The 113,917-nt window shown below is 64.4% G+C and carries 104 protein-coding genes and 1 tRNA gene (2 of these 105 cut by a window edge); 53 read left to right on the top strand and 52 right to left on the bottom strand.

Annotated elements, in window-relative coordinates; genetic code table 11:
• The 7 genes in view from G7Y82_RS16640 to G7Y82_RS16610 are tightly spaced (at most 36 nt apart) and all read right to left on the bottom strand, a layout consistent with a single transcriptional unit that may run on beyond the window.
• A protein-coding gene (locus G7Y82_RS16640; protein ID WP_168149259.1) for a saccharopine dehydrogenase family protein crosses the window boundary here: on the bottom strand, positions 1–469 show its beginning. Its footprint begins 581 nt before the window's first position; 469 of the gene's 1,050 nt are visible here — the first part of the coding sequence; it begins with the start codon at positions 467–469; its stop codon lies off the left edge, out of view.
• Positions 470–505: 36 nt separating this feature from the next.
• The gene (locus tag G7Y82_RS16635) at positions 506–1,252 is read right to left on the bottom strand and encodes an SDR family oxidoreductase (RefSeq protein ID WP_168149258.1); all 747 of its coding nucleotides are present in this window, start codon (positions 1,250–1,252) and stop codon (positions 506–508) included.
• 10 nt (positions 1,253–1,262) lie between these two features.
• Complete coding sequence (locus tag G7Y82_RS16630) at positions 1,263–1,952, bottom strand: histidine phosphatase family protein (RefSeq protein WP_168149257.1); 690 nt, start codon at positions 1,950–1,952, stop codon at positions 1,263–1,265.
• On the bottom strand, positions 1,952–3,025 hold the full coding sequence (locus G7Y82_RS16625) for a phosphotransferase family protein (RefSeq protein ID WP_168149256.1): 1,074 nt from the start codon (positions 3,023–3,025) through the stop codon (positions 1,952–1,954). Before G7Y82_RS16625 ends, G7Y82_RS16630 begins: the two co-directional genes overlap by 1 nt.
• Entirely contained in the window at positions 3,018–3,857 is an 840-nt protein-coding gene (locus tag G7Y82_RS16620; protein ID WP_168149255.1) for an alpha/beta fold hydrolase, read from the bottom strand. The genes G7Y82_RS16625 and G7Y82_RS16620 overlap by 8 nt, the downstream gene beginning before the upstream one ends.
• Complete coding sequence (locus tag G7Y82_RS16615) at positions 3,854–4,687, bottom strand: SDR family oxidoreductase (protein ID WP_168149254.1); 834 nt, start codon at positions 4,685–4,687, stop codon at positions 3,854–3,856. The genes G7Y82_RS16620 and G7Y82_RS16615 overlap by 4 nt, the downstream gene beginning before the upstream one ends.
• The gene (locus tag G7Y82_RS16610; RefSeq protein WP_168149253.1) at positions 4,684–5,934 is read right to left on the bottom strand and encodes an acyl-CoA dehydrogenase family protein; all 1,251 of its coding nucleotides are present in this window, start codon (positions 5,932–5,934) and stop codon (positions 4,684–4,686) included. The genes G7Y82_RS16615 and G7Y82_RS16610 overlap by 4 nt, the downstream gene beginning before the upstream one ends.
• A gap of 100 nt (positions 5,935–6,034) precedes the next feature.
• Here G7Y82_RS16610 and G7Y82_RS16605 point away from each other — a divergent pair, with 100 nt between their 5' ends.
• Positions 6,035–6,961 carry a LysR family transcriptional regulator gene (locus tag G7Y82_RS16605; protein ID WP_168149252.1) on the top strand — a complete coding sequence of 309 codons (927 nt, stop codon included), beginning with the start codon at positions 6,035–6,037 and terminating at the stop codon, positions 6,959–6,961.
• Positions 6,962–6,968: 7 nt separating this feature from the next.
• Here G7Y82_RS16605 and G7Y82_RS16600 read toward each other — a convergent pair whose 3' ends face one another.
• A complete protein-coding gene (locus tag G7Y82_RS16600) occupies positions 6,969–7,895 on the bottom strand; it encodes a hypothetical protein (RefSeq protein ID WP_168149251.1) in 927 nt (308 codons plus the stop codon).
• Positions 7,896–8,052: 157 nt separating this feature from the next.
• On the opposite strand from G7Y82_RS16600, the gene G7Y82_RS16595 reads away from it, so the two are divergent.
• The 6 genes from G7Y82_RS16595 (at position 8,053) to G7Y82_RS16570 (ending at position 13,972) form a co-directional block, all read left to right on the top strand.
• Positions 8,053–8,766 carry a response regulator gene (locus G7Y82_RS16595; RefSeq protein WP_168149250.1) on the top strand — a complete coding sequence of 238 codons (714 nt, stop codon included), beginning with the start codon at positions 8,053–8,055 and terminating at the stop codon, positions 8,764–8,766.
• A complete protein-coding gene (locus tag G7Y82_RS16590; protein WP_168149249.1) occupies positions 8,763–9,971 on the top strand; it encodes an ATP-binding protein in 1,209 nt (402 codons plus the stop codon). The genes G7Y82_RS16595 and G7Y82_RS16590 overlap by 4 nt, the downstream gene beginning before the upstream one ends.
• A gap of 154 nt (positions 9,972–10,125) precedes the next feature.
• A complete protein-coding gene (locus G7Y82_RS16585) occupies positions 10,126–11,385 on the top strand; it encodes an NHL repeat-containing protein (RefSeq protein WP_168149248.1) in 1,260 nt (419 codons plus the stop codon).
• A 47-nt stretch (positions 11,386–11,432) separates the two neighbouring features.
• Positions 11,433–12,743: a hypothetical protein gene (locus G7Y82_RS16580; protein ID WP_168149247.1), complete on the top strand. Its 1,311-nt coding sequence runs from the start codon at positions 11,433–11,435 to the stop codon at positions 12,741–12,743.
• 410 nt (positions 12,744–13,153) lie between these two features.
• The gene (locus tag G7Y82_RS16575) at positions 13,154–13,366 is read left to right on the top strand and encodes a cold-shock protein (RefSeq protein WP_028079860.1); all 213 of its coding nucleotides are present in this window, start codon (positions 13,154–13,156) and stop codon (positions 13,364–13,366) included.
• Positions 13,367–13,657: 291 nt separating this feature from the next.
• Entirely contained in the window at positions 13,658–13,972 is a 315-nt protein-coding gene (locus tag G7Y82_RS16570; protein WP_168149246.1) for a hypothetical protein, read from the top strand.
• 24 nt (positions 13,973–13,996) lie between these two features.
• Here G7Y82_RS16570 and G7Y82_RS16565 read toward each other — a convergent pair whose 3' ends face one another.
• On the bottom strand, positions 13,997–14,482 hold the full coding sequence (locus G7Y82_RS16565) for an SET domain-containing protein (protein WP_168149245.1): 486 nt from the start codon (positions 14,480–14,482) through the stop codon (positions 13,997–13,999).
• A 169-nt stretch (positions 14,483–14,651) separates the two neighbouring features.
• Here G7Y82_RS16565 and G7Y82_RS16560 point away from each other — a divergent pair, with 169 nt between their 5' ends.
• The 4 genes from G7Y82_RS16560 to G7Y82_RS16545 all read left to right on the top strand — a co-directional run bounded on the left by G7Y82_RS16560 (position 14,652) and on the right by G7Y82_RS16545 (position 17,594).
• Positions 14,652–15,035 (top strand): PA2779 family protein, encoded by a 384-nt coding sequence (locus G7Y82_RS16560; RefSeq protein ID WP_168149244.1) that lies wholly within the window; start codon positions 14,652–14,654, stop codon positions 15,033–15,035.
• 65 nt (positions 15,036–15,100) lie between these two features.
• On the top strand, positions 15,101–15,988 hold the full coding sequence (locus tag G7Y82_RS16555) for a PA2778 family cysteine peptidase (RefSeq protein ID WP_168149243.1): 888 nt from the start codon (positions 15,101–15,103) through the stop codon (positions 15,986–15,988).
• A gap of 75 nt (positions 15,989–16,063) precedes the next feature.
• Positions 16,064–16,975: an alpha/beta fold hydrolase gene (locus tag G7Y82_RS16550; protein WP_168149242.1), complete on the top strand. Its 912-nt coding sequence runs from the start codon at positions 16,064–16,066 to the stop codon at positions 16,973–16,975.
• A gap of 58 nt (positions 16,976–17,033) precedes the next feature.
• Positions 17,034–17,594, top strand: coding sequence for a TonB-dependent receptor (locus tag G7Y82_RS16545; RefSeq protein ID WP_168149241.1), 561 nt, complete (start codon positions 17,034–17,036; stop codon positions 17,592–17,594).
• A gap of 133 nt (positions 17,595–17,727) precedes the next feature.
• Here the strand turns inward: G7Y82_RS16545 and G7Y82_RS16540 are convergent, their stop codons facing one another.
• The 9 genes from G7Y82_RS16540 to G7Y82_RS21765 form a co-directional block, all read right to left on the bottom strand.
• Positions 17,728–18,186 (bottom strand): flavodoxin family protein, encoded by a 459-nt coding sequence (locus G7Y82_RS16540; protein WP_168149240.1) that lies wholly within the window; start codon positions 18,184–18,186, stop codon positions 17,728–17,730.
• 126 nt (positions 18,187–18,312) lie between these two features.
• Positions 18,313–18,576: a ComEA family DNA-binding protein gene (locus G7Y82_RS16535; RefSeq protein WP_168149239.1), complete on the bottom strand. Its 264-nt coding sequence runs from the start codon at positions 18,574–18,576 to the stop codon at positions 18,313–18,315.
• 182 nt (positions 18,577–18,758) lie between these two features.
• The gene (locus tag G7Y82_RS16530) at positions 18,759–19,298 is read right to left on the bottom strand and encodes an REP-associated tyrosine transposase (protein WP_168149238.1); all 540 of its coding nucleotides are present in this window, start codon (positions 19,296–19,298) and stop codon (positions 18,759–18,761) included.
• Positions 19,299–19,589: 291 nt separating this feature from the next.
• Entirely contained in the window at positions 19,590–19,910 is a 321-nt protein-coding gene (locus G7Y82_RS16525; protein WP_168149237.1) for a CcdB family protein, read from the bottom strand.
• Positions 19,911–19,920: 10 nt separating this feature from the next.
• The gene (locus G7Y82_RS16520; RefSeq protein WP_168149236.1) at positions 19,921–20,172 is read right to left on the bottom strand and encodes a type II toxin-antitoxin system CcdA family antitoxin; all 252 of its coding nucleotides are present in this window, start codon (positions 20,170–20,172) and stop codon (positions 19,921–19,923) included.
• 417 nt (positions 20,173–20,589) lie between these two features.
• On the bottom strand, positions 20,590–20,862 hold the full coding sequence (locus tag G7Y82_RS16515) for a BrnA antitoxin family protein (RefSeq protein WP_168149235.1): 273 nt from the start codon (positions 20,860–20,862) through the stop codon (positions 20,590–20,592).
• Complete coding sequence (locus G7Y82_RS16510; protein ID WP_168149234.1) at positions 20,831–21,118, bottom strand: BrnT family toxin; 288 nt, start codon at positions 21,116–21,118, stop codon at positions 20,831–20,833. Before G7Y82_RS16510 ends, G7Y82_RS16515 begins: the two co-directional genes overlap by 32 nt.
• Positions 21,119–21,570: 452 nt before the next feature.
• On the bottom strand, positions 21,571–22,995 hold the full coding sequence (locus G7Y82_RS16505; RefSeq protein ID WP_168149233.1) for an O-antigen ligase family protein: 1,425 nt from the start codon (positions 22,993–22,995) through the stop codon (positions 21,571–21,573).
• 62 nt (positions 22,996–23,057) lie between these two features.
• Complete coding sequence (locus G7Y82_RS21765; protein WP_168149232.1) at positions 23,058–23,474, bottom strand: pilin; 417 nt, start codon at positions 23,472–23,474, stop codon at positions 23,058–23,060.
• A 361-nt stretch (positions 23,475–23,835) separates the two neighbouring features.
• On the opposite strand from G7Y82_RS21765, the gene leuS reads away from it, so the two are divergent.
• Together leuS and G7Y82_RS16490 are read left to right on the top strand one after the other, a co-directional pair.
• Positions 23,836–26,508: a leucine--tRNA ligase gene (gene leuS, locus G7Y82_RS16495; protein WP_168149231.1), complete on the top strand. Its 2,673-nt coding sequence runs from the start codon at positions 23,836–23,838 to the stop codon at positions 26,506–26,508.
• A 193-nt stretch (positions 26,509–26,701) separates the two neighbouring features.
• The gene (locus G7Y82_RS16490; protein WP_240954363.1) at positions 26,702–27,175 is read left to right on the top strand and encodes an LPS-assembly lipoprotein LptE; all 474 of its coding nucleotides are present in this window, start codon (positions 26,702–26,704) and stop codon (positions 27,173–27,175) included.
• Here G7Y82_RS16490 and G7Y82_RS16485 read toward each other — a convergent pair.
• The gene (locus tag G7Y82_RS16485; protein ID WP_240954373.1) at positions 27,102–28,343 is read right to left on the bottom strand and encodes a (Fe-S)-binding protein; all 1,242 of its coding nucleotides are present in this window, start codon (positions 28,341–28,343) and stop codon (positions 27,102–27,104) included. The genes G7Y82_RS16490 and G7Y82_RS16485 overlap by 74 nt on opposite strands.
• A 137-nt stretch (positions 28,344–28,480) precedes the next feature.
• Between G7Y82_RS16485 and G7Y82_RS16480 the strand changes: the two genes are divergently transcribed.
• Genes G7Y82_RS16480 through def form a run of 3 tightly spaced genes read left to right on the top strand, consistent with a single transcriptional unit; the run spans position 28,481 to position 30,082 of the window.
• Positions 28,481–29,164 carry a DUF481 domain-containing protein gene (locus G7Y82_RS16480; protein ID WP_168149228.1) on the top strand — a complete coding sequence of 228 codons (684 nt, stop codon included), beginning with the start codon at positions 28,481–28,483 and terminating at the stop codon, positions 29,162–29,164.
• A 59-nt stretch (positions 29,165–29,223) separates the two neighbouring features.
• On the top strand, positions 29,224–29,550 hold the full coding sequence (locus G7Y82_RS16475; RefSeq protein WP_168149227.1) for a (2Fe-2S) ferredoxin domain-containing protein: 327 nt from the start codon (positions 29,224–29,226) through the stop codon (positions 29,548–29,550).
• A gap of 1 nt (position 29,551) precedes the next feature.
• The gene (def, locus tag G7Y82_RS16470; RefSeq protein WP_168149226.1) at positions 29,552–30,082 is read left to right on the top strand and encodes a peptide deformylase; all 531 of its coding nucleotides are present in this window, start codon (positions 29,552–29,554) and stop codon (positions 30,080–30,082) included.
• Between the two features lie 11 nt (positions 30,083–30,093).
• Here def and mltF read toward each other — a convergent pair whose 3' ends face one another.
• Positions 30,094–31,614, bottom strand: a complete 1,521-nt coding sequence (gene mltF, locus G7Y82_RS16465) for a membrane-bound lytic murein transglycosylase MltF (RefSeq protein WP_168149225.1) — start codon at positions 31,612–31,614, stop codon at positions 30,094–30,096.
• 106 nt (positions 31,615–31,720) lie between these two features.
• Here mltF and G7Y82_RS16460 point away from each other — a divergent pair.
• Positions 31,721–31,810 (top strand) — tRNA-Ser (locus G7Y82_RS16460).
• A 429-nt stretch (positions 31,811–32,239) separates the two neighbouring features.
• Here G7Y82_RS16460 and G7Y82_RS16455 read toward each other — a convergent pair.
• Positions 32,240–32,536: a DUF6471 domain-containing protein gene (locus G7Y82_RS16455; protein WP_168149224.1), complete on the bottom strand. Its 297-nt coding sequence runs from the start codon at positions 32,534–32,536 to the stop codon at positions 32,240–32,242.
• Between the two features lie 343 nt (positions 32,537–32,879).
• Between G7Y82_RS16455 and G7Y82_RS16450 the strand changes: the two genes are divergently transcribed.
• Positions 32,880–33,392 (top strand): helix-turn-helix domain-containing protein, encoded by a 513-nt coding sequence (locus G7Y82_RS16450; RefSeq protein ID WP_168149223.1) that lies wholly within the window; start codon positions 32,880–32,882, stop codon positions 33,390–33,392.
• A gap of 52 nt (positions 33,393–33,444) precedes the next feature.
• Here the strand turns inward: G7Y82_RS16450 and G7Y82_RS16445 are convergent, their stop codons facing one another.
• Together G7Y82_RS16445 and G7Y82_RS16440 are read right to left on the bottom strand one after the other, a co-directional pair.
• A complete protein-coding gene (locus G7Y82_RS16445) occupies positions 33,445–35,490 on the bottom strand; it encodes a TonB-dependent receptor plug domain-containing protein (protein ID WP_206370782.1) in 2,046 nt (681 codons plus the stop codon).
• 146 nt (positions 35,491–35,636) lie between these two features.
• On the bottom strand, positions 35,637–37,100 hold the full coding sequence (locus G7Y82_RS16440; protein ID WP_168149222.1) for a flavin-containing monooxygenase: 1,464 nt from the start codon (positions 37,098–37,100) through the stop codon (positions 35,637–35,639).
• A gap of 125 nt (positions 37,101–37,225) precedes the next feature.
• On the opposite strand from G7Y82_RS16440, the gene G7Y82_RS16435 reads away from it, so the two are divergent.
• The gene (locus G7Y82_RS16435; RefSeq protein ID WP_168149221.1) at positions 37,226–38,143 is read left to right on the top strand and encodes an SRPBCC family protein; all 918 of its coding nucleotides are present in this window, start codon (positions 37,226–37,228) and stop codon (positions 38,141–38,143) included.
• Between the two features lie 3 nt (positions 38,144–38,146).
• On the opposite strand, the gene G7Y82_RS16430 is transcribed toward G7Y82_RS16435, so the two are convergent.
• The 6 genes from G7Y82_RS16430 to G7Y82_RS16405 form a co-directional block, all read right to left on the bottom strand.
• On the bottom strand, positions 38,147–38,908 hold the full coding sequence (locus tag G7Y82_RS16430) for an ABC transporter permease (protein WP_168149220.1): 762 nt from the start codon (positions 38,906–38,908) through the stop codon (positions 38,147–38,149).
• Complete coding sequence (locus G7Y82_RS16425) at positions 38,905–39,831, bottom strand: ABC transporter ATP-binding protein (RefSeq protein WP_168149219.1); 927 nt, start codon at positions 39,829–39,831, stop codon at positions 38,905–38,907. Before G7Y82_RS16425 ends, G7Y82_RS16430 begins: the two co-directional genes overlap by 4 nt.
• Before the next feature lie 108 nt (positions 39,832–39,939).
• Positions 39,940–41,442 (bottom strand): efflux transporter outer membrane subunit, encoded by a 1,503-nt coding sequence (locus G7Y82_RS16420; protein WP_168149218.1) that lies wholly within the window; start codon positions 41,440–41,442, stop codon positions 39,940–39,942.
• A gap of 4 nt (positions 41,443–41,446) precedes the next feature.
• The gene (locus tag G7Y82_RS16415) at positions 41,447–44,674 is read right to left on the bottom strand and encodes an efflux RND transporter permease subunit (protein ID WP_168149217.1); all 3,228 of its coding nucleotides are present in this window, start codon (positions 44,672–44,674) and stop codon (positions 41,447–41,449) included.
• Positions 44,671–47,769 carry an efflux RND transporter permease subunit gene (locus tag G7Y82_RS16410; RefSeq protein WP_168149287.1) on the bottom strand — a complete coding sequence of 1,033 codons (3,099 nt, stop codon included), beginning with the start codon at positions 47,767–47,769 and terminating at the stop codon, positions 44,671–44,673. Before G7Y82_RS16410 ends, G7Y82_RS16415 begins: the two co-directional genes overlap by 4 nt.
• Positions 47,770–47,797: 28 nt before the next feature.
• Entirely contained in the window at positions 47,798–49,102 is a 1,305-nt protein-coding gene (locus G7Y82_RS16405; RefSeq protein WP_168149216.1) for an MdtA/MuxA family multidrug efflux RND transporter periplasmic adaptor subunit, read from the bottom strand.
• Positions 49,103–49,273: 171 nt separating this feature from the next.
• Between G7Y82_RS16405 and G7Y82_RS16400 the strand changes: the two genes are divergently transcribed.
• Both G7Y82_RS16400 and G7Y82_RS16395 read left to right on the top strand, forming a co-directional pair.
• A complete protein-coding gene (locus G7Y82_RS16400) occupies positions 49,274–49,609 on the top strand; it encodes a DUF1820 family protein (protein WP_168149215.1) in 336 nt (111 codons plus the stop codon).
• 374 nt (positions 49,610–49,983) lie between these two features.
• A complete protein-coding gene (locus tag G7Y82_RS16395; protein ID WP_168149214.1) occupies positions 49,984–50,748 on the top strand; it encodes an MBL fold metallo-hydrolase in 765 nt (254 codons plus the stop codon).
• 53 nt (positions 50,749–50,801) lie between these two features.
• Here G7Y82_RS16395 and gph read toward each other — a convergent pair whose 3' ends face one another.
• Entirely contained in the window at positions 50,802–51,644 is an 843-nt protein-coding gene (gph, locus tag G7Y82_RS16390; protein WP_366515689.1) for a phosphoglycolate phosphatase, read from the bottom strand.
• Between gph and purL the strand changes: the two genes are divergently transcribed.
• Positions 51,570–55,439: a phosphoribosylformylglycinamidine synthase gene (gene purL / locus G7Y82_RS16385; protein ID WP_168149286.1), complete on the top strand. Its 3,870-nt coding sequence runs from the start codon at positions 51,570–51,572 to the stop codon at positions 55,437–55,439. The genes gph and purL overlap by 75 nt on opposite strands.
• 9 nt (positions 55,440–55,448) lie before the next feature.
• On the opposite strand, the gene G7Y82_RS16380 is transcribed toward purL, so the two are convergent.
• A complete protein-coding gene (locus tag G7Y82_RS16380; protein WP_168149212.1) occupies positions 55,449–55,832 on the bottom strand; it encodes a DUF805 domain-containing protein in 384 nt (127 codons plus the stop codon).
• Between the two features lie 272 nt (positions 55,833–56,104).
• Here G7Y82_RS16380 and G7Y82_RS16375 point away from each other — a divergent pair, with 272 nt between their 5' ends.
• From G7Y82_RS16375 to G7Y82_RS16365, 3 genes are read left to right on the top strand one after another with little or no spacing between them, the layout of a single operon-like run.
• Positions 56,105–56,512, top strand: a complete 408-nt coding sequence (locus G7Y82_RS16375; protein WP_168149211.1) for a thrombospondin type 3 repeat-containing protein — start codon at positions 56,105–56,107, stop codon at positions 56,510–56,512.
• Positions 56,513–56,544: 32 nt separating this feature from the next.
• Positions 56,545–58,536: an IPT/TIG domain-containing protein gene (locus G7Y82_RS16370; RefSeq protein WP_168149210.1), complete on the top strand. Its 1,992-nt coding sequence runs from the start codon at positions 56,545–56,547 to the stop codon at positions 58,534–58,536.
• Positions 58,536–59,639: a hypothetical protein gene (locus G7Y82_RS16365; protein ID WP_168149209.1), complete on the top strand. Its 1,104-nt coding sequence runs from the start codon at positions 58,536–58,538 to the stop codon at positions 59,637–59,639. Before G7Y82_RS16370 ends, G7Y82_RS16365 begins: the two co-directional genes overlap by 1 nt.
• A gap of 376 nt (positions 59,640–60,015) precedes the next feature.
• Here the strand turns inward: G7Y82_RS16365 and G7Y82_RS16360 are convergent, their stop codons facing one another.
• From G7Y82_RS16360 to lipB, 10 genes are all read right to left on the bottom strand, one after another.
• On the bottom strand, positions 60,016–60,420 hold the full coding sequence (locus tag G7Y82_RS16360; protein WP_168149208.1) for a gamma-glutamylcyclotransferase family protein: 405 nt from the start codon (positions 60,418–60,420) through the stop codon (positions 60,016–60,018).
• A 22-nt stretch (positions 60,421–60,442) separates the two neighbouring features.
• Positions 60,443–62,104: an acid phosphatase gene (gene acpA / locus G7Y82_RS16355; protein ID WP_206370777.1), complete on the bottom strand. Its 1,662-nt coding sequence runs from the start codon at positions 62,102–62,104 to the stop codon at positions 60,443–60,445.
• 74 nt (positions 62,105–62,178) lie between these two features.
• Entirely contained in the window at positions 62,179–62,736 is a 558-nt protein-coding gene (locus G7Y82_RS16350; RefSeq protein ID WP_168149207.1) for a TetR/AcrR family transcriptional regulator, read from the bottom strand.
• Between the two features lie 145 nt (positions 62,737–62,881).
• The gene (locus tag G7Y82_RS16345; RefSeq protein ID WP_168149206.1) at positions 62,882–63,610 is read right to left on the bottom strand and encodes an MlaA family lipoprotein; all 729 of its coding nucleotides are present in this window, start codon (positions 63,608–63,610) and stop codon (positions 62,882–62,884) included.
• A 23-nt stretch (positions 63,611–63,633) separates the two neighbouring features.
• Entirely contained in the window at positions 63,634–63,891 is a 258-nt protein-coding gene (locus G7Y82_RS16340; RefSeq protein ID WP_168149205.1) for an STAS domain-containing protein, read from the bottom strand.
• Positions 63,891–64,553, bottom strand: coding sequence for an MlaC/ttg2D family ABC transporter substrate-binding protein (locus G7Y82_RS16335; protein WP_168149204.1), 663 nt, complete (start codon positions 64,551–64,553; stop codon positions 63,891–63,893). Before G7Y82_RS16335 ends, G7Y82_RS16340 begins: the two co-directional genes overlap by 1 nt.
• Positions 64,554–64,587: 34 nt before the next feature.
• Complete coding sequence (gene mlaD, locus G7Y82_RS16330) at positions 64,588–65,112, bottom strand: outer membrane lipid asymmetry maintenance protein MlaD (protein ID WP_206370775.1); 525 nt, start codon at positions 65,110–65,112, stop codon at positions 64,588–64,590.
• A gap of 23 nt (positions 65,113–65,135) precedes the next feature.
• On the bottom strand, positions 65,136–65,906 hold the full coding sequence (gene mlaE / locus G7Y82_RS16325) for a lipid asymmetry maintenance ABC transporter permease subunit MlaE (RefSeq protein ID WP_168149203.1): 771 nt from the start codon (positions 65,904–65,906) through the stop codon (positions 65,136–65,138).
• Positions 65,903–66,739 carry an ABC transporter ATP-binding protein gene (locus G7Y82_RS16320; RefSeq protein WP_168149202.1) on the bottom strand — a complete coding sequence of 279 codons (837 nt, stop codon included), beginning with the start codon at positions 66,737–66,739 and terminating at the stop codon, positions 65,903–65,905. Before G7Y82_RS16320 ends, mlaE begins: the two co-directional genes overlap by 4 nt.
• 157 nt (positions 66,740–66,896) lie before the next feature.
• Complete coding sequence (gene lipB, locus G7Y82_RS16315) at positions 66,897–67,568, bottom strand: lipoyl(octanoyl) transferase LipB (RefSeq protein WP_168149201.1); 672 nt, start codon at positions 67,566–67,568, stop codon at positions 66,897–66,899.
• A gap of 204 nt (positions 67,569–67,772) precedes the next feature.
• Between lipB and G7Y82_RS16310 the strand changes: the two genes are divergently transcribed.
• The 12 genes from G7Y82_RS16310 (at position 67,773) to G7Y82_RS16255 (ending at position 83,197) form a co-directional block, all read left to right on the top strand.
• Entirely contained in the window at positions 67,773–68,339 is a 567-nt protein-coding gene (locus G7Y82_RS16310) for an RNA polymerase sigma factor (RefSeq protein ID WP_168149200.1), read from the top strand.
• Positions 68,340–68,447: 108 nt separating this feature from the next.
• A complete protein-coding gene (locus G7Y82_RS16305; RefSeq protein WP_168149199.1) occupies positions 68,448–69,488 on the top strand; it encodes a FecR family protein in 1,041 nt (346 codons plus the stop codon).
• A 338-nt stretch (positions 69,489–69,826) separates the two neighbouring features.
• Positions 69,827–72,568 carry a TonB-dependent receptor plug domain-containing protein gene (locus tag G7Y82_RS16300; protein ID WP_366515688.1) on the top strand — a complete coding sequence of 914 codons (2,742 nt, stop codon included), beginning with the start codon at positions 69,827–69,829 and terminating at the stop codon, positions 72,566–72,568.
• A gap of 144 nt (positions 72,569–72,712) precedes the next feature.
• Positions 72,713–74,311, top strand: a complete 1,599-nt coding sequence (locus G7Y82_RS16295) for a flavin monoamine oxidase family protein (RefSeq protein WP_168149198.1) — start codon at positions 72,713–72,715, stop codon at positions 74,309–74,311.
• A gap of 17 nt (positions 74,312–74,328) precedes the next feature.
• Positions 74,329–74,724: a c-type cytochrome gene (locus tag G7Y82_RS16290; protein WP_168149197.1), complete on the top strand. Its 396-nt coding sequence runs from the start codon at positions 74,329–74,331 to the stop codon at positions 74,722–74,724.
• Position 74,725: 1 nt separating this feature from the next.
• On the top strand, positions 74,726–75,232 hold the full coding sequence (locus tag G7Y82_RS16285) for a RidA family protein (protein ID WP_240954361.1): 507 nt from the start codon (positions 74,726–74,728) through the stop codon (positions 75,230–75,232).
• A 127-nt stretch (positions 75,233–75,359) separates the two neighbouring features.
• A complete protein-coding gene (locus G7Y82_RS16280) occupies positions 75,360–76,958 on the top strand; it encodes a flavin monoamine oxidase family protein (RefSeq protein WP_240954360.1) in 1,599 nt (532 codons plus the stop codon).
• A 199-nt stretch (positions 76,959–77,157) separates the two neighbouring features.
• Positions 77,158–78,759, top strand: coding sequence for a flavin monoamine oxidase family protein (locus G7Y82_RS16275; RefSeq protein WP_168149196.1), 1,602 nt, complete (start codon positions 77,158–77,160; stop codon positions 78,757–78,759).
• A gap of 17 nt (positions 78,760–78,776) precedes the next feature.
• On the top strand, positions 78,777–79,211 hold the full coding sequence (locus G7Y82_RS16270; RefSeq protein WP_168149195.1) for a c-type cytochrome: 435 nt from the start codon (positions 78,777–78,779) through the stop codon (positions 79,209–79,211).
• Positions 79,212–79,218: 7 nt separating this feature from the next.
• A complete protein-coding gene (locus tag G7Y82_RS16265; protein ID WP_436286681.1) occupies positions 79,219–79,743 on the top strand; it encodes a RidA family protein in 525 nt (174 codons plus the stop codon).
• A gap of 130 nt (positions 79,744–79,873) precedes the next feature.
• Positions 79,874–80,428, top strand: coding sequence for a RidA family protein (locus G7Y82_RS16260; protein ID WP_168149280.1), 555 nt, complete (start codon positions 79,874–79,876; stop codon positions 80,426–80,428).
• Between the two features lie 300 nt (positions 80,429–80,728).
• Positions 80,729–83,197: a TonB-dependent receptor gene (locus G7Y82_RS16255; protein WP_168149193.1), complete on the top strand. Its 2,469-nt coding sequence runs from the start codon at positions 80,729–80,731 to the stop codon at positions 83,195–83,197.
• Positions 83,198–83,259: 62 nt separating this feature from the next.
• Here the strand turns inward: G7Y82_RS16255 and G7Y82_RS16250 are convergent, their stop codons facing one another.
• From G7Y82_RS16250 to G7Y82_RS16215, 8 genes are all read right to left on the bottom strand, one after another.
• On the bottom strand, positions 83,260–84,405 hold the full coding sequence (locus G7Y82_RS16250; protein WP_168149192.1) for a D-alanyl-D-alanine carboxypeptidase family protein: 1,146 nt from the start codon (positions 84,403–84,405) through the stop codon (positions 83,260–83,262).
• 77 nt (positions 84,406–84,482) lie between these two features.
• Complete coding sequence (locus tag G7Y82_RS21760) at positions 84,483–85,430, bottom strand: septal ring lytic transglycosylase RlpA family protein (protein ID WP_206370773.1); 948 nt, start codon at positions 85,428–85,430, stop codon at positions 84,483–84,485.
• Positions 85,427–86,443 (bottom strand): lytic murein transglycosylase B, encoded by a 1,017-nt coding sequence (gene mltB, locus G7Y82_RS16240; protein ID WP_168149191.1) that lies wholly within the window; start codon positions 86,441–86,443, stop codon positions 85,427–85,429. Before mltB ends, G7Y82_RS21760 begins: the two co-directional genes overlap by 4 nt.
• Positions 86,443–87,588, bottom strand: a complete 1,146-nt coding sequence (gene rodA / locus G7Y82_RS16235; RefSeq protein ID WP_168149190.1) for a rod shape-determining protein RodA — start codon at positions 87,586–87,588, stop codon at positions 86,443–86,445. Before rodA ends, mltB begins: the two co-directional genes overlap by 1 nt.
• On the bottom strand, positions 87,578–89,569 hold the full coding sequence (mrdA, locus tag G7Y82_RS16230; protein WP_168149189.1) for a penicillin-binding protein 2: 1,992 nt from the start codon (positions 89,567–89,569) through the stop codon (positions 87,578–87,580). The genes rodA and mrdA overlap by 11 nt, the downstream gene beginning before the upstream one ends.
• Positions 89,569–90,066, bottom strand: a complete 498-nt coding sequence (mreD, locus tag G7Y82_RS16225; protein WP_168149188.1) for a rod shape-determining protein MreD — start codon at positions 90,064–90,066, stop codon at positions 89,569–89,571. Before mreD ends, mrdA begins: the two co-directional genes overlap by 1 nt.
• Entirely contained in the window at positions 90,063–91,124 is a 1,062-nt protein-coding gene (gene mreC, locus G7Y82_RS16220; protein WP_168149187.1) for a rod shape-determining protein MreC, read from the bottom strand. Before mreC ends, mreD begins: the two co-directional genes overlap by 4 nt.
• A 160-nt stretch (positions 91,125–91,284) precedes the next feature.
• Complete coding sequence (locus G7Y82_RS16215; RefSeq protein ID WP_168149186.1) at positions 91,285–92,322, bottom strand: rod shape-determining protein; 1,038 nt, start codon at positions 92,320–92,322, stop codon at positions 91,285–91,287.
• Between the two features lie 238 nt (positions 92,323–92,560).
• Between G7Y82_RS16215 and gatC the strand changes: the two genes are divergently transcribed.
• From gatC to purU, 13 genes are all read left to right on the top strand, one after another.
• Positions 92,561–92,848, top strand: coding sequence for an Asp-tRNA(Asn)/Glu-tRNA(Gln) amidotransferase subunit GatC (gene gatC, locus G7Y82_RS16210; RefSeq protein WP_168149185.1), 288 nt, complete (start codon positions 92,561–92,563; stop codon positions 92,846–92,848).
• Between the two features lie 86 nt (positions 92,849–92,934).
• Entirely contained in the window at positions 92,935–94,392 is a 1,458-nt protein-coding gene (gatA, locus tag G7Y82_RS16205; protein ID WP_168149184.1) for an Asp-tRNA(Asn)/Glu-tRNA(Gln) amidotransferase subunit GatA, read from the top strand.
• 70 nt (positions 94,393–94,462) lie between these two features.
• On the top strand, positions 94,463–95,923 hold the full coding sequence (gene gatB / locus G7Y82_RS16200; RefSeq protein ID WP_168149183.1) for an Asp-tRNA(Asn)/Glu-tRNA(Gln) amidotransferase subunit GatB: 1,461 nt from the start codon (positions 94,463–94,465) through the stop codon (positions 95,921–95,923).
• A gap of 119 nt (positions 95,924–96,042) precedes the next feature.
• On the top strand, positions 96,043–96,939 hold the full coding sequence (gene hslO / locus G7Y82_RS16195) for an Hsp33 family molecular chaperone HslO (RefSeq protein WP_168149182.1): 897 nt from the start codon (positions 96,043–96,045) through the stop codon (positions 96,937–96,939).
• A 130-nt stretch (positions 96,940–97,069) separates the two neighbouring features.
• On the top strand, positions 97,070–99,547 hold the full coding sequence (locus G7Y82_RS16190) for a PepSY domain-containing protein (RefSeq protein WP_168149181.1): 2,478 nt from the start codon (positions 97,070–97,072) through the stop codon (positions 99,545–99,547).
• Between the two features lie 39 nt (positions 99,548–99,586).
• A complete protein-coding gene (locus G7Y82_RS16185; RefSeq protein ID WP_168149180.1) occupies positions 99,587–101,716 on the top strand; it encodes a TonB-dependent siderophore receptor in 2,130 nt (709 codons plus the stop codon).
• 58 nt (positions 101,717–101,774) lie between these two features.
• Positions 101,775–102,677: a dienelactone hydrolase family protein gene (locus tag G7Y82_RS16180; RefSeq protein ID WP_168149179.1), complete on the top strand. Its 903-nt coding sequence runs from the start codon at positions 101,775–101,777 to the stop codon at positions 102,675–102,677.
• A 92-nt stretch (positions 102,678–102,769) separates the two neighbouring features.
• Positions 102,770–103,243 (top strand): SET domain-containing protein, encoded by a 474-nt coding sequence (locus tag G7Y82_RS16175; RefSeq protein WP_168149178.1) that lies wholly within the window; start codon positions 102,770–102,772, stop codon positions 103,241–103,243.
• Between the two features lie 85 nt (positions 103,244–103,328).
• Complete coding sequence (locus G7Y82_RS16170; protein ID WP_240954359.1) at positions 103,329–104,117, top strand: DUF1295 domain-containing protein; 789 nt, start codon at positions 103,329–103,331, stop codon at positions 104,115–104,117.
• Positions 104,118–104,124: 7 nt separating this feature from the next.
• Positions 104,125–105,243 carry an SAM-dependent methyltransferase gene (locus G7Y82_RS16165; protein WP_240954358.1) on the top strand — a complete coding sequence of 373 codons (1,119 nt, stop codon included), beginning with the start codon at positions 104,125–104,127 and terminating at the stop codon, positions 105,241–105,243.
• Entirely contained in the window at positions 105,240–105,995 is a 756-nt protein-coding gene (locus G7Y82_RS16160; RefSeq protein WP_168149176.1) for a hypothetical protein, read from the top strand. Before G7Y82_RS16165 ends, G7Y82_RS16160 begins: the two co-directional genes overlap by 4 nt.
• Entirely contained in the window at positions 105,995–107,383 is a 1,389-nt protein-coding gene (locus G7Y82_RS16155) for a thioredoxin family protein (RefSeq protein WP_168149175.1), read from the top strand. The genes G7Y82_RS16160 and G7Y82_RS16155 overlap by 1 nt, the downstream gene beginning before the upstream one ends.
• Before the next feature lie 166 nt (positions 107,384–107,549).
• Complete coding sequence (gene purU / locus G7Y82_RS16150; RefSeq protein WP_168149174.1) at positions 107,550–108,419, top strand: formyltetrahydrofolate deformylase; 870 nt, start codon at positions 107,550–107,552, stop codon at positions 108,417–108,419.
• Between the two features lie 55 nt (positions 108,420–108,474).
• Here purU and G7Y82_RS16145 read toward each other — a convergent pair whose 3' ends face one another.
• Positions 108,475–108,849, bottom strand: coding sequence for a LysR substrate-binding domain-containing protein (locus tag G7Y82_RS16145; RefSeq protein ID WP_168149173.1), 375 nt, complete (start codon positions 108,847–108,849; stop codon positions 108,475–108,477).
• A gap of 25 nt (positions 108,850–108,874) precedes the next feature.
• Positions 108,875–109,306 carry a GNAT family N-acetyltransferase gene (locus G7Y82_RS16140; protein WP_168149172.1) on the bottom strand — a complete coding sequence of 144 codons (432 nt, stop codon included), beginning with the start codon at positions 109,304–109,306 and terminating at the stop codon, positions 108,875–108,877.
• Between the two features lie 97 nt (positions 109,307–109,403).
• On the opposite strand from G7Y82_RS16140, the gene G7Y82_RS16135 reads away from it, so the two are divergent.
• Entirely contained in the window at positions 109,404–110,357 is a 954-nt protein-coding gene (locus G7Y82_RS16135; protein ID WP_168149171.1) for a CorA family divalent cation transporter, read from the top strand.
• Between the two features lie 201 nt (positions 110,358–110,558).
• On the opposite strand, the gene G7Y82_RS16130 is transcribed toward G7Y82_RS16135, so the two are convergent.
• Positions 110,559–112,208, bottom strand: a complete 1,650-nt coding sequence (locus tag G7Y82_RS16130) for an AMP-binding protein (RefSeq protein ID WP_168149170.1) — start codon at positions 112,206–112,208, stop codon at positions 110,559–110,561.
• A 320-nt stretch (positions 112,209–112,528) separates the two neighbouring features.
• Here G7Y82_RS16130 and G7Y82_RS16125 point away from each other — a divergent pair, with 320 nt between their 5' ends.
• Both G7Y82_RS16125 and G7Y82_RS16120 read left to right on the top strand, forming a co-directional pair.
• The gene (locus G7Y82_RS16125; RefSeq protein WP_168149169.1) at positions 112,529–113,641 is read left to right on the top strand and encodes an SMP-30/gluconolactonase/LRE family protein; all 1,113 of its coding nucleotides are present in this window, start codon (positions 112,529–112,531) and stop codon (positions 113,639–113,641) included.
• Positions 113,638–113,917, top strand: the 5' portion of a protein-coding gene (locus G7Y82_RS16120; RefSeq protein ID WP_168149168.1) for a phytoene desaturase family protein. The gene runs 1,352 nt beyond the window's last position; only the first 280 of its 1,632 coding nucleotides appear in the window; it begins with the start codon at positions 113,638–113,640; the stop codon falls past the right edge of the window. Before G7Y82_RS16125 ends, G7Y82_RS16120 begins: the two co-directional genes overlap by 4 nt.

The raw sequence follows: 113,917 nt of genomic DNA, 5'->3' as shown, positions 1-113,917 counted from the left end.
AACGCGAATCGAAGCCGAGTGCCAGATGCGTGGCGTCGGGCAGTGCGGCTTTGAGTGCTGCGGCGACGCAATCGGTCGGAATGACATCGAAGCCGACGCCGGGGCAGACGACGATGCCGGCCGCTTGTGCGCGTGCATGCTGGGCGTGCGCGTGCTCGAAAACGCTGATCTCGCCGGTGATGTCGAGGTAGTGCGCCTTGGCCGCAAGACAGGCCTCGATCATCGGCGCGCTGGTCGCCGAGAACGGCCCGGCGCAATGCAGGACGAGGTCGATGCCCATCAGACCGCCGGCCAGGCCGCTGCGATCGTCGAGGCTGAAGACGCGGTGTTCGAGTCCGAGTTCGCTGGCCAGCGCTTCGAGCTTGCCGGCGCTGCGGCCCGCCAGTACCGGCCGTTCACCGCGTTGCACCGCTTCACGCGCAATCAGCTCGCCGGTGTAGCCGTTGGCGCCGTAGATCATCCATTTCATGCGGGTTCTCCCCCTCTTGTGGCGTCAGTGCTGACGTCAACCCATTTTCGATACGACAGACAGCGGCAGGTGGCGCATCGCGAAGCTCAGCGGCAGCCACGGCCAGCGCGGCACGCAGGCGCTTTCCGGTTCCTTGTCGATGGCCTTGACCAGCAAGCGGCAGCCGGTCTCGGTGTCGATCATGAACGGGGTCTTTTTCACCTTTTCGTTGATCTCCGAGCGGATGTAGCCCGGATAGATGGTGCTGACCTTGATGCGCTTGCCGATGACGTCGGCACGGATGCCTTCGGCCAGCGCGGCGACGCCGGCCTTGGTGGCGGCGTAGGTGGTCAGATTGCGCGGCATGCCGCGCATCGCGCTCATCGACGAGATCACGACCAGATGACCTTGCTTCTGCGCGCGGAAGATTTCCATTGCCGCTTCGCACTGCGCGAGCGCGGCGACGAAGTTGGTTTCGGCGGTCTGGCGGTTGGCGTGGAAGTAGCCGGTGCCGAGCGGCTGGCCCTTGCCGAGCCCGGCATTGACGATGATGCGGTCGAGCGCGCCGAAGTCGTCGCGAAACGCGCGGAACACCTCGAACACTTGATCGTAGTTCAGCACGTCGAGGGCGCGCTCCGAGACCTTGATGTCCGGATCGGCGGCGAGCAGTTCGGTCTTCAGTTCGTCGAGTCGCTCGGTGCGGCGCGCGCACAGCGCGAGGTCGTGGCCGCGCTTGGCGTATTCGCGGGCCATGCCGCGGCCGAGACCGGAACTGGCGCCGGTGATGAGGATGGTTTTGCGCATGGTCGAGACCTTAGCGATAAGTGATCAGTCTGGCGTCGTGCTCGAAATGGGCGTGCTCGTTGAGCGTCGACAGATAGAGGCTGCGCTCGCTGTAGATCAGCTTGGTGACGGCGGCGTTGGCGAGCGTCCAGTTGAGGCGGATGGCGCGTTCGTCGGACAGGCCCAGCAGGCGCTGCGCGGCCGCGCCGATCGGTCCGCCGGACGTGAACACCAGTGCGGTCTTCGAGCGGCCCAGGGTGTTTTGCAGCGTCGTCAACGCGGTGTCGACGCGTGCACAGAAACCCGCCCAGCTTTCGGGATAGTCGGCATCGTGTTCGCCGCCGATCCAGCGTCGCTGCGCTTCGGCGAATATCTCCTGAAACGCACGGCGCGGATTCGGCGTTGCCGCCAGTTCGGTGGCCATCACCGCCTTGTCGCGGAAACCGGGCTTGTACGCGGCGACCATGGTCTCGTGGTCGTATTCGTTCCACGCCGCATCTTCGACCCACTCGGCGGGTTGTTGCATGGCCGACAGACAGGCCTGCGCGGTCTCGCGGTGGCGCTTCATCGCGCCGCAGACCACGGCATCCGGCGTGACGCCGCGCGCAGCCAGCGCCTGGCCGAGAATCGCGCCCTGCTCGATGCCCAGCGGCGACAGCTTGTCGTAGTCGCCGGCGCCGAACGAGGCCTGGCCGTGCCGGATCAGGTAGATGACGCCCATCAGAGCGCTCCCTTGCGAATGGCGCGCCGGCAGCGCCAGATCAGATAGTTCGACAGCAACCAGAATCTGGCGAAGGCCGGATTGCGTGTCTGTTTGTGGTGATAGCGGTAATAAATCTGCTGAATGATGCCGGCCAGGCGGAACAGGCCGTAGACCTCGTAGAAGGTCCAGTTCTTCGGCGCATAGCCCATTTGCTGGCAGTAGTACGCGACGACTTCGCGGCGTGTCAGCATGCCCGGCAGGTGCGTGGGCTGGCGGCGCGTCGAGAGGATGAAGCGGTCGTCGTCGGCCTGCGCCCAGTAGGCCAGCGCGCTGCCGAGTTCCATCAGCGGGTCGCCGAGCGTTGCCATTTCCCAGTCGAGTACGCCGATCACGCGTGTCGGATCGTCGGGCGCGAAGATCAGATTGTCGAAGCGCCAGTCGTTGTGAATGACGCAGGTGGCGATGTCGTCGGGTACATTGGTTTGGAGCCAGCGCACGACGTCGCGGCCGCACATCACGTTCCAGGTGTGGGCCTTGTTCCAGCGATCGCTCCAGCCGGCGATCTGCCGCCGGGCATAGCCTTCGCCCTTGCCCAGTGTTTCGAGCCCCGCCGCACGCCAGTCGACGCGATGCAGCTCGACGAGTTTGTCGATGGCGTTGATGCACATCTGCCGTGTCTGCTCGAGCGTCAGCGTCACGCCGCGCGGCAGGTTCTTGCGCGGGATCAGCCCCTCGATGCGATCCATCACGTAAAACTCGCAGCCGATCACGGACTCGTCGCGACAGATCGCCACCATGTCGGCGACGGCCGGATAGACCGGCTTGAGCGCCTTCTGCACCGAGTACTCGCGGAACATGTCGTGCGCCGACTTGGCCTTGGTGCCGGCCGGCGGTCGGCGCAGGATCAGATCGCGATTGGCATATTGCAGGCGATAGGTCCAGTTCGACGCGCCGCCGGAAAACTGGGTGACCGTCGGCTCGCCGTCGAGCGCCACGCCCTGGTCGCGCAGCCAGTTGCCGACGGCTGCGGCGTCGAGTTCTTCGCCGCTGCGAACGTCGCCGGCGCGGTCGATGCTGGCGGACTCAGGCATCGGCATGCTCCTTGATGAAGGCTTCGATCATGGGATTGACCCGCTCCGGACATTCGAGCCCGGCGAGATGTGCAGCGCCGGCGAGAACGTCGAGTTGGGCGCCGGGAATCGCAGCGGCCATCTCACGTGCATCGGCAACGGGAAACACGCGATCCTCGGCGCCGGCGACCACCAGTACCGGTGTGCGGATCGTTGCCAAGCGCGGGCGCTGGTCAGGGCGCTGCGGCACGACGCTGGTAACGGCCCAGTAGCTCGACCGGGTGTCGACGCGCGCCAGCGACTCGCGAATATGCGCGACGACCTGCGGTCGTGTGCGCCGCGTGGTCGGGCCGACGAAGGCGTCGATGACGGTTTCGGTCAGCGGCCAGCGGATGCCGCCGAGCGCGCGGGTGACGCGCGCGAGCAGCGGAAACTCGAGACGGTGGCGCAGACCGGCTGGCGAGGCGGTGGCGTTCATCAGCACCGCAACGCCGATACGCTGCGGCGCCCATGCCGCGAACGTCCCGCCAATCATGCCGCCCCAGGAATTGCCGACCCAGTGCGCGCGCTCGATCTCGAGTGCATCGAGTATCTGCACGATGCATTGCGCGCATTCGTCGAAGCTGAAGGGGCGCGTCAACGGCGCGCTACCGCCGGCGCCGGGCGGATCAATGAGCACGACGCGGTAGCCGCGGCCGATGAAATAGTCGGCCTGCGCCAGCCACATCCTGCCGTCCATCAACAGGCTCGGCCAGAACAGAATGGCCGGTCCCGTGCCGCCGACGCGTAGCAATAATTCGCCGAGCCCCGTCGCGACGCGACGGGTTTGCAGCGCCGGCGGCGTCGCGGTCATGCGTCGCCGGCGGCGCGCTGCGCGGCCTTGCCCATCATCTTGCGCGTCGCGCTGAGCATCAGGCGGTAGAACACCGGATACGGCAGCGCGCGCTTGAGACGCCAGATGCGCGCCTCGCGCTTGTGCGTGAGGATGTGGAAGTCGCCACGCTCGATGCCGGCATAGACCAGATCGGCGATTTCGTCGGCGCCGCGCCGTGCCTTGGTCACGAGCTTGTTCATCATGCGGCTCGAATCCGCATCACCGGCGCGTGCGGTTTCGGTGAGGTTGGTGCGGAAGAACGCGGGGCAGACCACTGAGACATTGACGCGGTTCTTTGCCAGCTCCACTTTCAGCGTTTCCGACAGCGCCACGACAGACGCCTTGGTCGCGTTGTAGGCCGACATCAACGGCGGATGGATCAAGCCGGCCATCGAGGCCACGTTGACGATGTGACCGCTGTGCTGGGCCTTGAGCATCGGCGCGAAGGCCTTGCAGCCGCGGACCACGCCGAGCAGGTTGATGTCGACGATCCACTGCCAGTCGGTCAGCGACAGCTCGTCGATGGCGCCGCTGGCGGCGACCCCGGCGTTGTTGACGATGACATCGGCGCCGCCCCAGTGCGCCTGCATCCATTGCGCGGCGGCTTCGAGGTCGGCTTCCTGCGTTACATCGCAGTGCAGATAGTGCGCGTCATGACCGTAGGCCTGCAGCGCCGCCAGCGTTTCGGCGCCACGCTCATCGTTGAGATCGCCGATGCAGACGCGCGCGCCGGCGCGTGCGTAACGCTCGGCCAGCGCCCGGCCGAGCCCTGAAGCGCCGCCGGTGATGAAGACCCGTTTTTCGTTCATGCGCGTACTCCGGCCTGCTTCACGAGGCTGCCGAACTTGCCCAGCTCGACACGCGCAATCATGCCGCGATGCACGGCGTCCGGGCCATCGGCAAGGCGCAGGACGCGCGCCGTTGCGTACAGCGCGGTGAGCGGGAAGTCGTTCGACAGGCCGGCGCCGCCGTGAATCTGGATGGCTTCGCTGACCACCTGTTCGAGCACGTTCGGCGCGACGACCTTGATCGCCGAAATTTCCGTCAGCGCCGCGTGGACCCCTATCTTGTCGACCTTCCACGCCGCGAACAGCGTCAGCAGACGCGCCTGGTCGATGGCGATGCGCAGATCGGCGATGCGCTCGCGATTGCCGCCGAGCTGCAGCAGCGGCTTGCCGAACGCGACACGCGTCAGACCACGTTCGATCAGCAGTTCGAGTGCGCGCTCGGCGGCCCCGATGCAGCGCATGCAGTGATGAATGCGGCCCGGCCCGAGGCGGCCCTGGGCGATCTCGAAGCCCTTGCCGATGCCCTTGATGAGGTTGGACTTGGGCACGCGGACGTTGTCGAAATGCACCTCGCCGTGGCCGTACGGTTCGTCGTATTCGCTGAACACCGGCAGCATGCGCTGGATCGTCACGCCCGGCGCGTCGAGTGGCACGAGCACCATGCTGTGCTGCTGGTGACGGTTCGCCTCGGGGTCCGACAGCCCCATGAAGATCACGAAGCGGCAGTTCGGATGGCCGATGCCGGTCGACCACCATTTCTTGCCGTTGATGACGACCTCGTCGCCGTCGAGGACGGCGGTCGCCTGCATATTGGTGGCGTCGCTGGACGCGACGTCGGGCTCGGTCATGCAGAACGCCGAGCGGATTTCACCGTTCAACAGCGGCGTCAGCCACCGCGCCTTCTGCTCGTCGCTGCCGTACTTCCACAGCACTTCCATGTTGCCGGTGTCCGGCGCATTGCAGTTGAAGATTTCCGGCGCCAGAAAGCTGCGACCCATCTCCTCGGCCAGCGGTGCGTACTCGACGTTCGACAGGCCGGCGCCGAGCTCGGCATCCGGCAGGAATAAGTTCCAGAGGCCGGCGGCACGCGCCTCGGCCTTGAGTGTTTCGACGGCCGGTGCGATCTGCCAGCGGGTCCAGTCGCCGCCGTGCGCGGCGGCTCGCTGTGCCTGCAGAACCTCGGCCTCGACCGGCGCGATGCGCTCGCGCATGAACTGGCGGACGCGCTTGATCAAATCCTGCGTGCGCGGGCTGTGGGCGAACTCCATGGGCGATCTCCTCGAGTGGTGCCGACGGCAACGATAAGCCCGCGCCTGCATTCGGTCGACTAATATTTATGAATCAGAAATCATTCATCGTGTGAATGAAATGAATGCGACGTCCTCGCGCGTGGATCTCAATCTGTTCCGCGTTTTCGACGCGGTCTATCGTGCCGGCAGCCTGACGCAGGCGGCGGCGCAGCTGCATCTGACGCAGCCCGCGATCAGCAATGCGCTGGCGCGCCTGCGGCGGCAGTTCGGCGACCCGCTGTTCGTGCGCGACGGGCGTCGCGTCGCCCCGACGCCGCGGGCACGTGCGGTGGCGCCCGACATCGCTGCGGCGCTGCAGGCCCTGCAGCGGTCACTGGCGGTGCCGCAGCGATTCGACGCCGCTGCCAGCACGCGGCGCTTCGTGCTCGGCATGCGCGACGTACTGGAGTTTGCGCTGATGCCGACCTTGACCCGGCAACTGCTGGAGCAGGGACCGCAGCTGCAGCTGCAGAGCGCGCGAATCGAACGCCGCCGACTCGATCGGGAACTGGTGGCCGGGGCGCTGGATCTGGCGGTGGACGTGCCGATGACGGTCGGCGATGAGCTGGTCCGTGAGCCCTTGTTTCGGGAGGGGCTGTGCGTGGCGATGCGGCCGGATCATCCGCTGGCCGGCGCGCCGCTGCGTGTCGAGTCGTGGCTGGCTGCGCGGCACATCACCGTGTCGTCGCGGCGTACCGGCCCGGTCCTCGAGGACGCGGTGCTGCAAGGCGAGGGTTTGCGCCGCGATGTTGCGGTGCGCTGCCAGCACTACTACGGCGCCTGCCACTTGGCGGCGAGCAGCGATTTGTTGCTGGTGCTGCCGCGTTACTACGGGGAGTGGTTCAAGACCCAGCTGCCGCTACGGCTGGCGCCGCCGCCGGTCGCGCTGCCGGAGCTGGAGGTGATGATGTATTGGCCGCGTAACGCCGAGCACGATCCGGCACACGGCTGGCTACGTGAACAGCTGCGGCGCGCCGTGCGTGACGGCGCGCCGCGTCCAGGTTAGAGCCGACTCAGTCGCTGCCGGTGAAGCTGACGGTCGACGTCGACGAGGTGGAAACCGTCACGTCTTCGCTCTCGATGAACGTCAGATCGTCGTCGGTTTCCGGATCTTCGCTGTCGGCCTGGCAGGTCCAGGCGATGGTGTAGGTGCCCGGCTCGACGTTGCGAATCTTGAAGGCGTAGGCATCGTCGTCGGAGCTGTATTCGACGAACGCGGCGGCCACCGGCTGATTGCTGTTGGTGACGTCGTCGGTCTTGTAGTAGTCCGTCGGCGTGATGCCGCTGCCGCTATAGAGATAGGCGGCAACGCCGGTGCCGACGGTGCGACCGTCGCGGCAGCTCGATGCCTGCACGAGGCTGGTGGAGATCGTGCCGTCAATCTCCCCGGCGGTGTCCGAGCGCGCCACGCGGATCACGGGCTTGAATTCATAGTCGCCGCTGTTCGAGGTATCGTCGATCAACGAGAACGTCAGCTCCAGCGTCAGCAGCAAGGTTTCGGAATCGTCTTTGCCGACGCTGAGCGGATAGCTGATGTAGTCCGGCTGCGAGACCAGTGTCAGCGGATACTCGGCGCCGGTGCTGGTGACCAGCGAGCCGGCGCTGACGTCGAAGCGGGGGCGGACCGAGGCGTAATCGCCTTTGGCACTTTTATCTTCAAAAACCTTGAACACGTCGTCGTCGTTATCGTCGTCGTCGTCGTTCAAGTATTCGAGGATGTCGAAGGTGCTGTCGTCATCGGCGTCGAAGCTGTGGACGTCGCTATCGGTGTCCTTGAAGTCGACGTAGGGCACCGAGATGTTCAGCGATTCAATCGTCGCAGGTGGCGTGGAGACGCCAATGTCCGCTTCCAGCTTGGACTGGCAGGCGCCGAGCAGCAGGGCAGCCGGAAGGATGGAGAGGCGAAGCAGGCGCGACGGCCGGACGGCAGACAAAAGCATGTCTCGGATAGGGGCAGCTAAAGGGATGCTACAGTAGCCCTTCGTTGCGCCGGTGTCTTCTCCACAGATTGGAGAATTGTTTCGAAGTGTATCGGCGCGGAACGAGGTGCATGCCGATCAGTCAGACTGCACGGGAGCTAGCCCCGGGAAGCCCTGTATGAAAGCCAAAGTCCTCCTCGTCGACGACGACGTCCGCCTGCGCCAGATGATGGCCGAATATCTCGAACGCCACGGCATCGAATCCGAGGGCGCTTCGACGGCGTCGGCCGCGGTGCGCGCGTTGTCGCGTGGCCGCTTCGACCTGATCGTGCTCGATCTGATGCTGCCGGACGAGGATGGCATTGCGCTGTGCCGGCGCCTGCGTTCGGCGGCATCGCCGGTGCCGATCATCATTCTGTCGGCCAAGGGCGACGACGTCGACCGCATCGTCGGTCTGGAAGTCGGGGCCGATGATTACCTGGCCAAGCCCTGCAATCTGCGGGAGCTGGTTGCGCGCATCTTCACAGTGCTGCGCCGCATCGGTCAGACGGCGCGATCGGAGACGGTGGCGACGCCCAAGCAGGTGCGCATCGGCGACTTCGAGCTCGACATGTGGGCAAGAACGCTGTCGCGCGACGGTGAGCCGGTGCACATCACGACCCGCGAATATCAATTGCTGGAAGCGCTGGTCCTGCACGCGCGTCGCGTCCTGAATCGCGACGAGTTGATGACGCTCACCAGCGGCCGGCCCAGCGATGCACTGTCGCGTTCGATCGACATTCTGATTTCACGCCTGCGCCAGGTTCTGGAGCCGGATCCGTCCGCTCCGCGCTATATCCAGACGGTCTGGGGCCGTGGCTACATGTTCGTGCCGGATCAGCCCGCCGCATGAGTCTACGCGTCCTGCTCGGCCTGCTGGTCGCGGCCGCAGTGGTGATGGTGCCGACGGTCAACTTTGCGCTGCTGCGGATCTTTCCGCCGCCGGACGTCGGCTCGCGTTTTCATGATTGCGGCCCCGGCGCGATGCGTAGCGATTGCGGTGCACCGCCGGAGCGCCCACGTGAACCGCCGCCGGGCGAGGGGGCGAACGCTACTGGTGCGGGAGACGGGCCGGCTGCAATGCCGCGCCAGCCGCCGCCGGATCAGAATGGCGCTCCCCCGCCGAATGCGCCGCTGCTGCATGGCTTTCAATTATTCGCTTTCGGAGGCCCGCCCGGCGAAGTCGACCGGATTCGCCTGCATTTTCTCTGGATCAATCTGGCGAGCCTCGGGCTCGTGGTGCTGCTGGCGATGGTGGCGTTCAGCCTGATCGTGCGCTGGCCGATCCGAGGGCTGTTGGTGGCGATCGAGGACATCGAGCATGGCGCGGTGCCGGCCGCCGGCGGCATGTCGGCGCCCAGCGAATTGCGCCAGATCGGCGCCGCATTGCACGGCTTGGCCCACCAGTTGCGCGGCAGCAACCAGGAGCGGGAGCTGATGTTGGCCGGCATGTCGCACGATCTGCGCTCACCACTGGCCCGCATCCAGGCTGCCATCGAACTGCGCTCGCGCCCCGACGAAGACTGGGCGCCGGTGTTGCGCGACGTCCGCGAGATCGATCACATCATCGGCCAGTGCATCGACTACGTCCGCGATGGTCGTGACGAGGCGCCAGTGACGATGTCGCTCGATGCGGTCGTGCATTCGGCGATCCGCAGCCCCGACGATGCCTTTGTCGAACTCGACCTCGCGGCGCCGACCGAATTGAACTTGCGCCGCCAATCGTTGTCACGAGCAATACGCAATTTGATCGACAACGCGGCGACGCATGGGGTGTCGCCGATCCGACTGCAGACACGTATCGAGGGAGATTGGGCGGTGCTGACGCTGGAAGACCATGGACCGGGCATCGAGCCGGCGCACTGGGCGCGCCTGCTGCAGCCGTTTGCTCAGGGGTCGCCGGCGCGCAACCCCGGCGGCGCCGGGCTGGGTTTGGCCATCGCTCACCGTGTTGCGTTGCAGCATGGCGGTGAGCTGAGCATGCGTGCCGCCAGTCGCGAGGGTTCGCCGTTCGCGCTGCTACTGCGACTGCCGGTGCGGCAGCTGTCAACGAGGTGACTGAATGATCTCCCCCAGCCGCGCAGGCTCGAATTTTGTTAAGACTTCATACACAATGCCGCAGCCTCCCGCGCCCGTTGTCGACAGTATTCCATTTATAGTGCTGGCGGCCCCGCCGGTCGATTCATTCCTGCCTTAGTGTCAAGGAGTTTTCATGCGTCTTCGTCGTGCCTTCGCGGCCTCTTTGCTTTCCCCCCGCCGCCTCGTGCGCAAATCCTCGCTTGTCGTGACCGCGTCGACGCTGCTGCTGGCTGCTTGCGGCGGCGGTGGCGGTGACAACATCGACTGGGAGACGGCCTTCCAGGTGATCGGCCACACGAACTTCCAGCAGGATGACGTGAACGACACGCAGTCCACGCCGCAGAGCTACACGCTGGCGACGCCGTTCGGCAACGTTGCCTCGGATGGCACCAAGCTGTATGTCGCCGACACGGCGAACAATCGCATTCTGGTCTGGACGAGCATTCCGACGACCAACGGCCAGGTCGCGGACCTTGTCATCGGTCAGGACGACTTCACGACCAAGACCAGCGGCACGACGGCCAGCAAGCTGGCGACGCCGTATCAGGTCTCGATCGGTAGCGGCGGCCAGCTGGTTGTTGCCGACACCGGCAACAACCGCGTGCTGATCTGGGACACCGCGCCGACCACGCAGTCAGAAATCGACGCCGGTCCGGACGTCGTCGTCGGCCAGGGCGGTAGCTTCACGACCCAGGTTTCCGGCACGACCGCGCAGAACTTCAACGCGCCGACCGCGGCCGTGATCAGCAACAACAAGCTGATCGTCGCTGACCAGGGCAACAACCGTGTGCTGATCTGGAGCAGCGTGCCGACCGCCGGCACTGAAGACGCCAGCATCGTCCTCGGTCAGAGCGATTTCACGTCGAATGGCGATGATGACGGCGCTGCCGACATGTACAAGCCGACGTCGATCTGGACCGACGGTACCCAGCTGCTGGTGGCCGACACCGGTAACTATCGCGTGCTGTACTGGAGCACCTTCCCGCAGTCGAGCGCGACGGAAGCCTCCTACGTGGTCGGCCAGACGGACTTCAACCGTTCGACCTACAGCACCTCGGCTTCGACCTTCGAGTCGCCGACCGGTGTTGCTTCGGATGGCGCGCAGTTCTGGGTCGCCGATCGTGGCAGCAATCGCGTCGTGAAGTTCGACTCGATGCCGGCTTCCAATGGCATGAGCGCGTCGCTGGTCTACGGTCAGGACAACCAGAACTTCACGGCCTCGGCCGCGAACGATGATGATCAGGACGGCAAGACCGACAACGACGACGACGATCAGGAAAATGGTGCGGCGACCAAGCACACGCTGAACGGTCCCACCGGCGTCTACGTCGAGGGCGGTGTGCTCTACATCACCGATCGTGGTAACAGCCGCGTGGAGATGTACGCCCCGTGATGGTCTTTCGTCTGTCCTGCGGCGCCTTAATCGGCGCCGCAGTTCTTTTGGCGGGATGTAACGGCGGGTCTCCGGTCGGTACGGGCAAGGGTCCGCAGTCGCTGGAGGTCACGTACGACTCCAGTCCGGACGCTGTCGACATGGTCGAGTGCCAGACGTCGACGCTGTCGGCGACGGCGACGTTTGCCGATGATGACGGCAACCATGCGAGTACGACGGATGTCTCGGCTCGCGTGGTCTGGAGCAGCAGCAATCCCGGCGTGATCGACGTCAGCAATGGCGATATCGAAACCTATGCGGGTTCCGGCAGCTACTATGCGACCGGGACCGTCATCGCGCGTTCGACGGGCAGTGCCGTCATCACCGCGACCTACGCCGACACCATGACGGCGTCGATCGGTGTCAATGCCGCCGAGATCAGCAGCATGCGGATTTCGCCGGTGCTGACGCGCATGGCGCCGGATTCGCAGACGACGTTCAGCCTCTATGTGCAGCCGCAGCTCGATCAGCTCGAGCAGGATCTGACGTCGAGCGCGGTCTGGTCGATCACCGACGCCGGCGCGCCGGCCGTTGTTTCCGGTGTGTCGCTGGTGACGGCGTCGAGGACGCCGGTCGATCAGGACTTCACGCTCGAAGCGCGCCTGCCGGCCTGCAACAAGTATCTGACGCAGGTCATGAGCATTGGCAATGTCTCGTCGCTGAAGCTGACGTACGAGCAGCCGGAGGACCAGCCGGTGCCGGTCGTGCTCGGCGATCGTGTCAAGGTCGAAGCGGTGTTCGATGACACCAGTGCGCCGAATCAAAACCTGTCGGGGCAGGTCGATGTCGAAGCGGCAGACGGCTATAACGAGTCGAATGCGACGACGTCAGTGTCCTCTGCGGCAACGACGACGGACAGCAACGGCACGACCCAGCTGCAGCTGACGCCATATCTGCTCGTCAATGGCGACGAGGATCGCCTCAACCGCGAGATCGCGTTGAAGCTGACGTATGACGAGGACGGTATCGACATGTCGACGACGACGCGCGTCTACACGTTCACCGACACCGACATGCTCAGCCTGCGCATTGATCCGACCGAGACCAATCTGCAGTTCCCGAACCTCGGTCAGTTGCAGGCTTACGGAACGTTTGAAGATGGCGTCGAGCGCCCGGTTACCCGCTTGGTCAATTGGGTACTGTACGACACCGGTGATTCGGATTTGCTGACCGTCACTTCAAGTGGCATCAACGGCGGCTTGATGACACCGTACGACGTCGGTGGCGACGCTCGCGTGTTCGCGACCTATGACAGTGATCCGGCTGGCGAACTCGAAGAGCACGCGACAGTGCACGTGCTGCAGCAGACCGACTACTGAGTCGGCGAGCGGCGCTGCGATGAAATTGAAGGCGGCAGCCGTTCAGGCTGCCGCCTTTTTTCGTTTCTGTCTGACGGTGAGTTGCCGCGCAGATGTTTCGGGATCGGCGCGGCCGAGCGGTCGGCCGCTGCCGGTGCTGGGGGTCCGTGAATGTCGAGCTGCGATGACCTTATCTGCAGCGAGGATGCGTTATTGCGGAAGAAACTGCTCAAAAACGGCTTGATGGGAGTGGTTAGACGGCGCGCCGGATGTCGGTGTACATTCCTAAACGCAGTCGTGTTTCAAGCAAAGTCATTGCGACAGGTGGGATTCGGCAATGCAGTACGGAACCTCTGGTTGCGTTACTTGAGCGCTACTTGCACTGGAGTGGGTGTAAGCCCGTTTTTCAATGACGTCAGAGGGAACGTTGCATGTCTAATGTCTCGACCGGCACGGTCAAGTGGTTCAACGATGCCAAGGGGTTTGGCTTCATCACGCCTGAGGGAGGCGGTGAGGATCTCTTCGCGCATTTCCGTGAGATTCAGGGGACCGGCTTCAAGACCCTGAAGGAAGGCCAGAAAGTCCAGTACGAAGTGCGTCGCGGCCCGAAGGGCCTGCAGGCGGCGGCGATTCGCCCGCTCTAAGGACCGCTCGATTCCGGCAATCATTGCCGGCAAAAAGCCGCGGCGGCAGTCGCGGCTTTTTTTTGGGCGAAACAGAAGCACGGCGCAATGCGCATGGCCGATCTGGCATCGGGTTTGCGCAATGCAATGATCCGCATATGCTGATGCTTTGCGCGGCCACGCGCCGCGATGCCTGCAACAGCCAATTCACAGGGAGATGAGATGAGGGGTTTCGCTGGTGTCCGTTTGTTCGCTCTGATTGACCTTGTGATCACGGCGCCGTTGGCCGTGCCTGGCGTCACGGAGCGATGGATGCTGGTGCTGTTGTCAGCGGGCGGCGCATTGCCGATCCCTCCCTCGTGGCAGACGCTCAGTCCACTGGCCGTGACGTTCGCGCAGCTGCTCGGGGTGCTCGGCGCGTGCTGGAATGGCGCCAGGCTGCGCTGGGCTGACGATCGGCGCTTGGTCGCGATCGATGCAGTCGCCCGCATCGTCGTCGCGGCGCTGCTCATTATGCGGATCAGTCACGCCGCGCCGCCCGCTCTTGGTGTCTTCGTCCTCGTTGAGCTTCTGGGAACGATGCTGGCTGTGCTGGCGCTGCGGCGCCGCACCGCCAGCAGCTGGTAGCGCCAAACGCCTCGGCGCCGGCGATCAGGCCGTGGCGCGGCGTTTGCGCTTGGGGCGCAGCATGGTCCCGGTGCACGCAGACGCACCGCAGCGGCACGCCCAGATCTTGCGTAGGCGCGGGGTGTGAGGCTCGTCGAGCGTGATGCCGTAGTCGTACGTCAGCTCGGTGCCGGCGGGTATCGCTTTGATGGTTTCGATGAAGATGCGGTCGCGCGCCGGATCGCCCTTGGGGTCTTCGACGATGACGGCTTCGCAATTGGGATCGCAACTGGTGTTGATCCAGCGCGCGACATTGCCGCCGACGTTGGCGTCGACGACATAGGTCTCGTTGAGCGTGAACAAAAAAGTGTGGCCGGAATCGTAATCGCCGCCGTAACAGGCATCGATATCGTCGTGGGTGCGCAGCGTGCCGCGGTATTGGACGATGCGGGTGCCGGCGGGCAGGTCACGGGCGGCGAAGACGCCGTTGCCATGAATTGGGGAGCGACGCAGAGCGATGTTGCGGGACATACAGGGCCAGTCGAACGGAACGTGGCGCATTGTCCCGCAAATTTCGTGCAGCTTGCGAGCCGTGGGCATGACGTAAGATCATTTTTCAGTCGTCATTCAGCGCATTTGCGCGAGGTTTCCCGGGCGCCGCCGATCATGACGGGGGCCCTACACGCAAAGGAGTGAACAGATGAAAGGAATGGCTCGCGGAGCACTGACCGGCATGGTCTGCATGGGGATGGTTCTGGCGACGGCCCCGGCGCCGGCGCGTGCGGCCATCATTGGCACGGAGCAGATGGTCACCACGCAGGCGCGGACCGATGACCTCGCCACGGTGAATGCCTTCATGCAGCGACAGGATGTCGTTGCGGAGATGGAGAAGTTGGGCGTCAACCCGACCGATGCGCAAGACCGTGTGGCGTCGCTGAGCAATGAAGAGCTGAGCCAGCTGGCGCAGAACATCAATGAGCAGCCCGCTGGCGGCGACGGCCTGTTCGTCGTGCTCGGCGTCGTGTTCCTGGTGCTGGTGATTCTCGAGCTGGTCGGTGTGACGCACATCTTCAGCTCGTTTTGAGGCGGCGGCTTTGCTTGTTGCTCGTCGCGGCCGGCCTTTTGGCCGGCTGCGCGAGCGCGCCTCCGATGCCCCGGCCTGACGGCCACGCCGTCGAGCTGTCGTCCGTTCCTTTCTATCCTCAGAAGCGCTATCAATGTGGCCCTGCTGCGCTAGCCACCGCGCTGGGGGCCAGCGGCGAAGCGACAGCGCCGGACGCGTTGGTGTCGGAGGTTTATCTGCCGGACCGCAAGGGCAGTCTGCAGTCTGAAATCATCGCGGCGACGCGGCGACATGATCGTGTCGCGGTCCGCATTCCGGGGACGCAGGACGCGATCGTCCGCGAGCTGGAATCCGGCCAGCCGGTACTGGTGCTACTGAATCTAGGCTTTTCCTGGCTGCCGGTTTGGCACTACGCCGTTGTTGTCGGATATCAACCGGACCAGCAAACGTATGTGCTGCGTTCTGGTGTGACCGAACGCAAGATGATGACGACCGGAGCGCTGGCGCGCAGCTGGAAGTACAGCCATCAATGGGCCGTCGTCGTTTCGTCGCTGGACCGCGTGCCGGCCAGCGCCGATCAAACACAGTGGCTGGCGGCGGTCGCGCCGCTCGAATCGCTGAATCGCCTCGATCTAGCGGCGCAGGGCTATCAGGCAGCTGCCGCGCGCTGGCCCGACTCGGCGATGTCCTGGACCGCGCTTGGCAATATTGCGGCACGGCGCGCGCGATGGCCGCAGGCGGTGCGCGATTACGGCAAGGCGATTACGCTGCAGGATGATGTCGTGGCGCGCAACAACCGCGCGAGCGCGCTCGGCGCGTTGCAATGCCGCAAGCTGGCGATCGCCGATCTGGACGCCGCGCAGCTGCTCGATACCGACGGCCGCTACGCAAGCGCTTTGTCGGAAACCCGCAAGGAGTTGCCGAATCAGGATGCGTGTCCTGCGGACATCGTCAATGGCGATTCGTCCAGCTGAATTCGCGAGGCGGCCACTCACGATCTTCATGGGTATCCGGCATCATCGTGCGATATCCATTCTGGGACCGCCACGATGCCTTCTGTTGACGTAAACGGCGTCACGCTGCAGTACGAGACCGCCGGTGATTCGTCGCATCCGCCGCTGCTGCTGGTCATGGGGCTCGCGGGCCAGCTGATCACGTGGCCGCAGCCGTTTTGCGATGCGCTGGTTGCCGCCGGCTTTTACGTGATTCGCTTCGACAATCGTGATGCTGGCCTGTCGACGGAAATGAAGCATCTCGGGCGCCCGGATTTGTTACGCGCGGGGCTCGCCAGTACGCTGCGCCTGCCGGTTCGCGCGCCATATGCACTCGATGACATGGCCAATGATGCGATTGCGCTACTCGACGCGCTGCAGGTGCCGCGCGCGCACGTCGTTGGCGTGTCGATGGGCGGCATGATTGCGCAATTGATGGCGATCCGACGTCCGCAGCGGCTCCAGACGCTGACCTTGGTCATGACCCACTCCGGTAATCCCGCGCTGCCCGGTGCGCGCTGGCCGGTGCGCTTGCGAATGGTCTTGCGGCCCAAGCTCAAATCGCGAGAAGACATCGTTCGCTATTCGATGCGCACGATGCAAATGATCGGCAGCCCTGATTTCCCGACGCCCGAAGACGCGCTCTACACGCAGTCGGCCGCGCAATTTGATCGCGCCTTTCGCCCCGGCGGCGTCGCTCGGCAGACCGTGGCGATCCTGGCCGCAAAAAGCCGCGCCAAGGCCCTGCGACATCTGGCGGTACCAACGCAGGTGATTCACGGCGCCGATGATCCGCTGATTCCGGTGGCGGCCGCTCACGAGCTGGCCCGATTGATTCCAAAAGCCGACCTCGAAGTGATCGCCGGTATGGGCCATGACCTGCCGCCGCAACTGGTGCCAAGGTTGGCCGCGAGCGTGATCCGCCACGCCGGATCAAGGTCACCAAGCCCGCCAGTTCAGTCGGGATAAAGCGCCGTCCCTGCAACCTCCGGCCGCCAACTATCACAAAAAGTTCACCGGAGGTTTCATGAAGAAGTCGATGCGGTCTCACCTGATCAAGGCTGGCGTGATGACGATGTTGCTCGCGCCGACGTTCGCCTACGCGCACGACTACAACTACATCGAAGGCGGTTACCTGAACTGGGATCAGCCTGGTGACGACAGCGGCTATCACCTGAAAGGCTCCGTCGACGTGCTGTCACCGATCGCACCGTTTATCGAATACAACTCGGTCGACAATGTTGATCAGCTGAGTCTTGGCGGCATCTTCCATGCGCCGTTGACGCCTCAGGTCGATGTCATTCTGGGTGGCTCATACGAGCACTTCGATGTCGATCACGGCGGTGATGCGAGCGGCTACGGTCTGCGCGGTGGTTTGCGCTGGTCGGTTCCTAATACACGCTTGGAACTCGATCCCCAGGTGCGCTACGTCAACCTCGATCACGACCACCATGATGACGCGACATCGTTCCGTCTCGATGCGCTGTACGCGCTGACCCCGGCGGTGTCGCTGCAGGGTGCGTTCCAGAGTGGTGATGACGACCGCTACGAAGTGGGTTTGCGCTACAGCTTCGGTGGGCAGATCTAAATTCAAGCCGGTGCACCGCCAACGCGGCAGCTGCCGTCCTGTCGTATAGCGAAACCGCAGACCTCTCTTCGTCGCCCGAGGAGGGGTCTGTTCGTTACGGACCCGACTTGGATTTGATGCGTGCTTCGCGCACTCAAAAAATGCCACTCGCCAATCCCGCAGCCACTACGGCACCCAGCTCCCGGCATTGCTTCAGCCCGTCGGCCGTGAGTTCGCCCTTCAGGATCAAGGGTTCAGCGATCGCGCGCCAGCCGTATCCCGTCGCAATGCGTTCGATGGCGCGCGCCGCACCGCTGCCATCGTTTCCTGCGCTGATGAATAGCGCATACGGCAAGCCGACGGTTTTGCCTTCCGCCGGATAATAGGTGCGATCAAGAAAATCCTTGATCAGCCCGCTCATATATCCGAAATTCTCCGGCGTCCCGATGAGCAGTGCTTCTGCCCAGAGGAGGTCGTCGAGATCCGCTTCGTTGGCAAATCGCAAGCGTGTGTCGACAGCAGATGCTTCCTCAGCCGTTCCCTCGCAGACCGCGTCGCACATGGCGCGTGTATGTCCGGACTGACTGCTGAAGACGACCAGTAAATGCTTCATGCGGCCATGGTGCCATGCCGTAGCACAACAAAAAATCCAGACGCACCTCCGGCGCAGGCCACCGCTTCAGGCAAACAAAAAACGGGCGGTCCAATGGCCGCCCGTTCAAGACGCGGAGTTCATGTATTAATTCTTCTTGGCCGGACCTCCGACCGTGATCTCGGGCTCGATCATCTTGTACGTCTTCGGGCCAATCCCGTCGACCTTCTGAATATCGGCCTTGGTCTTGTACGGCCGATGCTTGATGATCTCCTGCGCCTTCGCAGGCCCAACGCCGGGCAGCTTCTCGAGTGCCTTCTGATCCGCCGTATTGATGTTGGTGACGGCAAAAGCCGGCGCCGACATGGCAAGCCCGATGCCGAGCAACGTTGCTGCAACGATGGATTTCATGATTCCAGCTCCCTGAATGGCGCGGACGTCCCACGCAGCTTCAGTATCCAGATCAACGCCTGGTAGTACGCGACATCGATCACAAAACACGGATGTGTTCGAAAGAAAGTGTGGTGGAAATGTGACATTCGTCACAGCGCGCTGCGTAACTGCGTAGCCCGGATGCAATCCGGGACGCTGTTCTACGGAAGTTCACCGATCCCGCTTTCAGGTGGCACCGGCTCCGCGCCGCCCCAGTCGACGGGCAACAATCCACGCCGAACGTCCCGATGAATCGACGAATACGGCCAGTCACGGATTCGCGTCACCAGGACGTGCTTCACCGGGTTGTAATGGATGTAATCGACATGCCGTTCGAAATCTGCCTCGTCGCGTATCGGGTGTTCCCAGAATCGCCGTTGCCAAAGATCGTATTCACCGCGTGCGTTCCGGTATAGCGGGATACCGGCATCGCGCAAGCGGATCGTGAAGCCGCGCTTGATCAGACGGATGCGTGTAGAGAAATCGGCATCGCCATCCAGCAACGAGCAGAGCAGATGAAAATGATCCGGCAGGATCACGAGTGCCTCGATGTGAAACGGCGCGCGGGCACGAGCGTCCCGGAATGTCGTACGCAAGTCTCCGACGTGATCCGTCAAATGACGCGCGCGACGATTTCGCAACGTGACTGTCAGGAAATAGGGCGCATTCGCGATGCGGCGGCTTCGTCGGTGCGAGGCCATGCTCGCAGCATAAGCCGAGCGATTGCCGCTGGCTTCTGCACGCCTCGACTCACGAGACCCGCGGCACAAAACGTAGCCCGGATGCAATCCGGGGGCTGGCTACGCATCCACGCATCTGAACGTAGCCGCGTAGCCCGGACGAAGTCCGGGGTTCGTTCTAAATTGACATCCCCGGAGACGACCAAAACGCCACCCGAAGGTGGCGTTCGAATGATTGGGCCGTGGGTTCGTCCGTCGCGTTGTGATCCTGGCGCGCACGGGCGTGCCCAGGAAATGCCGGACGTCGCTTTGTCACCCGTAAGCGCGGGAAAACAGTTCGTCCAAGGCGTTCACGATGCGCTCCGCCTGTGCCGCCAGCGAAGCGACGGACGCGCCGAGCTTGTTTGCGGGAACGGAGACGATCTCGAGTGGATGCAGAACGACAGTCTCCCCTTGGATGTTGAACGAGGGGTTGAACCGAGCGTGATGTACATGACCGATGTCGGATTTCTTGACCAGTGGAATCACGACTCTGCGCTGGTAGTCATCAAAGACAGCCGATTGCACGACCACGACATAGGGAATACTGTCGCGATGCTGCCCTGGATTTCGATAAACGTCGAACTGCGCCATGGGTATCCGGCTACAGCGTCGAGAACTCGTCCGCAAACGAGCCATGCTTTTCGGCATACCGATTCCAGGCCTCGGTGCTGCGGCGCAGGCGGTTGGCTCTTGCGTCCACGAGCTGTTGCTGTTGCTGGACGAAAGTGGCCAGCATGGATTCCACTTGAGCGGACAGGTTATCCGTCATCGCCTGGGCCTGCTTCACTAGCTCTTCGTTCAGGAATAAATTCACCGCGCGCTTGCGAGATGGAAGCTTGTTGGTGATGGTCATGAGGCACCTCCGATTTGATATGCGCATCGTATGCGCATGAAGTCTGCGGGGACAAGCCTCCGGAGCCGGCTGTGATACCGAAGCCTCGGGCCACCTAGCCGCGTAGCCCGGACGAAGTCCGGGGTTCGTTCGGGGGCAACCGGCCTCGCCAAATTGACATCCCCGAAAGCGACGATCATAAAAAGCGCCACCCGGAGGTGGCGTTTGAATGGATGTGCCGTGGAGGGGCCATCGTGGCGTGTTCCCGGATTACATCCGGGCTACGCATCCTGGCCGCGATGCCGGCCCGGATGCGATGAACGTCGAACTGCGCCATTGGCGGCGCCTACAGCGTGGAGAACTCGTCCATCGCTCGGAAATTGATCCGTGGTCGAGGGGCGCCCATGATTCGGATTTTGTTGTTGATGCGGATGCCCGTTACGCGGGCGAGTGCTCCTTGAGCCACTCCCGCAGCGCCGCGTTCATACGCGTTTGCCAGCCAGGGCCGGCGGCGCGAAAGGCGTCCAGCACGTCGCGGTCGAAGCGGACGGTCGTGGATTCCTTGTTGCGGCCGGCCGGGCGACCCGGTGGACGCTTCGCGGCGGCGAGTACATGACCCGGCAACGCTTCACGCGCCGGACGCGCCTTGGCAAACCATGTCTCATCCAGAATCGGTGAATCAGAATCCATAGCGGGCTTTGTGGGCTTCATAGCGGCGAACCTCCGGTTTCTCGGCTTTACGAAGATTGATCGGGCGGATTCGCCCATTGCGCTCCGTGAACACCAGGATGTGCAACACAGCGTCGATGAAGCCAACCGCCACCCAACGATCTTCCTCCGGGGCAGCGCGGTCGTCGTAGTTCACCAGTGCCGTGTCAATGTCGAACCCTTCCGCCGCCGCCAAGCTCACGCCTTCGTGCTTGGCTTGGTTGATGGCGTCTTTCTCGGGATCGAACTCAATGTCCACGAAGTTATTGTAGTAACGAATATTAGGGAGTCAAGCACTCGTCATCCGAACGAAGTCCGGGCATCGTATGAAAGGCAAAGGCTCGCCGCATTGCCGAGCCCAAATCCGCGTGCCATAAAAACGCTACCCGGAGGCGGCGTTTGAATGGATGTGCTGTGGAGGGGCCATCGTGGCGTATTCCCGGATTGCATCCGGGCTACTGGCTGTGATCCCGGAGCCCCGGGCCTCGTAGCCCGGACGAAGTCCGGGGTTCGTTCGGGGCGCAACCATCCTCGCCAAATTGGCATCCCCGAAAGCGACGATCATAAAAAAACGCCACCCGGAGGTGGCGTTCGAATGGATGGTCCATGGAGGGGCCATCGCGGCGTGTTCCCGGATTGCATCCGGGCTACTCGAATGGATGGCCTGTTGATGGGAATCGGGTTGTATCCCCGGATTGCATCCGGGCTACGCTAGCTGGGGCGCTCGCCTTGTTGGCATGAGCACGTTTTGTTGAATGGAATAAGCCCTTGTGACCAGAGCCTGGGGGAAACGGTGCCGCCGAACTTTGGCATTTGTTGGACTTCAGGTGATGGGTTGATACATCTCCACCCCAGAGCAATAGATGCAAGCAAGCCGGCAATGCAAGCGGCGGATGTCACCGAGGCCAGAAAATAGTTAGCCTTTGACCCTGCGGCTAGTTGCCTCTGCCTTTCTTTGGGCGTCAAAGAAAGGCCAACCAGTGTTACTGCAAGTAATTGACTGACAGGATCGTTGAAAACATTGGCAACAAGTCCGTGAACCAAGGCGGCCACTGCTCCGGCGAATATCGCGAGATCGATGCGAGCGTCTTGTTGCAGGCCCTGTAGAACCTCACTACGAATTTTGACCGCGAACGACACAAGCCATCGTACGATTAGTAGGCAAAGAATCAGAAAAGCGGGAATGCCCCATTCCGCTGCGAACTGCAAAGGAAAGTCGTGCGGGCCAGCGCCTGGGACACCGGGGTGTCGACCAAGCATTGCGTACTGCATCGGACCGATGCCCAATAAAGGCGACGAGTGGATGTCTGCCCATGCTGTGGTGTAGAGCGATTCGCGCCCGCTCAGGCCAGCGGTGACGATGCGATCCGCGGTCGAGATGTCGAAATGTATAGCAAAGACTTGCCACAGCGCGAACGCCGACGCCGCAACGAGAAGTTGATGGATGGCGTACCTGCGCCCTACATGGCCGAAAAGGATGAAGATGGCAGCCATGCCGATGGCGAGGCCGACTAATGCGCCTCGGCTTCCGGTCCCGATCACGAAAGCCCAGGTCGCGACTGAAGCGATTGTGCAGATGGCGCTGGCCGCGCCTCGGTACTTTTCGGTGAGCCATGGTGCTACCCATAGCAAGGGAATCGTCCAGGTTGCCGCTTTGGCGAAGAATCGTGGTCCGATGAAGGGCAGCCATGCCGAGCTTAGCCCCCGTCCGTCTCCTGTGAGATAGGCGGAGAAAAAGTTCGTAGCCAGCCTGATGCCGAGAATCACCCCGCCGGTAGCGATGATGGCGATGATTTGAATCTTCAGCGAGGGGGCATTCGATGCGGCTCTGCCGAGCCATGTGCCGACTATTATTGCGGAACAGAGAATGGTGACTTCTATCAACCCATACAGGGGCAGGTTGGAACGAAGGCTGCTGGCGATGCCTAGCAACACGAATGCTGCGAGCAGTCCATTCATTCTCGATGGAGATTGGAGTGAAGGCGGCTTTACGAAGAGGCAGGAAAGAATGGCAAGAAAGCCCAAAATTTCGAAAAAACGGGCCTCGTCATACCAAGTCTGAAGAAAGGCTTTGCTCTCGAGTCCGGAGGCCGAGTATGCCGCGAGAATCGAAAGTAGTAAAAAGAAAGGTTTCATAAAAAAGCCGCGCCCGATGGCGCGGCTTCTTCCTCAAATAACAACATCCTGCGTTGCGCAGATTACGTTCCGCGGCAGTTTGCCGGCAGGTACTTCGGAGCGATCGTTGACGCCGTGCAGCTCCAGCTCAGCGGGGCAGACGCATCTGTCGACGAGGGGGTCAACACAAAGTTGCCCGGAGCGGAAGAGATATTCGACGCAACGGTAATCACGCCGCCAGTGCCAACCGACAAACTCGTGATGTACTGGGTGGAGTTGCTCGAGCACCCAGCGGCATCAGTCGTGGTCGGCAAAGTTGCCTGCGAGGCGAAATATTCGGCCACGGATGTTTTGCATGCATCAGCAGCCGTAACCAGCTCAGTCACCTTCGAGCGCGTGATGTAGTCCTGATACGCCGGAATGGCGATGGCGGCCAGGATGCCGATGATCGCGACGACGATCATCAGTTCGATGAGCGTAAAACCCTGCTGCTTCTTCATGTGCTTCTCCATGTGGTGGTGTACTCCCCGTGGGACATCCCCGCGTAGGAAATTTCTGGCAAGGGGTATGCCACGCAGGGTCGATGCGAGAAATTCACTGCAGTTGGGATAATTTCTCTATAAACGACAGGCGGCGACAGCTGACGTCAAGTGCCTCTGGATGTCGATAAGTGACAAAATTTGTCAATGACGCACGGTCCGGTTGCCGAAGGCATGCCTCGGCCGGCAGTTGTCCCGTCTTCGGATAGATCGCGAGCATTTCTACGCGCTCTCGGGCGGCCTCTCTAACGGGGAGAGCGGCAATTCATGGCTCGCTGGCTGCTAAAATGCCGGCCTTTTTCGCATTCAGCCGCGTCAATCCATGTCCGAGCCGTATCAGCCGTCCGTCGTCGAGCAGGCCGCCCAGTCGTTCTGGGCCGAGCAGGGCTCTTTTGAGGTCCGTGAGAATCCAGGCCAGGAGAAGTACTACTGCCTGTCGATGTTTCCGTATCCGTCGGGCAAGCTGCACATGGGGCATGTGCGCAATTACACGATCGGCGACGTGATCTCGCGCTATCAGCGCATGCTCGGCAAGAACGTGTTGCAGCCGATCGGCTTCGATGCGTTCGGTCTGCCGGCCGAGAACGCGGCGATCGCCAACAACACGCAGCCGGCGAAGTGGACGTACGCGAACATGGCGTACATGCGCGACCAGCTCAAGCGCCTGGGCTTTGCGTACGACTGGTCGCGCGAGCTGGCGACCTGCGATCCGAAGTATTACCGCTGGGAACAGCTGCTGTTCACGCGGCTGATGAAGAAGGGCTTGGCGTATCGCAAGAACGCGGTCGTCAACTGGGATCCGGTCGATCAGACGGTGCTGGCCAACGAGCAGGTGGTCGACGGTCGCGGCTGGCGTTCGGGCGCGGTGGTCGAGCGCAAGGAAATCCCGCAGTGGTTCCTGAAGATCACCGACTACGCGCAGGAGCTGCTCGACGCTCTGGACACGCTGGAAGGCTGGCCGGACGCGGTCAAGACCATGCAGCGCAACTGGATCGGCCGCTCGGAAGGTCTGGAATTGCAGTTCGGCATCGACGGCGGTGAACCGCTGACGGTGTATACGACCCGCCCGGACACCTTGATGGGCGTGACGTACGTGGCGGTGGCCGCCGAGCATCCGCTGGCGCTGAAGGCGGCCGAGGCCAATGCGGAACTGGCGGCGTTTTTGAAGGACGCGTCGCGCTCCGGCGTCGCCGAGGCCGAGATGGAGACGATGGAAAAGCGCGGCATGCCGCTCGGCATCTCCGCGATCCATCCGCTCAGCGGCGAGCCGGTGCCGGTCTGGGCGGCGAACTTCGTGCTGATGGGCTATGGCACTGGCGCGGTGATGGCGGTGCCGGCGCACGACGAGCGCGACTTCGAGTTCGCGACCAAGTACGGCCTGCCGATCAAGCGCGTGATCCGCAGCGCCAGGGAAGCCGAGCTGATGGCGCGGCTGGCGACGGTGGGCGATCTGTCCGACGAGGACGATTTCGTCGACGCGCCGGCCAATCAGCCGCTGATGAAGGAACTTGAAGCGATTCGCAGTGGCTGTACGACCGAGCACGGTCTGCTGATTCATTCCGGCGAATACGACGGCCTGGATTTCGAACAGGCTTTCGAGGCGATCACGGCGCGGGTCGAGCGCGAGGGCAAGGGCAATCGCCGCGTCAACTTCCGCCTGCGCGACTGGGGCGTTTCGCGGCAGCGCTATTGGGGCTGTCCGATCCCGGTGATTTATTGCCCGAAGTGCGATGCGGTGCCGGTGCCGGAAGATCAGCTGCCGGTGGTGTTGCCGGAAGACGTCGCGTTCAGCGGCGTGCAGTCGCCGATCAAGGCCGATCCGGCTTGGCGTCAGTGCGTCTGCCCGCAATGCGGCGGCCCGGCCGAGCGCGAGACCGATACCTTCGACACCTTCATGGAGTCGAGCTGGTACTTCGCGCGCTATGCCTGCCCGGACGCCGATACGGCGATGCTCGACGCGCGCGCCGACTACTGGCTGCCGGTCGACCAGTACATCGGCGGCATCGAGCACGCGATCCTGCATCTGCTGTATGCGCGCTTCTATCAGAAACTGATGCGCGACGAAGGGCTGACGACGGCCGGCGAGCCGTTCACCAACCTGCTGACGCAGGGCATGGTCGTCAAGGAGACGTATTACCGCGAGGATGCGTCCGGCAAGAAGCTGTGGATCAACCCGGCGGATGTGGAGCTGGAGCTCGACGCCAAGGGGCAGGCGGTGGCGGCAAAACTGGTTGCCGACGGTGCGCCGGTGACGATCGGCGGCGTCGAAAAGATGTCGAAGTCGAAGAACAACGGTGTCGATCCGCAGGCCTTGATCGATCAGTACGGTGCCGACACCGTGCGCCTGTTCGCGATGTTTGCGGCGCCGCCGGAGCAGTCGCTGGAATGGCGCGACGATGGCGTCGAAGGCTCGTCGCGCTTCCTCAAGCGTCTGTGGCGGGCGGTGCAGGCGCACGTCGAGCAGGGCGCAGCGCCGGCGCTCGAGGTCTCGGCTTTGAACGGTGAGCAGAAGGCGCTGCGGCGCAAACTGCATGAGACCATCGCCAAGGTCGGCGACGACTACGGCCGTCGCAAAACCTTCAATACCGCGATCGCCGCGGTGATGGAGCTGATGAATGAGGCGACGCGTCGCGACGATGCCTCGGCGCAGGGGCGCGCGCTGCAGCAGGAAATCTGGGAGGCGGTGACGCTGATGCTTCAGCCGATCGTGCCGCACGTCACGCACACGCTGTGGACGAGTCTGCGCGGTGGTGACGATCTGTTGGCGCAGCGCTGGCCGATGGTCGACGAGTCGGCGCTGGTGCGTGACGAAATCGCGTTGGTGGTGCAGGTCAACGGCAAGCTGCGCGGCAATATCTCGGTGCCGGCCAGTGCCGACAAGGATGCGATCATCGCCGCAGCGCTGGCCGACGAGAATGTTGCGAAGTTCGTGGCGGGTCAGCCGATCAAGAAGCAGATCGTCGTGCCGGGCAAGCTGGTCAACCTCGTCATCTGATCGACGGTGTCTGACCTCGTGCAAGTGTCGTTGTCGGCTCTCGCGCTGCTCGTGTCGCCTGCGGCCGCCACCGGGCAAATCCGCTGATCTCGTGATATAGAAGGCCGTGCGCGCGCTCCTGACCCTGACACTTTCGCTGCTGTTATCGGCTTGTGGATTCCACTTGGCCGGCAGCCGCCCCCTGTCCGTAGACTTGAAGAAGGTCTATATCGACACGACGATTCCGTACTCGGTGACGGAGCCGCCGATCGAGACGCAGCTGCGCGAGATTCTGCAGCGCCGTGGGGCGGAAGTCGCCAAAGACGCTTCGGCCGACGTCACGACGATTCGCCTGTCGAATCTCAAGGAAGCGCGCGAAGTGCTGTCGATGGGTACCGACGGCAAGGCCATCGAGTTCCGGCTCGTGACGCGGGTTCACTATGAGGTGTTCCGCGGCAAGCAGACCTTGGTCACTCCGGGCGATATTGTCGCGACGCGCGATTACAGCTTCGAGCCCGACCAGGTGCTGGCCAAGGAGGCCGAAGAGCAGCGCCTGCGCGAGTTCATCCAGTCGCAGCTGGCCGAGCTGTTGATGATGCGCATCGATGCGGCGCTCACGTATCACTCGGCCACTGTTGGGCAAGCAGCGCCAAAGGATGCAGCAGCGTCGGCGCCTTCGACGCCCTGAGGTCGCCGCGGCGTAATCCGCCGCCCAGATGCAGGCTGCAGCCGACATTGCTGCTGACCAGATAATCGGCCGTCATGTGCGACAGCGCATCGAGCTTGTGCTCCAGCAGTCGATCGGCCATTTCCGGCTGTGACAGCAGATAGGTCCCGGCGGCGCCGCAGCAATTGTGTTGCGAGTCCAGGGTGACGACGCGTGCGTTCGGAATTTTGCGCAGCAAGGCGATGATGGCCTCACCGGCGCCGGTGACATTGCGCTGTGAGCACGGCAGATGCACGGCAATCGTTGCGTTGAGTGGCCGCAATTGGATATCGCGGGGCCAGTGATCGAGCAGCAGGCGGTGCGGGTCTTGGACTTGCGCCGCGAAGTCCGCGCTGCCGATGCCGCAGGCGCCGTATTCCTGCAGGGTCGCGCCGCAGCCGCTGGCGGCGTAGACGATGGCAGCCGTGCTGGAAAATGCGGCGCGATTGCGGTCCGCCAGATTGGCTGCTGCAGCCGGGGCGCCGGCATGCAGATGCAGGGCGCCGCAACAGGTTTGCGCGCGGGGTTGTTCGACCTCGAAGCCGCATCGCTCGAACAGCGTCGCAATTGCATGGAGCGTGGCCGTGTCGGCAATGTCTCCGACACAGCCTCGGAACAGTTGTACCCGAGTGCCATGACGCGGCCGTTGATGTGCCCCGACGGCGACTTGCGGCGTCCGCTGCGGAAGCAGTGACAGCCAGCGGCCGGCGCGGCCCATGCGCAACGCACCGCCCATCGTCAGCAGGCGCTGCAGTCCGCTGTACTGGAACAGCTGCAGTGCGATGCGGGCCATGCGCCGCAGGCGGGGACGCGTCAGCCAGGGCGCGAGACCGCGGGTCAGGGCCGGTGGGCGGCCCGCATGGTGCTGAAGCATCGCGCGGCCGGCATCGATCAGCTCCCCGTATGGCACGCGCGCCGGGCAAACGCGCTCGCAGCTACGGCAGCCCAGGCAGCCGTCGAGGTGTGCGTCCAGCGCCGCACTGCGTTCGATCAGGCCGCTGGCGAGGCCCTGCATGAGCATGATTCGCCCACGAGGCGAGTCCGCCTCGTTGCCCGTTTCCTGATAGGTCGGGCAGTGCGGCAGGCACAGGCCACACTTCACGCAAAGGTCGGCCTTTGCGAGCGGGAACGGGCGCGCCGTTTGCTCCATGGTTTGCGTATCGGACATCGATGCCAATAATAGTCGCTCGCAAATCCCCCAACCCACATTCGGAGCCCCTATCTGTGAAGTATGCGAAAGGATTCGCCGCCCTGGCCTGCCCCATTGCCTGTCTCGGTTTTGTCCCGATGGCAGCGCAAGCCCAGGAACAGGCGGCCCCCTGGTCCGGTGATATCTCGGTCGGCTATCTCGCCACGACCGGCAATTCGGACACCAGCTCGCTGAACAGCAAGTTCAGCCTGGTTTACGCGCAGTCGAAGTGGAAGAACACGCTGGCGGCCTCGGCCGTCAACACTTACGCGGATCACGTCAGCTCGGCCGAGAATTACCAGGCCGCCGATCAGCTCGAATACAACTTCTCGACACGCGACTACGCCTTCGCCTCCGTGGACTGGCTCAAGGATCGCTTTGCGTCGATTCGCGAGCAGACGTCGGAGACCACCGGTTATGGTCGCCACATCCTGATTGGGCCGCGCCATTTCCTCGACGGTGAAGTCGGTATCGGTGCGCGTCAGCAGGAAACGAATGACGATCCGCGCCAGCACGATGACGATTTCATCGGCCGCGGTGCGCTGAAGTATCGCTGGGCGATCACCGACACGACGTCGTTCTCGCAGTCGCTGAAGGTCGAGACCGGTGCCAGCAACACCTACACCGAGTCGATCACCGCGCTGAAGCTGCAGATCGTCGGCAACCTGTTCACGAACCTTTCGTACACCGTCCGCAACAACTCCAAGGCGGCGGACGACACCGAGAAGACGGACACTGAAGCCGCCGTCACGGTGAGCTACCAGTTCGGCAAGAAGAAGTAAGCTGCAAGGGCGCCGCCGGTGTATCGGGCGGCGCCCGTTTCCGGGCCTGAAGGACCCTCATGAGCACCGAAAGCCACTACCGACATCACGTGTTCTTCTGCGGCAATCGCCGTCCGCCGGGTGAGCGTACCTGTTGTGCCGACAAAGGCGCAGACCGCGTGCGTGACTATGCCAAGCGGCGGGTCAAGGCGCTGGGGCTGGCTGGCGTCGGTGGCGTGCGCATCAATCAGGCCGGTTGCCTCGATCGGTGCGAGGAGGGGCCGTGCATCGTCGTTTACCCCGAAGCGGTCTGGTACACCTACGTCGACGAGGACGATATCGACGATATCGTCGAGCAGCATCTGCAGAAGGGCCAGATCGTCGAGCGTCTGCGCCTGAAGGACTGACGTGATTCGCGACGTCCTGCGCATGGGCGATCCGCGCCTGCTGCGTACTGCGAAACCGGTCGAGGCCTTCGACACGCCGCAGTTGCACGCCTTGATCGCCGACCTGTTCGACACCATGCGGCACCTTGATGGCGCGGGCCTGGCGGCGCCACAGATCGGCGTCGACCTGCGTGTCGTCATCTTCGGTTTTGCGCGCAACGAGCGGTATCCGGATGCGCCGCCGGTACCGGAAACCGTGCTCGTCAATCCGCAGCTGACGCCGCTGTCGGATGAGATGGACGAAGGCTGGGAAGGTTGTCTGTCGGTGCCGGGCCTGCGCGGCGTCGTGCCCCGCTATCGGCGCCTGCACTATCGCGGCTTCGATCCGCGCGGGCAGGTGATCGAGCGCGAGGCTGAAGGCTTTCATGCCCGCGTCGTGCAACACGAATGTGATCATCTCGACGGAGTGCTGTACCCCATGCGCGTTCGCGACTTCACGCGCTTTGGATTCTCCGACGTCCTGTTTCCAGGACTGTCGAGCGCCGACGACTAAGCGCGCCTGCGCTAGAGCACGGGCGAATTGATGTTCAGCGGGTTGCGCTTTTCCGGATCATCTTTGTCGTCATCCTTCTTCTGCTCTTCGGCGGACTCCAGCGACGTTTTCGGCTCGGCGTTCTTGTCGCGCGTGATCCAGACCAGCATGTCGTAGTACGCGCGGATGTTGCCGACGTAGATCACCGCCTGGTGGCCGCGCGCATAACCGTGCTGGGTCTGCCGGTACCAGTGGCTTTGTGACAGCAGCGGCAAGGTGTGTCGCACATCGAGCCAGCGGTTCGGATTGCCGCCGAGCTTGGCGGTCAGATCGCGTGCGTCGATCAGGTGGCCGACGCCCATGTTGTAAGCGGCCAGTGCCATCCACGTGCGGTCGGGCTCGGGAATGTCGGTCGGCAGCTGGTCGGCAATCTGTTTGAAATAGCGCGCGCCGCCGGCAATGCTCTGGCTCGGATCCTCGCGGTTCGCGACATTGAGAAAGCTCGCCGTAGCATTGGTCAGCATCATGATGCCGCGCACACCGGTAGGGCTGGTCGCAGTCGGGTCCCAGTGCGATTCCTGATAGCCAATGGCGGCGAGCAGTCGCCAGTCCAGTCCGGTGCTGTCGGCCGCTTTCTGGAACATTGCCCGATAACGCGTCAAGCGCGTGTCGACATGCGTTGCCAGTGTCAGTGCCCCTTGGGAGTCGACCTGGTCAACGTGCCCGAAGTAGCGGTCCTTGATGCGCGCGAGCTCTTCCTTGCCGAGCTTGGCGAAGAACTGTGTCGACGCATTGGCCAGACTGCTGTCGTGGCCGCCGCGAAATGCCCAGGCGACGTCGAGTGCATCGGACACCGTGAATGCCGCGCGCAGGTTGGGGTAGTAGCGCTGGTTGATTGCCAGCAGGTCCGAATTGACGATCGTGTAGTCGAGCGTGCCCTGCGAGACCTGATACAATAGTTCTTCGGCCACGTCGTCGTCGGTTTCGTCCCACTTCAGCTGCGGATAGCGCTGCTTGCGCATCTCGCGCAGCGTCTCCACCGGTGCACTGTTGGTGCCGACGCGCAGGGTGCCATGCAGATCGCCAAGATTTTCCGGGCGTGGCGTCCCGCGGCGGTAAACCAGCGTCGGCGCGACCTTCAACAAGGGCTGCGAGAATCGCACCTGCTTGCGCCGCCCCGGGGTCTCGGCAAGGCTGGCCGCCGCCATGTGCACGACACCTTCCTCGACCATGTCGAGTGCCGCCGGCGGGCTGGGCGCGACCACCAGCTCGAGCTTGACCCCCAGCTCGTCGGCGAAAGCCTTGGCCAGATCGTAATCGAAGCCGGTCGGCTCTCCGTCCTGGCCGATGTAGTAACTCGTTGGGCTATTGACCGTGGCCACGCGCAGCACGCCCAGCGCCTTCACTTCGTCCAGCGACGACTGGCGCGGCGAGCACGTTCCGAGGATCGCAAACAGGCCAAAAAGTCCGCAAAGGAACGCCAGCCGCCCCAAACCGACGCGTGACGTCGATTTTTTTGTCTCCGGGGTAGTAGGCGTGGCGGCCAGGTTCATTTAAAATAGTCGTCTTGGCGCGGCCCGAGGGCCGATGCTAGCCCTGAATTTTCGCACAATCGGCCACCCGGCCGATCGTTTTCAGGGCGGCCCGTCAAAAAGTCACGGAGAGGTGGCAGAGTGGTCGAATGTACCTGACTCGAAATCAGGCGTACGTGCAAACGTACCGTGGGTTCGAATCCCACCCTCTCCGCCACAAAATAAGGAAGCCGACTCAATGTCGGCTTTTTTATTTTGCAGAATCAATGCGGAGGGTGGATTGCGCGCCCCATTCCCTGGGCCGCGGCCTTCGGCCTCGCTGCGCTCGCTCCAATGCGTTCCTGACGCTTTGGTCGAAGGCGCGGCAGCGCCCGGCCCACAGGGGAATCCCACCCTCTCCGCCACAAGAAGGAAGCCGACTCAATGTCGGCTTTTTTATTTTGCAGATCAGTAACTAGCGAGCGCGCTCGGGCCGCTCGTGCGCTTTGCAGGGGCACAAGCAGGCGGATTTCCTCGCGGTTTGGCTTCATGTCGGACGAGCGCACCCCCTGATGAGGTGGTTCGCGCCAACGCTGCCACGGCTCAGGCTGCAGGCGTCGCCTGGCACCCAACGGGCCTGAACGCTGATGGTGTGGGTCGCCCGGGTCTAGTCCTGATCAGGCGTCTGGCCAGCATCGTCGGTCGAACGTTGTGGCATGGCGGGACGGCGTTGCAAGTCCGGAATGACGTTGATGATGTCGATCGATCGAACCCCCAAGGCATCAAGGACGGCCAGGAACAACCCAGCCTCCATCTGGCCGCGCGAGGCCTTGGCGCGAAGATTCGACGAGGACTGCGAAATGCCGGCGCGCGCCAGTGCGCGACTGATTTCGTCGAATGTGACGCCGGCACGTGCTCGTTCGACGCGGATGATGCGTTTGATGACTTCGCGGTGCTCTTTCATGGCGTGCGGCGGTGACCGTTGGCGGGGGTGATCGGGCTTCAAGTCTATAGCACGCGCTACGCATGTTTCGCGTTGCGGCGCGGCAGATTCCTGCGCGCCACGCAGCTCTGCGGCGCTGCGACGCAGGTCGGCGCGATCGCCGTCGGCGCCGGCATGTCCTTGCGATGGCAAAAAAGTACCGGCTTGCCGCTGCCCATGCGTATGCCCTACGTCGGGAATCGCTCGGAATGATTGAAATCGGCGCAAGCACTAAATCGCTGGGATCGGGCCGATTACATAATGCTGGCAAGCATTTATTGAGAATCGGGCATACTGTGGCCCCCGGATAAATCAGAAAATCAAGATGAGCGATATCGCAACGCTGCTGAAAAGCGAAATCTCACGCCTGTCCCGCAAGACCTTGCGTCAGGCGATTGCCCCGCTGCAGTCGGCGACGGCTTCGCACCGCAAACAGATTGCGTCGATGAAGCGGCAGATTGGCGATCTGGAGCGCGAGCTCAAAAAGCTGCGCCGTGCCGCGGAGAACAAGGCCTCGGAGCCTTTGCCGGAAGCAGGTGTGAAACTGCGTTTCGTGGCCAAGGGCCTGAAGTCGATGCGTACGCGTCTGGGCATCAGCGCCGAAGAGCTCGGTCAGCTGATTGGGGCCAGCTCGCAGTCGGTTTACAACTGGGAAAGCAAGAAGACCACGCCGCGCGCGGCGCAGGTCGAGGCGATCGCGCAACTGCGTGGCCTCGGCAAGAAGGAAGCGCGTGCACGCCTGGAGGCGATGGAAGCAGCCAAGGCTCCGGCGAAGGCGACCAAGAAGCGCGCACGCAAGAAGGCCAAGACCGCGACACCAGCGGCGGACGCGAGCTGACGCGCGTCCCAGCGCAGCGCACCGGCCCCACTGGGGCCGGTGCGCGTGATGCTCAGTAGCGGTAGTCGACCTGCGCGAGCCAGGTGCGACCCGCCTGATAGAAGCCTTCCTCGTATGCGTAACGTGCGTCGCTGAGATTGCGGCCGCCGATTTCGATGCCCAGTTGTGGCAACGGCTCATAGCGCACGAAAGCATTGGCGAGCGTGAACGCGCCGGCGATCCGGTCGCCGGCGGTGTCGCTGTAGCGCTTCGATTCGTGATCGAGGTCGGCGCGCAGCCGCCACTGTGGCATGAACTGCCAGTCGGCACCGAGCTGGTATTTGAACTCTGGCGTGCCGGTGCTCTTCAGGCTCGAATCGCTAAGGTTGTCGACGTCGACGATATCCAGCTGAGCGTTGAGCAGCAGCGTCGCCAGCGGCGACCAGTCGGCCGAGGCTTCGATGCCGCGATTGCGCTGCCGGCCGATGTTCTGTTCCTGCGTGCAATCCGAGCTGTCGGTCGCGCAAAGCGAGGCGTCGACATTGACCGCCTCGATCGCGTCGTGCAACCGGCTTTCGTATAGCGCGATCTTGGTGTGCAGGCTGCCGGTCTTCGCCTCGTAGCCGATCTCGTAATGCATGGCCGATTCCGGATCGAGGCTCGGATTCGGCACGACGGTGCCGAGGCCGCCGGAGAAGCGTTCCTTGAGCGTCGGGAAGCGCGTCTTGCGGCTGATGCCGGCGTACACCGTCTGCTGCGTCGTGACGTGCCAGGCGGCAACCAACTGCGCGTTGTCGGCATCGGCGCTGTCGACGCGGACCGGCACGATGGGCTCGTCATCGTCGTTGTACACGTGGACGGTGCGGCCGGGCTGCACCATGTGCGAATAGCCGGGCGTCAGCGACAGCGTCGGCAAGACCCACCACTCGTGTTCGATGGCGATGTCGTAGGTCGGAATGTCCAGCCGCTCCTGCGGCGCGTACGGGGACTCTTCGGCTTCACGGTGGACGTCGTTGCGGTAGTGCGCGGCGATGCGCGTGGTCTGCTGCGCCGTCCAGCGCCATTCGAAATCGGCGCTGCCGCCGACGCTGTAGTCGTCGTAGTGGCTGCCGTGGAAGGCGTACGGCCTGGTCTGCGTCGTATAGGTGTCGTCGTCGTACGATTCCAGCGCGTTCTTGAAGCTGTCGTAATACAAGCGCCAGCGCAGTGTGCCTTGTGCGGCGATCGCATTGCGTGCGACGAAGTAGACGCTCTGCTTGTCCCAGTACGGCCACTGCCAGTAGCGCGGTTTCACGCTGCTGCTGGTGCCGGCGTACGGCGGATCGTCCTTGCTGCCGTCCTGGCGGTAATAGCTGAGCGCGAACTCGTTACCGGCGTTCGGCGCGTAACCGATCTTGGCGCTGATGACGGTGTCGCGGCTGTCGGCATTGTTGCGCTTGCCTCCGTCCTCGGCGGTGGTCGGCGTGAAGTCATGCGGCAGGCGGTACCCGTCGGCGTTCGTGTACGAGACATTGGCATTGGCGTACCAGGCGCCATGCACGCCGCCGAGCGATGCGGAGACCCGCTGTTCGATGTCGTCGAAATGGTCGTCGAGCTCGGTTTCGAGTCGGGCATGGGCTTCGAACGGCTGGCTCGGCCGACGGCTGACGACGTTGATCGCGCCGCCCAGGGTGTTCGGTCCGTACAGCAGCGAGGCCAGGCCCTTGCTGACGATGATTTGCGACACATAGTCGACACCGAAACGGCCGAGATCGACGACGCCGTCGTAAGGCACGTAGACCGGGACGCCGTCGATGAACAGCGGCACTTCACGGCTGGTGAAGCCGCGCACGGCGACTGTGCGCTCGCGGCGCTGCCCGGCTTCCTGGATCGCGACGCCCGGCACCAGATCGAGTGCCGTCGACAGGTCGTCGCGATGGCGCGCCGCCAGCGTGCTGGCGTCGATGCTGTCCGTCGTGACGGCGGCCGCGTCCGGCAGTTTTTCTCCGATCACTTCGACGGTGCCGAGCGTGAAAACATCCGCTGTGGCTGCGTCGTCGGCGCGCGTGTTGCCGCTGTACAAGGCGGCCGCAGCCGCAAGTACCGGCAGCAGCCGGTACGCATGAATCGAGATGCGCATCTTGGTCCCCAGGCAAATGACGTGAGCGGGCGACGCCGCTGGCGCCCCGACGACCGACGGCACTCTCGGCCGGCGTCATCGTTATGTTGCGGAGTATATAACGACGAATGCCAGCGCAAGCTCAGATGCAAGGCCGAGGCTTCAGATCAGCGCCCCGAGAACTCCATCACGCCGTCGTCGAGGCGACCGTGGCGCAGCGTGATCAGGTCCAGCACGTAGTTCTGATGCAGCTTCCAGGGCGACCGTGAGCCCTGCTTCGGAAAGCGGTCGATCGCGCGCTGGACGTAGCCGGATGAAAAATCGATCAGCGGTTCTTCCTGCACGGAAGGGTCGCGACGCCGCGGCACGCAGCGTGTATGGCCGTGCGCGCGCATGTAATGCAGCACGCGGCAGATGTACTCGGCGGTCAGGTCGCATTTGAGCGTCCATGACGCGTTCGTATAGCCGATCGCGAAGGCCAGGTTCGGCACGTCGCTGCACATCATGCCCTTGTAGCTCATCGTCTTGGCCAGATCGACCGAGACCCCGTCGACCGAGATACTCATGCCGCCAAGGGCCACCAGGTCGAGGCCGGTGGCGGTCACGACCAGATCGGCCGTCAGCTCCTGGCCGGACCGCAGGCGAATGCCGTGCTCGGTGAAGGTCTCGATATGGTCGGTGACGATCTCTGCGCGACCGCGGCGCAACGCGGCGAACAGATCGCCGTCCGGGATTGCGCACAGGCGCTGGTCCCATGGGTTGTAGCGCGGTGCGAAGTGCGGATCGATCGGGTAGTCCGCGCCGAGCGCACGGCGCGCGCGCCCGCGCAGCAGCTTCTTCACCAGCTCCGGCGCGCGGCGGCACAGCTGAAAGAAGGCGATACCGAACAGCACGTTCTTCCAGCGCGCCAGCGCATAGGCGGTCTTGGCCGGCAGGTGGCGGCGCAAGGCATTGGCGACGCCGTCTTCGGCGGGCAGTGACGCGATGTAGGTCGGCGAGCGCTGCAGCATCGTCACGTGCGCCGCCTGTTTGGCCATTTCCGGCATCAGCGTCACGGCCGTGGCGCCACTGCCGATGACGACGACGCGCTGGCCCGCATAGTCGATCTCCGGTGTCCACTGTTGCGGGTGGACGACGCGGCCGCCGAAGCGCTCGATGCCGGGAAAGGCCGGTTGATAGCCACGCTCATAGCGGTAGTAGCCGCTGCACATGTACAGAAAGCCGCACTGCAACTGTACGCGGCCGGCATCGGTCTCGACGTCGACCGTCCAGCGGCTCGTTGGGCTCGACCACGCGGCGTGAACGACGCGGTGGCGATAGCGGATATGACGGTCGACACCGTAATCACGTGCGGTGTCGCGGATGTAGTCGCGGATCGAGTCGCCGTCGGCGATGGCTTTGGCCTGCCGCCATGGGCGGAACGAATAGCCGAGCGTGTACATGTCGCTGTCGGAGCGGATGCCCGGATAGCGGAATAGATCCCAGGTCCCGCCGATCGCGTCGCGCGCCTCGACGATCGCATAGCGGCGATCCGGGCAATGCTGTTGCAGGTGGCAGGCGGCACCGATGCCGGACAAGCCGGCGCCGACAATCAGCACGTCGAAGTAGGTGGGGTCAGCAGTCGTATTCATCGGCGGTCACGTCGGGGCTGTCCAGACTGCCATCCTGCGCCGCTTGCGGCCGCCGCCGCCTTGGCCGAAACGGCAGGGGCGACGGCACTGCGGCACTTTTACTGTTGCGCACAGTCGGACAGAACATGAATCAATTTTCTGAATGGAGCCGGTGCGCGATCATCGCGCTGGCGATCATCGCCGGCGTGGTGTCGACGAGCAGCCGCTCGGCCGATGCGACGCCGGGCGACTTCGTCGCCGCGACGCAGGCGGCTTATGTCGATGCGCGCCCGCAGCTGGAGAACAGTCCGTTTCATCGGCCGCTGTCGATCGACTCCGAGCAGTCCGGCGCGCGGCTGACGGGCAGTATCGAGGCGCGCCTCGATGCCCCGTTCGCCGATGTCGCCAAGAGTCTGTCGGACGCCGATGGCTGGTGCCGCATCATGCTGTTGATGCCGAATATCGCCGACTGCCACGGCACCGCCGACCGCTACGCCCACGCGCTCAGCGTCGGTCTGGTGCGCAAGTTCGACGATGCGCCGAGGGCGGCGACGCCGGTCCGGTTCTCCTTCGACGTCGACGCGCAGCCCGACGGCCTGCAGGTGTCGCTCGAAGCGCCGAACGGGCCGCTCGGTACGCGCAACTACCGTATCAGGCTGCAGGCTGTGCCGGTAGCCGATGGCCAGACCTTCATCACCCTGCGCTACAGCGATGAATACGGCTGGGCCGCTCGGATGGCCGCGCGCGTGTACATGGCGACGTCCGGTGCCGACAAGATCGGCTTCAGCTCCAGCGGCACCAGTGCGGACGGCAAGCCGCAATATGTCGGCGGCCTGCGCGGCGCGATCGAGCGTAATGCCATGCGCTGCTATCTGGCGATCGAGACGTATCTGTCGACGGCGAAGCTCGATGACGATGCACGCTTTGGTGCGGCGCTGCAGCGCTGGACGCAGGCGATCGCCGAGTATCCAGCGCAGTTGGCCGAGGAGGACATCGACGCCTATCGCCGCGCCAAGCTGCGCGATGCGGCCGCTGCCGCGTCGGACGCCGGTGCCTCGTCGTGAAGCTCAGGCCTTGAGTCGATAGCCGGTCTTGAACACCCAGCGAATCAGCAACAGGCAAACGATCAGGAACGTCACCGTCATGCCGAGGCTGATCGAGATGCGCACGTCGGCCTGACCGTAGAAGGCCCAGCGCAATCCGCTGATCAGATAGACCACCGGATTGAACAGCGCGATCTTCTGCCACAGCGGCGGCAGCATGCTGATCGAGTAGAAGCTGCCGCCGAGGAAGGTCAGCGGCGTGACGACCATCAGCGGCACGATCTGCAGTTTCTCGAAGCCGTCGGCCCAGATGCCGATCAGAAAACCGAACAGGCTGAACGTCACCGCGGTCAGCATCAGAAAGCCGATCATCCAGACCGGATGTTCGATGTGATACGGCACGAACAGCCGCGCAGTCACGAGAATCAGCAGGCCGAGGATCATCGACTTGGTGGCCGCTGCGCCGACGTAGCCGAGCACCGCCTCGGCGAATGACACCGGTGCCGACAGCAATTCGTAAATGGTGCCGGTGAATTTCGGCATGTAGATGCCGAATGAGGCGTTCGAAATGCTCTCCGACAGCAGCGACAGCATCACCAGCCCGGGGATGATGAACGCGCCGTAACTGATGTCGCCAATCGAACCGATGCGCGAGCCGATCGCGGCGCCGAAGACGATGAAGTACAGCGAGGTCGACAGCACCGGCGAGGCCAGGCTCTGCATCCACGTGCGGCGGAAGCGGGCCATCTCGAACAGATAGATGGCGCGGACGGCGTAGAAATTCATGCGGGCTCCCGGACCAGGCCGACGAAGATGTCTTCGAGCGAGCTTTCGCTGGATTGCAGACTCTTGAAGTCGATGCCGTGCTCGTTGAGGCGACGCAGCAGCGCGCCGATGCCGGTCTGCTCGCTCTGCGCGTCGAAGGTGTAGGTCAACGTCTGACCGTCGGCCGACAGTTCCAGCGGCTCGCCCGACAGCGCGCCCGGTAGCTGCTCCAGCGGCGACTGCAGATGCAGGACCAGCTGCTTCTTGCCGAGCTTGGCCATCAGCGTCGCCTTGTCCTCGACCAGCAGAATCTCACCGCGGCGGATGACGCCGATGCGGTCGGCCATTTCCTCGGCTTCTTCGATGTAGTGCGTGGTCAGAATGATGGTGACACCGCTCTCGCGCAGGCCGCGGACCATCTCCCACATGTCGCGGCGCAATTCGACGTCGACACCGGCGGTCGGCTCGTCGAGAAATAGAATCGACGGCTCGTGCGACAGGGCCTTGGCGATCATCACGCGGCGCTTCATGCCGCCCGACAGCGTCATGACCTTGGCGTCTTTCTTGTCCCACAGCGACAGCGTGCGCAGCAGCTTTTCGACATAGGCCGGATCGGCCGGCTTGCCGAACAGGCCGCGGCTGAAGCTGACAGTGGCCCACACGGTTTCGAATGCATCGGTCGCCAGCTCCTGTGGCACCAGACCGATCTTGGTCCGTGCCGGACGAAAGTCGCGAATGATGTCGTGCCCGTCGGCGACGATGCTGCCGCGCGTCGGCGTGACCAGGCCGCAGATGGCGCCGATCAGCGTCGTCTTGCCGGCGCCGTTGGGCCCGAGCAGCGCGAACAGCTCGCCGCGCTCGATTTCGAGATCAATGTGCTTGAGCGCCTCGAATCCCGAGGCGTAGGTCTTGTTCAGACCGCGGATGGAAATAATGGATGGCACGCGTGCGCTCCCCGGAAGGCACGCATCCTAATGGGGGCCGCGCGGCGCTGTACAACCCCTGGCCGGATCGCCGGTTCGCGGCGGCGAGCCGGCGACGCCAAGGCGGGATCAGCCCTGCGCTTTGGTCGCGTTCATCTGCGGGGTGTCGCCGGCCTGCCAGCCGCCGCCCAAGGCCTGAATCAGCGCCACCGCCGTCGTTTGCCGGCTCAGCGCCACTTGTACCAGCGAGCGTCGGGCGCTGAGCGCCGATGCCTGGGCTGTCACGACGTCGCTGTAGGCGACCTGGCCGGCGCGGTACTGGTTGAGCAGGACGCGCTCGTTTTCATCCGCAGCAGTCGAGGCCTGCTGTCGCAGCGCATACTGCTTTTCGAGGGCGCGCGTTGCTGACAGGTTGTCCTCGACGTCCTGAAACGCCTCCAGCGTCGTTTCGCGATAGCTTGCGACCGCCTGGTCATAGGCGGCGCGCGCGGCATCGATGGCGCCTCGGCGTGCGCCGAAGTCGATCAGCGTCTCTGCAGCGGACGCGCCGAGCGACCACAGTGCTGATGAAGCATCGAACAACTTGTGCAAGGACGACGACGACGTGCCGTAAGACGCGCTCAGTGTCAGGCTCGGAAACCAGGCGGCCTGCTGGATGCCGACCGTGGCATTGGCGGCCGCGACGTTGCGCTCCGCGGCGGCGATGTCCGGGCGGCGCTGCAGCAGCGTCGAGGGCAGACCGACCGGCACGTTCGGCACCGTGCCGTTCCAGTCGGCCGGGGCCAGCGAGAAGTCGGACGGCGCCTTGCCGAGCAGCACCGCGATCGCGTGCTCGTACTGGGCGCGCGTGTTGCGCATGGCTTCGAGTTCGGCCTGCGTGCTGTACAGCGTGCTCTGTGCGCTGAGCACATCGCTCTTGGGCGCGACACCAACCTTGTAGCGGTTCTGGGTGATCTCCAGCGCGCGTTGATAGCCGTCGACGGTCTTTTCGAGCAAGGCGATCTCGGCGTCGGCCTCGCGCAGCGACAGATAGTCGGTGACCAGCTCGCCACGCGCCGACAGCGTCGCCGCCTGCAGATCGGCGGCGCTGGCTGACAGGGTCGCGTTGGCGTTCTCGATGCCACGCCGCAGCACCCCCCAGATATCCGGCTCCCAGCTGGCGCCGATGTCGGTCTGGTAGGTGTTGCGCACGCGGCTGCTGCCGCTGCTCGTGACCGACGTGCCGCCGGTGCTGACGACGGTGCTGCTGCCGGATGACTTGGTGCCGGAGCGGGTGGCGCCGGCGCTCAGATCGATGGTCGGGAAAATCGCCGCACGTTCCTCGCGGACGGTGGCGCGCGCCTGTGCGTACGACGCGACGGCAGCGGCGACGTTCTGGTTCGAGACCTCAACCTGCGCGACGAACTGATCCAGCTGAGGATCGTTGAACAGCGTCCACCACGGTGCGCGACTCAGCGCGTCGGCCGGCGCCGCCGGCAGCCAGTCGCCGCCGGCCTCCTTGAAACGGTCGTGGGTGACGGGGACGTCCGGGCGATGGTAGTCGGGACCGACGGCGCAGCCGGTGAGCAGGACCAGGGTGGCGCCAGCGGTGGCGCCCAGCAATCGGGAATACGGATGACGCGGCCGGTTCATGGCTTTAGGTCCCTTGCGATTCAATGACAGCGGCGCGGCTGAGTACATGCTCGTCGTCGCGCTTGCGGCGCAGTCGGTCGAGATAGACGTAGACGACCGGCGTCGTCAGCAGTGTGAGAATCTGGCTGGCGATCAGCCCGCCGATGATGGCGACGCCCAGCGGCTGGCGCAGCTCGGAGCCTTCGCCGAGGCCGATCGCCAGCGGCAGCGCACCGAGCGCAGCGGCCATCGTCGTCATCAGGATCGGACGGAAGCGCTTGAGGCAGGCCTCGCGCACGGCTTCGGTGGCGGAGACGCCGCGCGAGCGCTGCTCTTCGAGCGCGAAGTCGATGATCATGATCGCGTTCTTCTTGACGATGCCGATCAGCAGGAATACGGCGATCAGCGCGATCAGCGAGAAGTCCATGTGGAAGATCAGCAGCGCGAGCACGGCGCCGACACCGGCCGAGGGCAGCGTCGACAGCGCGGTCAACGGGTGCACATAGCTTTCGTACAGCACGCCGAGCACCAGATAGACCACGACCAGCGCCAGGACAATCAGCATCGGCTGCTGACCCTGCGACTTCTGCGCTTCCTGGGCCAGGCCGGCAAAGCTGCCGGCCACCGAGGTCGGCATGCCGATGTCGGCTTCGGCCTGTGCAACGGCCGCTTCGGCATCGGACATCGCGGCACCGTCGGCGAGGTTGAACGAGATCGTCGCCGCGATCGCCGCGTCCTGATGGCTGATCGACGTGGCTGCCGAGCGCTCAGTGAAATGCGCGATCGCCGACAGCGGCACCATCGACGCCGTGTCGGTGACCAGCACCGAACCGGTCGACGCATCGCGCAGTGACGGATCGGCGGAATCCTCCTTGCTGCTGCTCGACGAACTACTCGAACTGCTGTCGCTGTCACTGGTCGAGCTGTTGCTGGCGGGCACGTAGATGTCGTCGAGCGCCTTCACCGACTGTGCATAGCGCGGCGCGACTTCGAGGATCACGCTGTACTGATTGAGATCCTCATAGATCGTCGACGCCGTGCGCTGGCCGAAGGCGTTGTAGAGCGCGTTGTCGATGTCCTTGGACGTGATGCCGTAGCGTGCCGCGGCATCGTGATCGATGGTCAGGAACATCTCCAGGCCGGCATTGTCCTGATCGGTGTTGACGTCTTCGAGCACTGGCGAGAGCTTGAGCTGATCGGCGAGTTTGGTCGTCCACGTCTGCAACTCGGCCAGGTCATCGCCCTTGAGCGTGTACTGATAAGTGGCGTTCGACTCACGCGCGCCCATGCGCAGATCCTGTACTGGCGACAGGAACGCGGTCAGGCCGGTGATCTTGGCCAATTGCGGGCGCAGTCTTGCGATGACCGCCTGGCCGCCGTCCTTGCGCTGCGACTTGGGCTTGAGCTGCACCATCAGAAAGCCGCCGCCGGCGCGCGAGCCGCCGGTGAACCCGACCACCGAGTCGACCGCCGGGTCGGCGTGAATGATGTTGACGATCTGCGTCAGCTTCTTGCCCATGGCCTGGAACGAGATGCTCTGATCGGCCTGCAGGCCGCCCATGATCGTGCCGGAGTCCTGACGCGGGAAGAATCCCTTCGGGACCGCGATATAGAGCCAGACGTTGAGCACAATGACAAAGAGCAGCGACAGCAGCACGATCAGCTTCGCCGACAGTGCCCAGTCGAGGCTGCGCTCGTAGCCGCGCAGCATCTTGTTGAAGCCGCTTTCGAATGCGCGCGCGATACGGCCGGGTGGTTTGCTGCCGGCGTCGCCGGGGCCGCGCAGCAGCATCGCGCAGAGCATCGGCGTGGTCGTCAGCGAGATCACCAGCGAGATGACGACGGCGGCCGACAAGGTGACGGCGAACTCGCGGAACAAGCGGCCGGCCTGGCCGCCGAGGAACAGCAGGGGAATGAAGACGGCAACCAGCGAGGCGCTGATCGCCAGCACCGTGAAGCCGACCTCGCGCGCGCCAAGCAATGCGGCCTGCACGCGATTCATGCCGGCTTCGAGGTGGCGGCTGGTGTTTTCGAGCACGACTACGGCGTCATCGACGACAAAGCCGGTGGCGATCGTCAGCGCCATCAACGACAGATTGTTGAGTGAGAAACCGAGCGCGTACATCACGCCGAACGTGCCGAGCAGCGACACCACGGTGGCGATCGCCGGCACGATGGTCGCGCGCAGGTTGCGCAGGAATGCACTGACGACCAGCACCACCAGCAGCACCGAGATCAGCAGCGTGACTTCGATCTCGTGCAGCGACGAGCGAATCGACGTCGTGCGGTCGCTGACGATCTGCAGCTTGATGTCACTCGGCAACTCGGCCTGCAGCAACGGGACCTGTGCGCGGACCTGATCGACGGTGGCAATGACGTTGGCGCCGGGTTTCTTGCGCAGCAGTACGATGACCGCCGGGCTGCCGTTGTACAGGCCCAGGGTGCGAATGTCCTGCGGTCCGCTCTCGACGTAGGCGACATCGCCGAGGCGGATCGGCGCGTTGTTGCGCCATGCGACGACGAGACGCTTGTACGACTCGATGTCGCGGCCGGTGGTGGCCGTGTAGATCTGGTAGTGACGACCATTGCCCTCGAGCGCGCCTTTCGGGCGATTGGCGTTGGCGGCCTCGATCGCGGCGCGGATGTCGTCCAGGCTGATGCCGTAGTGATTCAGCTGGTACGGAATGACGTCGACGCGGACCGCCGGCAGCGAGCCGCCACCGATCTCGACGTCACCGACGCCGTCGACCTGTGCCAGGCGCTGCTGCACGATGTTGGAGACGGCTTCGTAGATCTGCTGCGGCGTCTTGGTTTCCGAGCTCAGCGCCAGGATCACCATCGGCGCGTCCGACGGGTTGGCCTTGCGATAGCTGGGATTGCTGCGCAGCGACGCCGGCAGATCGGCACGCGAGGCGTTGATCGCGGCCTGGACCTCGCGCGCGGCGGCGTCGATGTTCCGGTTCAGATCGAACTGCATCATGATCCGCGTCGAGCCGCTGGAGCTGCGCGACGTCAGTTCGTTGACCCCGGAGATGACGCCGAGGCGCCGTTCCAGCGGCGTCGCGACGCTGGTCGCCATGGTCTCCGGACTCGCGCCCGACAGCGAGGCGCTGACCATCACCACTGGAAAATCGACGTCTGGCAGCGGCGCGACCGGCAACGCAAAGAAACCGCCGATGCCGGCGAGCGCGATGCCGATCGTCAGCAACACCGTGCCGATCGGACGTCTGACGAAGGGCGCCGAGAGATTCATGCGGGATCCGGCGCGGCCGCGCTTGCGGGTGCCGGCACTTCGTCGTCCGGCCGGCCGGCCAGGCGCTCGAACATCAGGAAGATCACCGGCGTCGTGAACAGCGTCAGCAGCTGGCTGACCAGCAGGCCGCCGAAGATCGCCAGGCCCAGCGGCTGGCGCAGCTCATGGCCGTCGCCGACGCCGATCATCAGCGGGATGGCCGCGAACATGGCGGCCAGCGTCGTCATCAGGATCGGGCGGAAGCGCAGCAAGGCCGCCTGATGAATCGCCGCGCGCGGCGACAGGCCCTCGTTGCGCTGCGCGTCGAGCGCGAAGTCGATCATCATGATCGCGTTCTTCTTGACGATGCCGATCAGCAGGATGATGCCGATGATGCCGATCACGTCGAGATCGTGGCCGGTGATCAGCAACGCCAGCAGCGCGCCAACGCCGGCCGACGGCAGGGTCGACAGGATCGTCAGCGGATGAATGTAGCTCTCATAGAGCACGCCGAGCACGATGTAGACGCAGACCACCGCGGCGAGGATCAGCCACAGCTCATTGGCCAGCGACGACTCATAGGCGTTGGCGGCGCCGAGGAAACTCATCGTCACGCTGTTCGGCAGCTCGATCTTCTTCGCCGTGGCGCGAATCGCGTCGACGGCGCTGCCCAGCGAAACCCCGGGCGCGGTATCGAAGTTGACAGTGGCGGCCGGGAACTGCGCGACGTGGGTGATCTGCAGCGGTGCCTGTTCCTCCTGGACCTTGGCGAAGGCCGACAGTGGCGTGGCGCCGCCGCTGCCCTGTAGATGCAGCAGGTTGAGATTCTTCGGCGTCGTCAGCAGATCGGGCTTGGCTTCGAGAATCACGCGGTACTGATTGGTCTGCGTGAAGATCGTCGAAACAATGCGCTGGCCGAACGCGCTGTACAGCGCGTCGTCGAGGTCGGAGGCCGTGATCGACAGGCGTGAGGCCGTGTCGCGATCGAGGTTGACGAAGGCAGCCGGTCCGGTGGCGCCGGCGTCGGTGATGACGTTGCGCACCTTGGGTTCATTCTGCAGTGCGGCGGCGAGTTGCTGCGCCGCGCCGTCGACGATCTTGGTGTCGGAGCCTTCGATCGACAGCCGGTACTGCGTCGGCCCGGTTTCGGCATCGATGGTCAGATCCTGCGTCGGCTGCAGATACAGCTGCATGCCGGCGACCTTGGCCACACGATCCTGCAGGCGCTGCATGATCTCGTCCTGCGAGCCGCTGCGGTCGCGCTTGAGATTGATCAGCATGTGGCCGGTGTGCAGCATCGTATTGTTCGAGCCGTCGACGCCGATGAACGAGCTGAGGTTGTCGACCGCCGGATCGGCGAGGATTTCCTGGGCCGCCTGCTGCTGCAACTCCGCCATCCGCGCGTACGACACGGAGTCTGCGGCCTGCGTGCGCGCCTGTAGCTGGCCGGTGTCCTGAGTCGGGAACAATCCCTTGGGCATGATCACGTAGAGCAGCGCTGTGACCAGGAATGTTGCCAGTGCGACCAGCAGCGTCAGGCGCTGGCGGGCCAGCACCCACAGCAGGCCACGGTCGTATTGCGCGATGACCTTGTCGAACAGCGCCTGCACGCGCGCGCCGAGTCCCTGCATGCCGCTGTCGTGGTGCAGCCAGCGGCCCGAGAGCATCGGCACCAGCGTCAGTGACACGACCGCGGAGATCAGGATGGTCAGCGCCAGCGTTACCGCGAATTCGCGGAACAGGCGGCCGATCACGTCACCCATGAACAGCAGCGGGATCAGCACCGCGATCAGCGACACCGTCAGCGAGATGATGGTGAAGCCGATCTGCTGCGCGCCCTTGAGCGCCGCGACCATCGGCCGTTCGCCTTTCTCGATATGGCGCGAGATGTTTTCGATCGTCACGATCGCGTCGTCGACGACGAAGCCGCTGGCGATGGTCAGCGCCATCAGCGACAGATTGTTGAGGCTGTAGCCGAGCAGATACATCGCGCCGCAGGAGCCGATCAGCGAGATCGGCACCGCGAGGCTGGCGATCACCGTCGCCTGCACGCTGTGCAGGAAGAAGAAGATCACCAGCACCACCATCAACACCGCCAGCACCAGCTCGAACTGCACGTGCTCGACCGACGCGCGAATGCCGAGCGTGCGATCGGCCAGCACGTTCAGCGACACTGCGGCTGGCAGCTGTGCTTCGAGGCCGGGCAGGCGGGCCTTGATCGCGTCGACGGTCTTGATGACGTTGGCGCCGGGCTGGCGCTGGACGTTGAGAATGATCGCCGGCTTGGCATCTGCCCACGCGCCGAGCTTCACGTTCTCGGCCGCCTCGACGATGTTGGCGACGTCGGACAGCCGCACCGGGGCGCCATTTTTGTAGGTGACGATCAGGTTCTTGTAATCGTCGACGTTCACCAGCTGATCGTTGGCGTTGATCGTGAACGCCTGGCTCGGGCCGTCGAAGCTGCCCTTGGCGCCGTTGGCGTTGGCGTTGGTGATCGCCGTGCGCACGTCGCTGATGGTGATGCCGTACGACGCCAGCGCCTGGGTGTCGACCTGGATGCGCATCGATGGCCGCTGGCCGCCGCTGAGCGTGACCAGGCCGACGCCGTCGACCTGGCTGATCTTCAGCGCCAGGCGCGTGTTGACCAGGTTCTGCACCTCGGTCAGCGGCATGGTGTCCGAGGTGATCGCCAGCGTCAGGATCGGCGCGTCGGCCGGGTTGACCTTGGCATAGACCGGTGGCGCCGGCAGATCGGACGGCAGCAGCGCATTGCTCTCGTTGATCGCCGCCTGCACCTCCTGCTCAGCCACATCGAGCGCGATGCCGAGCGTGAACTGCAGGGTGATCGTCGACGCGCCGGCGGCGCTGATCGACGTCATGCGCTGCAGACCGGCCATCTCGCCGAGGTTGCGCTCCAGCGGCGCGGTGACGGTCTGGCTCATGACCTCCGGGCTGCCGCCCGGGTACTGGGTCTGGACCTGGATCGTCGGATAGTCGACCTGCGGCAGCGCGGCGATCGGCAGGAAACGAAGGCCAAGCAGGCCGGCCAGCACGATCGCTGTCATGAACAGCGTCGTGGCGACCGGTCGCTGGATGAACGGACGCGAGGGATTCATCGCCATGTCGGGCTCGGATCGGTCGGCGTTACGGTCCCGGCGGCGGGCCGCCCGGACCGCCAGGGCCTGCACTGCCTGGACGATGCCGGCGCTTGGGCTTGCGCTCCGATGCGGCCTTTTCCTCGGTGGCCTTCTTCTCCGCCGCTTCGGCCGGTAACTGCACCGAAGCGCCATCCTTGAGGCGGTCACCACCTTCGGTGACGACCTGCTCACCGACCTTCAGGCCTTTGGTGATCTGTATGGCGTCGTCGGTCTGCTGGCCGCGCGTGACCTTGCGCACGCTGACCGTGTGATCGTCGTTGACGATGTAGACGAAGTCGCCGTCGGCGCCATTGCGGACTGCCGTCTGCGGTACGACGATGGCATCCTTGATCGTGTCCAGCTGCAGGCGCAGATTGACGAACTGGCTCGGGAACAAGGCTTCGTCATCGTTGGCGAAGCGGGCCTTGGCCTTGACCGTGCCGGTGGTCGTGTCGACCTGGTTGTCGAGTGTCAGGAACGTGCCGCTGGCCAGGGTCTTGGTCCGCGTGCGGTCCAGCGCCACGGCCGGCAGCTTCGCGTCATGCGAGTGCGCCAGCACGTCAGCGACCTGATCCTGCGGCACGCTGAATTCGACGTCGATCGGCTTGACCTGGGTGATGACGACGATGCCGGTCGAGCTGCCGGCCGCAATGTAGTTGCCCGGATCGACGACGCGCAGGCCGACGCGGCCGGCGACCGGCGCCGTGATGCGGCTGTACGTGAGGTCCAGCGCCGCCGACTCGACCGCCGCCTTGTCGGCGGCCACCGTGCCCTGCAACTGCTTGACCGTCGCCGCCTGCGTGTCGACGTCTTGCTGGGCGATCGAGTCTTGCGAGATCAGCGTCTGGTAACGTTCATACTGCTTCTGTGCGACCGCCAGCTGTGCCTGGGCGTTGGCCAGCGTGCCCTTGGCCTGGTCGAGCGTCGCCTGAAACGGACGCGGGTCGATCTGTGCGAGCAGCTCGCCTTTCTTGACCAACTGGCCTTCGGTGAAGGCGATCTTGTCGATCACGCCGGAGACCTGCGGGATGACCGTGACCGTTGCCGGCGACGTCACCGTGCCCAGCGCTTCGAGGTCAACCGGGATGTCCGCGGTCTTGACCGTCGCCACGCCGACCGTCGAGGCCGGCATGCGCCGGCCGCCACCGAAGCCCGTCGCGCTGCTCGAGCTGCCGCGGTGGACCAGATACCAGGCCAGCGCCGCCAGCAACAGCAGGCCGATCACGACGACCGCCGTGCCGATCAGCTTCTGGCGGCGGCCGACCGGGCGCAGCGTATGGGAGACGGGTCCGCCGGAGGGCGTGTTTTCCATCGTGTCTGTCCTTCTGTACGACTCAATAGGGGCGCGGGCAGGCCGCGTCCCGGTTCGGGGCCTGCGGCCGGATCATAAGGGAGCCCGTGCGACAACTGCCGGGGATTTACGTTCCGATACAAAACGCTGGAAGGCTTAAAATCGGCAACGTCGCTCACCACACCGAACACCATGGCCGGCAAGCAACGTCTTTACCGCATCAGTTTCATGAATCAAGGGCAACGCTACGAGCTCTACGCCCGCGAGGTCAGTCACGGCACGATGCTCGGCTTCGTCGAAGTCGGCAAGCTCGTGTTCGGTGAAAAAACCAGTCTGCTCGTCGACACCAGCGAAGAGCGGCTCAAGCAGGAATTCGCTGATGTCGATCGTTTCTACGTGCCGGTGCACGCGATCGTGCGCATCGACGAAGTGAAGAAGGCCGGACCGGTCCGCGTCATTGACGGCGAGGGCGGTTCCAAGGTCACGCCGCTGCCGTTCTACACCTTCGGCAGCGACGGCAAGAAGTGAACGAGCAGAACAGCGGAACCGCAGATTTCGCAGAATTGAGCGCGAAATCCGATACGCAAGCGCGCTGAATCCGTGAAAAGAAATTTAATTTCCCTGCGGGAGTCGCGGTGCCGTTCGGCACGAAAGCGTCTGGCTGAAGGCCGCCCCGGATTCGTACGCATGCTCTCGTCCATTCTGCGCGAATCTGCGAAATCTGCGGTTAGAAAGGCTTTTGCGGTTGGAGCCACGCCCATGATCCGTTTCGCGATGCTGGGGCCGTGCGGGCTTTCACGGACTGCCTTGAATGGCAGTCCGTGCCGTGCGGCGGGGCGCCAGGGATGGCGGCCCTGGGGTTCAATCGGGAAGTGCAGCCTCGCCATGGATGGCAGCAAACCATGATCCGTTTCGCGATGCTGGGATCAGGCTCCAAAGGCAACGCCACGCTCATCGAGCACAACGGTACGCGCGTGCTCGTCGATTGCGGCTTTCAGCTCAAGGAGACCGAGGCGCGGCTTGCGCGGCTCGGCGTTGAGCCGGGCTCGCTGGCGGCGGTGCTGGTGACGCATGAGCACAGCGATCATCTGAGCGGCGTCGGCCGGCTGGCGCGACGGCATCGCGTGCCGGTCTACATGACCTACGGCACGCACCGCGCCTGGAACGATGCCGAGGTGCCGACGCTGGTGCGCTTTTCGCCGCATCAGCGCTTCGAGATCGGCGGCTTGGCGATCGAGCCTTATCCGGTGCCGCACGATGCCGGCGAACCCTGCCAGTATGTGATCGGCGCCGCCGGCCGACGGATCGGTATCTTGTCCGATGCTGGCCACATCTCTGCGCACATGCGGGCGACGCTGGCCGATTGCGATGCCTTGATGCTGGAGTGCAATCACGATCCGCAGATGCTGCGCGACGGGCCTTACCACGCCAGCCTCAAGCGCCGCGTTGCCGGTGATCGCGGCCATCTGGCAAACGCACAGGCTGCCGCGATGCTGCGCGACTACCTGATTTCGCGCCTGCAGCATCTGGTTCTGACCCATCTGTCCGAGACCAATAACCGGCCGGAGCTGGCGCTGGCGGCGGTACACGAGGCCGTTGGTGGCGAGCTGCCCGGCCTGCGTTGCGCGCATCAGGTCGACGGGCTCGATTGGTGCGAGGTGGTCTAGGCCACGGCGACGCTATTCGCGGTGACAGGCCCTGGGCGCGCGCCATGGCGTGCTCAGCCGCCGGTGAGTCCCAGCCGTGCCGGTAGATCCGCGAAACGGTCGATCGTGATCGGCGCTGGCGTCAGTGCCGCGAAACCTGCAGTGCCGTAGCCGTAGGTCACGCCGATGAAGCCGGTGCCGGCTGCTGCGGCCGCCAGCGCGTCGTGCGGGCCGTCGCCGATCATCACGGCACCGCCGGGCGGCAGTCCGAGCGCATCGAGCGCCGCCTGCAGTGGTTGCGGATCCGGTTTGCGCGCCGGGGTCGAGTCGCCGCCGATCACGGCGTCGAACGCGTCGGACAGTTGCAGCGCGTCGAGCACCGCTACGCTCGCCGCATACGGTTTGTTGGTGCAGATCGCGAGTTTCAGCCCCGCGCCGCGCAAGCGGGTCAGGACTTCGCGCACGCCAGGGTAGGCGCGGGTATGGACGGCGGCCGCGGCCTCGTAATCGGCCAGGAACGCCGTCAGCGCGGGGTCCAGCGTCGCCACATCCGGTGCCGCGCCGTGCGCCGCGGTCAGCGCCCGCTCGACCAGCTTGCGCGCGCCATCGCCGACCATGGCCTGTACGGCCGAGCGTTCCAGCGGCGGCCGCCCGCGACCGGCGAGCAGGCGGTTCAGCGCGGCGCGCAGATCTTCGACGCTGTCGATCAGCGTGCCGTCCAGATCGAAGACCAGCCCGCGCAGCCGACGGGCGGCGGGCAGGAAAGGGGATGTTCCGGGGGAATCGGGAGCCTCAAACATGCGAAAATGATAGTCCTCCCGTCGCCCCTGCCCGTAATGTCCCTGACGATCCTCCCCGGTGCGGAATCCCTTTCTGCGTTCCGTGCCGACCGACTGCTCGCCACACTCCGTGCCCACGCCCCGGATCTGCGCGCGTTGCGCAGCCGGGATTTCTACCTGATTGACGCCGAGAACACTGCCGAGGACGCGCTGCGGCGCCTGCTCGGGCCGGGGCCGGCGGGCTTCGAGACGGCGCAGCTGACGCTGTTCGTGGTGCCGCGCGTCGGCACCCTGTCGCCGTGGTCGAGCAAGGCCACCGACATCGCCCGCGTCTGCGGCCTGAGCGGCGTCGCCCGCATCGAGCAAGGCCGCGCTTACAGCTTCGATGGGGTGTCCGAGCTGCCGGCGGCCGCGTTGGTGGCGCTGCACGACCCGATGACCGAGTCGGTTCTGGCGAGCGTCGACGCGCTGCAGCACGTTTTCGACGGCCAGCCGCGCCGCGCGCTGCGCACCGTCGATGTGCTCGGCGGTGGTCGCGACGCGCTGGCGGCGGCCAACCGCGACTGGGGGCTGGCGCTGTCGGGCGACGAGATCGACTATCTGGTCGACTACAGCCGCGAGGCCAGCCGCAATCCGACCGACGCCGAGCTGATGATGTTCGCGCAGGTCAACAGCGAGCATTGCCGGCACAAGATCTTCAATGCCGAATTCACGGTCGACGGCGAAGCGCAGCCGCATTCGCTGTTCCAGATGATCAAGATGACCTACGCCGCCGCGCCCGAAGGCGTGCTGTCGGCGTACAAGGACAATGCCGCGGTCATCGCAGGCCATAGCGGCATGCGCTGGTTCCCGGAAGCGGACCACGTCTGGCGCGCGCACGACGAGCCGGTGCACATCCTGATGAAGGTGGAGACGCACAACCACCCGACCGGCATCTCGCCGCATCCGGGCGCCGCGACCGGTGCCGGCGGCGAGATTCGCGACGAGGCGGCGACCGGTACCGGCGGCAAGCCCAAGGCCGGTCTGGCGGGCTTTTCGGTCGCCAATCTGCGCATTCCCGACTTCGTGCAGCCCTGGGAAGCCGAGCTTTCGCGCCCGCCGCGCATGGCCAGCGCCCTGCAGATCATGCTCGACGGCCCGATCGGCGCCGCCGCCTACAACAACGAATTCGGCCGGCCGAACCTCAACGGCTATTTCCGCACCTACGAGGCAGTGGCGCCGGACGGCCGCAACCGCGGCTATCACAAGCCGATCATGATCGCCGGCGGCTACGGCAATGTCCGCGACGGCGACGTGCAGAAGCACGAGGTCGTCGAGGGCGCGAAGCTGATCGTGCTCGGCGGTCCGGCGATGCTGATCGGCCTGGGCGGCGGCGCCGCGTCGTCGATGGCGACCGGCGCGTCGAGCGCCGAGCTCGACTTTGCGTCGGTGCAGCGCGCCAACCCGGAACTGGAGCGCCGCTGCCAGGAAGTCGTCGATGCCTGTTGGGCACTCGGTGACGACAATCCGATTCTGTCGATTCACGACGTCGGCGCCGGTGGCATCTCCAATGCCCTGCCGGAACTCGTGCACAACGACGATCGCGGCGGGCGCTTCCAGTTGCGCGACGTGCAGGCCGCCGACCCGGCATTGTCGCCGATGGAAATCTGGTGCAACGAGTCGCAGGAGCGCTACGTCATCGCGATCCGTGCCGAACACGTCGAACACTTCGCTGCGCTGTGCACGCGCGAGCGCTGCCCGTACGCCGTGGTCGGTACCGCGACTGCCGAGCAGCAGCTCGTCGTCGAGGACGCGCTCGGCACGCAGCCGGCCGTCGACATGCCGATGCCGGTGCTGCTCGGCAAGCCGCCGCGCATGTCACGCAGCAGCACGCGCGCGGCCAGCGACTTCCCGGCACTCGATACGGCCGCCATCGATCTGGCCGACGCCGCGCAGCGCGTGTTGCGCCTGCCGGCGGTGGCCAGCAAATCATTCCTGATCACGATCGGCGACCGCACCGTCGGCGGCCTGACGGTGCGCGACCAGATGGTCGGCCCGTGGCAGGTGCCGGTCGCCGACTGCGCCGTCACCGCCACCGGCTTCGAGGCCATCACTGGCGAGGCGATGGCGATGGGCGAGCGTACGCCGCTGGCGCTGCTCGACGCGCCGGCGTCCGGCCGCATGGCGGTCGCCGAGGCGGTGCTGAACATCGCCGCCGCACGCATCGACAAGCTGTCGGACATTCGCCTGTCGGCGAACTGGATGGCGGCCTGCGGCCAGGGTGACGAGGACGCGCGGCTGTTCGATACGGTCAAGGCGGTCGGCGCCGAACTGTGCCCGGCGCTCGGCATCGCGATTCCGGTCGGCAAGGATTCGCTGTCGATGAAATCTGTCTGGGAGGAAGTCCGGCAGGACGGAACGGTTGAGACGCAGACGCAGATCGCGCCGCTGTCGCTGATCATCACCGCGTTCGCGCCGGTCGCCGACGTGCGTCGCTCGTTGACGCCGCAACTCAAACTCGATGCCGGCGCCACGCGGCTGGTGCTCATCGACCTCGGCGTCGGCCAGAATCGCCTCGGCGGCTCGGCCCTGGCGCAGGTCTATGGCACGGTCGGTGACATCGCCCCGGATCTCGACGAGCCGCAGCGCCTGCGCACGGCCTTTGAAAAGATCCAGGCGCTCAATGCCGACGGCAAGCTGCTCGCCTATCACGATCGCAGCGACGGCGGCCTGTTCGCGACGCTGGCGGAAATGGCCTTCGCCGGCCACTGCGGGCTGCAGATCGCGCTCGAAACGCTGAACGGTGACGCGGTGTCGGCATTGTTCAACGAAGAACTCGGTTGCGTCCTGCAGTTGCGCGAGCACGATGCGGCGACGGTGATCGCCGAGCTGCGCGAGGCCGGCCTGACGGCTGCCGACATCGGCGCGGTGACGGCCGGCGATCACCTGCGCTTCACGCACGGTGCGCAGCTTCTGTTGCAAGGTTCGCGCACCACGTGGCACCAGACCTGGGCCGAGACCAGCCATCGCATTGCCGCGCTGCGCGACAATCCGGACTGCGCGAACGCGGCGTTCGCGGCGTTGGCCGATGCCGATGATCCGGGCCTGCACGTGAAACTCACGTTCCCGCCTCCCGCCTCCCGCCTCGCGCCTCACGTCGGCCGTAGGCCGAAGGTCGCGATCCTGCGCGAGCAGGGCGTCAACGGTCAGTACGAAATGGCGTATGCATTTGCCGCCGCCGGCTTCGAGGCCGTCGACGTGCACATGAGCGATGTCCTCGAAGGCCGCGTGAAGCTGGCCGACTTCGCCGGTCTCGCGGCCTGCGGCGGCTTCTCGTATGGCGACGTGCTCGGTGCCGGTCAGGGCTGGGCCAAGACCATCTTGTTCAACGATCGCGGTCGTCAGGAATTCGCCGATTTCCTCGTCAGTCCGGAACGCTTCGCACTCGGCGTCTGCAACGGCTGCCAGATGTTCGCGGCGCTCAAGGACATCGTGCCGGGTGCCGAACACTGGCCGGCGTTCCGCCGCAATCGCAGTGAACAGTTCGAAGCGCGCTGGGCGCAGGTCGAGCTGCTCGAATCGCCGTCGGTGTTCTTCGCCGGCATGGCCGGCAGTCGTCTGCCGATCGCCGTTGCCCACGGCGAGGGTCGCGCCGAGTTCGCGGCGCCGTCAGATCTGATCGCGCTGCAGGCGGCTGGTCAGAACGCGATGCGCTACGTGACCACGCGCGGCGATGTCGCCACGCAGTATCCGGCCAATCCCAACGGTTCGCCGCAGGGCATCGCCTCGGTTTGCAACGCCGACGGCCGCGTGACGATTCTGATGCCGCATCCGGAACGCACCGTCGCCGGCACGTCCGGCTCCTGGTGGCCGCAGGACTACGCGGCAAGCGGCGGCTTGGGCAAGACGCCGTGGTTCCAGATGTTCGTCAATGCGCGCAAGTTCGTGCGCTGAACGGCGCCGTCAGCCGCTCACCACCGTTGCTGGTGCCTTGGGGTTGGCGCCGTAGGCGTTGTCGCCGGCCTCGCTGTCCTGCACGAAGAACACCAGCAGGATGATGCTGCCGACGATCGGGATCAGGCCGATCAGGAACCACCAGCCGCTGCGGCCCGTGTCATGCAGACGGCGCACGCTGACCGCGATCGACGGAATCAGCATCGCCAGTGCGAACAGTCCGCTGAGCAGGCCGAAACCGTCTTCTAGACTGAACGTGCCGGTGACGCCGTCGACGATCGCCAGCGCCAGATAGATCAGCGTGTAGAAGAGAATGAAATACCAGTATTCGGCGCGCTGCGAGCGGCCGGAGAATTGCGCGTACTTCTTCAGCGCGGTGATGAACCAGTCCATTTTACTGCCCCCGTTGACGATGGAAATCGGGTTTCGTGACTTATCGTCGCCGCGAAGGCCCGAAACTTTCAATGGATGCCAGCCGATGTGCCGATGAGCAACTACGCATGCCAGCTGCTTAACGTTTTCTCGGCTTGATACATGGATCATTCTCCGAGTCGCCGGAGGGCTGCCTATCGTCTGTCGGTGAATATACGCCGCTCATCGATTTTGCATGGAACTTTGCTGCCCATCATCTCAGCTTGAAATGCGTTCTTGTCAGGGAGGACGCCATGTTTCACAAATATGCCCCTACATTGGTAGTGGTTCTGGCTTTGGCAGCGTGCGCGGGCGATAACGAAGATCAAAACAAGCAGGCTGCAGTAAAGACGATACAAGTTCCCGTGCAGTTGAAGGATGTTCCTGAAAGTCTGCGTCGAGCGATCCGCCCGCTAAGCGCGAAAGCGGCTGATGATGCGGATGGCGACGGGGTCGTGGATGCTCAGGATGCCTTCCCGGAAGACCCATCTGAATTTCTCGACAGTAATGGCAATGGCGTCGGCAACTTCGCGGATGCCGACGAAGATGGAGATGGCGTCCCTGATGTGCAGGATGCTTTTCCGCTGGATACCGCAAGAAGTGTGGAAGTCGTTGTGGAAGAAGTGGAGCCGAAGAGGATTCGGCCGCGGCAACGTCCGTAGAGATGTCATGGCCGGTAACCCTTCATGGAGTATTGAATAACCCCGACGACGTCGACGTATTCCGCAGCCCGGCCGTTCCAACTGCTGCTGCGAGTTCCTTATGGGTGCTGAGCTATCTTGCAGATGGCCATTCGAATGTCGAATTGTCGCTGACGGATGTGGATGGAAAATCGACGATCGGCGTGCTGGGAATACAGAAGCCGGCCGGTCCTGCGGAAGCCTTGTCATATCACTATGCGCTGCCTGGCGTCATCGTTTATGCATCGGACGTCCCCGGGTATGTGTTCATCAGGCCGTCGGCAGATGCCACTTATCCTCAAAGCTACACAGTCCGAATTTTTTCGGACGCGGATGGCGACGTCGTTCCCGATGATCTGGAGACGGCTTTGGGGATGTCAGCATCCCTGAAAGATACGGATGCGGACAGCGTGCCAGATGTTGCCGAGCTTTCAATGTTCCTTTCTGGTGCCTCGACGATTTTCGATCATGATGGAGACGGCACTCCGGATTGGCTTGATCAGGATGCCGATGGCGACGGAATTTCGGACGGAGTTGAAGCGGAGCGCGACTCTGACGAAGACGGCACTCCTGATTTCATGGATTCCGACTCCGACGGAAACGGCATTCCGGATAGTGTAGAACGCGGTGACTCCGCTGCGGGCCTAGCGGACAATGACGCCGACTACATGCCTGACTACCGCGACCTGGACGACGACGGTGACCTGCTCTTCGATATCCACGACGCGGACAGAGTGGTTCCGATCATCGCTTTCTCGGCGGCATCGTCGGTTGAACCCTACATCGCGCAAGCCGGCATGCTCGACACGAACGGAAATTTTGTGTCCGGCATTGCGCGCCAGGGCGGAACGGTGGTTCTCAAGGGGGCACATTTCGATCGTTTTGGCACTTCGGCGGTGCTCGTGGCAGCCGATAACCTCGGCCACGTCAATCTTGACCGCAGCTTTGTCGAGAACATCGTCGTCGCGCTAGCGGATGATCAGACGACAGCGACACTTTCAAGCGACCACGCGGGTTCCACCAACTTGTTCTTAAGCGATGGCTCCGTCTCGTCCAACATATTGGGGCTCACGATGATTGCGGCGGACGCGCCCATCGTCAGCGAAATTTCCGCGGTGCGGTCGGGATCATCAACCGTTTTAACGATCAGAGGCGATCATTTCTCGAGTCAGACGACAGTCGCGGTGAACGGATCGGAGGTCTCGTCGGTGACACTGCAGGACTCGACAACGCTCGTTGTCACAGTGCCCGCGGTGTTGGCTGGCGGGACCGTGAGTGTTGCAAACGATTCGATCGCCGGAAACACGATGGATTTCATCGCCACAGCTGACAGTTCGATTACTGTGGAGCTCCCGCCAGGTTCTCCGATTTTGACATCGCAGATCAGCGTCATATCGAGCAGCAGCACAGCATCATCGGTCGATTCGCAAGGGAATGCCGCTATCACAGTCACTGGCGGCTGTGACTATGTCATAGCGAGTGCGGCGGCCGACGGTGACGATACCCTGTACTTGGCGGCGCTCGTTTCGGAAGATGATGCGGCGCCGGCCATGAACTCGCTCACCACGGCGACGGCATTGGCGACGATGCCGCTGGTCAGCTTCGGTGGCCTATCAATCAGCGATGCATGCGAAAGACGTGACGAGATCGGGGCACTGTCGGCGGTTATGACGCTCCGGGACTTGCTCTCGACATCGCTCGCTGACGAGGGCGTGCTACCTGATTTTACGGTAGCGGCAAACCAGGCCGTTCTGTCGAATGCCGTGGCTGCAGTTAGTGATGTGTCTCCGGCATCCGGGACGTCTTCGACCAAAAGGCGTGAAAAGGCGCTCCAGACGAAGAGCGATGCTGCAGCCGGTCCGACGATTACCCCTTCTGAGCAATATGACGTTTCCGTGTATCCGCTGCAGTCTGACGGCAAGCTCACCGGGGATGTAGGCATCAGCAACGATACGCAGGCCTGGTATTCAGTGCGAATTGTCGATGCCGATTCAGGAAAGTGCTAATGGAACCGGCCACAAGCTGGCATGATCCAAGATTGATCTCGTCGCAGACCGGCTTATTGAGTCTCTACCCAGGGCCATATAGCGCTAACAAGGCAGAGGGCATGCATCAGCCTCGCTTTCACAATGCGCATATCGACCTCGTCAAGACGATCAACGGTCCGAGCGGAAATGTTGCATTTGACTACGCAGTCGATGCGGAGCCGGCCCAATACGCAGCGACGCGCACAATTATTTCCCAGTTGATGATCCCCTGGTTCTCGTCGCTTCTGGGTTTGCCGAAGCACGTAATTTACGACGCGGTCGTTGCTGGGCTTTATTATTATCCGGCCACGTTGACGGCAGTCTACGATCAAATTGGAACGGGCGACTATCTCGGCGCTGCAACTACAATTGCACAGCAGTTTCGAGACGACTTGGCTTCCCGCGGGCCGATTTTCAACATTCTTGCAGATGCCGCAGCTAACTTAGCTATTGTTCGCCGTTTGATGGTGAAGCGCATGGTTCCCTATCTCAACGTCGCGATAGTCGTTGCCGATGTGACGAGTGTTGTTTCCGACACATCGAAAACCCTGGATGATCTGGCAACGATTCCTTCGAAGATGCGTTTCGACGTTGAGTGGGAGATGCACGTTGAAGACATCGTTCCGGACGGTGATACGGACTCACTGTTGTGGCTGCTATCCGGATCGGCGATGCGAATGGAGGGAAGCGGCTTTTTCCCCGCGCCCGCGCTGGAAGACGGCAGCACGGCGCTGCGGGTACATATCCAGAACTCGACCGGTCCGGAAGAGTATCTCACGCCTTTTGCGGTCGATCCGGATGGAACGTCGATCAAGTTCCTTGGGAGTGACGAAGTTATCGGCGGCATCGGCAGTTATGCGCCGGGAGATTCGATGGACATCACGGCAACCCGCGTCGCTACAACGGAAGAGCCCGACCCTCCGGAATCGAACGCCATGCATTACGTCTGGAAGGAAGTATCGGGTTCATGCGATGCCGGAAGTAACGTTTCGTCCGTTACTGTCGTCGGTTGGGAATATTTCTATTCGTCCCAGTCCATGGAAGATGATCTGGCGGACACCTTGGATGGGATGTGTAATTGATATGAGGGGGATCATGGACAAAGAACCCAGTCCGAAGCCGATAAAGCGACGGCAGCTGTGGATCGTCGGCTGCGGGACCGTCGTGTTGTTCAGTTTGGGAGTTTATCACCTCGTGACGGGCGCTTGCGTGTCTAGGGGAGGGACGACTGGGCAGTGCTATAACGGAAACGGCCATTTTGCCGGACTTTACTTTCTCGGCTTCTCCCTGTTGACCGGCTACGCTTGGTTCAGCGGATTGAGAGAGCGTCGACGGCAGCGCAGAGCGCAGGCGGCGGAAGCAGGCCAGCGCTGATGCGACTGATGTATGCCTGGTTGGCGTTGCGGGCCGCCGCTGCGGCGCGGCCCGAAGAATGACGGTTGCTATCAAGGGGCCGTATCACGGCGTCGTCGCGGCATAGTCTCCGCAGATGATCCGTCGCCGTTCGTGCGTGGGGCGATGGTAGAGATAGATACAGGCTTGCACATGGCCGCCATCTTCGACCGCGACCGTTCGCTGCGCCCGAACGTACTCGTGCGGCGTCGGGAATCGCGCCGAGTATTCCTCGTACTCGTCGAGCACGGCGAACAGCGCCACAGCGTCGCGAATGCGATAGAGCTCGCCGTGCACGCGCTCGTTGGCGTCGTCCGAATCGACGGCGCCCGGATAGCCGTCGACCTCGTACAGCCGGCCCTGTATCGTGCCGGGCCCGACGAACTCGGCGTGCGCGACCAGCTCCTCGTGCTCGGGACGCCGGCAGCACCGACGCAAGGTGCCGTAGACGAACAGATAGGGCGTGCGCACGGATCGACGTCTGCTCCGGGCGCTAGCGCAGCGCCAGCGTGTCGGTCAGATCGCCGGGCGCGGGACCACCGGCGGCCAGCATCGCGCGTTCGCGTTCGATCAGGCCCGGCAGTTTTTCGAGGCCGAAGCGGCGGGTGATGAAGCGCGCGATCGAGCCGGTGTCGTAAATCGTGTGATCGACGTGATCGCGCTTGGCGAGCGGCGAGACCACCAGCGCCGGTACGCGCGTGCCCGGTCCCCAGCGATCGCCCTTGGGCGGCGCGACGTGATCCCACCAGCCGCCGTTTTCGTCGAACGTGACGACGATCAGCATCTTCTCCCACTGCGGGCTGTTGCGCAGTGTGTCGACGACGGTCGCGATGTGGCGATCACCGGCGTCGATGTCGGAGTAGCCCGCGTGCATGTTGAGATTGCCCTGCGGCTTGTAATAGCTGACCGCGGGCAGGCGGCCGGCCACGGCGTCGGCGAGGAAGTGGTTGGTACGCGGGGTCTCGCCTTCGCCGCCGTCGCGCAGGTGCTGGGCGCGGGCATTGCTGCCCGGCGCGAACTGCTCGAAGTAATTCAGCGGCTGGTGATGCGGCTGGAAGTTCGGGCGTGTCGGGAAGTCGCCATTGGTGCCGTGGCCGGACATTGCGGCGCCCCAGCCGCCGGCGTACCACGCCCAGTCGACCTTGCGCCGCGTCAACAGGTCGCCGATCGTCTGATGGCGTTGCGGCACCAACGTGCGCGCATTGGTCCAGTCCGAATAGCCGGGGCGCGAGGCATCGAGCTCATAGGTCGGCGCGTACGGCGGCATCATCGTGTTGACCGCCCAGAAATCGGGCGTGAGGCTGCTCGGCACGAACTTCGGCGGACCATCAAGGGCGCTGGCCGGCGACGAGGGCTGCAACTTCAGGCGGATGCCGGTCGGATCCGTGCCTTCGACCTCGGCGATACGTTTCTTGGCCGGACTGCGATCGGCGTTCGGATAGAACGGCGGCCGCGCCGTGACCAGATACTGATGATTCAGGAACGAGCCGCCGAAGGCGCCCATGAAGAAGTTGTCGCACAGCGTGAACTCGCGTGCGAGCTGCCAGATGCGCAGGTTGGCGCGGGTGTCGGCGTAATGGCCCATGACCAGCGCACCGCTGTCCCCCCAGGCGGCGAAGTGATCATTGCGGCCGCCGTTGATCTGCAGCTGATTCTGGTAGAAGGCGTGAATCAGATCGCGCGTCACGACGCCGTGCGGCAGCGGATCGCCGTCGGCCGTGCTGAGCGCGAACGGCGCGTTCTTCAGGGGTGGCAGATCGTTCTCGCCGATCTGGAATGGGCGATGCTCGACGATCTGCTGGTTCGGTACTAGACCGCCCCAGATTTTCGGTAGCTGGGGCAGCAACTGCCCGTCGCGATCGCGCTGCGCGCCGCGCTCCGGCGGCAGTGCCGACAGCGGCGACTGCAGTCCCGGGAAATTCGCGAACAGATTATTGAAGCTGCGATTCTCGGCGAAGATCACGACGACGGTGTCGATCGTGGCCCGCAGCGCGGCATCGAGGGTCTGTGTTTCTGCCGTTGGCGGCGTTCCGGCGCTGGCATCGGCACTGATGCCGATCGATGCGGCGCCAATGGCGGCGCCGATGCCGCCGAGCAGGCGGCGGCGCTCAGGGCTTTCGGGGTGCTCGGGAGATGCAGCAGGCTTGTCGCTCACGATGGTTCGGACTCAGCGGGGGTATCTGATCGCGACATTGTGTAGCAACAAGCGTGACAAGGGCGGCGATGTCTTCAGCTTTGCCGGGCGACGTCGAGGATCTCGTCGGACAGCGCGCTCGGGCGCACGCTGCGCGCCAGCAGCAGGGCGCCCACCATCGTCGCCACGGTCTGGATCGCCGTGCGCCGCCGCTCGGTGTCCGAGCCTTCGGAGATTGCGGCGACGAGTTCGATCATCGACTCGATCCGCGTTTCGAACGCGCGTCGGGTCTTGGCGTCCTGACGCGAGACGTCGGCGCCCAGTGCGACGATCGCGCAGCCGCGTTCGGCGCGGTCGCGATGTTGCGTGCTCAGATAGCGGGCGATCACGGCTTCGCGCTCATGTCCGGGTTCGGCAGTCTCGATGGCCTTGCGCAGCGCATCCAGGGTTTGCTCGGACGCTCGGGCCAGCGATTCGGCGAACAGGGCGTCCTTGGATTTGAAGTGGGCGTAAAACCCGCCGTGCGTGAGTCCTGCGGCTTTCATCAGATCGGCAACGCCGATGCCGTCGACGCCATGTTTGCGAAACTCCGCCGCCGCGGTTTCGAGAATGCGCTGGCGCGTTTCTTCCTTGTGCTGGGTGGCGTAGCGCATGGCGTCTCTCTGTATGTGATGATGATCATCATCATATCGCGACCGGGACGCAATGTGAGCTTGGTCGAGGCATTTGCAAAAACGCCGCCGCATCCTGCCAGGATGCGGCGGCGTCGGGCGGGGGTAGCCGGTGGCGCGCAGCGCCTTATTCGTCCGGCAGCTCGGGCTCCATCAGCTTCTCCGGCGGATTGCCGTCGTAAACCTGGTTCAGGCGGCGCTGCAAGTAAGCCGTGCGCAGGAAGACGTAGGGGTCGAGCTGCTGCTGCAGGATGCTGTCGAAGTCGAGCAGCTGCGAGCGGGTGTCGACAGCCTGCACGGCGGCGATGCCGACGCGCTCCGGGATCGTCAGGTCCGTGTACTGCAGCGGCTCCGTCCAGTTGTCGCCAACGCGACCGACCAGATCGCGATTGGTCGACGGGCCGAAGAACGGCAGCATGATGTACCAGCCCTCACCGACACCCCATTTGCCGAGTGTCTGGCCGAGGTCTTCGTCGTGCTTCTGCAGGCCGACCATCGACGCCGGGTCGAGCAGGCCGGCAAGGCCGAAGGTGGTGTTCATCAGAAACCGCGTGAGGTCCAGGCCCGACTGCTTGAACTTGGCCTGCAGCGCGTCGTTGATGATGACCGACGGATAGAACAGATTGTCGAAGAAGTTGCTGAGACCGGTGCGGACCGGTTTCGGCGTGTAGTCGACGTAGGTGACGGTTACCGGCCGCAGCACGTACTTGTCGGCGACCATGTTGAACGCGTAAATCTTGCGATTCATCGGTTCGAGCGGGTCGGACGGCTCGTACGGCGAGTTGTGTGCGCAACCGGCCAGCACCGCCAGCATCAGGCTGGCGGCGATGGTTGGCGGCAGTTTCCCGAATTTCATGCGTGCTTGCTCCCTGGGCGCGCTCAGGCCGCGAGATCCAGCACGTCGGCGATACCGAAGAAGTCGGTCAGGTCACGTAATTGCTGGGGCGCGTTGACGAGGCGCAGCGTGTTCCCCTTGCTGAGGGCGCGCCGGCGCAATTCAAGCAGCAGGGCCGCGCCGGCGCTGTCACAGTGCGTGACGCCCGCCAGATCAAGCGTTGCGGCGCCGGCCAGCTCGTCGGCGCGCGCGAAGTACGGCATGACCGTCGCGAAGTGCAGCGGGCCCTGCAGGCCGTTCATCAGTTCTTGCCCGCGCCGGCCGGCGTCACGTCGGCGGCCTGAATCTGCCCGCTGTTGAGACGCTTGATGACGTCTTCGATGCTGCTCTTCTTGATCTCGGCATCGATCTGCGTGCGGAAGTTCAGCACCAGCGAGATGTTCTCGGCCTTGATGTCCCAGACCTTCCACTGGCCGTCGCTCATGCGCATCGAGAACGTCACCGGAATCGGCGGATTGCCGTCCTTGCGGACGATGGTGGTGTCGACGCTGGCGCGCTTGCCGCCGTCGTCGATGCGTGCCGGTTTCACCTGAATGTCGACGCTGTCGTAGTACTGCAGCAGCTTGTCGGCATAGCTGTGAACCAGCATGTCCTTGAAAGCGTTTTCGAACTGCGAGATCTGTTCAGGCGAGGCCTGGCGCAGATGTGAGCCGAGGATCACCTTGGCGATGTAGGTCGTGTCGAAGTGCGGCACGATCTTGGTGTCGACCATCTTGTAGAACGCCGACTTGTCGCTCTGGTACTTGGCGTGGTTCTGATCGATGTCGGCGCGAATGCCGTTGACGGTGCTCTTGATCACCGCGTCCGGCGTATCGGCCGCATGCGCGGCACCGACGAAGCCGATCGCCGCGACCAGCGCAACGAACAGGCGGGAGATCCGGTGGGTGGGGGAAGTCGTCATCATCATGATGCTCCTTTGTGTGGCGCCTGACGGCGCGCTATTTCTTGGACTGCAGCGAGTCGGCGAGTTTGCCGATCGCGTCGGCGAGCTTGTCGTCCTTCGACGAGCCGTTCTGCGACGCGAGGAACTGGCCGATCAGGTTTTCGAGGACCAGGGCGCTCTGCGTCAGCGTGATTTCACTGCCATTCTTCAGGTAATCGTCCATGCCGCCCGGTTCGATGCCGATGTACTGCTCGCCGAGCAGGCCGGCGGTCAGGATCTTGGCGCTCGAGTCCTCGGGAATCTTGCTGTACTGGTCCGAGATATCCATCGTGACCTTGGCCTGGAAGCTCGACGGGTCGATGCTGATGTCGCGGACACGGCCGATGGCCACGCCGGCCAACGAGACCTTGGCGCCAGCCTTCAAGCCGCCGATGTTCTGGAACTCGGCGCTGACGCGATAGGTCTTGTCGCCGCCGCCGACACTGTCGAGGCTGGCGACGCGGAACGTCAGCACGAACACCGCGGCGACGCCGAGGCAGACGAAAAAGCCGACAAGAATTTCCAAGGCTCTGGATTGCATGATCGTTCTCTAGCCCGCTGCAATTAACGGAACATGAATGCGGTAAGGATGAAGTCGAGTGCCAGAATGCTCAGCGACGAGACGACGACGGTCGACGTCGTCGCACGCGACACGCCCTCCGACGTCGGCGGCGCGGTGTAACCCTGGTAGACGGCGATCCAGCTGACGACGGCACCGAACACCAGACTTTTGATCAGCGCCTGCAGCAGGTCGTGCAGGTCGACATTGGCGCGAATCTGCGTCCAGTAGCTGCCGGCGTCGACATGCAGCAGGCCGACGCCGATGGCATGGCCGCCGGCGACGCCGATCGCCATCACGCAGAAGATCGCGGTCAGCAGCGGCATGGCGATGACGCCGGCGATGAAACGCGGCGCGATGACGTAGCGCATCGGATTGACGGCCATCATCTCCATCGCCGACAGCTGGTCGGTGGCGCGCATCAGGCCGATCTCCGCGGCCAGCGCCGAGCCGGCACGGCCGGCGAACAGCAGCGCCGTCACCACCGGGCCGAGCTCGCGGATGATCGACAGGGCGACCAGCACGCCGAGCGAGCTGGCGGCACCGAACTGCACGAGCGTGTGATAGCCCTGCAGCGACAGCACCATGCCGATGAACATGCCGGAGATGACGATGATGATCAGCGACAGCACGCCGATCATGTAGAGCTGGCGCACGATCAGCGCCGGCCGCAGCAGCGACGGTAGTACGGCGCGCAGCACGGACAGCAGAAAGAACTGCGCCTGGCCGAGGCCGGACAGGAAGTTCGACAGTACGGTCAGAACGCCGCCTCTCATGCGCGCTCCATCAAATCGTCGGCGAGCGATTTCGCCCGGTAGTGGAAGGCGACCGGGCCGTCGGGCCGGCCTTTCAGGAACTGCTGGACGTATTCGGACGGTGATGCGCGAATCTCGTCCGGCGCCCCGCGTGCCAGGACCTGACCGCCGGCGATGACATAGGCATGGTCGGCAATCGACAGCACTTCATCGACGTCATGCGAAACGATCACCGACGTGATGCCCAGCGAGCGGTTCAGCGACTGAATCAAACGCATCAGCACGCCCATGCTGATCGGGTCCTGGCCGGTGAACGGTTCGTCGTACATCACCATTTCCGGATCGAGGGCGATGGCGCGGGCCAGTGCCACGCGCCGCGACATGCCACCGGACAGTTCTTCCGGGTACAGATCACGGGCACCGCGCAAACCGACCGCTTCCAGCTTCATCAGCACGATGTCGCGAATCGCCGCTTCCGGCAGCTTGGTGTGCTCGCGCAGCGGGAAGGCGACGTTCTCGAACACCGACAGATCGGTCAGCAGCGCGCCGTTCTGGAACAGCAGGCTCATGCGCTTGCGCAGCGTGTACAGTCCGTCGAGGCTTTGCTGATGGACGTTGATGCCATCGAATTCGATCGCGCCGTCGGCTGGCCGCCACTGGCCGCCGATGATGCGCAGCAACGTGGTCTTGCCGGTGCCGGACGGTCCCATGATTGCGGTGATCTTGCCGCGCGGGATGTCGACGTCGATGCCGTCGTAGATCTTGCGTGCGCCCCGGCTGAAATGCAGACCACGGACGCGCACCAAGGTGGCGCTGTCGGCCGCGGGGGCGGACGTCGTGCGGGCTTCGCTCATCTGGATGGGCCTTCTTCTGTGAAGGAGCGGGGGCTAGGCATGGAACTCCAATCGGCCGATTGTACCCGACCCAGACTGAACGGCCGGCTGATTATTAAGGCTGTTTTGCCGCATCTGCGTAACAGCCGGTAAGCGACCGCTACGCGCCAGTCCGACGTCAGGCGACGTAGCCCAGTTCTCGCAGCAGGTGTATCAGCAGGGCTTCACCGGCTTCGACGACGCTGATCGGCCCGGCCAGATCCGCCATCTGCGTCATCTTCAGTCCCTGATAGCCGCAGGGATTGATGCGCGAGAACGGCTCCAAGTCCATCGCCACGTTCAAGGACAGCCCATGATAGGTGCAGCCGCGCCGTACGCGCAGGCCCAGGGATCCAATTTTCATGCGCTTGCCGCCGGCGTCATCGACATACACGCCCGGTGCCTCCGGATCGGCATAAGCGTGAATGCCACGCTCGCCGAGCAGCGCCACCATGCTGTGTTCGATACGCGAGACCAGCGAGCGAATGCCATACCCGCGGCGATGCAGATCGACGAGGAAATAGACCACGAGCTGGCCTGGGCCGTGGTAGGTGACCTGGCCGCCGCGATCCGATTGCACGATCGGGATACTGCCGGCCGCGAGCACGTGTTCAGCCTTGCCGGTCTGCCCTTGCGTGAACACTGGCGGATGTTCGAGCAGCCAGATTTCGTCCGGCGTGCCCTGCTTGCGTGCATCGGTGAACGCACGCATGCGTTCGAAGGTCGTGGCGTAGTCGATGAGCCCCAGACGCCGGACGAGCGGGGTGTCTGGAGCGAGCTTTTCGGTTTCGGCCGGTGCCAGGTCGGTCATTTTTACCGACCCCGGGGCAAGGCAAAAAAGTACCCCTCACGCTCTACAACGCGCGGGGCGGAAGAAACGGAAATTCGACGTAGAGCTGACGCAAAACGGTCTGGATTTTGCGAGGCAGCCCCGACCGACATCGACGTCGAAGGGGTAGTCATGCAGGCCTTAGCAAACATCGTTAGTAGGAATGAAGCTGAGGACGGTGAAGGAATGCAGCGGCTGCCGCGCCTCGGTGAGACGGCCGCTCCCGACGAGTCGCCGCTGGACCCCACGGCGCGCGCGGAGATGGTGCGCCGGCTGTTCCAGGAACACAACCGTGCGTTGGTCGGCTTTCTCGTTGCCCGCCTGCAGTCCGAAGCCGAGGCCCATGATGTGGCCCAGGAGGCTTACGTGCGCCTGCTCCAACTCGAAAAGGCTTCGGCCGTCAGCTTCCTTCGTGCGCATCTGTTCGCGATCGCCGGCAACCTGGCCATTGACCGCATTCGCAAGCGCCAGGTTCGCGAGCGCAACTCTCCGCAGGAATTCTTCGAGGAGCTGCTGACCCGGCCTGGCCCGGATCACACGGCCATGGCGCAGGAAGAGCTGACGCTGGTGAAGGATGCTTTGCGCGAGCTTCCGGAAAAGTGCCGTCGCGCGTTCATGCTTCATATCTTCGCAGGGCATAGCGTGCAGCAAATCGCCACCCAGATGCAGCTCACCGATCGCATGATCCGCCACTATGTGGCGCGGGCCATGGCGGTTTGCCGCCAGCGCTTGGATGAAGCCAACGCTGCTTGACGTCATTCCGTCGAGGTCGGGCGCCAGAATGCCTGTCGCGCAGGTGTGACAAAGTTCACGTGCGGGGAGCGCGTCATTCTGGGACAATTGCCGCCCGAGGAGCGGCTGATGAACCCCAAACAACAATCGACGGCGCGTCTGGAACAGGCCAGCCTGTGGTGGCTGCGTCTGCGTGAAGACGACGTTCGTCCAGAAGAAATCAGCGAGTGGCTTGCCTGGTGCCAGCAGGACTCGGCCAACCTGGAGGCTTTCGAGAAGATCGAAGGTCTGGGTGTCCGTCTCGGCGCGCTGGACGAGGATCAGCGCAATCAGGTCAGCCGTGAGGTGCTTGAGCCACTGCCGAGCGTGCCCGTAGCGCCGGCCACGGCGCGCACCGTTGCGCGCGGGCGTCGCCGCTGGCCGCTCTGGACTGCCGCGGCGGCAGTCGTGGTGCTGGCCGTGTCGTTCGTCGTGCTCGCGCCGCGCATGGCGCCGCCGTCGGCTGTCGAGCCGGTGATGAGCTATGAGACGGTCAAGGCGCAAACGCGCGACGTCACCTTGAGCGATGGTTCGCAGGTTGCGATCGGCGCCGATACCCGCGTCGACGTCCAGTACTCGTCGGATCGGCGCCGCCTGTCGCTTGGTGACGGCGAAGCCTATTTTCAGGTTGCGCACAATCCGCAGCGGCCGTTCGTGGTCCAGGTCGGCGAGCTGCGCGTCACCGCGGTGGGCACGGCTTTCAATATTCGCAAGACCGGTGGTCGGGTCGAGGTCGTCGTGACCAAGGGCATCGTCGATGTCGCGGGTGCCGGCGTCGCCGATGGCTCGACGCAGGCGGGCGACGGCGGGATTCGTGTTCCGGCTGGGCGTCTCGTGGTGTCGGAGGATCAGCGCCTGACCGTGACACCCGCGGACAGCGAGGCGGCGATCGCATGGCGCCACGGCAGCCAGCGTTTCGTCGATGAAAACCTCGGCGTGGTCGTCGCCAATCTGAACCGTTATTCTCACGATGAAGTCGTTATCGACGATCCGCGGATCAAGTCGCTGCGCTACACGGGAACGGTGCTGGAAGGTCACGAGCATGAGTGGCTGGCGGCGATCGAGAAGGTGTTCCCGGTTGTGGTCCAACATCAAGATGGTCGCGTCGTGCTCAAGCACCGCGACGCGTAATCACAAGCCGCTCGATATCTATCAACAAAATTAGGTGTGCCTGACGGCCGCTGCGCGTTACGCGCAGCGGCCGTTTTGCATTGGCGGCTGGGGTGGCGTGTGCGCCATCAGCGCGCCGAGCAACAGCCAGCTGACTGTTCGTTCATAGTGCGACGCGCGCCGAAACAAATCATTTCAGACTAAAAGTGTTCCGAGATGGTGCGAGAAAACAGCGCTAAATACCAATAACTGCGCTCATCTAGATTGCATTTCCGTTTCTGCCAATCCGTACGTTCCATGAACAAGCGACACCGCTATCGGTGCCGCGACTTCAACAAACTGGACTTAGGGAGTCTGGCGTGACGAAAGAAACCGGTGTTCGAGTCGTACTCGACTCATTGAAGCTTCGCCAGCCGATGCAGGCATTCGCCTGCTCGTCGTTGGTACTCTCGGCGGCACTCGCCGCCAATACGGCTTACGCGGATGATGCAAAGACAAGCCCGGCGCCGACCGAGGTCGCGCAGGCCGATGTTGCCGACGCATCCGATATGGGCATGGCGGAAGTCATCGTCACCGGTACGCGCAAGGTCGGCATGCAGGCGTCGGACAGCCCGGCGCCGGTGCAGGTCGTCGGCGCCGAGACGCTGAAGCAGTCGGGCGCGGCCGACGTGTCGAACATGATCTCGATGCAGGTGCCGTCGTTCAACGTCAACCAGCGCGGCGGCGACATGGCCAGCCAGACGCTGACGGCGAATCTGCGCAACCTGTCGGCGAACCATGTGCTTGTGCTCGTCAACGGCAAGCGTCGTCATATCACCTCGAACGTCGGTGCCAGCAGCGGCGAAGAAGCGGCCGATCTCGCCTTCATTCCGCAGGACGCGATCGACCATGTCGAAGTCCTGACCGATGGCGCCGCCGCGCAGTACGGCTCCGACGCCATCGCCGGCGTCATCAACATCATCCTGAAGAAGGACAAGTCCGGCGGCTCGGCTGGCGTCAGTTATGCCGGCTACAAGGATGGCGGCGGCGGCACTGATACCTGGACGGCGAGCGCTGCGTTCGGCAACGACAAGAGCTACTTCGATCTGTCGGCCGAAGTGCAGAATCAGGCGACGGTTACGCGTGCGCAGCCCTACGGTCCGGCGGTCTGCGTCAGCAATCCGACCGAGTGCCAGGCCTACATCGATACCGGTGGTCCGAACTCCTCGGCGCTCGCGAACTATCTGGCCAACGACTCGGCCATGAAGTACTACCCGGGCGGCACGTCGCTGAACCATGTTGGCGATCCGCCGGAAGTTCATCGGCAGATGGCGTTCTTCAACGCGGGCTACGATCTCGACGGTCTGCAGTTCTACAGCTTCGGCAACTACGGCAAGAAGACTGCGCAGTCGATCGAAACCTACCGCCGCCCGTCGCAGGACGGAGGCTATACCGACCCGACGACCGGCGAAGTGACGCACAAGTATGCGTACGGCTTCAATCCGTACGAAGCATCGGACGAAGTCGACATGTCACTGGCCGGTGGCGTGAAGGGCGATTTGGCGGGTTGGTCCTGGGATGCCGCAGCGGTTTACGGCAAGGACTACATGGACGTTTACACACTGAACTCCATGAACTTCACGTTGTGGCAGGAAACGGGTGCTTCGCCGTCGAGTTTCTTCGACGGTCGTTACAAGGCATCGCAGACTACCGGTACGCTGGACGTCTCGAAGAATTTCAGCGTCGGCATGGCGGAGCCGCTGACGCTGGCCATGGGTGGTGAGTGGCGCCGTGATACGTACGGCATCGAGCCGGGCGAAGCGGCTTCGTACTATGGTTCGGGCGCATCGTCGTTCCCGGGCTACAACCCGGCCGTCAATACCGGTGACTATCAGCGTCATAGCTACGCTGGTTATGTCGACGTCATTCTGCAGCCGATCGAGCCCTGGCAGATCGACATCGCGGGGCGCTACGAGCACTACAGCGACTTCGGTAGCAAGACCGTCGGCAAGCTGACCACGCGTTACGATTTCTCGCCGGCCTTCGCGATTCGCGGTACGGCCAGCACCGGCTTCCGCGCACCGACGCTGGGCGAGGAATACTACTCGGCGGTCAACGTGGGTCCGACGAGCGCGAACCCGCAGCTGCAGCCGAACAGTTCTGGCGCCGCATCACTGGGCTTCGGCGGCGGCCTGAAGCCGGAGCTGTCGACCAACTTCAGCCTCGGTCTGGTGCTTCACCCGATCGAGCGCATGACATCGACCCTCGATTTCTACCAGATCAAGATCAAGGATCGCGTTGAAATCGGCTCGTTTGCCTACTCGACCGGTTGCGTTGATGATCCGACGTCGCCGTGCCCGGCCGACACCAACGGTGACGGCGTCAACGACTCGGATTACAACCAAGCGCTTGGGTTGGCGCTGGTCCAAATGGGCTACCTCGGCGGCATCGATCCGGCGACTGAGGGCGGTTCGCTCGACTCGACGGCACGTGCCAACATCAGTGTCTCGTTATTCAACAATGCGCTGACCACCCGCACACGTGGCGTCGACTTCGTGACGACCTACTCGACGCTGCCGAGCTGGGGTGTGATCGACTGGACAGCCGCGGCGAACTACAACAAGAACAAGGTGCTGCACGCTGACTCGGCTCCGGCCGCACTGGGTGGCGCGGTCATGTTCAGCGACGTCACGCAGAAGAATCTCGAAACGGATTCGCCGAAGTATCGTTTCAACCTCGGCATGCTGACGACGATTGGCAAATTCTCGGTCAATCTGAAGGAACGCATCTACGGGCCGCAGTCGACGCTGCAGTCGGTCAGCAGCTTCCCCGACTCGGTCGTGTCGCAGCTGAAGACCTATGAAGGCGGCAACTACTACAAGCGCAAGATTGGCGTGCTGGCTTTGACGGATATTGAATTCTCGTACAAGCCGATCACCAATCTGAGTGTCAGCCTCGGTGCCGACAACGTGTTCAATCAGTATCCGGACAAGCTGCCGAAGCCGATCTGGGACTACTACGTGAACTCGTATTCGACCAACACCAGCCGTGCGTACATCAACAACAGCCCGATCGGTTACTTCGGTGCTCGTTACTACGGCAAGCTGACCTATACGTTCTGATGTTATGAGCAGTACGGGACGGCGGCCTGCGGGTCGCCGTCCTGCTTTTGTGATGTACCCGCATGCGCCATCGCGAATTCCGTGGCGCATGCGGATGCATCTTCCGGGAGGCGCGCACGCGCCTTGTGAGTATCGGGAGCATTCATGAGCTCAAAGCAGATTCCGACCCTGAGCCGGCGCGAGCTGTTGGCGATGATCGGTACGGTGGCCGGCAGTGCGGTTTCGTATCGTGCGATGGCGAGCATGGGGTTGATCGAGGAATCGACCTACAACGGGCCGGTCAAACTCGAAGGCAGCCCGAAGGGCGCGTCGGTGCTGATTCTCGGCTCCGGCATCGCTGGCATGGTGTCGGCGATGGAGCTGCGCAACGCCGGTTACAAGGTCAAGGTGCTGGAGTACAACAACCGCGCCGGTGGCCGTAATTGGTCGATCCGCGGCGGTGACGTCTACACCGAGCTGGGCGGCTTTACGCAGAAGTGTGAATTCGACAAGGGCCTGTACATCAACCCGGGCCCGTGGCGTTTGCCGTACAACCATCACGGCATCCTCGATTATTGTCGCCGCCTCGGCGTCGCGCTCGAGCCGTTCGTGCAGCTCAACTACAACGCCTATGTGCACAACACCCAGGCGTTCGACGGCAAGCCGCAGCGCTATCGCGAGATTGCGGCGGACTGGTCGGGGCAGGTTGCCGAGCTGTTCTCGAAGGTGACGAAGCAGAAAAAGCTCGACGAACTGATGAGCGCGCATGATCAGGAGGCGCTGCTCGAATCGCTGCGTTCCTGGGGCGCACTGGATCGCAATCTGAAATACGTGCCGGGCCGCGAGTCGAGTAATCGCCGTGGTTATGAGAAACCGCCTGGTGGTGGTCTCGATGCAGCGCCGATCTACTCCAAGGATTTCATCGATCTGCCGGATATTCTGCATTCCGGCCTGTGGAGTGCGATCGGTACCGCCGAGGCGTTCTATCACCAGACGTCGATCTTTCAGCCGGTAGGGGGCATGGGCAGGATCGGCGAAGCCTTCGGTCGTGAGTTGGCTGACGTGATCCAGTACAACAGCAAGGTCGTCAAGATTCATCAGGACAACGACAAGGTCGCGGTGACCTATGTCGACCCGAAGACCGGCGGCAATCCGCGCACCGTCACGGCTGACTATTGCCTGTGCACGATTCCGCTGTCGGTGCTGAGCCAGATCGAGCTGAACGTCAGCCCGCAGATGCAGGCGGCGATCAATGCGGTGCCGTATTCGGCGTCGGTCAAAGTGGGCCTGCAGTTCAAACGTCGCTTCTGGGAGCAGGACGAACACATCTACGGCGGTATCACCTATACCGACATGCCGATCGGCAACATCGGCTATCCGAATACCGATTACTTCAAATCGGGCAAGGGCGTGGTGCTCGGCGCCTACGTTCACGGACGCAATGCCTTCGAGTGGACGGCGATGTCGCCTGCCGAACGTGTCCGCACGGCTGTCGAGCTCGGCTCGAAGATTCACCCGCAGTACAAGGACGAGTTCGAAAACGGGGTTGCGGTCGGCTGGCACCGTGTGCCGTGGACGCTGGGCTGTGCCGGCTCGTGGAGTGAAGAGGCGCGCGCGCAGCATTACGAGAACCTGTGCCAGATCGACAACCGCTTCCTGGTGGCCGGTGAGCACGCCTCTTATATCCCGGCGTGGCAGGAAGGTGCGGTGACGTCGGCGATCGACGCCATCACGCGGCTGCATCACAAGGTCGTCAACAGCTGAAGCGACAAGGAACTCGCATGAACAAAATGAAAATGCAGGGTGTCGTCGCGGCTGTCTTGTTGTCGACCAGTGCTGTGGCGATGGCGGCCGAACCGGACGCCGCGGAAGGCAAGAAGGTCTACACGACGATTTGCCAGGGCTGCCACATGCCGGACGCAAAGGGGGCCGTCGGAGCGGGTCGTTATCCGGCGCTGGCCAATAACCCGAAGCTGGCCGCCAAGCAGTATCCGATGATGATGATCGTCAACGGTTCACGCGCGATGCCGAGCTTTGCACGCATGCTGGCGCCGGACGAAATCGCAGCGGCGGTGAACTACGTGCGCACCCACTTCGGCAATCACTATCCGGATGTTCTCACCACCGCTGAGGTGAAGGCGGTGCTCCCCCAAAAGAGCGACTACGAAAGGCACTGAGATGATGAAGAAATGGTGGGCTCCGACGCTGGTCGGCGCGATGGCACTGTCGGCGGTGGCATACGCGGCGGATCAGGGCGGCATCAAGATCTATCGCGGCGAGCGCAAGGGTGGCGTGATCGCCAAGGCGGTCGAAGTGCCCGGCGACAAGACGCTGATTTTTCTGTCCGGCAAAACCGGGCCGATCATCAACAAGGACGTGCCCAAGGACACGGTCGCCGCGCGCGGCGATATGGAGACGCAGACGCGCGGTGCGTTGACGGCGATCCAGGAGCAGCTCAAGAGCCTGGGTCTCGACATGAAGGACGTCGTCAAGGCGACGGTCTTCATGGTCGGGGACCCGGACAAGGGCGGTGAGCTCGACAAGGCCGGCATGAACAAGGCGTTCGGCGAATTCTTCGGCACCGATGCACAGCCGAATGTGCCGGCGCGCTCGGCGTTCCAGGTTGCGGGTCTGGCCGGTAAGGGGGCGCTGGTCGAAATCGAAGTCATCGCAGCGCGGCCGTAAAGCCGGCGACGGATGCACCGGACGTCAGGAGCAGGGGCGCCGATGGCGCCCCTTCTTCGTTGGGCATGATGTGTCTGCGTGTTGGCGCATCCCTTGCGGCGTGATGTCTGAATATTGAGGAAGTCCGATGAGCGATAAAGCATCTACCGGAATCAGCCGCCGCGAGCTGCTGATGATGATTGGCGCGATGGCAGGCAGCGCGACTTCGTATAACGCGATGGCGAGCATGGGCTTGGTCGAGGAATCGCGGTTCAACGGCCCGCCCAAGCTCGACGGTGACCCGAAGGGGGCGTCGGTGCTGATTCTCGGTGCCGGTATTGCCGGCATGGTGGCGGCGATGGAGCTGCGCAACGCCGGCTACAAGGTCAAGGTGCTGGAATACAACAGCCGCGCTGGTGGCCGTAACTGGTCGATTCGCGGTGGCGATGTCTACACCGAACTCGGCGGCGCCACGCAGCACTGCGAGTTCGACAAGGGCCTGTATATCAACCCGGGTCCGTGGCGTCTGCCGTACAACCATCACGGCATCCTCGATTACGCGCGTCGCCTGGGCGTGCGCGTCGAACCGTTCCAGCAACTCAATTTCAACGCCTACGTGCACAGCACGCAGGCATTCGGTGGCAAGCCGCAGCGTTATCGCGAGATCCAGACCGATTATCTCGGGCATGTGTCCGAGTTGCTGTCGAAGGTGACGCAGCAGGGCAAGCTCAATGAGATGGTGAGCAAGGAGGACGAGGCGTCCTTGCTGGACTCGTTGCGTCGCATCGGTGCGCTGGATCGTCGTTACCGCTATGTTCCGGGCCGCGAATCGAGCAATCGTCGCGGTTTTCAGAAGCCGCCGGGCGGCGGCCTCGATGCGCGCCCGATCTACTCCAAGGATCTGACCGGGCTGTCCGAGATTCTGAAATCTGGATTGTGGCGCTCGATCGGCGCGGGCTGGAGCACCGAGTTCCAGAGCACGATCTTCGAACCGGTCGGCGGCATGGGCAAGATTGGCGAAGCCTTCGGTCGCGAGCTGGCGGACCTGATCGAGTACGAGCGCAAGGTCGTCAAGGTTCATCAAAACAGAAAAGGCGTCGAGGTGACTTACGTCGACCCCAAGACCGATGGTAATCCGCGGACGGTGACGGCCGATTACTGCCTGTGCACGATCCCGCTGTCGGTGCTCAGCCAGATCGACCTCAACATCAACCCGAAGATGCAGGCGGCGATCAATGCTGTGCCGTACGCGGCGGCGATCAAGATCGGTTTGCAGTTCAAGCGCCGCTTCTGGGAGCAGGACGAACACATCTATGGCGGCATTTCGTATACCGATTTGCCGATCGGCTCGATCGGTTACCCGAACACCGATTACTTCCAGCCGGGCAAGGGCGTGCTGCTCGGTGGTTACATGTTCGGACCCAATGCGATGAAGTTCACGGCGATGCCGCCGGAGGAGCGCGTCAAGAAGGCGGTCGAATACGGCGCGCAGATTCATGCGCAATATCCGCAGGAGTTCGACAACGGCGTCGCCGTCGGCTGGCATCGCGTGCCGTGGACGCTCGGCTGCTTCGGCACCTGGACCGACGAACTGCGCGCGCAGCATTACGACGACCTGTGCCAGATCGATCACCGCTTCCTGGTTGCAGGCGAACACGCTTCGTACATCCCGGGTTGGCAGGAAGGCGCGGTGACGTCGGCGATCGATGCCATCACACGCCTGCATCACAAGGTGATCAACGCCTGATGAAACGACCGGTGAACAGGACTGGGAGAGACCCGCGACAGGCTTTCCGGCGGCGATCATGGATGACCGCAGTGTCACGGGCCATCGGCGTCTCGGGGTCGTATATTTCCAGTCAGCCGGGGTTAAACGTTCAAGTAGCGAACCACCGCGAGCCGAAGTGCCTGCGGGTTCCTTCAAGCCGAATCAACGGGAGTCATTCATGAGTGCATCTAACGCGCCGACCGGAATCAGCCGGCGCAATCTGCTGGCGATGATCGGTACGGTCGCCGGCAGTGCGGTTTCGTATCGCGCGATGGCGAGCATGGGCCTGGTCGAAGAATCGACGTTCAACGGCCCGCCCAAGCTGGAAGGTGACCCGAAGGGCGCGTCGGTGCTGATCCTCGGTGCCGGCATCGCCGGCATGGTGTCGGCGATGGAGCTGCGCAACGCCGGCTACAAGGTCAAGGTACTGGAGTACAACAACCGCGCCGGTGGCCGTAACTGGTCGATCCGCGGTGGTGACGTCTACACCGAGCTGGGCGGTTTCACGCAGAAGTGCGAATTCGACAAGGGCCTGTACATCAACCCGGGCCCGTGGCGTCTGCCGTACAACCATCACGGCATCCTCGACTACGCGCGCCGCCTCGGTGTGCGCGTCGAGCCGTTCGTGCAGATCAACTACAACGCTTTCGTGCACAACACCCAGGCGTTCGGCGGCAAGCCGCAACGTTTCCGCGAAATCCAGACGGACTATCTCGGCCACGTCTCCGAACTGCTCGCCAAGGTGACGCAGCAGGGCAAGCTCGACGAGATGGTCAGCAAGGAAGACGAGCAGGCGCTGCTCGCGTCGCTGCGCAATCTCGGTGCGCTGGACCGCAACTACAAGTACGTGCCGGGTGAGGCGTCGAGCAACCGCCGCGGCTTCCAGAAGCCGCCGGGCGGCGGCCTCGATGCGCGTCCGGTCTATTCGACCGACATCACCGGCTTGTCGGATTTGCTGAAGTCGGGCCTGTGGCGCTCGATCTCGGCGGGCTGGAGCACGGAGATGCAGAGCACGATCTTCGAGCCGGTCGGCGGCATGGGCAAGATCGGTGAGGCTTTCGGCCGCAAACTGGCCGACCTGATCCAGTACAACAGCAAGGTCGTCAAGATTCACCAGGACAACAAGGGCGTCAAGGTCACCTACGTCGACCCCAAGACCGACGGCAATCCGCGCACGGTGACGGCCGACTACTGCCTGTGCACGATCCCGCTGTCGGTGCTCAGCCAGATCGACCTCAACGTCAACCCGAAGATGCAGGCGGCGATCAATGCCGTGCCGTACGCGGCGGCGTTCAAGGTCGGCCTGCAGTTCAAGCGCCGCTTCTGGGAGCAGGACGAGCACATCTACGGCGGCATCACGTACACCGACTTGCCGATCCGTTCGATCGGTTACCCGAACACCGATTACTTCCAGCCCGGCAAGGGCGTGCTGCTGGGCGGCTACACCTTCGGTCCGGACGCGATGAAGTTCACGGCGATGGCGCCGGAAGAGCGCGTCAAGAAGGCGGTCGAATACGGCTCGATGATTCACCCGCAGTACAAGGAAGAGTTCGACAACGGCGTCGCCGTCGGTTGGCACCGCGTGCCGTGGACGCTGGGTTGCGCGGGCTCGTGGACCGAGGAAATGCGCGCGCAGCACTACGACAACCTTTGCCAGATCGACAACCGCTTCCTGGTGGCCGGTGAACACGCCTCGTACATCCCGGCGTGGCAGGAAGGCGCAGTGACGTCGGCCATCGACGCCATCACGCGCCTGCACAAGAAAGTCATCAATTCCTGAAGGGCCGAAGGAGCATCATGAAAAAGACTTACGTGAAAGGGCTCGCGGCCGTGCTGCTGATGGCGGTGGCTGGGCCGGTACTGGCCGACAACGCCGGCCCGTCGATGACCGACAAGCCGACCGAGGCGGCGAGCCAGATGCCGCTGGGCGAGCAGGTCTATACGACGACCTGCCAGGAGTGCCATATGCCGAATGCGATGGGTGCCGAAGGCGCCGGCCGCTATCCGGCGCTGGCCAAGAATCCGAAGCTGGCCGCCAAGCAGTATCCGATGGTGATGGTCGTCAACGGCTCGAAGGCGATGCCGAGCTTCGCGCGTCAGCTCGACGCCGACGAAATCGCCGCTGTCGTGAACTACGTCCGCACGCATTTCGGCAACAACTACAAGGACAAGGTCACGGCTGCCGAAGTGAAGGCGGTACTTCCCAAAACTGGTCCTTACGAGGGGCACTGAAGACATGATCAAAAAATTCCTGACGCCGGCGCTGATCGCGGTTGCGGCACTGTCGGCCAGCGCGGCGCATGCTGCGGACGCCAAGCCGGGCGAGGTCATCCGTTACGCGAACACCGGCCCGAATGCCATTCCGTTCCCGATCGCCAAGGCGGTCGAGGTGCCGGCGGGCAAGTCGGTCGTCTATCTGTCCGGGCAGCTGGCGTCGAAGCTCGAAGGCGCAAAGGCTTCGGACAATTCGCAGGACGCGTACGGCAACACCGAACAGCAGACGCTGAGCACGCTGACCAAGATCCAGGCGACGCTCAAGGAAATGGGCCTGGACATGAAGGATGTCGTCAAGATGACGGTGTTCCTCAAAGGTGATCCGGAGCAGGGTGGCAAGCTCGACTTTGCCGGCATGATGAAGTCGTACACCAAGTTCTTCGGCACCAAGGAACAGCCAAATGTGCCGGCGCGCTCGGCGGTGCAGGTGGCGGCGCTCGCCGCCCCGCAGTTCCTGATCGAGATCGAAGTCATCGCGGTTCGTCCGTGAGCTTGGGGCCGGTGCCTGCATCGCGGCGGGCACCGGCCATCGATCAGCAGCACGCAGTTCTTTTGGGGATGGCGGCGGCTCACGATCGCCCGCTATCGACAGTGTTTTTGAAGGGAGAGATATCGTGAAGATGAACAGGGTCCGGACCGCGGCATCGACTGCCATCCTGGGGCTGACGCTGGTGTTGTCGGCGTGCTCGGGTGGCCACAAGGCCCCGGCCGCGGGCGACAAGGCTGCTGCGCCCGAGGCGGCAGCATCCAAGGACGTCATCCGCTACACGGCCGGCAAGTTCCCGATCGCCAAGGCTGTCGAAGTGCCGGCGGGCAAGACCATCGTCTATCTGTCCGGCGCGCTGGCGCCGATCGCCGACGAGTCCAAGCCCAAGGATTCGCAGGACGCTTACGGCGACACCGAGACGCAGACCTATGGTGCGCTGAAGACCATCCAGGCTTCGCTCAAGGACATGGGCCTGACGATGGGCGACGTGATCAAGATGACGGTGTTCATGAAGGCTGATCCGGAGAAGGGTAACGAGCTCGACTTCGCCGGCATGATGAAGGCCTATACCCAGTTCTTCGGCACGCCGGAGCAGCCGAACCTGCCGGCGCGGTCGGCCGTTCAGGTCGCCGCCCTGGCGCGCCCCGCGGCCCTGGTCGAGATCGAGGTCATTGCCGTTCGGCCGTAAGCCGCCCCCAGCTTCCCAAGTCCCCGGCTTACCGGTGGTTATTCACGCGCCTGAAAAGGCGCGTTTTTTTTGATGAATCCGCGTTCAGGCTGGCCTGCGCTTTGCATCTGTGTTGGCGTGGTGTGCAGGTGTACAGGTCTGTGCACTGGCGAGGTGCGGGCGACTCGTTGCGAGTCTTGTCTGGGATGAGGTCATTAGTCGAGAGCAACGACGATCGGCAACAGAACGCAGCGCAGCAGACCTCGGCAGGCGGGGCGCCCCGTAGCGCCCCGCTTGCTCGCGCTCGCGGCCACGATTTGTATGGCGCCGGCGTTCGCGCAGCTTGATCAGCAGCAGAACTTCGAAATCGCGCCGCAGTCGCTGGCGACGGCGCTGACGGCATTCTCGGTCGCGACGCAGATTCAGGTGGTGACGGCCGCCGCCGATCTGGGCGGCCTGCGCTCGGCGGGCGTCAGTGGCCCGGCCAGCGCGGCGACGGCGCTGTCGCAGTTGTTGCAGGGCACGGACCTGCGCTACGAGGTGGTCGGCGACGACACGGTCGTGATCGTCTCCGCCAGCGCCGTGACCTCCGAGCACCTGCCGGAATCGAACTCCGGGGCGACGACCGCGCAGCTCGGGCCGGTGGAGGATGTCGTGATCATCGGCCATGGGTATACACGCGCCTCGAACACGATCCGTCCGGCGGAGATTGCCACCAAGACGCCGGGCACGCCGGTGCAGGTATTGCTCGATGATCTGCCGGGCGTCAATTCGCAGACCAGCGATCCGTTCGGGCTCTACGAGTTCGGCAACTCGGTGCGCATGCGTGGCTTCGGCAGCGACCAACTCGGCATCTCGCTGGACGGGGTGCCACTGGAGACGGCCGACGCGCGCGAAGGCAGTCCGCCGGAGCGCTTTCTCGACATCGAAAATCTGACGTCGGTTCGTGTCGCGCAAGGTTCCAGCGACGTGATGATGCCGTCGTATCACGCGCTGGGGGGCTCGGTGCGCTATCAGTCCGCGGAACCGCTCGGGCACTGGGCGGCGCGTCTCAGCGGCACGGTCGGCAGCAACGAACTGAACCGGATCTATGGCAGCCTCGACACGCCCGCCTGGTGGGAAGGCGGGCCGACGGCGTTGCTGAGTGGATCGCGAACCAAGGCTGTGCAGTTCGACAATCCTTATGCCGACATGGACGTCGACCATGTCGGCATCAAGCTCAAGCAGACCTTCAGCGATGGCTCGGCGGTGTTCAGCTATCTCTATGGCGATCGCAGCGATCACGATATGCAGCAGTACGACGCCGACGGTCATGTGTCGTCGCGCCTCGATCTGACCGAACACCTGAGCGGCGATCCGGAGCGCGACGCGCTGTACTACGGCTACTGGACGAACAGTCGTACCGACCAGCTGTTCAGCGTCGACCTGAAGCTCCAGCCGGCGCCGGCGTGGAAGCTGCGTCTGCTGCCGTACTACGAACACAAGCGTGGCTGGGGTTATGCGGGCGTTGCCCCGTCGGCGGCGACGCAGCAGTACGACGATGCAACTTCGGAGAGTCAGGGCGTGCCGGGGCGCGACGATATCGAGCCCTATGACGGCAGTGGCGTCACCGAGCGCCGTGAACTGCTCAGTGGCGATCGTGGTGGGCTGACGCTGCGCGCGACGCGCCGATGGTGGCGGCATACCGCGCAGTTCGGCGGCTGGTTCGAACGTTTCAATTTCTCGCAGGCCAGACCCTTGTACAACGTCGCCGACGACGGCCGCGTCGAGACCGAACAAGCGCCGATCGTCTCGTACTACGACCGTCATTTCGATACCACCGTGCTGCAGTTCTTCGCCCGCGACAGCAGTCACTGGTTCGATGGCCGGCTGACGATCGATGCGGCCTTCAAGGGTTTATATGTGGACCGCCGCTTTCACGGCACGCCGAACATCGATGCGTTCTATCAGCAACAAGAGCTGAGGCTGCAGCGCAAGGATCACGATGCGTTCCAGCCGCAGCTGGGCCTGACCTACAAGCTCGATGCAGCGCACGAGGTCTTTGCCAACTACGCCGAGAATTTCAGCGCCGCGCCACGCAATGCGCTCGGCTCCGTGACCTATGACGCGCAACTGCGGCCGGAGACCTCGCGCAACATCGATCTGGGTATTCGCCAGGTCGGCGAGCGCTTCAACGCATCGGCCTCGCTGTACTACATCGACTACGCGAATCGCATTCTCGAATTGACGCGTGCTGATCCCTATCAGATCAGCACCGAGGTCTATCGCAACGTCGGCTCCGTGCGCACCTATGGCGCCGAACTCGCATCGTTCTGGCGGCCGCTGTCGTCGCTGCATTTCAGCGGCACGCTGTCGTTCAATCGCTCGACCTTCCGCAACAACTACACGCGTTATGACGAGGACGCCGGCGCCGACGAAGTGGTGACGGTCAAAGGCAAGACCTTGCCCGATACGCCGAACCTGATGGCGACGGTCACCGCGCGCTACCTGAAGGGGCCGTGGTCGTTCGATGCTGACGCGAAATACACCGGTCTGCGCTACGGCACGGCGGTCAACGACGAGCATGTCGACGCCTATACCGTCGTCAATGTCGCTGGCGGCTATACCATCGCGCCGACCTGGCCGTCGGTCGAGGCGGTGCAGTTGCAGTTGCACGTCAACAACCTCTTCAACAAGCGTTATGTCGGCTACATCTCACCGGCCGAATTCATCGACAACGACAACCACGGCACCTATTTCCTCGGCGCGCCGCGCGCGCTGTACTTCAGTGTCAGCGCCGATCTGCGCTAGCGATTACCGAATGAGGCGCAAAAAAAAGCCCCCGCGACGCGGGGGCTTTTTCGATACGGCGCTTACCACCCGAGCCAGAGACGGATGGTGTCGATCAGGCGGTGGAAGAAACCGCCCAGCGGCACGTCCTGCATCGCGACCAGCGGCACGGTCTTCAGCGTCTTGCCGTCGAGCGAGACAGTCGCCGTGCCCAGCGACTGGCCCTTCTTCAGCGGCGCGACGATCGGCGAGTTGATCTGCGCGCTGATCTTCAGCTGATCGGCGCTACCGCGCGGCAAGGCCAGCGCCACCGGCTCCAGCGTGCCGACCGGCAGGTTGTCGACATTGCCCTTGTAGACGCGTGCCTGCTGCGCCGGCTTGTCGGGGCCGAACAGGCTGGTGGTGTCGAAGAAGCGGAAGCCGTAGTTCAACAGTTCCATGCTGGCCTGCTCGCGCATCGCCCAGCTCTTGGTGCCCATCACCGCGGCGATCAGGCGGCGGCCATTGCGTTCGGCCGACGACAGCAGGCAGTAGCCGGCTTCCGACGTATGGCCGGTCTTGATGCCGTCGACGCTGGGGTCCTTCTCGAGCAGGCCGTTGCGGTTCGGCTGACGGATCTTGTTGTAGGTGAACTCGCGTTCCGAGAACAGCTTGTACCACTGCGGAAAATCATGAATCAGCGCGCGGGCGAGAATCGTCAGGTCGCGGGCCGAGGTGTAGTGATTCGCATCCGGCAGGCCGGAGGCATCGGCGAAGTGCGAATTCGTCATGCCGAGGCGCTTGGCGTATTCGTTCATCAGGTCGGCGAACACCGACTCGCTGCCGGCGACGTGCTCGGCGACAGCGACCGTCGCGTCATTGCCGGACTGGATGATGATGCCGCGCAGCAGGTCGATCAGCTTCACCTGCGTGCCGACGCGCACGAACATGCGCGATTCGCTGGAGTCCAGGCCCTGGCGCCAGGCTTTCTCGCTGATCAGCACCTCGTCGTCCGGCGACAGACGCTTCTGCTTGATCTCGTCGAAGACGATGTAGGTGGTCAGCACCTTGGTGATACTGGCGGGCGCTACATGCTCGTCCGGGTTCGACGCGGCGATCAGCTCGCCGCTCGCATAGTCCATCAGGGCATAGGACTTGGCGTCGATGGCCGGAGGATCGGGAATCGTGGCGGCAAAGGCGAGTCCGGGGGCGAGCAGGGCGGCGGTGGCCAGGGACAGCAGTTTTTTCATTACGTAAAACTCGGCAGGCAAATCGGCAACAGGGTCGATTCTAAAGGAGCGAGACGTCGGGGGCGTCCCGCTGGATGTCAGTCTTTGACTGAAAAAGCCGGATATCCGGCGTCGTGCAACCAACTTCGGGTGCGCTCGGCATCGGCGTCACTGGCGAACGGCCCGACCACGACACGATGGACGGTGCCGCCCTGGCTCTCGCGGATGGCGACGCCTTCGACCCCCTGGCGGCGCAATTGGTCGCGGGTGATGACGGCATTGATCGGGTCCGAATAGGCGCCGATTTGCAGCCAACGGCCGGCGGCAGCGACTGTTGTACCCGTGGTCGGTGCCGGAGCGCTTGCGGTCGGTGCCGGCGGCGGGCCGGCCGGTGTGGCCTGGGCCACGGCCTGATCGTCGTCTTCCTGCGGCTGCAGGGCCTTGATTTCGACCTCGGCGTGGCCGTTGGCAACGATACCGAGCCGCGCCGCGGCGGCATATGACAGATCGATGATGCGGCCGCTGTGGAAAGGCCCGCGGTCGTTGATGCGCACCACCGCGGTTCTGCCGTTCTCGAGGTTGGTGACGCGCACATAGCTCGGGATCGGCAGCGTCTTGTGCGCGGCGGTCATCGCGAACATGTCGTAGGGCTCGCCGCTGGCGGTCTTGCGGCCCTGGAACTTCTTGCCGTACCACGAGGCGCGGCCGCGCTGCTCGAAGCCTTCGGTGTCGTCGAGGACGTGATAGACCTTGCCGAAGGCTTCGTATTCGGGCGGATTGCCGGAGCGGCTGCGCGGTTCGACCTTGGGCACGGCGTCCGGCGTATTGGCGACGTCGTCGGGAATGTCGACGGCATTCGGCGCCGAATCCTGGATGCCGGGCTGGGCGATCGTCACCTTCGGCATGCCGCTGCGGGTGCGGCCTGCGGGCGGCGGTGGCGTTTCGACCGGCACGGTGCGCGGCGTCGGCGGGCTCGGTCGCGGCAGTGTCTGCACACAGGCGGCCAGCGGCAGCAGCGCCAGCGCGGTCAGGACGCGAAATTTCATGGGCTCGCCGACGCCTCGGCTTCGATGCGTCGGGCGAGCTGCGTGACCGCCATGGCGTAGTAGATGCGGGGGTTGTACGTCATGATCGCGTAGAAATTCGGGAACGCGAGCCAGTACTCGTGGCCGCCGCCGTCGAGCAGCAGGTCGACGAGGCCGACGACGGTATCGCCGGGCAGGTCGACCGCGGGCTTGATACCCGCGTGCTCGAGGTCGCGCACGTAGTAGAAATGGTCGCGGGTGTTGGCGACCGCGCCGTCCGGCAGCGCGTCGCCGTGGATCGTCGCGGGCACGGCGATCGGCTGACCGGCGCGCCAGCGCCAGTCGGGGTCGTAGTGCGTGAAGTAATTGGCGATCGAGCCGATCGCATCCGGCAGCGACCACAGGTCAGCCTGTCCGTCACCATCGTAGTCCAGCGCCAGGCGCCGGTAATTGCTCGGCATGAACTGCGCGTCGCCCATGGCGCCGGCGTAGGAGCCCTTGGGCTGGCGCGGATCGAAGTGCTGGTCGCGGCACAGCGCGAAGAACTCGACGAGCTCGCTGAAGAAGAACTTGCTGCGCGTCGGATGCTCGAAGCCTTGCGTCGCCAGTGCATCGAGCACACGCACGCCGCCGGTGATGCGCCCGTAGCGCGTTTCGATGCCGAGGATGCCGGCGATCACCGCCGGCGGTACGCCGAACTCCTCCTCGGCGCGTTCCAGCGTATCGCGCTGGTCCTGCAGCAGCGCGATGCCGGCGCGGATCCGCGAGGTGTCGACGCGCTTCGAATACTGCGTCCAGGTTTCGGTGCGCTCGGGCGCTTTCTGTTCCTGGACGATCAACTGCGGCAGACGCTTGGCGTCGGCCAGCGCATCGGTGACCTGCTTGAGCTGCGCTTCCGAGAAGCCATCGTCCTCGCGCAGGCGCTCGAGCAGCTGCGGTACGCGTGGGTTCTGGCTGTAATCGACGTCGTCGGCTTGTGCCTGCGACGCGACTGCGCAGCAGCACAGCAGGGTGACGACGAGCAGTTTTTGCATCAGTTCGCGAGCAGTTTTCGGTGAGTGTGTACCGACATCAGCATACCGAAGCAGGCCAGCAGCGACACGGCCGAGGTGCCGCCATAGCTGACCAACGGCAAAGGTACGCCCACCACCGGCAGCAAGCCGATGACCATGCCGATGTTGATGAAGACGTAGATGAAGAAGGTCATGCCCAGGCTGCCGGCGAGCAGTCGCTGGAAGGTGTCCTGGGCGCGGGCCGCGATGTACAGGCAGCGGCCGACGATGGCCAGATACAGCACCAGCAGCACCATCACGCCGATGAAACCCATTTCCTCGGAATAGACGGCGAAGATGAAGTCGGTGTGCGCCTCGGGCAGAAATTCGAGCTTGGCCTGCGTGCCGTGTAGCCAGCCCTTGCCGAACACGCCGCCGGAGCCGATCGCGATCATCGACTGGGTGATGTGGTAGCCGGCCCCGAGCGGGTCGCTCTCCGGGTCGAGCAGCGTCAGGATGCGCTGTCGCTGGTAGTCCTGCAGGTGCGTCCACAGCACCGGCGCGGCGGCGCCGATCAGCGCCAGCGCGCCGACGATCCAGCGCCAGCGCAGGCCGCCGAGAAACAGCGCGAAGCCGCCGGCGGCGACGATCAGCAAGGCCGTACCCAGGTCGGGCTGCTTGGCGATCAGCGCCGCCGGTACGCCGATGATGGCCAGTGTCAGGACGATGGTGCCGAAGCGCGGCGGCAGGCGCCGCGTGTGCAGGAACGCAGCGACCGTGGTCGGCATCGCCAGTTTCATCAGCTCGGACGGCTGAAAGCGGATCACGCCGAGGTCCAGCCAGCGCTGCGCGCCCTTGGCGGCGTCGCCGAGCACCAGCGTCGCAATCAGCAGCAGCAGCGTGAAGCCATAGAGCCACGGGGCGACCGTGCGATACATCGCCGGTGGCGCCTGGGCGATCGCCGCCATCACCACCATGCCCAGGGCAATGCGCTGGGCCTGGCTGATGACGCCGTCGATCGAATGTCCGGATGCCGAGTACTGGATGAACATGCCGACGGTGGCGACCGTCAGCAGCAGGATCAGCAGCCAGATGTCGATGTGCCAGCTTTCGAGCCAGTCGGAAAAACCCGGCTCCGGCTTGTGGCTGGCGCGACGCCCGGCCGATTGCAGGATTTCAGCGATCATCGTCTTCCTCGGCGCCGGCTGACGACGCGTCCGTCGGCGCCTTCAGGCCCGGTACTTCGGCCGGCGTCACGTGGCTGGTGTGCTCCGGATTCTTTTCGTTGCCGTAGAGCACGTAGCCGAGCAGGTACTGATCCATGACCTGACGCGCGATCGGTCCGGCCACCGAGCCGCCGTGGCCGCCGTGCTCGGCGATCACCGCGACCGCGATCTTCGGGTCGTCGGCTGGCGCAAAGGCAATGAACAGCGCGTGGTCGCGCAGCTTCAGCGGCAGCTGATCCTGGGTTTTGCGCGGCTCGTCCGGACGCAGGCTGGCGACCTGCGCCGAGCCGGTCTTGGCGGCGATCGGATACGGCGAGTTGCGGCCGATTGAATAGCCGGTGCCGTGCACTTCCTGGGTGACACGTTCCATCGCGGTGATCACGGTATCCCAGTTCGACTCGTCCTTCAGGTCGATCTTCGGCAGCGGCTCGGGCTGCACCTCGGTGATCTTGCGCGTGATTGGGTCTTCTGTAGCGTGCAGTACGTGCGGTCGGAAGCCGGTGCCGCGCATGGCGATGCGCGCCGTCATCTGCGCCAGCTGCAGCGGCGTGACCAGTGTATAGCCCTGGCCGATGCCGACATTGAGCGTCTCGCCCGGGTACCAGTTCTCGTGCCGGTAGCGGCGCTTCCACTCACGCGACGGGTAGAGGCCGGCCTTCTCCAGCGGCAGGTCGATGCCGGTCTTGTGGCCGAAGCCGAAGCCGGTCATCGCCTCGTACATGCGGTCGATGCCGAGTGCGATGGCGAGGTTGTAGAAATAGATGTCGCAGGATTCCTTGATGCCGTCGGCCATGTTGACGAGACCATGGCCGGAGCGCTTCCAGCAGTGATATTTGCGCGACGAGCCCGGCAGCGACATCGCGCCGCCGCAGTAAAAGGTGTCCTTGGGCGTGACCACGCCGAATTCGAGGCCGGCCAGCGCCATCGCCGGCTTGATCGTCGAGCCGGGCGGGTAGAGGCCCTGCAGTGCGCGGTCGAACAGCGGCCGCGACGGATCCTTGAGCAGGGCGCTATAGGTCGCCGTATCCATCCCGGTAATGAACTGCTGCGGGTCGAAGCCGGGCTTGCTGACCATGGCGATGACCTCGCCGTTGCGCGGGTCGATGGCGACCACCGCGCCCTCGTAGTCACCCATCGCCTCCTCGGCGACTTCCTGCACCTTGGTGTCGATCGACAGATATAGATTGCGGCCCGGGTACCCACGCCGATAGTCGAGCTCGCGCAGCGGCCGGCCGTAGGCGTTGGCCTCGATGATCTTGGCGCCAGGCTCGCCGCGCAGCAGGTCTTCCTCGCTCTTCTCGACGCCGCTCTTGCCGATCTGCGTCAGGCCGAGGAACTGGCTTTCGTTGGCGGCGCGCAACTCCTCCTCGCTGATGCCGCCGACGTAGCCGACCAGATGCGAGGCGGTGGCGCCGAGCGGGTAGTTGCGTGTCAGGCCGGCGTTGATGTCGACGCCTGGAAACTCGTAGCGATCGACTTCGTAGCGCGCGACCTCTTCCATCGTCAGGTTCGAGCGCAGCGGCACGCCGCGATAGCGCGGCGACTTGCGCACGCGATCCTTGAAGCGGGTGATGTCGGCGTCGGTCAGCGTGACGATGTGCGACAAGCGCTGCAGCAGCTGATCCATCGCCGCACTGTTGCCGACCTGTTCCGGCGTCACTTCAAGCACGAAGGCCGGCTGGTTTTGCGCCAGCAGCGTGCCGTTGCGGTCGTAGATCAGTCCACGCACCGGCGCGACCGGCGTCACGCGCATGCGGTTCTCGTCGGCGCGTGTCAGATAGTGCTCGTGTTCGACGATCTGCAGGTCCGACAGACGCGCGACCAGCAAAATCACGCAGCCCAGGCAGAACACCACCGCCACACCGGCGCGACGCAGAAAGGCGTCACGTTCGGCGTAGACGTTCTTCAGTGCATCACGCCGCCGCGGACCGAACAGGCTCATCAGTCCTCGTCACCGCCGCGGCGGCTACGGATCAGCTCCATGACACTCCACAGCAGTGGCCAGAACAGCGCGGTCGACAGCGCTGGCAGCCAGCGCAGCCAGATCTCGGCTTCATGTTGCGTCGCGCCGTCGACCCAGAACATCAAAAAGCAGTACAACGCCCAGGCCGGGACCAGGGCGATGGTCGCCTGCCACAACGGGAAGATGATGAAGAAGCTGCGCAGGCGCACGACGATGTAGACCAGCACCACCAGGCCCAGCGCGTGCTGGCCGAACGGCGAGGCGTAGAGCACGTCGAGCATCAAGCCGCAGAGGAAGGCCGGGATCAGCACCGGCAGCTGCGGTTCGCGCAGCGCCCAGTACGCCAGCATCAGCGGCAGCCAGAGCGGGCGTGCGGCCGACAGTGCGTCGGGCAGTTCGACCAGTTGCAGCACCAGCGCGCAGAGCAGGCTCAGCAGATAGCCGGCCCAGACGGCCTGTGGACTCGGGCGGCTCATGGCGTCTTGCGCGTGGCGGGTGCCGGCTTCTTCTCGGTCGCCGGCGGCTTGGCCGTCGCCTCGGCCGGCTTGGTGGCGGCCGGTTTCGGAGGCGGCGCGGCGTCAGGCTTGGCCGCCGGCGTCGCCGCCGCTTTGCCGGTGTCGTCGCCTTGCTGCATTTCGCGGTCCTGTGCCGCCGCCTTTTCATCCGCGGCCGCGGCGTCGGCATCGGCCTGTACGCCGCGGTTCCAGACCAGCAGCGCCTGTCGGCCGCGATTGAGCTGCGCGGCGGGGTAGGCGTAGGCCTCCATGAAGTGCTCGCCGGCAACCGGCTTGACGTCGTAGACGGTACCGACCGGGTAGCCGGCCGGGAAGCGGCCGCCGAGCGACGACGACACCAACAGGTCGCCGTCCTTGATGTCCGCGTTCGACGGCAGGAACGGCAGGCGCAGGCCGCGCTCGTCGCCGAGACCGACGGCGATGGTCTGTAGACCGGTGCGATTGATCTCGACCGGCATGCCGTGGTCGGGGTCGGTCACCAGCAGGGCCTTGCTGGTATTCGGCGCGACATCGACGACCTGGCCCATCACGCCATGTGCGTCGACCAGCGCCTGGCCGACGTAGACACCGTCGCGTGAGCCGCGGTTCAGCGTGATCTGATGACGGTACGGGTCCTGGTTGACGGCGATGATCTCGGCGACCAGAACCTGATCCGGCAGATGCGCGGACGATGCCAGCAGCTCGCGCAGGCGGCGATTCTCGGCTTCCAGCGCATCCATCTTCGACAGCTTGGCCGAGAGGATGAACTGCTGCTGCTTGAGCGTGGCGTTCTCGCGTTCGATGGTGCTGCGCGAGTCGATGCCACGCACCACGTCGATCAGCCGCGACGGTAGCGACGCGACCCAGACGATCGGCGTCAATGCGTAGGAGGTCCAGGCGCGCGCCGGCTTCAGCGTGTCGCCGCGCATGTCGTAGAAGATCAAGGTCAGCGCCAGCGCCATCAACAGCAGCGTCCGCAGGCCGAGCCCGGGTCCGCGCGGGAACAGCGGTCGATGATACGAATCGTGCAGCGAATTCAAGGGCGCGCCGTCGGGCTTGTCGTTTGCTGAAAAACTGGCCAGAGCATAGAGGCGTAGGCCGGCAGGGGCAATGCGAAATGCGAGCTTAAAACGCGGTCGCGGCTTGCGCCGCTCCTACAGGTTTCGCGTAGGAGCGGCGCAAGCCGCGACCAGGTGACCCTCAGTCGAGGCTGTAGAAGTCCGACTGACGGTCGAGCATGTCGAGCACCATGCCGCCGCCGCGTGCGACGCAAGTCAGCGGGTCGTCAGCAATGATGACCGGCAGACCGGTTTCCTCGGAGATCAGCTTGTCGAGGTCGCGCAGCAGGGCGCCACCGCCGGTCAGCACGATGCCACGCTCGGCGACGTCGCTGCCGAGTTCCGGCGGCGTGCGTTCGAGGGCCTGCTTGACGGCCTTGATGATGCCCGACAGCGGCTCCTGCAACGCGTCGAGAATCTCGTTGGAGTTCATCGTGAAGTTGCGCGGCACGCCGGCGGCCAGATGGCGGCCGACCACGTCGATTTCCTGGACCTCGTGGCCCGGGAACGCGGTGCCGATCTGGATCTTGATGCGTTCGGCGGTGGCTTCGCCGATCAGCATGTTGTACTGGCGACGCACGTAGCTGACGATGGCTTCGTCGAACTTGTCGCCACCGATGCGCACCGACTCGGCGTAGACGATGCCGTTGAGCGAGATCACCGCCACTTCCGAGGTGCCGCCACCGATGTCGACCACCATCGAGCCGCGCGCCTCGCCGATCGGAATGCCGGCGCCCAGTGCCGCGGCGATCGGTTCTTCGATGACCCAGACCTTGCGCGCGCCGGCGTTCTCGACCGATTCGCGAATCGCGCGACGTTCGACCTGCGTCGAGCCGTAAGGCACGCAAACCACGACGCGCGTCATCGGCCGGCTCATGCGACCCTTCTGCACCTTGCGGATGAAGTTCTGCAGCATCTTCTCCGTGACGGTGTAGTCGGCGATCACGCCGTCGCGCAGCGGGCGCACGGTGGTGATGTTGGTCGGCGTGCGGCCCAGCATCTGCTTGGCCTCGATGCCGACGGCTTCGACCTTCTTCGCGCCGCGGGCGTCCATACGGATCGCAACCACCGACGGTTCATTGAGGACGATGCCTTCGTCACGAGCGTAGACGAGGGTGTTGGCGGTGCCCAGATCGATGGACAGGTCGTTGACAAACAGACGGCGTACGGCTTCGAACATCTCTCGGTGGCCTGATGGTGATGCTGTAAGTTCTGAATTTCCCGGTAATTCGCGGCGCCCTGAGGCTCCGGGAATGTTATGCGCCGCGCCTTGGCGGCGGTGCACATTCTCACATTCCAGTAGAATTGTGCATCCGCACATCATAAACGATTCGCGGCGCTGCAAGGCCCTGGAAAAATGCCCGATCGGCACTGGAGTCTGCAGGCCGCGAAACCCCTGCCGCGAATTGCACGAAGCGATGAGTCTGAGTCCCGAGAACGTCAAGCAGGTCGCCCATCTGGCGCGCCTCGAACTGGCCGACGATCAGGTCGGTCCGATTGCCGAAAAGCTGTCGAACATCCTGGCGATGGTCGACCAGCTGTCCGGCGCCAATACCCAGGGTGTGACGCCGATGGCGCACCCGCTCGACATGCACCAGCGCCTGCGGCCGGACGCCGTCAGCGAACCCGACCGCCGTGAAGCCTTCCAGGCCATCGCGCCGGAAGTCGACAACGGCCTGTACCTCGTCCCGAAGGTCATCGAATGACGTGAGGTGGGAGGGGTGAGGCGTGAGGCGCAAAGCCCCAGCCGCCCCGTAACGCCTCGCTTATCACGCTTCACTCCTCACGAAAAATGCACACGCTTTCGATCAAAGAACTTTCCGACGGTCTGCGCGCGAAGAAGTTTTCGTCGCGCGAGCTGACCGAGCACTTCCTCAAGCGCATCGACGCGCACGACGGCCAGATCAACAGCTACATCACGGTCACGGCCGAGCGCGCGCTCAAGCAGGCTGACGCCGCCGATGCCCGTCTGGCCCGCGACGGCGCCCACCTGCTGACTGGTATCCCGCTGGCGCAGAAGGATATTTTCTGCACGCTCGGGGTCCGCACGAGCTGTGCGTCGAAGATGCTCGACAGCTTCATCGCGCCGTACGACGCGACCATCGTGCAGAAGCTGCACCTCGACGCCGGCATGGTCATGCTCGGCAAGTGCAACATGGACGAGTTCGCGATGGGCTCGTCGAACGAGACCAGCCACTACGGCGCGGTCAAGAATCCCTGGGATCTGGAACGCGTGCCGGGCGGGTCGAGCGGCGGTTCGGTCGCTGCGGTTGCCGCCGGACTGGCGCCGGTCGCCACCGCCACCGATACCGGCGGCTCCATCCGTCAGCCCGCGTCGCTGACCGGTCTGACCGGCATCAAGCCGACCTACGGCCGCGTCTCGCGCTTCGGCATGATCGCGTTCGCGTCCAGCCTCGATCAGGCCGGCGTCGTCGCCCGCACCGCGGAAGATGCTGCCTATGTGCTGCAGGCGATGTCCGGCTTCGATCCGCTCGACTCGACCAGCATCGAGCGCCCGGTCGACGATCTGGTCGCCGGCCTCGGCGATTCGATCAAAGGCCTGAAGATCGGCCTGCCCAAGGAATACTTCGCTGACGGCCTCGCCGACGGCGTGCGCGACAAGGTCATGGCCGCGGTCAAGACGCTCGAAGGCCTGGGCGCGGTGATCTCCGAAGTGTCGCTGCCGAACTCGCCGCTGTCGGTGCCGACCTATTACGTCGTCGCCCCGGCCGAGGCCAGCTCCAATCTGGCGCGCTTCGACGGCGTGCGCTACGGCCACCGCGCCGACGGCGTGAAGACCCTGGAACAGCTCTACAAGCGCTCGCGCGGCGAGGGTTTCGGTGCCGAGGTACAGCGCCGCATCATGGTCGGCACCTATGTGCTGAGCCACGGCTACTACGACGCGTACTACCTGCAGGCGCAGAAGGTCCGCAAGCTGATCTACGAAGACTTCAAGCGCGCGTTCGAAGGCGTCGACCTGCTGCTCGGGCCGACCGCGACCGACGTCGCGTTCCGCCTCGGCGCCAATGCCGACGACCCGGTTGCGATGTATCTCAACGACATCTACACCATCGCCGCCAACCTCGCCGGCATTCCGGCGATGTCGGTCAATTGCGGCTTCGTCGACGGTCTGCCGGTCGGTCTGCAATTGATGGGCAATTTCTTCAGCGAAGCGAAGCTGCTCAACGTCGCCCACCAGTTCCAGCAGGCGACCGACTTCCACCGTCAAACCCCGGCAGCATTCGCGTAAGGCAAGAGACGCGCAGCGTAACTGCCCGCGCCTCCCGCCTCCCGCCTCACCCCTTACGACGCAAAGCGACATGGCTTACGACACGACAACCTGGGAAGTGGTGATCGGACTGGAAGTCCATTGCCAGTTGCTGACCCATTCGAAGATTTTCTCCGGCGCCGCGACCGCCTACGGCGCTGCGCCCAACACGCAGGCCGACGGCGTCACGCTGGGCTTGCCGGGTGTGCTGCCGGTGCTCAACAAGACCGCGCTCGAATACGCGGTGAAGTTCGGCCTGGCGATCGACGCCAAGATCGCCGAGCGCTGCGTGTTCGCACGCAAGCACTACTTCTATCCCGACTTGCCGAAGGGCTACCAGATCTCGCAGTACGAACTGCCGATCGTCTATGAAGGCCACCTCGACGTCGAACTCGACGGCGCCGACGGCAAGCAGGTCAAGCGCATCGGCATCACCCGCGCGCACATGGAAGAGGACGCCGGCAAGTCGCTGCACGAAGGCTATGTCGGCCAGTCCGGCATCGACCTCAACCGCGCCGGCACGCCGCTGATCGAAATCGTCTCCGAGCCGGACATCCGCTCGGCGGCCGAGGCGGTTGCTTACCTGAAGAAGCTGCACCAGCTGGTCGTCTATCTCGGCGTTTGCGACGGCAACATGCAGGAAGGCAGCTTCCGCTGCGACGCCAATGTCTCGGTGCGCAAGCGCGGCGAGACCAAGTTCGGCACCCGCACCGAGACCAAGAACGTCAACTCGTTCCGCTACGTCGAAAAGGCCATCGAATTCGAAATCGAGCGGCAGATCGACGTCATCGAGTCCGGCGGCAGGATCGTCCAGGAAACGCGTCTGTTCGATCCCGGCACCGGCGAGACGCGCTCGATGCGCACCAAGGAAGACGCCAACGACTACCGCTACTTCCCGGATCCGGACCTGCTGCCGGTGGTCGTTACCGCCGCCGACATCGAGCGCGTCCGCGCGACGATGCCGGAGTTGCCGGAGGCCAAGAAGGCGCGCTTCATCGAGCAATACCAGTTGCCGGCCTACGATGCCTGGGTGCTGACCTCCGAGCAGGCACTGGCCGACTACTACGAGCAGGTCGTCCGCGAGTCCAAGGCCGAAGCCAAGCTGTGCGCGAACTGGGTCATTACCGACCTGCTCGGCGGCCTCAACAAGGCCGGCAAGTCGATCGCCGAATCGCCGATCGACGCCATACAGCTGGCCGGCATGATCGCGCGCATCGCCGACAAGACCATCTCCGGCAAGATCGCCAAGGATGTGTTCGAGGCGATGATGGCCGGCGAAGGCAGTGCCGACGACATCATCCAGGCCAAGGGCCTGGTGCAGATCACCGACGAGTCGGCGATCGTCGCCGTCATCGACGAGATCATGGCCAAGAATCCGGCGCAGCTCGAACAGTTCCGCAGCGGCAAGGACAAGCTGTTCGGCTTCTTCGTCGGCCAGGTCATGAAGGCGACGCAGGGCAAGGCCAATCCGGATGCGGTCAATCGCTTGCTGAAGGAAAAGTTGTCGGGCTAGTCACTGCGAAAAGCCTGACCGCAGATTTCGCAGATTACACAGAAGGATGCGATCGATTTGGCCTTCTCGTAATCTGCGGAATCTGCGGTTGAAACGCTTTTGCTTGCCCTGATATGGCGATGATGAACAACCGACTGACCGAATTCCTGCTGCCCGACCTGGGCGTGCGTGGCGCTATCGTCGAGTACGAATCAGGCGTCGACACCATGCTCGGCTCGCGCCCGTATCCGGCCGACGTGCGCAAGCTGCTGGCGCAGACGGTGGCGGCGATGCCGCTGTTGGCGTCGCACACCAAGCTCGAAGGCCGCATCAGCCTGCAGTTCCAACACAGCCACGGGCCAGTGCAGCTGCTGGTCGCGCAGGTCGAACACAGCACGATGGCGGCCGACGTCGGCATGCGCGTGCGCGGCATGGCCAAGGCCGGCGACGACGCGCATGGCGATTTCGCGGCCTTGCTGCAGGGCGGCCAGCTCGGCCTGCTGCTGGAGCCGGAGCGCGGCGGTCAGAACTATCAGGCCATCGTCGGCATCGAAGGCCAGCACCTCGCCGAGGCGCTGGAGTTCTACTTCGCCCAGTCCGAGCAGTTGCCGACGCTGCTGCGCCTGGCCTACGACGGCCAGCACATCCGCGGCATGATGCTGCAGCGCCTGCCGCTGGGTGAAAAGAACAGCAGCGAGGACCACTGGCAGCACGTCAGCGTCCTGTTCAACACGCTGCAGGAAGCCGAACTGGCCGAAACGCCCGGCCTGACCCTGCTGCGCCGCCTGTTCCACGAGGACGATGTGCGCGTCTTCGATCCGCAGCCGGTGCAACTGGCCTGCCGCTGCTCGCGCGACGGCATCGGCGCGATGCTGCGCTCGCTCGGCGAAGCGGAGATCGAGGAGCACCTGCAGGAGCACGGCAAGTTCGACGTGACCTGCGAGTTCTGCGGTCGCGAGTACTCGTTCAGCGCCGACGACGCACGCAAGCTGTTCGTGCCGGCCAATAGCCAGCCGTCCAACGAAACGCGGCATTGAGTCGGCGTGGCGTCATGCGCATGACCCGATCGTAATAAAAACGATTATCATTTAATTTATACTCCGGCGCTCTGCCGGATGCTGCGGGCCACCCGCGGCGACGATCCGGTCTTCGATCCGGATCCGCCTTGTGACGCGACGTCTTCTTTTTCAGCTGCACTGGCTGCTCGGCATCAGCGCCGGCCTGGTGCTTGCCGTGATGGGCCTGACCGGCGGCCTCATGAGCTTCGAGGACGAGATCATGGCGGCACTGAGCCATGATCGCGCCCGTGTCGAAGCGCCGGGCGCGCCAGCGCTGAGCCCGGACGCACTACGTGCGCGGCTCGAGGCGCAGGCGCCAGGACAGCAGGTCGACCGTCTGGTGCTGCACTCCGACCCGGCCGCTGCTGCGCAGGCCCGCCTGTCGGCGCCGGGCGCGCGCGGCGAGCGTCAGCTGGTCTACGTCAATCCGTACAGCGGCGAGGTGCTCGGCCCCGAGCGCGGCAGCGCATTCTTTTCGTTCGTTCGCCGTGTGCACCGCTGGCTGGCGCTGCCGGACGGCCCGAACGGCTACGGTCGGCAGATCACCGGCATCGCCGCGCTGTCGCTGATCTTCTTCGTGCTGTCCGGTCTGTACCTGCGCTGGCCGCGCCAGCCGCTGAACTGGCGAGCCTGGCTGGCGCTCGATCTGCGTCGGACCGGGCACAACCTCTATCGTTCGCTGCACATCGTGATCGGCACCTGGGTGGCGTTGGTCTATCTGGTATTCGCGCTGACCGGCCTCTGGTGGTCTTACGAGTGGTATCGCGCCGGTGTCACGCGGATGCTGACCGGTGAGGCGCCGGCGCGACGCGAGGCGCACGGACCGCGCGGCGAGCGCGCGCCCGCGGCGGTGGTGCCGCTCGATTCGGCATGGCGGACCTTCGTCGCCAGCGTCGGTCCCGACTACGGACAGGCGACGCTGTTCACCGCGCCGCAGCAAGGCCGCTTGCGCATCGAGCGCTTGCCGCGTGGCGCGCGCTATTCGCGCATGACGGATCGCTACGAGATCGAGGCGCGCAACGGCACACTGGTGTCGCTGGACCGATACGCGGACCGGCCGCTCGGTGCGGTCATTGTCGGCAACATCCTGCCCATTCACCGCGGTCAGTTTTTCGGTCTGCCGGGGCAGATCGTCATGGGCCTCGCGGCCTTGACGATGCCGATGTTCACGATCACCGGCCTGCTGCTTTATCTGCGTCGCCGTCGACGCCGCGCCACGGTGTCAATGACTCCGCTCAGCACCCCGGTCCAACCCGCGGATGCGGCGACGGCCGACTGGCTGATCGCCTACGCCAGCCAGACCGGCGGTGCCGAGCGCTACGCGCGGCAGGCGGCGCAGGCCTGCGCGGCGGCCGGCGCTAGCGTCGCGGTGCTGCCGCTGGCCAAGCTCGACGCCGAGCTGCTGGGTCAGGCCCGCCAGGCGCTGTTCGTCGTCAGCACCTACGGCGACGGCGAGCCGCCGGATCTGGCGCGGCGTTTTGCGCGCACGACCATGCGCCTGAGCCCGGCGCTGACGCAGTTGCATTTCGGTGTGCTGGCGCTCGGCGATCGTGAATATCCGCAGTTCTGTGCCTTCGGGCGCGCCGTCGAGCGCTGGCTGCTGGCTGCCGGTGCGAGGCCGCTGTTTGCGACGATCGAAGCCGACGGTGACGAGGCGACCGCGCTGGCCGCGTGGCGCGAGGCCTTGCTGGCGTGCGGCGCCGCCGACATCGGCGTTACCGTGGCGCCGGCGTTCACGCGATGGCGGCTGATCGAGCGCCGCTGCCTGAATGCGGGCGGCATCGGGCTGCCCACCTACCGGCTCGCGTTCGAGGCGATCGACGGCGCGCCGCACTGGCAGGCCGGCGACATCGCCGAAGTCGCGCCTCGCCCTGCGACGACATGGCCGGCGATGGCGCCCGCCGCGCTCGCCGTCGAGGCGCAGGATGGCGGAGCGGCGGCGGTGCTCGATGTGCCGCTGTCCGGCGCGGATGTGGCAAGCCGCCTGCCGGTGCGCGAGTACTCGATCGCCTCGATCGCCGCCGACGGTCGCCTGGAGCTGCTGGTGCGTCAGGTGCGCCGCGACGACGGCAGCCTGGGACTCGGCTCCGGCTGGCTGACGGCCGGCCTGCCGGAAGGCGGCGAACTGGCGCTGCGCCTGCGCGCCAATCCGGGCTTCCGGCACACGCCGGGCGAAGCGCCGCTGGTGTTGATCGGCAACGGCACCGGCATGGCCGGCCTGCGGGCGCACCTGCAAGCGCACGCCGCCGCAGGGCGTGGGGGTCATTGGCTGCTGTTCGGCGAACGCAATGCGGCGTTCGACGCGTACTTCGACGACGAGCTGCAGGCCTGGCGTGCCGACGGCACCTTGGCGCGGCTCGACCGTGCGTATTCGCGCGACGCCGGTTGCGGCCGCTACGTGCAAGACCTGCTGCGCGACGCCGCCGACGAATTACGTCGCTGGGCCGATCGCGGCGCGGTGTTCCTGGTCTGCGGCAGCCTCGAAGGCATGGCCGCAGCCGTCGATCGCGAACTGCGCGCGGCGCTCGGCGACACGCGCGTCGACACGCTGATCGAACAGGGTGCCTACCGCCGCGACGTCTACTGACGCGTTCTCCTCATTCGATCCGTCCCCCCAAGGATTTTCATGTTGCGCCCTTCGATTTTCGTGTTGTTGGCCGGTTCCACTTTCGCCGCATCGGCCTGGGCCGCGGATGCCGCGCCAGACGGCGACGCAGTGCGCGACGACGGCATCGCCGAGATCGTCGTCACGCAGCGTGCGCAAAAGCTTTATCGCGTCGACCAGACCGATGTCGGCAAGGTGCCAGCCGCACCGCTGGACGTGCCGCAGGCGGTGCAGATCGTCAATGCGCAGTTGATCCAGGATCAGGGCGCGCGCGACATCACCGATCTGTACCGGCAGGTGCCGGGCATCAGCGCCAACAACTACGCGACGGTGACGATGCGCGGTTTCAGCCAGGACGTGAACTACTACGACGGCTTGCGCGGTGATCCGTTCCAGACGTTCTCGGTGCCGCAGCTGTTCACGATTCAGCGCGTCGAATTTCTCAAAGGACCGGCCGGCATGCTGTATGGTCCCGGCGCACCGGGCGGTGCCGTCAACTATGTGACGAAGAAGCCCAGCGATCAGTTCGCCGCCAATCTGCGCGCGATCGGCGGTGACTATGATCGCTACGGCGCGTCCGGCGACGTCACCGGTCCGTTGACCGCGGATCGTGCGATCACCGGTCGCGCCGGTGTGTTCTACGAGCACTACGACAGCTTCCGGCACAACGCGCAAAGCAAGACCTGGATCGGCGACGGCGGCCTCGGTTTTCGCCTGGCTCCGCAGACCAAGCTCGTCCTGCAGGTCACCGACTATCACCAGGATCTGCCGGGCAATCGCCTGCGCGGTATTCCGGTCGACGAGAACGGCCACTTCCTCGCCAAGCGCAGCTGGAACGTCAACGAGAAGTTCGACTTCATCCGCTACAACGGTCTCGTCACGCAGGCGCGACTCGACAGCCAGCTCAGTGACGCGTGGTCGTTCAATGCGTCGGCGCGCTGGTTCGATTACCACGAGTTTCAGGAGTACCACGAGCCGCTCAAGCTCGTCGATACCGACGACGACGGCGTCGATGACGCGGTGACGCGGCAGTTCCGCTGGCAGCGCCGGCACGTCACCGGCATCTCCGGCGGCAGCAATCTGATCGGCCGCTTCGGCGGCGACGACTTCATTCATCACACGGTACTGGCCGGCGCCGACTGGTATCGCGAGAACTCGGACAGCCAGCTCAAGTCGACCAATGACGTACCGTCGCTGTCGCTGTCCGATCCGCAGTACGGGCAGACCTCGATTGCCGATTACGATCTGGACGCGCTGACGCCGACACTGGCCGATGCGCGGGCGCTGCGCTACGGCGTCTACGCGCAGGAGCAGCTCGGGCTCGGTGCGCATGTGATCGTCGTCGCCGGTCTGCGCCACGACTGGTTCGACGATCGCGACCGCGAGACGCAATCGAGCTACGACGACGACGCGACCACCAAGCGTTTCGGCCTGATCGTCAAACCGCGCAGCGACATGTCCTTGTACGTCAGCTGGTCGGATACCTTCGAGCCGCAGGACGTCGATGATCAATCGACGACCGCCGGCGGCCCGTTCAAGCCGCAGACCGGCTCGCAGGTCGAAGGCGGCATCAAGACCGACCTGCTCGACGGCCGCATCCAGAGCACGCTGGCGGTCTATCGCATCGTGCGCAAGAACACCCTGCAGGTCGACGATTCCAAGGACCCGGTCGACGGTGTCGATCAGCTCGCGCCGATCGGCGAGGTGACCAGCAAGGGCATCGAGGCCAGCGTCACTGCCGATCTCACGCAGAACTGGGTGTTGACCGGCAACTACGCCTACAACGACGCGCGCATCACCGGCAGTGTCGACGGACAATCCATCGACCATTCGGTCGGCGACCGCTTCCCGAACGCACCACACCAGCAGGCCGGCCTGTGGACGCGCTACCAGATCGCGCCGACTGGCACGGCGCTGGCCGCCGGCCTGCAATACGTGTCGAGCCAGCTCGACCGCGATGGCGATCATCTCAAGGGCTTCACGATTGCCGACGCCAGCGCCACGCAATCGCTGCCCGGTGGCGCCGAGGCCATGCTGCGCGTCGAGAATATCTTCGACCGCTATTACGCGACGTCCGGCTTCACCGGTCCCAAGGGCGCCTATGTCGGGCGGCCGCGCACGGTCTGGATCGAGCTGCGCAAGCACTTCTGAAGTCGGCCGGCGTGCTGTAGAACGGAAGCTCCAGGCTTCGCCAACGACGGAGAACGGCATGAGTGACGAGCGTCCGATGCAGCGCGCCAGCGATTTCGCGCCCGAGGTGTTGCAGCTGTTCGACCAGTACGTGCACGGTCTCATCGACCGGCGCGGTTTCCTGCGCGGCGCGGCACGCTACGCGACCGCCGGGGTCACCGCGCTGGCTTTGCTGGAGGCGCTGAGCCCGCGCTTCGTGTACGCGCAGCAGATTCGCCCGGACGACCGCCGTATCGACGGCCGCTACGTCGTCATCGACTCGCCCGACGGCTATGGCCGCGTGCGCGGCTATCTGGTGCGGCCGGCCGCCGCCACCGCGCCGGCACCGCTGGTGCTGGTGGTGCACGAAAACCGCGGCCTGAACCCGCATATCGAGGACATCGCGCGGCGTCTGGCGGTCGACGGTTATATCGCCTACGCGCCGGACGCGCTGTACCCGCTCGGCGGCTATCCGGGTGACGAGGACGCCGCGCGGGCGCTGTTCCCCAAGCTCGACCAGGCGCGCACGCACGAAGATTTCGTTGCCGCCGCGCGCTGGCTGCAGGCGCGGCCTGATGGCAACGGCCGGCTCGGTGTCGTCGGCTTCTGCTACGGCGGCGGGGTTGCCAACCTGCTGGCGACGCGGCTGCCGGAGCTGAAGATTGCCGTGCCGTTCTACGGCGTCGCACCGCCGGCCGATCTGGTGCCGAACATTCGCGCCGAGCTGATGCTGCACTTCGCCGGCGAAGATCATCGCGTCGGCGCCACCTGGCCGCCGTACGAGGCGGCGCTGAAGGCGGTCGGCGTGCGCTACGAGGCCTACGTCTATCCCGGCGTGCAGCACGGCTTCAACAACGACACGACGCCACGCTACGACGAGGCGGCGGCAACGCTGGCCTGGCAGCGCACACTCGACGGTTTCCGTCGCACGCTGCTGGGCTGAGGCGCGATCGGCTGGGGGCGCTTCCGCTCTGTCGGCGGCCGGTTGAAAGCTCTAAGCTGGCGCGCCCGCCTTCGGGTCTGCTCGCCACTGCCGTGATCGTTCCCTGCTACCGCGTCGATGTGTCGTCGATCCCCCTGGCCGGCAAGGGCCTCTATCTCGACGAGCCGGTCGCCCGCGGCGCCGTGATCGTCGCGCCGGACCGGGTGCACACGGTCTGGCCGGAAGCGCGCCTGCGGACCTATGCGCCGGATTCGATCGAGGTGGAGTCCAGCGTGCGCTGGTTCGAGGACCACTTCTCGTTGACGCCGGAATGGAGCGACGAGTGCTACGTCAATCACAGCTACACGCCGACCGCGCTGTGGCACCTGGGCTTCATCTTCGCGCTCGCCGATCTGCCGGCCGGCTGCGAAGTGACGATGGACTACCGCTACGTGATCGGCGACGGCGAGCGGCTGCCCTTCGCCGACAGCGTGACCGGCCGCGAGATCGTCGGCCTGCCGTGGCGCGAGGCGTTGGCCGGCAGCAGCCGTGCGCTGCTCGGTGCGATCGGCGAGGGCGCGTGCTGATGCGACATCGCAGGTTCAGCCGGCGGCGCTAGCGTCGATCGGCATCCGCAACGGCGATTCGCCCGTATAGACGCGCAAGATGCCAATGCTCGAAGCCTTTTTGCTGACCGTGTTGATCGTGATCGTCGCCAAGGCGATCGCCTGGCTGCTGCAGTGGCGCAGCGGCAACGCCGGGGTCGTCGATGCCATCTGGTCGTGGACGCTCGGCGGCCTGGCGGTGGTCTATGCCCTGGCCGGTGACGCGCCGCCGGCGCTGCGGATCCTGGCCGGGGTCATGGGCGGCCTCTGGGGGCTGCGCCTCGGCACGCACATCTGGCGTCGCAACGCCGGCAAGCCGGAAGACTTTCGCTACAAGAAATTCCGCGACGACTGGGGTGCACGCGCCAACTTCAACATGTTCTGGTTCTTCCAGTTCCAGAATCTGTTCACGCTGATCCTGTCGGCGTCGGCGTTTCTGGCGCTGTCGTTTCGCGACACGATGCCGGCCACCGGCGCCTGCGTGGCAGCGGTCGTCATCTGGCTGATCGCGGTACTCGGCGAAGGCATCGCCGACCGGCAGATGGAGGCGTTTCGCGCCGACCCGGCGAATCGTGGCCAGGTTTGCCGGCGCGGCCTGTGGAAATGGTCGCGACATCCGAATTACTTCTTCGAGTGTGTGCACTGGCTCGCCTATGTGCCGCTCGCGCTCGGCGCGCCGTTCGGATGGACCAGCTTGATCGCGCCGCTGGTCATGGCCTGGCTGCTGACGCGGTTGTCCGGTATGCCGCTGCTGGAGGCCGAGATGATGCGCCGCAAGCCCGGTTATGCCGAATACGTGCGGACCACCAGCGCATTGGTGCCGTGGCCACCCAAACCGACTTCCCGTTCCGATTAGCAAGAGCATGTCCAAACCCATGAGCGTCATCGACTGGTGTGAACGAGGCTGGATTCCCGACAACGTGGCGCGTGCCGGCATGCGCAAGCTGATTGCGCGGCGCCTGGTTGACGAGGCGGCGACCAACGGCGAAAAGCGCGCGCAGCGCTTCGCCAGGTTTCTTGCCGAACTGCGCGCGAGCCCGATCGCCATCGAAACCGGCGCTGCCAACGATCAGCACTACGAGGTGCCGGCCGAGTTCTTTCATCTGCATCTCGGTCCGCGGCTGAAGTATTCGTGCTGCTTCTATCCGAACGGCGACGAGGCGCTGGACGAAGCCGAGGAGCAGATGTTCCGCCTGTACGCGATGCGCGCGGGGCTGGTCGACGGCCAGCGCATGCTCGATCTCGGCTGCGGCTGGGGATCGCTGTCGCTGTGGCTGGCCGAGCGCTATCCGAACTCACCGGTCGTCGGCCTGTCGAACTCGCATGGCCAGCGCGAATACATCCTCGCCCAGGCGCGCGAGCGCGGACTCGACAACCTGCAGATCGTCACCGGCAACATCGTCGACGTCGAAATCCCCGAGGCGCAGCTGCGCGACGGCCCTTCGACCGAGCTCAGTACAGGCCCTTCGACGGGGCTCAGGACAGGCTTCGACCGCATCCTGTCGATCGAGATGTTCGAACACATGAAGAATTACGGCCTTCTGTTCGCCAAGGTCTCGCGCTGGCTGAAGCCGGACGGTCAGCTCTTCGTCCACGTCTTCGCGCACAAACTGCTGGCCTACCACTTCGAGGACGAGGGCGACAGCGACTGGATGACGCGCTACTTCTTCACCGGCGGCACCATGCCCAGCGAGCACTTGTTCGCGCATTTCCAGGACGACCTGAAACTGGAGGAACAGTGGTGGGTGAACGGCCGGCATTACGAGCGGACCGCCAACCAGTGGCTGGCCGGTATGGACGCGATGCAGGATGAAATCCTCGACGTGTTCCGCAAAGGCTATGGCGACGCCGATGCCAAGGTCTGGTTCCAACGCTGGCGCATGTTCTACATGGCCGTCGCCGAGCTGTTCGGCTATGCCGGCGGTGAGGAGTGGGGCGTGGCGCATTACCGCTTCACGCGCCGCGCGGAGCGGTCGGCATGACGCGGCTGGCCGCCGCCGCCGGTGCCGCGCTGCTACTGATCTGCAGCAGCGCGGCCTGGGCCGAGACCCTGAAGTTCTACGGCTATGCCTATGACCTCAAAAGCGGCCGCTATCTGTACACCGAGGTTCATCACGAGCAGGTCGACCATGGACATTGGCTCGGTGGCACGATCCGCTACTACGCGCCGGATGGCACGCTGATCGGCGACAAGACGCTGAAGTTCGACCAAGACCCTTACGTGCCGGTCTACGACTTCGATATGAAGACCGACGGCTATCACGAGGCCATCACGTCGGTCAGCAAGGACGGGATCGCGATGGAGAAGCGCAGCACGCGCGACGATCCGTTGAAGAAAAAGACCATCGAGCACGCGCAGCCGATGTGCGCGGATTCCGGCTTTCACGCGCTGTTGGTCGCCAACTTCGCGACGCTGATGGCGCACAAGACCTTTACGTTCACGTTCGGCGTCGCCGGCAACCTGGCGAGCTATCGCTTCCGCGCCAAGCGCATCGGCGACACCACGTTCGAGGGCAAGCCGGCAGTGCGCTTTCGCGTCGAGCCGGACTCGTTGCTGCGCTGGTTCGTCGATCCGCTGGTAGTCACTTACGACCCCGAAACGAAGAAGCTTCTGGAATATGAAGGCGTGTCCAATATTCCAAATCCCGCCACGAACAAGCCCTACGTCGCCCGCATCGCGTACTATTCCCAGCCTCCGAAGGACGTTCCCACACTTCCGCCGCTGGATCCGTGATGACTACCTCGTTTCGTTTGATCGCTGTCGCCGCCGTCGCGGCGATGGCGCTGGCCGGCTGCAATCGCAAGCCGGAGACCACGCCTGCTGCGGCCGCGCCAACGGCCGCGACGCCGGCCGCCGACACCCCCTCGGTCAAGCCCGAGATGTCGTTCGATGAAGCGCGCGCCAAGGCCAAGGCGCAGCAACTGCCGCTGATCGTCGATTTCCACGCGCCGTGGTGCTACTCCTGCTACTTCATGGCGACCAATATCCTCACCGGCCCGCAATGGGACGCGGTCGAGAAGAAAGCGGTGGTCGTCGAAGTCGACGCCGACTCGCCCGACGGCGCGTCGCTGCAGAAACAGTACGGCATCAAGTTTTTGCCCAGCTACCTGGTATTGCGCGCGGACGGTCAGGAGCTGGGCCGCATCCTCGGTGAAAAGACGCGCGCCGAGTTCTATCCGCAGATCAACAAGATCATCGACAGCGGCCAGACGCTGCAGGCCGAGCGCGACAAGGTCAAGGACGGTTCGCAAGCCTCGGTCGTTGCCGGCCGCAGCGTGCTGAAGTCCTATCACGCGCGCTATGACGCGGACGGCGGCCTGCAGTGGTTTGCCGGCCTGCCGGACGACGCGCGCAAGGCGCTGCAGAACGACACACAGGCGGCGCTGTGGATGGCGCGCCTGCACTTCCTACAAGCGGTCAAGGCCGACGACAAGAAGACCGCGCTGGCCTTCGGCAAGACGGTCCTGGCGGGCGATCTGGGTTGCGAGCGTCCGTACGAGCTCGATCGCTACATGCCGATCGTCGAGGCGCAGCCCGACGCCAAGACGCTGATCGGCGAGCAGCAGCCGGCGGCGCAGCAGCTCGTCGAGCAGGGCGTGTTCGGCGAACAGCCTTGCGCCGACAAGCGCTCGGCGGTGTTCGCACTGTTCGACATCGACGGCGCACTGGGTGAAAAGGATGCGCAGGAGGCATTGCTCGAACGCGCCATCGCCGACGTCGAAAAGGACATCGGCGGCGACTTCAAAAAGGACCGCAACCTCGACGACAACCTGCGCGTCTACCGCGATCAGCTGGCGTCGCTGACCGGCGACTACAGCGCCTACGACGCGCTGATGCCGCAGCTGGTCGCCGCCTGGCCGGACGACTATGTGTACCCCGAGCGCTGGGGCAAGAGCCTGCTCGAACGTGGCAAGGCCGATGAGGCGCTGCCGCATCTCGAACAGGCGGCGCAGCTCGCTTACGGCGCCAACCGTCTGCTGGTCGCCGAGTTGCGCGTCAAGGCGTTGCAGGCCCTGCACCGCGACAGCGACGCGCGCCGCGTGGTTGCCGAGACGCTGAAGGCCAACGGCCCGTGGTTCCCCACCGAGGCCGCCAAACTCAAGGCCATGGTCAACGCGTAGAAGCCTGTTTAACCGCAGATTTCACGGATTTCGCAGAAAAGTGCTGTCGAGCGTGGGCCGCGGCATCTGTGGAATCTGCGGTTCAAGGCCCGGCCTGAGTCGGCGTCTGGTGGTTTTCCTTTAGTTGGCGTTTCTGTATAAACCGGCGTCCTTTGCTGCGCGCGCCATGACCACCGAACCCGAAACGACTGCCCGTCTGCTGATCACCTGTCCGGACCAGCCGGGCATCGTCGCCGCCGTGACCACGTTCCTCTGCGAGCACGGCGTCAACATCACCGAGCTCGATCAGCATTCGACCGATCCGGAAGGCGGTCGTTTCTTCCTGCGCCTGGAATTTCAGACGCCGCACCTGGACGTGCCGCGCGCGGTGCTGGAGACGGCGTTTCGCGAGCAGGTCGCCAGCCGCTTCACGATGGATTGGCGCATCAGCTATGCGGCCGACAAGCCGCGCATGGCCATCCTCGTCTCCAAGCACGATCACGCGCTGTTCGAGTTGCTGTGGCGTTGGCAGCGCGGCGAGCTGCGCGTCGACATCCCGGTGGTCATTTCCAATCACGACGATCTGCGCGGCGAGGTCGAGCGCTTCGGCGTGCCGTTCGAGCATGTGCCGATCGATGCGGCCACGCATGCCGAGGCCGAGGCGCGCATGCTGGCCGTGCTCGACGGTCGTACCGACTTCATCGTGCTGGCGCGCTACATGCGTATTCTCACGGCCGGATTCGTCGCGCACTACCCGCAGCGCATCATCAACATCCATCACAGCTTCCTGCCGGCCTTCGTCGGCGCCGACCCCTACCAGCAGGCGTACACACGCGGCGTCAAGCTGATCGGCGCCACGGCGCACTACGTGACCTCGGATCTCGACCAGGGTCCGATCATCGATCAGGACACCGGCCGCGTCTCGCATCGCCACGAAGTGCCGGACCTGCGTCGTCTCGGCCGCGACCTCGAACGCCAGGTGCTGGCGCGCGCGGTGCGCTGGCACGTCGAGGACCGCGTCATCGTCGACGGCAACAAGACCATCGTCTTCGCCTGACGGCTGTCGCCGTTCAAGGCGGCGGCACTTCGCCGCCGGTCAGTGCGTTCGGCACCTACGCCGCCAGAAATTCGATCAGCGCCCGGACCGACGGCCGCGTTTCGCGGCGCTGCGCATGGGGCATGTGAATGCCGGATCGTCGGTCGTCCAGCGCGATGCGACGTATCAGCGTGCCTTGCTCCAGCGCCGGCCAGACGATGCGCAGCGGCAGCAGCGCGATGTCGATGCCGCCGAGCGCGGCTTCGAACAGCACGCGCAAGTCCGTGTACAGCAGGCCTGGCCGGTGCGTGACACGCAGCCGCTCGCCGTTGCCGGTGACCAAAGTCCAGTGCGGATCGGCGCCGCCGCGCATCAGGCCGACAGTGGGGCGTGCCGCGTATTGCCGCGGGTCGAGCAACGCCTGGAACCGGTTCGCGATTGCGTTCCGCAAGCTGCCGGATTGACGGCCGGCACGCCTACAGGGTCTTGCTGAAAACCTGCTGGCGTTTGGTCGCAACGTAGCCCTCGCGCAGATAGAACTGATGGGCGCGTTCGCGCGCGGTGTTGGAGCGCACGCGGATGCTGCGCTGGCCCTGCGTGCCGGCCCATTGCTCGGCGGTGCGCAACAACGCGGCACCGATGCCATGGCTGCGCAGTTGCTCGTCGACGACCAGGCCGAGGATTTCGGCAAAGCCGCCACTCTCGAGTGCCAGCTGCTGGCAGGCGTGCAGCCAGCCGGCGATCCGGCCCTCGGCTTCGGCCACCCAAACGGCATGGTCGGCACGTGACAACAGGCGGACCAGGCGCTCGGAATGGGCAGCGACGTCGGGCGCGTAGCCGAACATGCCGGACAAGCGCGCGACGGCCGCGGCGTCGGTGACCTCGGCGCTGCGAATCTCGATGCTCATCGGGCTTTCCATTCAGTGATTCGTCGTTCAGCCGGCATTGTGCCGCGATGCGGGATACCGATGCTGGCGCGGTGTGTCGCGTATGCCGGGGACCCGAATGCTGACCATCCATCTTGCGGATCATGAATCTCCCGTTGTCTGGACGCCGGAGCGCGAGCTGCCGGTGGACGGCGTCTGGTTCGACCTTTGCAATCCGACGCCCGAGGAAATTCGGCGCATCGAACGTATGAGCGGTTTCGCGATGCCGTCGCGAGAGGCCGTCAGCGCACTGGGCCTGGCGCAGCGCAACCGCGATGACGAGCGCACCCTGCACATGCAGGTGGCGATGGCGGCTGACGATGGTGGTCCCGACACGCCGCTGGGGCTGGCGCTCGATGAGCGCTTCCTGATCAGCCTGCGCTACGCACCGTCGCGCGCGATCGACGCCGCAGCTACACAGTGGCAGCACAGCCGCGAGACCACCCCCGTCTCGGTTTTCGCGCTGCTGCTGGAAACGTCGATCAACGAAGTGGCGGGCGAGATGCAGAAGATTGCCGGCGATGTCGCGCAGCTGTCGGATGCCGTCTTCGTCGACGCCCGACTGCGCACGTCGGACCTGCAGGATCTGATGCTGTGCGTCGGGCGCCTGGAAGGACGCCTGGCGCGCTTCCGGCCGTCATTGCTCGGCTTCGCGCGGACGTTGGGCTTTGTCGAGAATCGCGCACCGAGCTTTCTGACGAAGGCCGCGCGCTCACGCCTGAAGGTCATTGCCAGCGACCTGAAGACGCTGGAGGAATTCGACGATCAGCTCACCGAGAAGCTGCAATTCCTGCTCGACGCGATTCTCGGCTTCATCAATACCGCGCAGAACGCGGTGATGAAGCTGTTGACCGTGGCGTCGGTGGTGACGATCCCGCCGGTGATACTGGCCGGTATCTGGGGCATGAACTTCGCGCACATGCCCGAGCTGAAATGGGCCTGGGGCTATCCGCTTGCGCTGGGCGTGCTGTTGGTGAGCATGCTGCTGCCGCTGGCGTGGTTCGGCTGGCGCGGGTGGCTGGGCAGGGACTGAGCGCGAGGGTCGCGGCTTGCGCCGCTCCTACAAACGGAACAGGGCTCCTTGCAGTAGGAGCGGCGCAAGCCGCGACCCTCGCCATGAGACAGCGCCCAGGGCTCGCACCGTGAACCGTCGCGCCCGGCTCCCGCGGTGGGGCCCCAACCCCACCGGTTCGCCCGGCGAGGAGTGCCACCGGCACTCCTCGAAAGCCCGGGCTCACTCCCAGACGATTTTTTCTTTTACGTTGGGGGCGTGGGCGTCGATGATCGCGGTGTAGCGCTTTTCGACTTCGTTGCGCTTGACCTTCATGGTCGGCGTCATCAGGTGGTTGTCGATCGTCCACGGTTCCTTGCAGACGATGATCTTGGCGATGCGCTCGTGGTCTTCGAGTTCGGCGTTGACGGCGTTCATCTCGGCCAGCAGGTTGGCTTCGACTTCGGCGTGCGGCTTCTTCAGCGCGTCCTCGCTGAGCGTGATCATCATGATCGGCTGCTTGAGGTTGGAGCCGACGAAGCACAGCTGGTCGATGTCCGTGCAGCGCGACAGCGCGCCTTCGATCGGCGCCGGGGCGACGTACTTGCCCTTCTGCGTCTTGAAGATGTCCTTGGTGCGGCCGGTGATGTAGAGGTAGCCGTCCTCGTCGATGCGACCCTTGTCGCCGGTGCGCAACCAGCCGTCGGCCGTGAACAGCTCGGCGGTCTTCTCAGCGTCCTTGTAGTAGCCCCGCGTGACGGCCGGGTGCTTGAACTGGATCTCGCCGTCTTCGCCGATGCGCATGTCGGCACCGGGCTGCGCCCGGCCCGCCGAACCCCAGCGATTCGCGCCCGGCAGATTCGCTGTCGCGTAGATGTTGTTTTCGGTCATGCCGTAACCCTGCAGGACCGTGATGCCGATCTTGTCGAGCCAAAGCATCAGCGGAACTGGCATCGGCGCCGCGCCGGCAAAGATGTAGCGCGCGTTCTGCAGGCCCAGGCCGGTCTTGATCTTCTTCTTGATCAGCGACGAGACCAGCGGAATCTTCAGCAGTCTGTCGAGCTTCTTCTGCGGCAGCTTCTGCAGGATGCCGGCCTGGAAGCGGCCGTAAACCAGCGGTACGCCGAAGAAGCGCGTCGGCGCGATTTCCGGCAGCTGCTGCGCGAGCTTTTCGATGCTTTCGAGGAAGAACACCTCGGCGCCGTAGTAGATGGAGCCGAGTTCGACGGCGCCGCGCTCGAAGGCATGTGCCAGCGGCAGATACGAGAAGAAGCGCTCGGTGCCGACGCCCGGCATCGCCTTCATCATGCCTTCGGCAGCGAACAGCATGTTGCCGATGGTGATGATCACGCCCTTCGGATTGCCGGTGGTGCCGGAGGTGTAGATCAGCGTGTAGATCTCGTCGGTCGGCGGCGCCTGGTAGCCGGCAAACGGCTCGGACGCGCGTACCAGGTCATCCCACTGATGCTCGCAGCCCTTCACGTCCGGGAACGGGAAGCCGATCTTGATCACGCCTTCCGGCACTGCGCTCATGAAGTCGTCGGCGTCCGGCATCGGGCCGATGAAGATGGCCTTGGTCTCGGAGTGCTCGAGGATGAACTTGACTGCGTCGCGCGACTGCTTCGGGTAGAGGCCGACGCTGACGTAGCCGGCCATCGCGATCGCCAGGTCGGCGAGCACCCAGTGCGCGGTGTTGCGGCCGGAAATGGCGACGCTCGAACCCGGCGGCAGGCCCAGTTTGCGCAGCGCCGTGGCCATGCCGCGGACCTGCGCTTCGCATTCGGCGAAGGTGTACTTCTTCCAGACGCCGTCGACAGGCTGGTAGAGCCAGCCGCGGTTCGGCTGTTCCTTGGCCCACTGCACCAGCATTTCGACCGGATTCTTGAGAGACATCGCCACTCCTTGATTATTGGAATCTGGCGGAAGCGTCTGCACGGTCGGCAACCCATCGCCGCGGCCCAGCGGGCGCGGTCGGGATGTGTCGCAGGGCGATCGCGGCGACCGGCCCCGTCGCCGGCATGCGTCGTCCTGTCGTCGTCGTGTCCGCTTCCGTGGCTGTGCAGCGCTGGGGGCAGGCGCCAGACGGCCGGATCGACCCATTGTAGCGGCGTGACGACGGCCGGGGTAATTGCCCTGTGACCACAGTCGGGTGGTCGCTGGCCAAGGATGGGCCAAAGCCGCAAGAATGGCGGTCCCGCTGCGGGAGACGCCATATGAAGACCGTCAGGATCTGCCTCGCGCTGCTCGTCGTGCTGATCGCCTACCTGGCCCTGTGGCCGGTGCCGATCGCCCCGCAGCGCTGGTCGCCGGGGCTGGCGCCGCCGGCCGACGCCTACCCGGACAACGACGCGCTGCGCGGCATCGAGCGCCTCGCCGTCGGCGTCGGCGACGGGCCGGAAGGCATCGCGCTCGACGCCCAGGGGCGGATCTATGCCGGTTACGACGACGGCCGCGTGATGCGCTTCGATGGCGACGGCCGCCACGGCGAGCTGCTGGCGAAGACCGGTGGCCGTCCGCTCGGCATCAGCGTCGGCAGCAAGGGTTTGTTTGTCGCCGACGCGCGTCGCGGCTTGCTGCAGATCGGCACCGACGGCCAGGTTCGCGTGCTCAGTACGGCGGCTGACGGTATCCCGTTCCGCTTCCCCGACGACGTCGCGCAGTCGGATGCCGATCCGGACGTGTATTTCACGGACGCTTCGGCGCGTTTCGGGCCGGATCGGCTGATGGCCGACATCCTCGAGCACGGCGACAGCGGCCGCGTGCTGCGCTACGACCCGGCCAGCGGCCAAACGCGGACACTGATGTCCGGTTTGCACTTTGCCAACGGCATCGCCTTCGGCTGCGACGGCGCCTGCCTCTACGTGTCGGAAACCAACGAGTACCGGGTCTGGCGCTACTGGCTGCGCGGCGAACACGCCGGTCAGCAAGAGATCTTTGTCGACCGTCTGCCGGGTTTTCCGGACAATCTCAGTGTCGATACTGCCGGCCACGTCTGGATTGCGCTGTACGCGCCGCGCGACGCCACGCTCGACGCGATGGCGTCTTACCCGTGGCTGCGCAAGCTGGCCTACCGCTTGCCGTCGTTTCTGCTGCCCAAGGCCGTCGCACACAGCGGGGTCGTGGCGTTCGACGCCGATGGCACGCTGGTGCACAACTTCCAGTACGCCGGTGATCCATCCGACCCGCAGGCGCCGCCGCCGTATGCGCCGATCACCAGCGTCATCGCCTACGGGCCGACGCTGTACTTCGGCAGCCTCACGGCGCCGGCGATCGGTCGCCTGCCGCTGCCGACCGAAACCCTGCGTCCCGCGGGCAGCGCACCATGAGCGGCGCCTGGGATTGCATCATTGTCGGCGCCGGCCACAACGGCCTGGTCTGCGCCGCGTATCTGGCGCGTGCCGGGCGCAAGGTGCTGGTGCTCGAACGGCGCGGCATCGTCGGCGGCGCGGCGGTCAGCGAGGAGATCGCGCCTGGCTATCGCGCATCGACCGCCTCGTACCTGATCTCGCTGTTGTTGCCGGACATCGAGCGCGATCTCGAACTGTCGCGCCACGGCTACAAGGTGCTGCCGCGCAGTCCGTCATCGTTCACGCCGCTGCCAG

Origin of the sequence: Solimonas marina, assembly GCF_012241385.1 — a bacterium.
GTDB lineage: Bacteria > Pseudomonadota > Gammaproteobacteria > Nevskiales > Nevskiaceae > Solimonas > Solimonas marina.
This window is presented reverse-complemented; position numbering and strand designations above follow the sequence as displayed.

Excerpts from the sequence above, each read along its gene's own strand:
- G7Y82_RS16280 (WP_240954360.1), top strand. The coding sequence starts at position 75,360 with ATGAGCGATAAAGCATCTACCGGAATCAGCCGCCGCGAGCTGCTGATG.
- G7Y82_RS16625 (WP_168149256.1), bottom strand. The coding sequence starts at position 3,025 with ATGCCTGAGTCCGCCAGCATCGACCGCGCCGGCGACGTTCGCAGCGGC.
- G7Y82_RS16530 (WP_168149238.1), bottom strand. The coding sequence starts at position 19,298 with ATGGCCTCGCACCGACGAAGCCGCCGCATCGCGAATGCGCCCTATTTC.
- G7Y82_RS16435 (WP_168149221.1), top strand. The coding sequence starts at position 37,226 with ATGAATCAATTTTCTGAATGGAGCCGGTGCGCGATCATCGCGCTGGCG.
- G7Y82_RS16600 (WP_168149251.1), bottom strand. The coding sequence starts at position 7,895 with ATGCTTTTGTCTGCCGTCCGGCCGTCGCGCCTGCTTCGCCTCTCCATC.
- G7Y82_RS16455 (WP_168149224.1), bottom strand. The coding sequence starts at position 32,536 with ATGAAAGAGCACCGCGAAGTCATCAAACGCATCATCCGCGTCGAACGA.
- G7Y82_RS16575 (WP_028079860.1), top strand. The coding sequence starts at position 13,154 with ATGTCTAATGTCTCGACCGGCACGGTCAAGTGGTTCAACGATGCCAAG.
- G7Y82_RS16275 (WP_168149196.1), top strand. The coding sequence starts at position 77,158 with ATGAGTGCATCTAACGCGCCGACCGGAATCAGCCGGCGCAATCTGCTG.
- G7Y82_RS16480 (WP_168149228.1), top strand. The coding sequence starts at position 28,481 with ATGGCAGCGCAAGCCCAGGAACAGGCGGCCCCCTGGTCCGGTGATATC.
- G7Y82_RS16180 (WP_168149179.1), top strand. The coding sequence starts at position 101,775 with ATGAGTGACGAGCGTCCGATGCAGCGCGCCAGCGATTTCGCGCCCGAG.
- mrdA (WP_168149189.1), bottom strand. The coding sequence starts at position 89,569 with ATGAGCCTGTTCGGTCCGCGGCGGCGTGATGCACTGAAGAACGTCTAC.
- G7Y82_RS16535 (WP_168149239.1), bottom strand. The coding sequence starts at position 18,576 with ATGAAATCCATCGTTGCAGCAACGTTGCTCGGCATCGGGCTTGCCATG.
- G7Y82_RS16305 (WP_168149199.1), top strand. The coding sequence starts at position 68,448 with ATGAACCCCAAACAACAATCGACGGCGCGTCTGGAACAGGCCAGCCTG.
- G7Y82_RS16290 (WP_168149197.1), top strand. The coding sequence starts at position 74,329 with ATGAACAAAATGAAAATGCAGGGTGTCGTCGCGGCTGTCTTGTTGTCG.
- G7Y82_RS16405 (WP_168149216.1), bottom strand. The coding sequence starts at position 49,102 with ATGGAAAACACGCCCTCCGGCGGACCCGTCTCCCATACGCTGCGCCCG.
- hslO (WP_168149182.1), top strand. The coding sequence starts at position 96,043 with ATGATGAACAACCGACTGACCGAATTCCTGCTGCCCGACCTGGGCGTG.
- G7Y82_RS16380 (WP_168149212.1), bottom strand. The coding sequence starts at position 55,832 with ATGGACTGGTTCATCACCGCGCTGAAGAAGTACGCGCAATTCTCCGGC.
- G7Y82_RS16260 (WP_168149280.1), top strand. The coding sequence starts at position 79,874 with ATGAACAGGGTCCGGACCGCGGCATCGACTGCCATCCTGGGGCTGACG.
- G7Y82_RS16430 (WP_168149220.1), bottom strand. The coding sequence starts at position 38,908 with ATGAATTTCTACGCCGTCCGCGCCATCTATCTGTTCGAGATGGCCCGC.
- G7Y82_RS16340 (WP_168149205.1), bottom strand. The coding sequence starts at position 63,891 with ATGAACGGCCTGCAGGGCCCGCTGCACTTCGCGACGGTCATGCCGTAC.
- G7Y82_RS16335 (WP_168149204.1), bottom strand. The coding sequence starts at position 64,553 with ATGATGACGACTTCCCCCACCCACCGGATCTCCCGCCTGTTCGTTGCG.
- G7Y82_RS16310 (WP_168149200.1), top strand. The coding sequence starts at position 67,773 with ATGCAGCGGCTGCCGCGCCTCGGTGAGACGGCCGCTCCCGACGAGTCG.
- G7Y82_RS16170 (WP_240954359.1), top strand. The coding sequence starts at position 103,329 with ATGCTCGAAGCCTTTTTGCTGACCGTGTTGATCGTGATCGTCGCCAAG.
- G7Y82_RS16605 (WP_168149252.1), top strand. The coding sequence starts at position 6,035 with ATGAATGCGACGTCCTCGCGCGTGGATCTCAATCTGTTCCGCGTTTTC.
- G7Y82_RS16160 (WP_168149176.1), top strand. The coding sequence starts at position 105,240 with ATGACGCGGCTGGCCGCCGCCGCCGGTGCCGCGCTGCTACTGATCTGC.
- G7Y82_RS16125 (WP_168149169.1), top strand. The coding sequence starts at position 112,529 with ATGAAGACCGTCAGGATCTGCCTCGCGCTGCTCGTCGTGCTGATCGCC.
- G7Y82_RS16565 (WP_168149245.1), bottom strand. The coding sequence starts at position 14,482 with ATGTCCCGCAACATCGCTCTGCGTCGCTCCCCAATTCATGGCAACGGC.
- G7Y82_RS16350 (WP_168149207.1), bottom strand. The coding sequence starts at position 62,736 with ATGCGCTACGCCACCCAGCACAAGGAAGAAACGCGCCAGCGCATTCTC.
- G7Y82_RS16270 (WP_168149195.1), top strand. The coding sequence starts at position 78,777 with ATGAAAAAGACTTACGTGAAAGGGCTCGCGGCCGTGCTGCTGATGGCG.
- G7Y82_RS16440 (WP_168149222.1), bottom strand. The coding sequence starts at position 37,100 with ATGAATACGACTGCTGACCCCACCTACTTCGACGTGCTGATTGTCGGC.
- G7Y82_RS16185 (WP_168149180.1), top strand. The coding sequence starts at position 99,587 with ATGTTGCGCCCTTCGATTTTCGTGTTGTTGGCCGGTTCCACTTTCGCC.
- G7Y82_RS16635 (WP_168149258.1), bottom strand. The coding sequence starts at position 1,252 with ATGCGCAAAACCATCCTCATCACCGGCGCCAGTTCCGGTCTCGGCCGC.
- mltF (WP_168149225.1), bottom strand. The coding sequence starts at position 31,614 with ATGAACCTGGCCGCCACGCCTACTACCCCGGAGACAAAAAAATCGACG.
- G7Y82_RS16450 (WP_168149223.1), top strand. The coding sequence starts at position 32,880 with ATGAGCGATATCGCAACGCTGCTGAAAAGCGAAATCTCACGCCTGTCC.
- G7Y82_RS16615 (WP_168149254.1), bottom strand. The coding sequence starts at position 4,687 with ATGAACGAAAAACGGGTCTTCATCACCGGCGGCGCTTCAGGGCTCGGC.
- G7Y82_RS16550 (WP_168149242.1), top strand. The coding sequence starts at position 16,064 with ATGCCTTCTGTTGACGTAAACGGCGTCACGCTGCAGTACGAGACCGCC.
- purU (WP_168149174.1), top strand. The coding sequence starts at position 107,550 with ATGACCACCGAACCCGAAACGACTGCCCGTCTGCTGATCACCTGTCCG.
- G7Y82_RS16285 (WP_240954361.1), top strand. The coding sequence starts at position 74,726 with ATGATGAAGAAATGGTGGGCTCCGACGCTGGTCGGCGCGATGGCACTG.
- mlaE (WP_168149203.1), bottom strand. The coding sequence starts at position 65,906 with ATGAGAGGCGGCGTTCTGACCGTACTGTCGAACTTCCTGTCCGGCCTC.
- G7Y82_RS16445 (WP_206370782.1), bottom strand. The coding sequence starts at position 35,490 with ATGCGCATCTCGATTCATGCGTACCGGCTGCTGCCGGTACTTGCGGCT.
- G7Y82_RS16540 (WP_168149240.1), bottom strand. The coding sequence starts at position 18,186 with ATGAAGCATTTACTGGTCGTCTTCAGCAGTCAGTCCGGACATACACGC.
- G7Y82_RS16215 (WP_168149186.1), bottom strand. The coding sequence starts at position 92,322 with ATGTTCGAAGCCGTACGCCGTCTGTTTGTCAACGACCTGTCCATCGAT.
- G7Y82_RS16595 (WP_168149250.1), top strand. The coding sequence starts at position 8,053 with ATGAAAGCCAAAGTCCTCCTCGTCGACGACGACGTCCGCCTGCGCCAG.
- G7Y82_RS16395 (WP_168149214.1), top strand. The coding sequence starts at position 49,984 with ATGATCCGTTTCGCGATGCTGGGATCAGGCTCCAAAGGCAACGCCACG.
- G7Y82_RS16630 (WP_168149257.1), bottom strand. The coding sequence starts at position 1,952 with ATGGGCGTCATCTACCTGATCCGGCACGGCCAGGCCTCGTTCGGCGCC.
- gatA (WP_168149184.1), top strand. The coding sequence starts at position 92,935 with ATGCACACGCTTTCGATCAAAGAACTTTCCGACGGTCTGCGCGCGAAG.
- G7Y82_RS16570 (WP_168149246.1), top strand. The coding sequence starts at position 13,658 with ATGCTGGTGCTGTTGTCAGCGGGCGGCGCATTGCCGATCCCTCCCTCG.
- G7Y82_RS16525 (WP_168149237.1), bottom strand. The coding sequence starts at position 19,910 with ATGGCGCAGTTCGACGTTTATCGAAATCCAGGGCAGCATCGCGACAGT.
- G7Y82_RS16400 (WP_168149215.1), top strand. The coding sequence starts at position 49,274 with ATGGCCGGCAAGCAACGTCTTTACCGCATCAGTTTCATGAATCAAGGG.
- G7Y82_RS16155 (WP_168149175.1), top strand. The coding sequence starts at position 105,995 with ATGACTACCTCGTTTCGTTTGATCGCTGTCGCCGCCGTCGCGGCGATG.
- G7Y82_RS16320 (WP_168149202.1), bottom strand. The coding sequence starts at position 66,739 with ATGAGCGAAGCCCGCACGACGTCCGCCCCCGCGGCCGACAGCGCCACC.
- G7Y82_RS16620 (WP_168149255.1), bottom strand. The coding sequence starts at position 3,857 with ATGACCGCGACGCCGCCGGCGCTGCAAACCCGTCGCGTCGCGACGGGG.
- G7Y82_RS16560 (WP_168149244.1), top strand. The coding sequence starts at position 14,652 with ATGAAAGGAATGGCTCGCGGAGCACTGACCGGCATGGTCTGCATGGGG.
- G7Y82_RS16165 (WP_240954358.1), top strand. The coding sequence starts at position 104,125 with ATGTCCAAACCCATGAGCGTCATCGACTGGTGTGAACGAGGCTGGATT.
- G7Y82_RS16295 (WP_168149198.1), top strand. The coding sequence starts at position 72,713 with ATGAGCTCAAAGCAGATTCCGACCCTGAGCCGGCGCGAGCTGTTGGCG.
- G7Y82_RS16545 (WP_168149241.1), top strand. The coding sequence starts at position 17,034 with ATGAAGAAGTCGATGCGGTCTCACCTGATCAAGGCTGGCGTGATGACG.
- G7Y82_RS16375 (WP_168149211.1), top strand. The coding sequence starts at position 56,105 with ATGTTTCACAAATATGCCCCTACATTGGTAGTGGTTCTGGCTTTGGCA.
- G7Y82_RS16410 (WP_168149287.1), bottom strand. The coding sequence starts at position 47,769 with ATGAATCCCTCGCGTCCGTTCATCCAGCGACCGGTCGCCACGACGCTG.
- gatC (WP_168149185.1), top strand. The coding sequence starts at position 92,561 with ATGAGTCTGAGTCCCGAGAACGTCAAGCAGGTCGCCCATCTGGCGCGC.
- G7Y82_RS16140 (WP_168149172.1), bottom strand. The coding sequence starts at position 109,306 with ATGAGCATCGAGATTCGCAGCGCCGAGGTCACCGACGCCGCGGCCGTC.
- G7Y82_RS16520 (WP_168149236.1), bottom strand. The coding sequence starts at position 20,172 with ATGACCATCACCAACAAGCTTCCATCTCGCAAGCGCGCGGTGAATTTA.
- G7Y82_RS16585 (WP_168149248.1), top strand. The coding sequence starts at position 10,126 with ATGCGTCTTCGTCGTGCCTTCGCGGCCTCTTTGCTTTCCCCCCGCCGC.
- leuS (WP_168149231.1), top strand. The coding sequence starts at position 23,836 with ATGTCCGAGCCGTATCAGCCGTCCGTCGTCGAGCAGGCCGCCCAGTCG.
- G7Y82_RS21765 (WP_168149232.1), bottom strand. The coding sequence starts at position 23,474 with ATGAAGAAGCAGCAGGGTTTTACGCTCATCGAACTGATGATCGTCGTC.
- G7Y82_RS16255 (WP_168149193.1), top strand. The coding sequence starts at position 80,729 with ATGGCGCCGGCGTTCGCGCAGCTTGATCAGCAGCAGAACTTCGAAATC.
- G7Y82_RS16590 (WP_168149249.1), top strand. The coding sequence starts at position 8,763 with ATGAGTCTACGCGTCCTGCTCGGCCTGCTGGTCGCGGCCGCAGTGGTG.
- rodA (WP_168149190.1), bottom strand. The coding sequence starts at position 87,588 with ATGATCGCTGAAATCCTGCAATCGGCCGGGCGTCGCGCCAGCCACAAG.
- G7Y82_RS16610 (WP_168149253.1), bottom strand. The coding sequence starts at position 5,934 with ATGGAGTTCGCCCACAGCCCGCGCACGCAGGATTTGATCAAGCGCGTC.
- gatB (WP_168149183.1), top strand. The coding sequence starts at position 94,463 with ATGGCTTACGACACGACAACCTGGGAAGTGGTGATCGGACTGGAAGTC.
- G7Y82_RS16475 (WP_168149227.1), top strand. The coding sequence starts at position 29,224 with ATGAGCACCGAAAGCCACTACCGACATCACGTGTTCTTCTGCGGCAAT.
- mltB (WP_168149191.1), bottom strand. The coding sequence starts at position 86,443 with ATGCAAAAACTGCTCGTCGTCACCCTGCTGTGCTGCTGCGCAGTCGCG.
- mlaD (WP_206370775.1), bottom strand. The coding sequence starts at position 65,112 with ATGCAATCCAGAGCCTTGGAAATTCTTGTCGGCTTTTTCGTCTGCCTC.
- G7Y82_RS16345 (WP_168149206.1), bottom strand. The coding sequence starts at position 63,610 with ATGAAATTCGGGAAACTGCCGCCAACCATCGCCGCCAGCCTGATGCTG.
- G7Y82_RS16485 (WP_240954373.1), bottom strand. The coding sequence starts at position 28,343 with ATGGAGCAAACGGCGCGCCCGTTCCCGCTCGCAAAGGCCGACCTTTGC.
- G7Y82_RS16420 (WP_168149218.1), bottom strand. The coding sequence starts at position 41,442 with ATGAACCGGCCGCGTCATCCGTATTCCCGATTGCTGGGCGCCACCGCT.
- mreD (WP_168149188.1), bottom strand. The coding sequence starts at position 90,066 with ATGAGCCGCCCGAGTCCACAGGCCGTCTGGGCCGGCTATCTGCTGAGC.
- G7Y82_RS16365 (WP_168149209.1), top strand. The coding sequence starts at position 58,536 with ATGGAACCGGCCACAAGCTGGCATGATCCAAGATTGATCTCGTCGCAG.
- G7Y82_RS16415 (WP_168149217.1), bottom strand. The coding sequence starts at position 44,674 with ATGAATCTCTCGGCGCCCTTCGTCAGACGTCCGATCGGCACGGTGTTG.
- G7Y82_RS21760 (WP_206370773.1), bottom strand. The coding sequence starts at position 85,430 with ATGAAATTTCGCGTCCTGACCGCGCTGGCGCTGCTGCCGCTGGCCGCC.
- G7Y82_RS16505 (WP_168149233.1), bottom strand. The coding sequence starts at position 22,995 with ATGAAACCTTTCTTTTTACTACTTTCGATTCTCGCGGCATACTCGGCC.
- G7Y82_RS16515 (WP_168149235.1), bottom strand. The coding sequence starts at position 20,862 with ATGAAGCCCACAAAGCCCGCTATGGATTCTGATTCACCGATTCTGGAT.
- G7Y82_RS16555 (WP_168149243.1), top strand. The coding sequence starts at position 15,101 with ATGCCCCGGCCTGACGGCCACGCCGTCGAGCTGTCGTCCGTTCCTTTC.
- G7Y82_RS16130 (WP_168149170.1), bottom strand. The coding sequence starts at position 112,208 with ATGTCTCTCAAGAATCCGGTCGAAATGCTGGTGCAGTGGGCCAAGGAA.
- G7Y82_RS16135 (WP_168149171.1), top strand. The coding sequence starts at position 109,404 with ATGCTGACCATCCATCTTGCGGATCATGAATCTCCCGTTGTCTGGACG.
- G7Y82_RS16250 (WP_168149192.1), bottom strand. The coding sequence starts at position 84,405 with ATGAAAAAACTGCTGTCCCTGGCCACCGCCGCCCTGCTCGCCCCCGGA.
- lipB (WP_168149201.1), bottom strand. The coding sequence starts at position 67,568 with ATGACCGACCTGGCACCGGCCGAAACCGAAAAGCTCGCTCCAGACACC.